At 66.6% G+C, this 103,955-nt stretch carries 76 protein-coding genes (1 of these 76 only partly in view); 41 read left to right on the forward strand and 35 right to left on the reverse strand.

Going from position 1 to position 103,955, the window contains the following annotated elements:
* The 3 genes from AC13GI_RS10600 to cueR form a co-directional block, all read left to right on the forward strand.
* Window positions 1-699, forward strand: the 3' portion of a protein-coding gene (locus AC13GI_RS10600; RefSeq protein WP_482996247.1) for a TonB-dependent receptor plug domain-containing protein. Its footprint begins 2,259 nt before the window's first position; only the last 699 of its 2,958 coding nucleotides appear in the window; its start codon lies off the left edge, out of view; the stop codon is at window positions 697-699.
* Between the two features lie 233 nt (window positions 700-932).
* Window positions 933-3,434: a heavy metal translocating P-type ATPase gene (locus tag AC13GI_RS10605; protein WP_482996248.1), complete on the forward strand. Its 2,502-nt coding sequence runs from the start codon at window positions 933-935 to the stop codon at window positions 3,432-3,434.
* Between the two features lie 12 nt (window positions 3,435-3,446).
* On the forward strand, window positions 3,447-3,899 hold the full coding sequence (gene cueR, locus AC13GI_RS10610) for a Cu(I)-responsive transcriptional regulator (RefSeq protein WP_099818316.1): 453 nt from the start codon (window positions 3,447-3,449) through the stop codon (window positions 3,897-3,899).
* A gap of 77 nt (window positions 3,900-3,976) precedes the next feature.
* On the opposite strand, the gene AC13GI_RS10615 is transcribed toward cueR, so the two are convergent.
* The gene (locus AC13GI_RS10615) at window positions 3,977-4,171 is read right to left on the reverse strand and encodes a heavy-metal-associated domain-containing protein (RefSeq protein ID WP_089240853.1); all 195 of its coding nucleotides are present in this window, start codon (window positions 4,169-4,171) and stop codon (window positions 3,977-3,979) included.
* 151 nt (window positions 4,172-4,322) lie between these two features.
* A complete protein-coding gene (locus tag AC13GI_RS10620) occupies window positions 4,323-7,397 on the reverse strand; it encodes a TonB-dependent receptor (RefSeq protein WP_482996249.1) in 3,075 nt (1,024 codons plus the stop codon).
* A gap of 998 nt (window positions 7,398-8,395) precedes the next feature.
* On the opposite strand from AC13GI_RS10620, the gene AC13GI_RS10625 reads away from it, so the two are divergent.
* The 6 genes from AC13GI_RS10625 (at window position 8,396) to AC13GI_RS10650 (ending at window position 18,306) form a co-directional block, all read left to right on the forward strand.
* Complete coding sequence (locus AC13GI_RS10625) at window positions 8,396-10,870, forward strand: GH92 family glycosyl hydrolase (protein ID WP_482996250.1); 2,475 nt, start codon at window positions 8,396-8,398, stop codon at window positions 10,868-10,870.
* A 96-nt stretch (window positions 10,871-10,966) separates the two neighbouring features.
* Window positions 10,967-12,016 (forward strand): LacI family DNA-binding transcriptional regulator, encoded by a 1,050-nt coding sequence (locus AC13GI_RS10630; protein WP_099818319.1) that lies wholly within the window; start codon window positions 10,967-10,969, stop codon window positions 12,014-12,016.
* 70 nt (window positions 12,017-12,086) lie between these two features.
* Window positions 12,087-13,400: an L-fucose:H+ symporter permease gene (fucP, locus tag AC13GI_RS10635; protein ID WP_099818320.1), complete on the forward strand. Its 1,314-nt coding sequence runs from the start codon at window positions 12,087-12,089 to the stop codon at window positions 13,398-13,400.
* A gap of 7 nt (window positions 13,401-13,407) precedes the next feature.
* Window positions 13,408-14,403, forward strand: coding sequence for a carbohydrate kinase family protein (locus AC13GI_RS10640; protein ID WP_346559590.1), 996 nt, complete (start codon window positions 13,408-13,410; stop codon window positions 14,401-14,403).
* Complete coding sequence (locus AC13GI_RS10645; protein WP_380657338.1) at window positions 14,400-15,626, forward strand: AGE family epimerase/isomerase; 1,227 nt, start codon at window positions 14,400-14,402, stop codon at window positions 15,624-15,626. The genes AC13GI_RS10640 and AC13GI_RS10645 overlap by 4 nt, the downstream gene beginning before the upstream one ends.
* A 58-nt stretch (window positions 15,627-15,684) precedes the next feature.
* The gene (locus AC13GI_RS10650; RefSeq protein ID WP_482996251.1) at window positions 15,685-18,306 is read left to right on the forward strand and encodes a beta-mannosidase; all 2,622 of its coding nucleotides are present in this window, start codon (window positions 15,685-15,687) and stop codon (window positions 18,304-18,306) included.
* An 80-nt stretch (window positions 18,307-18,386) separates the two neighbouring features.
* Here the strand turns inward: AC13GI_RS10650 and mtnC are convergent, their stop codons facing one another.
* From mtnC to AC13GI_RS10675, 5 genes are all read right to left on the reverse strand, one after another.
* A complete protein-coding gene (mtnC, locus tag AC13GI_RS10655; RefSeq protein ID WP_482996252.1) occupies window positions 18,387-19,082 on the reverse strand; it encodes an acireductone synthase in 696 nt (231 codons plus the stop codon).
* Between the two features lie 3 nt (window positions 19,083-19,085).
* The gene (locus AC13GI_RS10660) at window positions 19,086-19,643 is read right to left on the reverse strand and encodes a 1,2-dihydroxy-3-keto-5-methylthiopentene dioxygenase (RefSeq protein WP_049467060.1); all 558 of its coding nucleotides are present in this window, start codon (window positions 19,641-19,643) and stop codon (window positions 19,086-19,088) included.
* Between the two features lie 92 nt (window positions 19,644-19,735).
* On the reverse strand, window positions 19,736-20,377 hold the full coding sequence (locus AC13GI_RS10665) for a methylthioribulose 1-phosphate dehydratase (RefSeq protein WP_482996253.1): 642 nt from the start codon (window positions 20,375-20,377) through the stop codon (window positions 19,736-19,738).
* A gap of 547 nt (window positions 20,378-20,924) precedes the next feature.
* Window positions 20,925-22,352: an amino acid permease gene (locus tag AC13GI_RS10670; protein WP_099818326.1), complete on the reverse strand. Its 1,428-nt coding sequence runs from the start codon at window positions 22,350-22,352 to the stop codon at window positions 20,925-20,927.
* A 97-nt stretch (window positions 22,353-22,449) separates the two neighbouring features.
* Window positions 22,450-23,925, reverse strand: coding sequence for an amino acid permease (locus AC13GI_RS10675; protein WP_180166946.1), 1,476 nt, complete (start codon window positions 23,923-23,925; stop codon window positions 22,450-22,452).
* Between the two features lie 176 nt (window positions 23,926-24,101).
* On the opposite strand from AC13GI_RS10675, the gene AC13GI_RS10680 reads away from it, so the two are divergent.
* Window positions 24,102-24,671 carry an NUDIX hydrolase gene (locus AC13GI_RS10680; protein ID WP_482996254.1) on the forward strand — a complete coding sequence of 190 codons (570 nt, stop codon included), beginning with the start codon at window positions 24,102-24,104 and terminating at the stop codon, window positions 24,669-24,671.
* A 187-nt stretch (window positions 24,672-24,858) separates the two neighbouring features.
* On the opposite strand, the gene serA is transcribed toward AC13GI_RS10680, so the two are convergent.
* Window positions 24,859-26,100 carry a phosphoglycerate dehydrogenase gene (serA, locus tag AC13GI_RS10685; RefSeq protein ID WP_482996255.1) on the reverse strand — a complete coding sequence of 414 codons (1,242 nt, stop codon included), beginning with the start codon at window positions 26,098-26,100 and terminating at the stop codon, window positions 24,859-24,861.
* A gap of 169 nt (window positions 26,101-26,269) precedes the next feature.
* Here serA and AC13GI_RS10690 point away from each other — a divergent pair, with 169 nt between their 5' ends.
* From AC13GI_RS10690 to AC13GI_RS10700, 3 genes are all read left to right on the forward strand, one after another.
* A complete protein-coding gene (locus tag AC13GI_RS10690) occupies window positions 26,270-27,658 on the forward strand; it encodes an FAD-binding oxidoreductase (protein WP_482996256.1) in 1,389 nt (462 codons plus the stop codon).
* A gap of 63 nt (window positions 27,659-27,721) precedes the next feature.
* Window positions 27,722-28,021 (forward strand): DUF2388 domain-containing protein, encoded by a 300-nt coding sequence (locus AC13GI_RS10695; protein ID WP_482996257.1) that lies wholly within the window; start codon window positions 27,722-27,724, stop codon window positions 28,019-28,021.
* Window positions 28,022-28,031: 10 nt separating this feature from the next.
* Window positions 28,032-29,888 (forward strand): DUF7844 domain-containing protein, encoded by a 1,857-nt coding sequence (locus AC13GI_RS10700; RefSeq protein ID WP_482996258.1) that lies wholly within the window; start codon window positions 28,032-28,034, stop codon window positions 29,886-29,888.
* Here the strand turns inward: AC13GI_RS10700 and AC13GI_RS10705 are convergent.
* A complete protein-coding gene (locus tag AC13GI_RS10705) occupies window positions 29,866-30,933 on the reverse strand; it encodes an ATP-binding protein (RefSeq protein WP_100465229.1) in 1,068 nt (355 codons plus the stop codon). The genes AC13GI_RS10700 and AC13GI_RS10705 overlap by 23 nt on opposite strands.
* Window positions 30,933-31,649: a response regulator gene (locus AC13GI_RS10710; protein WP_482996259.1), complete on the reverse strand. Its 717-nt coding sequence runs from the start codon at window positions 31,647-31,649 to the stop codon at window positions 30,933-30,935. Before AC13GI_RS10710 ends, AC13GI_RS10705 begins: the two co-directional genes overlap by 1 nt.
* 130 nt (window positions 31,650-31,779) lie before the next feature.
* Between AC13GI_RS10710 and AC13GI_RS10715 the strand changes: the two genes are divergently transcribed.
* From AC13GI_RS10715 to AC13GI_RS10730, 4 genes are all read left to right on the forward strand, one after another.
* Window positions 31,780-32,928, forward strand: a complete 1,149-nt coding sequence (locus AC13GI_RS10715; protein ID WP_482996260.1) for an efflux RND transporter periplasmic adaptor subunit — start codon at window positions 31,780-31,782, stop codon at window positions 32,926-32,928.
* Between the two features lie 21 nt (window positions 32,929-32,949).
* Complete coding sequence (locus AC13GI_RS10720; protein ID WP_482996261.1) at window positions 32,950-36,114, forward strand: multidrug efflux RND transporter permease subunit; 3,165 nt, start codon at window positions 32,950-32,952, stop codon at window positions 36,112-36,114.
* On the forward strand, window positions 36,095-36,487 hold the full coding sequence (locus tag AC13GI_RS10725; RefSeq protein WP_482996262.1) for a nuclear transport factor 2 family protein: 393 nt from the start codon (window positions 36,095-36,097) through the stop codon (window positions 36,485-36,487). The genes AC13GI_RS10720 and AC13GI_RS10725 overlap by 20 nt, the downstream gene beginning before the upstream one ends.
* An 83-nt stretch (window positions 36,488-36,570) precedes the next feature.
* On the forward strand, window positions 36,571-37,269 hold the full coding sequence (locus AC13GI_RS10730; RefSeq protein ID WP_099818337.1) for a COG3650 family protein: 699 nt from the start codon (window positions 36,571-36,573) through the stop codon (window positions 37,267-37,269).
* Window positions 37,270-37,319: 50 nt separating this feature from the next.
* Here AC13GI_RS10730 and AC13GI_RS10735 read toward each other — a convergent pair whose 3' ends face one another.
* The 7 genes from AC13GI_RS10735 to AC13GI_RS10765 form a co-directional block, all read right to left on the reverse strand.
* On the reverse strand, window positions 37,320-37,868 hold the full coding sequence (locus AC13GI_RS10735) for a hypothetical protein (RefSeq protein WP_380655427.1): 549 nt from the start codon (window positions 37,866-37,868) through the stop codon (window positions 37,320-37,322).
* The gene (gene yeiP / locus AC13GI_RS10740; RefSeq protein WP_099818338.1) at window positions 37,858-38,424 is read right to left on the reverse strand and encodes an elongation factor P-like protein YeiP; all 567 of its coding nucleotides are present in this window, start codon (window positions 38,422-38,424) and stop codon (window positions 37,858-37,860) included. Before yeiP ends, AC13GI_RS10735 begins: the two co-directional genes overlap by 11 nt.
* Window positions 38,425-38,473: 49 nt before the next feature.
* Window positions 38,474-39,244, reverse strand: a complete 771-nt coding sequence (locus AC13GI_RS10745) for an SDR family NAD(P)-dependent oxidoreductase (RefSeq protein WP_100465235.1) — start codon at window positions 39,242-39,244, stop codon at window positions 38,474-38,476.
* 79 nt (window positions 39,245-39,323) lie between these two features.
* Window positions 39,324-41,897 carry a sensor domain-containing protein gene (locus AC13GI_RS10750; RefSeq protein WP_482996263.1) on the reverse strand — a complete coding sequence of 858 codons (2,574 nt, stop codon included), beginning with the start codon at window positions 41,895-41,897 and terminating at the stop codon, window positions 39,324-39,326.
* Window positions 41,894-42,787, reverse strand: coding sequence for a hydroxymethylglutaryl-CoA lyase (locus tag AC13GI_RS10755; protein WP_380655419.1), 894 nt, complete (start codon window positions 42,785-42,787; stop codon window positions 41,894-41,896). The genes AC13GI_RS10750 and AC13GI_RS10755 overlap by 4 nt, the downstream gene beginning before the upstream one ends.
* Window positions 42,788-42,956: 169 nt before the next feature.
* Window positions 42,957-43,343, reverse strand: coding sequence for a VOC family protein (locus AC13GI_RS10760; RefSeq protein ID WP_482996264.1), 387 nt, complete (start codon window positions 43,341-43,343; stop codon window positions 42,957-42,959).
* 1 nt (window position 43,344) lies between these two features.
* Complete coding sequence (locus AC13GI_RS10765) at window positions 43,345-44,133, reverse strand: enoyl-CoA hydratase-related protein (protein ID WP_099818343.1); 789 nt, start codon at window positions 44,131-44,133, stop codon at window positions 43,345-43,347.
* Window positions 44,134-44,252: 119 nt separating this feature from the next.
* On the opposite strand from AC13GI_RS10765, the gene AC13GI_RS10770 reads away from it, so the two are divergent.
* Genes AC13GI_RS10770 through AC13GI_RS10780 form a run of 3 tightly spaced genes read left to right on the forward strand, consistent with a single transcriptional unit; the run spans window position 44,253 to window position 46,620 of the window.
* Window positions 44,253-44,507 carry a FeoA family protein gene (locus AC13GI_RS10770; protein ID WP_089240906.1) on the forward strand — a complete coding sequence of 85 codons (255 nt, stop codon included), beginning with the start codon at window positions 44,253-44,255 and terminating at the stop codon, window positions 44,505-44,507.
* Complete coding sequence (gene feoB / locus AC13GI_RS10775) at window positions 44,504-46,366, forward strand: ferrous iron transport protein B (protein WP_099818345.1); 1,863 nt, start codon at window positions 44,504-44,506, stop codon at window positions 46,364-46,366. The genes AC13GI_RS10770 and feoB overlap by 4 nt, the downstream gene beginning before the upstream one ends.
* Entirely contained in the window at window positions 46,366-46,620 is a 255-nt protein-coding gene (locus AC13GI_RS10780; RefSeq protein ID WP_099818346.1) for a DUF6587 family protein, read from the forward strand. The genes feoB and AC13GI_RS10780 overlap by 1 nt, the downstream gene beginning before the upstream one ends.
* 181 nt (window positions 46,621-46,801) lie before the next feature.
* On the opposite strand, the gene AC13GI_RS10785 is transcribed toward AC13GI_RS10780, so the two are convergent.
* A complete protein-coding gene (locus AC13GI_RS10785; RefSeq protein WP_099818347.1) occupies window positions 46,802-47,383 on the reverse strand; it encodes an NAD(P)H-dependent oxidoreductase in 582 nt (193 codons plus the stop codon).
* 54 nt (window positions 47,384-47,437) lie between these two features.
* Entirely contained in the window at window positions 47,438-47,833 is a 396-nt protein-coding gene (locus tag AC13GI_RS10790) for a MerR family transcriptional regulator (protein ID WP_099818759.1), read from the reverse strand.
* A gap of 159 nt (window positions 47,834-47,992) precedes the next feature.
* Here AC13GI_RS10790 and dapB point away from each other — a divergent pair, with 159 nt between their 5' ends.
* From dapB to AC13GI_RS10815, 5 genes are all read left to right on the forward strand, one after another.
* Complete coding sequence (dapB, locus tag AC13GI_RS10795) at window positions 47,993-48,721, forward strand: 4-hydroxy-tetrahydrodipicolinate reductase (protein ID WP_482996265.1); 729 nt, start codon at window positions 47,993-47,995, stop codon at window positions 48,719-48,721.
* A gap of 334 nt (window positions 48,722-49,055) precedes the next feature.
* Window positions 49,056-50,186: a glutamine-hydrolyzing carbamoyl-phosphate synthase small subunit gene (carA, locus tag AC13GI_RS10800; protein ID WP_482996266.1), complete on the forward strand. Its 1,131-nt coding sequence runs from the start codon at window positions 49,056-49,058 to the stop codon at window positions 50,184-50,186.
* A 149-nt stretch (window positions 50,187-50,335) separates the two neighbouring features.
* On the forward strand, window positions 50,336-53,578 hold the full coding sequence (gene carB, locus AC13GI_RS10805; RefSeq protein WP_482996267.1) for a carbamoyl-phosphate synthase large subunit: 3,243 nt from the start codon (window positions 50,336-50,338) through the stop codon (window positions 53,576-53,578).
* An 8-nt stretch (window positions 53,579-53,586) separates the two neighbouring features.
* A complete protein-coding gene (greA, locus tag AC13GI_RS10810) occupies window positions 53,587-54,051 on the forward strand; it encodes a transcription elongation factor GreA (protein ID WP_176022519.1) in 465 nt (154 codons plus the stop codon).
* 3 nt (window positions 54,052-54,054) lie between these two features.
* Window positions 54,055-54,975 (forward strand): phosphoglycerate mutase, encoded by a 921-nt coding sequence (locus tag AC13GI_RS10815; RefSeq protein ID WP_482996268.1) that lies wholly within the window; start codon window positions 54,055-54,057, stop codon window positions 54,973-54,975.
* Window positions 54,976-55,013: 38 nt separating this feature from the next.
* On the opposite strand, the gene AC13GI_RS10820 is transcribed toward AC13GI_RS10815, so the two are convergent.
* Window positions 55,014-56,072 (reverse strand): DUF1176 domain-containing protein, encoded by a 1,059-nt coding sequence (locus tag AC13GI_RS10820; RefSeq protein WP_482996269.1) that lies wholly within the window; start codon window positions 56,070-56,072, stop codon window positions 55,014-55,016.
* Window positions 56,073-57,116: a DUF1176 domain-containing protein gene (locus AC13GI_RS10825; RefSeq protein ID WP_482996270.1), complete on the reverse strand. Its 1,044-nt coding sequence runs from the start codon at window positions 57,114-57,116 to the stop codon at window positions 56,073-56,075. It lies immediately after the preceding gene.
* A gap of 122 nt (window positions 57,117-57,238) precedes the next feature.
* Here AC13GI_RS10825 and recJ point away from each other — a divergent pair, with 122 nt between their 5' ends.
* On the forward strand, window positions 57,239-58,996 hold the full coding sequence (recJ, locus tag AC13GI_RS10830) for a single-stranded-DNA-specific exonuclease RecJ (protein WP_482996271.1): 1,758 nt from the start codon (window positions 57,239-57,241) through the stop codon (window positions 58,994-58,996).
* Between the two features lie 12 nt (window positions 58,997-59,008).
* Here recJ and AC13GI_RS10835 read toward each other — a convergent pair whose 3' ends face one another.
* Window positions 59,009-60,058, reverse strand: a complete 1,050-nt coding sequence (locus AC13GI_RS10835; protein WP_482996272.1) for a DUF1176 domain-containing protein — start codon at window positions 60,056-60,058, stop codon at window positions 59,009-59,011.
* 133 nt (window positions 60,059-60,191) lie between these two features.
* On the opposite strand from AC13GI_RS10835, the gene AC13GI_RS10840 reads away from it, so the two are divergent.
* Complete coding sequence (locus AC13GI_RS10840; protein WP_482996273.1) at window positions 60,192-63,071, forward strand: VIT domain-containing protein; 2,880 nt, start codon at window positions 60,192-60,194, stop codon at window positions 63,069-63,071.
* A gap of 102 nt (window positions 63,072-63,173) precedes the next feature.
* On the opposite strand, the gene AC13GI_RS10845 is transcribed toward AC13GI_RS10840, so the two are convergent.
* Window positions 63,174-64,385 (reverse strand): acyltransferase family protein, encoded by a 1,212-nt coding sequence (locus AC13GI_RS10845; RefSeq protein WP_482996274.1) that lies wholly within the window; start codon window positions 64,383-64,385, stop codon window positions 63,174-63,176.
* Between the two features lie 197 nt (window positions 64,386-64,582).
* Between AC13GI_RS10845 and AC13GI_RS10850 the strand changes: the two genes are divergently transcribed.
* From AC13GI_RS10850 to AC13GI_RS10885, 8 genes are all read left to right on the forward strand, one after another.
* Window positions 64,583-65,425 carry a LytTR family DNA-binding domain-containing protein gene (locus AC13GI_RS10850; RefSeq protein ID WP_482996284.1) on the forward strand — a complete coding sequence of 281 codons (843 nt, stop codon included), beginning with the start codon at window positions 64,583-64,585 and terminating at the stop codon, window positions 65,423-65,425.
* Window positions 65,426-65,515: 90 nt separating this feature from the next.
* Window positions 65,516-66,641, forward strand: a protein-coding gene (gene prfB, locus AC13GI_RS10855; RefSeq protein WP_099818762.1) for a peptide chain release factor 2 whose coding sequence is annotated in 2 segments (ribosomal slippage) — window positions 65,516-65,590 and window positions 65,592-66,641 — 1,125 coding nt in all. Because the reading frame shifts where the segments join, the coding sequence is not laid out codon by codon here.
* 99 nt (window positions 66,642-66,740) lie between these two features.
* Window positions 66,741-67,523: a helix-turn-helix transcriptional regulator gene (locus AC13GI_RS10860; RefSeq protein WP_099818357.1), complete on the forward strand. Its 783-nt coding sequence runs from the start codon at window positions 66,741-66,743 to the stop codon at window positions 67,521-67,523.
* 488 nt (window positions 67,524-68,011) lie between these two features.
* Complete coding sequence (locus AC13GI_RS10865; RefSeq protein ID WP_482996275.1) at window positions 68,012-69,403, forward strand: NAD-dependent succinate-semialdehyde dehydrogenase; 1,392 nt, start codon at window positions 68,012-68,014, stop codon at window positions 69,401-69,403.
* 75 nt (window positions 69,404-69,478) lie between these two features.
* Window positions 69,479-71,119: an acetolactate synthase large subunit gene (locus AC13GI_RS10870; RefSeq protein ID WP_099818359.1), complete on the forward strand. Its 1,641-nt coding sequence runs from the start codon at window positions 69,479-69,481 to the stop codon at window positions 71,117-71,119.
* A 278-nt stretch (window positions 71,120-71,397) separates the two neighbouring features.
* Window positions 71,398-72,909, forward strand: coding sequence for a lysine--tRNA ligase (gene lysS, locus AC13GI_RS10875; protein ID WP_100465258.1), 1,512 nt, complete (start codon window positions 71,398-71,400; stop codon window positions 72,907-72,909).
* 203 nt (window positions 72,910-73,112) lie between these two features.
* Complete coding sequence (rpfG, locus tag AC13GI_RS10880) at window positions 73,113-74,258, forward strand: cyclic di-GMP phosphodiesterase response regulator RpfG (protein WP_380658112.1); 1,146 nt, start codon at window positions 73,113-73,115, stop codon at window positions 74,256-74,258.
* Window positions 74,255-76,426: a response regulator gene (locus AC13GI_RS10885; protein WP_482996276.1), complete on the forward strand. Its 2,172-nt coding sequence runs from the start codon at window positions 74,255-74,257 to the stop codon at window positions 76,424-76,426. The genes rpfG and AC13GI_RS10885 overlap by 4 nt, the downstream gene beginning before the upstream one ends.
* Window positions 76,427-76,522: 96 nt before the next feature.
* On the opposite strand, the gene AC13GI_RS10890 is transcribed toward AC13GI_RS10885, so the two are convergent.
* From AC13GI_RS10890 to betI, 5 genes are all read right to left on the reverse strand, one after another.
* The gene (locus tag AC13GI_RS10890; protein ID WP_099818362.1) at window positions 76,523-77,395 is read right to left on the reverse strand and encodes a crotonase/enoyl-CoA hydratase family protein; all 873 of its coding nucleotides are present in this window, start codon (window positions 77,393-77,395) and stop codon (window positions 76,523-76,525) included.
* 161 nt (window positions 77,396-77,556) lie between these two features.
* On the reverse strand, window positions 77,557-79,233 hold the full coding sequence (locus AC13GI_RS10895; RefSeq protein ID WP_089240952.1) for a long-chain fatty acid--CoA ligase: 1,677 nt from the start codon (window positions 79,231-79,233) through the stop codon (window positions 77,557-77,559).
* A gap of 201 nt (window positions 79,234-79,434) precedes the next feature.
* Window positions 79,435-81,117 (reverse strand): choline dehydrogenase, encoded by a 1,683-nt coding sequence (gene betA / locus AC13GI_RS10900; RefSeq protein WP_380658117.1) that lies wholly within the window; start codon window positions 81,115-81,117, stop codon window positions 79,435-79,437.
* Between the two features lie 102 nt (window positions 81,118-81,219).
* Window positions 81,220-82,692, reverse strand: coding sequence for a betaine-aldehyde dehydrogenase (gene betB, locus AC13GI_RS10905; RefSeq protein WP_099818364.1), 1,473 nt, complete (start codon window positions 82,690-82,692; stop codon window positions 81,220-81,222).
* 41 nt (window positions 82,693-82,733) lie between these two features.
* Window positions 82,734-83,324 carry a transcriptional regulator BetI gene (betI, locus tag AC13GI_RS10910; protein WP_482996277.1) on the reverse strand — a complete coding sequence of 197 codons (591 nt, stop codon included), beginning with the start codon at window positions 83,322-83,324 and terminating at the stop codon, window positions 82,734-82,736.
* 170 nt (window positions 83,325-83,494) lie between these two features.
* Between betI and AC13GI_RS10915 the strand changes: the two genes are divergently transcribed.
* Window positions 83,495-85,045 carry a BCCT family transporter gene (locus AC13GI_RS10915; RefSeq protein WP_482996278.1) on the forward strand — a complete coding sequence of 517 codons (1,551 nt, stop codon included), beginning with the start codon at window positions 83,495-83,497 and terminating at the stop codon, window positions 85,043-85,045.
* Between the two features lie 195 nt (window positions 85,046-85,240).
* Here the strand turns inward: AC13GI_RS10915 and acnA are convergent, their stop codons facing one another.
* Complete coding sequence (acnA, locus tag AC13GI_RS10920) at window positions 85,241-87,994, reverse strand: aconitate hydratase AcnA (protein WP_482996279.1); 2,754 nt, start codon at window positions 87,992-87,994, stop codon at window positions 85,241-85,243.
* A gap of 272 nt (window positions 87,995-88,266) precedes the next feature.
* On the opposite strand from acnA, the gene AC13GI_RS10925 reads away from it, so the two are divergent.
* From AC13GI_RS10925 to acnB, 5 genes are all read left to right on the forward strand, one after another.
* Window positions 88,267-90,357 (forward strand): DUF4034 domain-containing protein, encoded by a 2,091-nt coding sequence (locus tag AC13GI_RS10925; RefSeq protein WP_482996280.1) that lies wholly within the window; start codon window positions 88,267-88,269, stop codon window positions 90,355-90,357.
* Window positions 90,347-92,272, forward strand: a complete 1,926-nt coding sequence (locus AC13GI_RS10930) for a M48 family metallopeptidase (RefSeq protein ID WP_133119573.1) — start codon at window positions 90,347-90,349, stop codon at window positions 92,270-92,272. Before AC13GI_RS10925 ends, AC13GI_RS10930 begins: the two co-directional genes overlap by 11 nt.
* 391 nt (window positions 92,273-92,663) lie before the next feature.
* Entirely contained in the window at window positions 92,664-92,888 is a 225-nt protein-coding gene (locus AC13GI_RS10935) for an AbrB/MazE/SpoVT family DNA-binding domain-containing protein (protein WP_008268694.1), read from the forward strand.
* A gap of 6 nt (window positions 92,889-92,894) precedes the next feature.
* Window positions 92,895-93,293, forward strand: a complete 399-nt coding sequence (locus AC13GI_RS10940; protein ID WP_008267153.1) for a type II toxin-antitoxin system VapC family toxin — start codon at window positions 92,895-92,897, stop codon at window positions 93,291-93,293.
* 41 nt (window positions 93,294-93,334) lie between these two features.
* Entirely contained in the window at window positions 93,335-95,926 is a 2,592-nt protein-coding gene (acnB, locus tag AC13GI_RS10945) for a bifunctional aconitate hydratase 2/2-methylisocitrate dehydratase (RefSeq protein ID WP_100465271.1), read from the forward strand.
* Window positions 95,927-96,088: 162 nt separating this feature from the next.
* On the opposite strand, the gene AC13GI_RS10950 is transcribed toward acnB, so the two are convergent.
* From AC13GI_RS10950 to AC13GI_RS10975, 6 genes are all read right to left on the reverse strand, one after another.
* Window positions 96,089-97,069 (reverse strand): hypothetical protein, encoded by a 981-nt coding sequence (locus tag AC13GI_RS10950; RefSeq protein WP_482996281.1) that lies wholly within the window; start codon window positions 97,067-97,069, stop codon window positions 96,089-96,091.
* Window positions 97,070-97,113: 44 nt separating this feature from the next.
* A complete protein-coding gene (locus tag AC13GI_RS10955) occupies window positions 97,114-98,697 on the reverse strand; it encodes a hypothetical protein (RefSeq protein WP_482996282.1) in 1,584 nt (527 codons plus the stop codon).
* 92 nt (window positions 98,698-98,789) lie between these two features.
* Window positions 98,790-99,863, reverse strand: a complete 1,074-nt coding sequence (locus tag AC13GI_RS10960; RefSeq protein WP_340569970.1) for a protein-glutamate methylesterase/protein-glutamine glutaminase — start codon at window positions 99,861-99,863, stop codon at window positions 98,790-98,792.
* The gene (gene cheD / locus AC13GI_RS10965; protein WP_025878962.1) at window positions 99,860-100,456 is read right to left on the reverse strand and encodes a chemoreceptor glutamine deamidase CheD; all 597 of its coding nucleotides are present in this window, start codon (window positions 100,454-100,456) and stop codon (window positions 99,860-99,862) included. The genes AC13GI_RS10960 and cheD overlap by 4 nt, the downstream gene beginning before the upstream one ends.
* Window positions 100,453-101,322, reverse strand: coding sequence for a CheR family methyltransferase (locus tag AC13GI_RS10970; RefSeq protein ID WP_099818374.1), 870 nt, complete (start codon window positions 101,320-101,322; stop codon window positions 100,453-100,455). Before AC13GI_RS10970 ends, cheD begins: the two co-directional genes overlap by 4 nt.
* Window positions 101,323-101,354: 32 nt before the next feature.
* Window positions 101,355-103,619, reverse strand: coding sequence for a methyl-accepting chemotaxis protein (locus AC13GI_RS10975; RefSeq protein WP_482996283.1), 2,265 nt, complete (start codon window positions 103,617-103,619; stop codon window positions 101,355-101,357).
* Between the last annotated feature and the right edge of the window lie 336 nt (window positions 103,620-103,955).

Below are 103,955 nucleotides of genomic sequence, written 5' to 3' on the forward strand. Positions count from 1 at the left end.
CTGGCCCGGGTGAATCGTGACAGCAGCGGGCGGTTGGTGTCGATCGAGCGCGGGCCGTTCAACCTGGCCAGCCGCGAAGTGCGTGGTATCGATCTGAGCGCGCGCTATCGGCTGGAGACGGCCGCATGGGGCAGCTTCCAACTGGGGGTGAACTACACCAACCAGATCTCGACGAAGGAGCAGCGCTACGCCAACGACCCGAACCCCGAGCGCCGCGACCGTGACCTGCGCAGCAAGCTGCGCGCGAGCCTGGCCTGGCAGGGAGGAAACTGGAACGCGAACGTGTATGCCGACCGCATCGGCTCGGTGCCGGGTGTGCGCTACCACTGGGGCACCGACCGCCTGGACAACCCCGGCGGCTGCCTGCCGTTCGCCGATGGCTACGTACCCAGCGACAGTCCGTCGCTGAACTGCCTGGAGCCTGCCACGCGTCCGGATGGATCGGCCAATCCGAACCCGAATGCGGGGCAGCAGACGGCGCGCTATTACGGCCGGGTCGGGCCGTTCATTACCTGGAATTTCAACGTCGGCTACCAGGTGACCGAGTTCATGAAGGTCAATCTGTACGTCAACAACGCGTTCAACGCGACCAGCTGGAACCACAAGGACCCGTACAAGGTCGACTACGATTTCGCCCCGACGCGTCTGCTCGGTGCGGTGGGGCGTGAGTTCGCGCTGGAGTATGTGTTCACGTTCTGAGGGATGGCGGCGCCGGGCATGACCCGGTGCCAGCCGCGGGGTGACGGGGCAGCCACGCATGGCGTGGCTCTACTGGGCGCGCGGGACGCCGGGCGGCCACGCTTGGCGTGGCTCTACTGTAGATCCACGCCATGCGTGGATGGGCCGTTGGCCGGGCGGGGTGGATTTGACCTTCCCACGATGGCAAGGTCTAGGCTGGTCATCTCTCCAGATGGAACCAGGGAAACCAGGCCATGAGCACCTCCAGCACTACCGCCGTCCCCGGAACGGCTTCCACCCTCAGCCTGCCGATCGAAGGCATGACCTGCGCCAGCTGTGTTGGCCGGGTCGAAGCGGCCCTGGCCAAGGTCGAGGGAGTCGCCAGCGTGTCGGTCAACCTGGCCACCGAGCGTGCGGACATCCGCTCCTCTGGCCCGGTCGACCGCGACGCCCTGATCCAGGCGGTGGAAAGCGTGGGTTATGAGGTGCCGGCTTCGACCACCGAACTGGCCGTGGAAGGCATGACCTGCGCGTCCTGCGTCGGGCGCGTGGAGCGCGCGCTGTTGGCGGTGCCGGGCGTCAGCCAGGCCAGCGTCAACCTGGCCACCGAACGTGCGACCGTGCGCGGCGTCGCCGGCATCGACGCACTGGTGGCGGCGATCGACAAGGTCGGCTACGCGGCGCACGCACTCGATGGCGGCACCCAGGTCGACGAGGAAGCGGCGGAAAAGAAGGATGCCGAGCGGGTGGCGCTGAAACGCGACCTGATCCTGGCCAGCGTGCTGGCAGCCCCGGTGTTCGTGCTGGAAATGGGCTCGCACCTGATTCCCGGCATGCATCACTGGGTGATGTCCACGATCGGCCTCCAGGCCAGCTGGTACCTGCAGTTCGTGCTGACCACGCTGGTCCTGGCCATTCCCGGCCGGCGCTTCTACCAGAAGGGCTTCCCGGCGCTGCTGCGCCTGGCGCCGGACATGAACTCGCTGGTGGCGGTGGGTACCGCTGCGGCGTTCGGCTATTCGGTCGTGGCCACCTTCATGCCGCGCCTGCTGCCGGCGGGCACGGTGAATGTCTACTACGAAGCGGCGGCAGTGATCGTCGCGCTGATCCTGCTCGGCCGCTTCCTGGAAGTGCGCGCGAAAGGCCGCACTTCAGAGGCGATCAAGCGCCTGGTCAACCTGCAGGCCAAGGTGGCGCATGTCAGCCGTGAGGGTCGCATCGTCGACATCCCGATCAACGAGGTACTGCTGGGCGATCTGCTGGAGGTGCGTCCGGGCGAGCGCGTGCCGGTGGATGGTGAGGTGACTGAAGGTCGCAGTTTCGTCGATGAGTCGATGATCACCGGCGAGCCGATCCCGGTGGAGAAGTCGGCCGGCAGCGGCGTGGTCGGCGGCACCGTCAACCAGAAGGGCGCACTGACCCTGCGTGCGACGGCGGTGGGTGGGCAGACCATGCTGGCGCAGATCATCCGACTGGTTGAGCAGGCACAGGGTTCCAAGCTGCCGATCCAGGCCGTGGTCGACAAGGTGACGCTGTGGTTCGTGCCGGCGGTGATGCTGGCGGCCCTCGCTACGTTCCTCGTGTGGCTGATCTTCGGGCCGTCGCCGGCGCTGACCTTCGCGCTGGTCAACGCCGTGGCCGTGCTGATCATTGCCTGCCCGTGCGCGATGGGGCTGGCGACGCCGACCTCGATCATGGTCGGCACCGGCCGCGGTGCCGAGATGGGCGTGCTGTTCCGCAAGGGCGAGGCGCTGCAGTTGTTGAAGGACGCCAAGGTGGTGGCGGTGGACAAGACCGGCACGCTGACCGAAGGCCGCCCGCTGCTGACCGACCTGGAGATCGCCGACGGCTTCGATCGCGCGCAGGTGCTGGCCCGGGTGGCAGCGGTGGAATCGCGCTCGGAACATCCGATTGCCCGCGCCATTGTCGAGGCGGCGACAGAGCAGGGCATCGCGCTGCCGGAGATGGTTGATTTCGAGTCGGTGACCGGCATGGGCGTGCGTGCCACCGTCGATGGCGCACGCGTGGAAGTGGGCGCCGATCGTTTCATGCGTTCGCTGGGCGTGGACATCGGTGCGTTCGCTGCATTGGCCGAGCGCCTGGGCAACGAAGGAAAGTCGCCGCTGTATGCCGCCCTCGATGGCCGCCTGGCGGCGATCATCGCAGTTTCCGATCCGATCAAGCCGAGTACGCCGGCCGCCATTGCCGCCCTGCATCAGCTTGGCCTGAAGGTGGCCATGATCACCGGTGACAACGCTGCTACCGCGCAGGCCATCGCCCGCCAGCTCGGCATCGATGAAGTGGTGGCCGAAGTGCTGCCGGAAGGCAAGGTGGAGGCTGTACGCCGGCTGAAGGCGGCTTACGGTCAGATCGCGTTCGTCGGTGATGGCATCAACGATGCGCCGGCGCTGGCCGAGGCAGATGTCGGCCTGGCCATCGGCACCGGCACCGATATCGCGGTGGAGTCGGCCGACGTGGTGCTGATGTCCGGCAACCTGCAGGGCGTGCCCAATGCCATCGCGCTGTCGAAGGCGACCATCGGCAACATCCGCCAGAACCTGTTCTGGGCCTTCGCTTACAACACCGCATTGATCCCGGTCGCGGCCGGTGCGCTGTATCCGGTATGGGGCGTGTTGCTGTCGCCGGTGTTCGCCGCCGGTGCCATGGCCCTGTCCAGTGTGTTCGTGCTCGGCAATGCGCTGCGCCTGCGGCGCTTCCAGGCGCCGATGTCGGACGCCTCCCATGCGGCCCACTGAAGGAGCGATTGCATGAACATCGGTGAAGCATCGAAGGCCTCCAGCGTGTCGGCCAAGATGATCCGCTATTACGAACAGATCGGCCTGATTCCGCAGGCTGACCGCACCGGTGCGGGCTATCGTGCCTATTCGCAGGCCGATGTGCATCGGCTGCGTTTCATCCGCCGCGCGCGTGATCTCGGCTTTTCGGTAGCCGAGATCACCGACCTGCTGGGCCTGTGGAACGACACGTCGCGGCATAGCGCGGATGTGAAGCGCCTGGCCGAGCAGCACATCGATGACCTCGAACAGCGCATCGAGAACATGCGGCAGATGGCCGATACATTGAAATCGCTGATCAGCTGCTGCGCTGGTGATGATCGCCCCGAGTGCCCGATCCTGCAGCGGTTGGGTGAAGGCGAGGAGGGCGCTGCGCCGGTTGCAGCGCCCGCAGGGGCAGTACGCAGGCGCGCGCGCAGGACCTGAGGAAGACCCGCGGAAAAGAAAATGCCCGCCCTGGCAGCTGCACAGGGCGGGCATCGTTCATGCAATCGTCAGCGTGATCAGGCCGTACGCGGCGGGAAACCGGCTTCGGTCAGCGCCGCGACGATCTGCGCTTCGCTGGCCGAGGTCTGCACCTGCACGCGACGGCTGGCCGGGTCGGCCGATACGGTCGCTGCCGGGTCGACCAGCTCGATCGCCTTGGTCACGCTGCGTGCGCAGCCACCGCAGGTCATGCCTTCCACATGGAATTCCATCTGTAGCTCCTTTGATGCTCTGGGGGTGGAGCCAGTGTGCACGTTCCAACGATGGCAGGGTCAAGCGATACACTGAACAAAAAACGGCAGCCACCTGTACCAGCGCGGCTGCCGTGGAGGATCGTCCCCGCGCGCAGGCGGGGTTATTGCGTTAGAACTTCCAGTTCACGCCGAAGTACAGCTGGCGGCCGGCGTAGATGTTGGACAGCAGGCGGGCCTGGCTGTCGTTGCCCAGATAGCTGCGCAGCTCGGACTTGGTGGCGTTGAGCACCGAGGCGGTAACGGTCCAGTCCGGAGTCAGGTTGTAGGCCACGTTCAGATCGAGCTGGTCGTAGGGCTTGGTGTAGGTGGTGAGGCCGTTGTTGAGGCCGCCGACCACTTCACCGCGACGGTTGTACGAGGCGCGTGCGAGGAACTTTTCGTTCTCGTAGAACACGGTCACATTGGCCTGGTTCTTGGCGCTGCCCACCAGCGGCGAGGAACCGATCTCTTCGCCATCCAGCACGATCGAAGCCAGGTTGGTGTCGTTGTAGGTGTAGTTGGCCTGCACGCCCAGACCGAAGTCGAAGGTGTACTGACCGTACAGCTCCACGCCCTGCGAGACACCGTCGCGGCCGTTGGCCTGGGTTTCATACTTCTGCACCGTCACCGATTGCCCGCCAACGGTCATCTGCTGGTCGCGCACCACCGGCACGGTGAAGTTGTCCACGTTCTTGCGGAACAGCGCCACGCCGGCCACCGAACCCGGCTTGAAGTACCACTCCAGACCCAGGTCGAACTGCACGGCCTCGAACGGCTCCAGCGCCTTGTTGCTGCCCGAGCCGTACCAGCCGGGGGTGTCGGTGCCGCCGGCGACGCGGCGGTCGTTGCTGTATTCCTCGCTGACGTAGCGCAGGCCGCCCGGGTAGGCGATGGAGGTGTAGCTCGGGCGGGCGATCACCTTCGATGCGGCACCACGCAGCACGAGGTTGTCGGTGATGTCCCAGGCGATGTTGAAGCTGGGCAGGAAGTCGGTGTAGGTCTTGTCCAGCGAGCTGAGCGTGTAGACCTTGTCACGGACCTGGTTGTCCGGCAGGCGCACGAAGCCGCCCTGGCAGCGCAGGTTCGGATCGGCGGCCGGATCATCGCAGCTCATCGGTGCGCCGCTGGCGTTGTCCACGAAGTAGTCGTTGAAGCGCTCGACCGAATCGCTGGACTGGGCGAACTGCTTGGTGCGCACCACGCGCACGCCGACGTTGCCGCGCACGCGGTCGGTACGGAAGTTGGCCTGGAAGTAGCCCGAGTAGATCTTCTCGTTGACGTCGTAGACGAAGTCTTCCTCGGTGCGGTTGTGGGAACCGCCGTAGGTCTTGTTCAGGTAATCGATGTAGGCCGGGTAGTTGATGCCCGGGAACACGTTGGCGTTGAAGCCACCGGTGATGTTGCTGATCGGATTGGACAGGAAGAAGCCCGGCTGGGCATTGCCGGCGGTCGGATCGCAACCGGCCTGGTAGCGGTTGTTGTCATAGTCGGCCGGATCCAGGCCCGGGCACACCCAGTAGGTGTTGCCGGTGTTGCGGTGGACCTGGCCGTCACGGTACTTGGCGCCGAACTGGATCGAGTCCAGCCAGCCGGCTTCGAACAGCTTGGTGACGTCGGCCTGGAAGTAGTTCTGCTTGACCTCGGTCTGCATCCACGACGAATCGGTCGAGCCGGTATCAACTTCGGCGATGCCGGCCATCAACTGCTGCTGCAGGTCCGGCGAGAACTGCACCGACGGCGTGCCGGTCAGGTCCCATGCGGTGTACTGGTTGCCCGACTGCCATTGATTGCCGACCTTGCGGCGCGGCTTGGCCGACATCCGGAAGTTCATCGACGGGCCACCTTCGGACCACGTGCGGCCACCGGTGAACGACGCCTTCCACAGCGGGCTGATGTCCCAGTCGATGGTCAGGTCGGCGGTCTGCGAGAGCGCCTTTTCCTTGCTGTAGCCACCGGTCAGCTGCGGGGTGGGGATCGTGCAGTCATCCGGGCCCCAGCCACCGGGCTTCATGCCGGCGGCTGCGGCTTCATCTTCACTGCAGTAGTAGGTCTTGCCGGCCAGCTTTTCGTACTGCGCACCGGTGACGATGCTGCCGCTGGGGTCGAAGCTGAGCCCGTTGAGCAGGCGGCCGCCATCCCAGTTGCCGTCCTGGTTGTAACGGGCCAGGTTCCACTCCGGCACCTTCAGCATGTTCTGGGTGTAATCACCCTGCAGCTCGAAGCGGAAGTAGTTGGCGGTCAGGGTCAGGTTGTCTATCGGCTTGAACTGGAAGGTCAGCTGGCCGCCCTTGCGCTCGCGCTTCTCTTCCTTCACCGCGAAGTTCACCGAGGTCGGCATGAAGAACTCGCTGTAGTTCTTGCCGGTCTGGTTGTTGAAGCCGGACTGGCCCCACCAGTAGTGGATGCCGTCCTGTTCCAGCAGGTTGCCGTTGGCATCGCGGGCGGTGGTGTTGTTGCCGTACCACTGGTAGTCCTCGGTGCTGGCTTCCATGGTGCGGCTGGTGCGCTTCTGCTGGGTTACGCCGACCAGCACGCCGAAGCGCTCGTCCTTGCTGTGCCAGGAGTACAGCGCCGACACCTGCGGGTCGACGTCGTGGCTGGTATCGGACGAGGTGCCTTCCAGGTTCACGTAGCCGGAATTGGCTTCCATCTCCAGCGGGCGGCGGGTGTGCAGGATGACCGTGCCGCCGATGCCGCCTTCGTCGATGCGCGCTTCCGGCGACTTGAACAGCTCGGCGCTGGACAGCATGTTCGACGGCAGCAGGGTGTAGTTGAACGAGCGGGTGGCTTCGTTGTTGGTTTCCGACGAGGCGACGAAGTTGCCGTTCAACTGGGTCAGGGTCAGGTCGGGCGCGAGGCCGCGCACGCTGACCGACTTGCCTTCGCCACCGCTGCGGGTGATGACCACGCCGGGCACGCGCTGCAGCGCGTCGGCCACGTTCTTGTCGGGGAACTTGCCGACGTCCTCGGCGGTGATCACTTCGACCACGGCGTTGGCGTCGCGCTTCTGCTGCAGGCTCTTTTCGATCGCGTAGCGGTAGCCGGTGACCTGGACGCTGTCCAGGGTGGTGGCGTCCTGCGCGCCGGTCGTTGCCGCCTGCTGCGCGGTAGCGCCAAGCGGAGCGACGGCGGCGGCCAGCGCCAGCGCGATGGCCAGCGACAACGCGTCGTGGCCCTGCGTACGTGTTGATTGCTTCATTGCCATCTCTCCCTCTCTCCTGGATTGATCCGGTGACTGACTGACGCGGAAACTTGAATCGATCTAATTCGTGATGCCGATCTTGCCTTCGCCGTGCAGATGCAACGAGCGCCTGGCGGATGACGCGGCACGTCCTGTCTTGCTCCCCAACTCCGGGCCATCGCGCTGTCGTCTTGGATCGATCTAAGCGATGGGCGGGGCGATTTTTAGCACGGCCGACGTGCCGACGCATGTTGCTGCGCAATATGGCAGCGACGTGTCGTACAAATGACCCTTTGTGGAAAGTTGTTGTAAGCGGTTACATGCGCAGACGGGGTGGGTCGGCCGGGCTACGCCCGGCACCCGCAGAGGCAGAAGCCAGGGCAACAGCAACAGCAAAAGCAACAACAACAGCGGCTTTCCGTGGGGTGGCGAGGTGGGTCCGGTTGCGGGGGATGCTGCAAGTACGTCCCTGTAAGCTCGGTCGCGCCATCCGTGGCGCTCACGCCCCCGCAACCGGACCCACCCCGCCTTCGACAGATTCCCGACGCCTTTGGTGGGTGTGGACCTTGGTCAACACTTGGATCCACGCCATGCGTGGATGAAATCCAATTCCATTCGATGATTTCGAAATCGGTAGGAACCTCCATCCACGCATGGCGTGGATCTACCAGACATCAGGAAACTGTCAGGGGTGGGGCGGTGTGGGTGTGCAGGACCGTTGGCGCCATGGATGGCGCCATCGAGCCCCCATGGATGGGTTTACGGCGTGTCCTGCGTACCCACACCGCCCCGCCCAGCTCGGCAACCTGCTTCTGCCCTTGCTCCGGCCTCTGCGGGTGCCGGGCGCAGCCCGGCCGAAGCCCACCCCTCATGCTGCGCCGCAGAATGCATTGGGCGAAATTCCCATGCTCTACTTGAATCGATCTAAATCCGCCGGGGTGCGGATTTGCACCGATCGAAACGAGGGCTCGGGCTGTGTGGCCGGTCCCTCGCTGCCGCCCTGCCGCCAAGGAGTCCTGCCCGTGACCAGGTTGTCCCGCCGTCGTCCCGCCCGCCGCCTGTCGGCATTGTCCCATCGGCCCTTGGCCCGCATCGCCTGCCTGCTGGCGCTCGCGGTGACGCCCTGGCTGCAGGCCGCACCGGCCGCGCTGGAGCGCGAGGTCAATACCTTCATTGGCAGTAAGGATGACGGCAACACCTTCCCCGGTGCCTCGGCGCCGTTCGGCCTGATCCAGGTCAGCCCGATCGGCAGCCACTATTCGGGCTGGCGCTACGACGACGACAGGATCCGCGGCTTCGGCCACTCGTTCCTCTCCGGCGCCGGTTGCTGGGAGCAGGGCGGGCAGGTCTCGGTGCTGCCGGTGACCGGCAGCATCGGTCCCGGCGGTGATTTCGATACCGCCGATGCCAAGGCGTTCAATCACAAGACCTACGCCTCGGCCTATACCCATGACGGCGAAATCGGCCAGGCCGGCTACTACAAGGTGCGCCTGACCAGCTACGGCGGCATCGATGCCGAAGCCACCGCACGCACCCGCGCAGCTGCCGAGCGCTACACCTTCAGCCAGGGCAAGGGCGATGGCCACGTGCTGGTCAATGTCGGCCAGGCCAACGAGCGCCACTCGGTGATCGGCAGCGTGGTCGATGTGGTCGGCGACCGCGTGGTCGAAGGCAAGCTGGTCACCAAGAGCTTCTGCGGTGGCCATCAGTACACCACCTGGTTCCGTATCGAGTTCGACCGCCCGTTCAAGGCACATGGTACCTGGGGCGAGGGCGGCGGTCTGCCGGGCGCGCGGCACAGCATGGAAGGCGAGCAGAAGCCGAATGGCGCGTGGCTCAGCTTCGACCTGGCCAAGGGCCAGTCGGTCACGGCCGTCAGCGCGATTTCGCATGTGGACGCCGAAGGTGCACGCACCAACCTGCGCGCCGAGGGCATGCAGGGCGGGGCGCTGCTCGGTTTCGACCGCATGCGCGCGCTGTCGCAGCAATCGTGGCGCGAGCAGCTGGCACGCGTCCGCGTGCAAGGGGGCAATGGCGATGACCGCACGGTCTTCTACAGCGCGCTGTACCACGCGCTGCTGCAGCCGATGACCGGCAATGATGCCGACGGCCGCTACCGTGGTTACGACGATGGCATTCATCGCGCCGATGGCTGGACCTACTACGAGTACTTCTCGCTGTGGGATACCTACCGCGCACAGAACCAGTGGCTGGCGCTGACGCGCCCGGACGTGGCGCGCGATATCGGCCGCACCCTGCTGGCGATCGACGAGCAGGGTGGTTGGCTGCCGCGCTGGGGCTATGCCAATTTCGAGACCAACATCATGACCGGCGACCCGGTCACCCCCTTCATGGTCGATCTGTGGCGCTTCGGTGCACTCAAGGGCCGCGAAGGACAGGCATGGGATGCGCTGCGCCGCAACGCGTTCGGCACGCCGCCACTGAACTCGCGGATGGCCGGTCGCTCCGGCAACCCGACCTACCTGGACAAGGGCTACGTGGTTTACGACCGTGCGTTCCCGTCCAAGGGCATGGACGTCGACCCGCACCACGGTGGTTCGGCAACGCTGGAGTACGCACTGGCCGACTGCGCGCTTTCGCAGATGGCCGATGGCCTCGGCCATGTCCAGGATGCGGCGACCCTGCGTGAGCGCGGCCGCAACTGGCGCAAGGTGTGGGACCCGCAGGTGCGCGATGCCGAGACCGGCTTCACCGGTTTCCCGCGTCCGCGTACCGAGGATGGCCAGTGGTACACCCCGGCCGATGGCCATTACAGCCCGCGCTCGCACCATGGTTTCCATGAAGGCACGGCTTGGCAGTACCAGTGGCTGGCGCAGCAGGACGTGCCGGGCCTGGTCGAAGCGATGGACGGTCGCGAGCAGGCGGGCCGCCGCCTGGATGCGTTCTTCGCAATGGATGCGCTGCAGGCCGACCCGCTCAATGCCGCCCGCAAGGAATGGGTGGTCGGGCCGTACAGCTACTACAACCAGTTCCGCTACAACCCCAACAACGAGCCCGACCTGCATTCGCCGTGGCTGTACACGCTGATCGGCCAGCCGTGGAAGACCGCCGCAGTGGTGCGTGCGGCGCAGCAGCTGTTCACCAATGCGCCCAATGGCGTGACCGGCAACGATGACCTCGGCACGATGTCGGCCTGGTACCTGTTCAGTGCGATCGGCGTGTACCCGGCGGTGCCGGGCAGCGGCGAGTTCCTGCTGCATACGCCGCGCTTTGCCAAGGTCGAGGTCGAGCTGGGCAATGGCCGCACCCTGCGCATCGAGGCGCCTGGCGCCGATGGCCGCCGCCTGCAGTACGTGCAGGGCGTGCAGGTCGATGGCCAGGCACATGCCCCGGTGTGGCTGGGCTGGAACCAGCTGCAGCAGGGCCCGAAGCTGCGTTTCGCCCTCGATGGCACGGCGCCGACGCAGGGCTGGGGCACGGCGGTGAAGGATCTGCCGGTGTCCTGGTGTGCGGCCCCGGGCAGCCAGCTGCACTGAGCCGGGGTGTGCCGTTCGAGGCAACCCAGCGAACGGCACGGCACGACAGGGCCGCGATCCATTAGGCTTGAGCATCCATCGGAGTGCGGGAAGACGATGAACGACAACGGCGACAGTTCCAGCAAGCGTTCCGGCAAGGCGGTGACGGTGACCGACATCGCCCGTGCCATCGGCGTTTCGCGCGCGACCGTGTCGCTGGTGCTGCGCGGCAGCCCGCTGGTCAACGTCGATACCCGCGCCCGGGTGGAGGCTGAGCTGCGCCGCCAGCGCTATGTCTACAACCGCGCGGCGGCGAACCTGCGGCGACGCACATCGTCCAGCATCGCGCTGGTCATCAACGATCTGTCCAACCCGTTCTTCGCCGAATTCGCTTCCGGTGTGGACGAAGCACTGGGCGGGCGTGGCTACGTGACCCTGCTCGGCAGTACCGGCGAGTCACCCGAGCGCCAGCAGGCGGTGCTGTCCACGCTGATGGAGCACACGCCTGCAGGCCTGATCCTGTCGCCGGCCGAAGGCAGCGATGCCGCGCTGCTGCGGCAGGCGCTGGGTGCCAATGCCAACGTACTGCTGTTCAACCGCGAGCTGGAAGGCGCCGAGTGGGACTTCCTGACCCTGGACAACCAGCATGGCGCCTACCTGGCTACCCGCCACCTGATCGAGCGCGGTCATCGCCAGATCGCCTTCTTCGGCGGTCATGCGGCATCGAGTTCCTGCCACCAGCGTCGCGCGGGTTTCCAGCAGGCACTGGCCGAAGCCGGGCTGGCGCTACCGCCGGGCTGGATGATCGAATCGGCACCCAACCGGCTGGAAGCGGCCGCGCGCACCGACGAACTGTTCGTCGACGGCCATCGGCCGAGCGCGGCGGTCTGCTACAACGACACCGTCGCGCTGGGCCTGATGCTGGGCCTGAACTCGCGTGGCATCCGTCCCGGCGGTGATTTCGCGGTGACCGGCTTCGATGATATTTCCGAAGCGTCGGTCGCCGTGCCGCCGCTGACCACCTTGACCGCCGATCCGCGCGAGCGCGGCCGGCAGGCGGCGTCCCTGCTGCTGCAACGACTGGAGGAGCCGGATGCGCCCCCACGGCGCACGGTCGCCCCGGTACAGTTGCGCATCCGCGAAAGCAGTGCCGCACGTCCGAACTGATGCTCTGCTGCTGAACTGATTGCACCCTTCCACGCACCAACGACCTTTCGCGCATCGAGGCGCGTACCGCATGCCGATCTCCGCAACGCCCCGCCCATCCGGTTCCCCGGGCAACCAGCCTGCCGTCACCAACGGCAAGGCGCTGGCCGTGGTCACCACCATCTTCTTCATGTGGGGCTTCCTGACCTGCCTCAACGACATCCTGATTCCGCATCTGAAGGCGGTGTTCGAGCTGAACTACGCCAAGGCGATGCTGGTGCAGTTCACCTTCTTCGGCACCTACTTCCTGATGTCGTTGCCGGCCGGGCGGCTGGTGGCGGCGCTGGGCTACAAGAAGGGCATCGTGGCCGGCCTGGTGATCGCCGGCATCGGCGCGCTGGGTTTCTGGCCCGCGGCCGAGCTGCGCGTCTATGGCGCCTTCCTCGGTGCGTTGTTCGTGTTGGCCACCGGCATCACCGTGCTGCAGGTAGCAGCCAACCCGTACGTCGCGCTGCTTGGCCCGGAGCAGACCAGCTCCAGCCGCCTGACCCTGGCACAGGCGTTGAACTCGCTGGGTACGGCCATCGCGCCGATCTTCGGCGGCATGCTGATCCTGTCCAACACGGCCATGAGCGGCGAGCAGATCGCCGCGTTGCCGGCCGCCGAGCAGCTGGCCTACCGTACCGCTGAGGCGCACGCGGTGCAGGGCCCCTACGTGGGCCTGGCCATTGCGCTGGTGCTGCTGGCATTGTTCGTGTTCCTGTTCCGCCTGCCGGCGCTGAACGACACCACCGAGCAGGCTGACGAGGGTCATCAGCACAGCTATCTGGATGCGCTGCGCAAGCGTCACCTTCTGCTGGGCGTGCTCGGCATCTTCTTCTACGTCGGTGCTGAAGTATCGATCGGCAGCTTCCTGGTCAACTACCTGTCGATGCCCACCATCGGCGGCTTCAGCGAGCAGGAAGCCACGCACTATGTGTCGGCCTACTGGACGATGGCGATGATCGGCCGCTTCGCCGGTTCGGCGCTGCTGGCGCGCTTCTCGCCGAGCCGCCTGCTGGCGATCTTCGCGCTGGTCAATGTCGGCCTGCTGACGCTGACCATGATGACCTCCGGCAATGTCGCGCTGTACTCGGTGGTGGCGATCGGCCTGTTCAACTCGATCATGTTCCCGACCATCTTCGCGCTGAGCATCGAGCGTCTGGGCCCGCTGACCAGCAAGGGTTCGAGCCTGCTGATCATGGCCATCGTCGGTGGCGCCGTGGTGCCTTACCTGCAGGGCGTCCTGGCCGACCACGTCGGCGTGCAGGCCAGCTTCATCCTGCCGCTGCTGTGCTACGGCTACATCATTTTCTACGGACTGGTCGGCGCCCGCGCGCCGGCTGCCGGCACGCACGGAGGCTGAGTCGAAAATGGGTTCCATCGTCTGCTTCGGCGAAATTTTGATCGATCTACTAGCGCAGCCGCCGGCCTCGGCCGATACCCCGCGCGCGTTCCTGCAGTACGCCGGTGGTGCGCCGGCCAACGTCGCGGTGGCCGCCGCACGGCTGGGCGCGAAGACCCAGTTCGTCGGCATGCTCGGCCGCGACATGTTCGGCGACTTCCTGGCCGAGAGCCTGAGCGAGCACGGCGTCGGTACCGACTACATCGTGCGCACCGACGCGGCCAAGACCGCGCTGGCCTTCGTGGCGCTGGACGCGGGCGGCGAACGCAGCTTCAGCTTCTACCGCCCGCCGGCGGCCGACCTGCTGTTCCGTGACAGCGACTTCCAGGCAGGCTGCTTCGATGGCGCGCAGTGCTTCCATGTCTGTTCCAACAGCCTGACCGAAGCGGACATCGCCGACGCGACGTTCGCCGGCATGGACCGCGCGCGCACGGCCGGTGCGGTGGTCAGCCTGGATCTCAACCTGCGTCCGGCGCTGTGGCCGGCCGATGTCGACCCGACACCGCGGCTGTGGCAGGCGCTGGAACGCGCCGACCTGGTCAAGCTGTCGCGGGAAGAACTGGAGTACCTGGCAGCGCCGCTTGGCGATGACGGCGAGGCACTGGTGCTGCGGCGCCTGCTGGCCGCGCAGGCACGCTGGGTGATCATCACCGACGGCGCCGCCACGCTGCATTGGTACACCCGCGAAACGCAGGGCAAGGTCACCAGCTTCCGCGTGCCCACCGTGGACACCACCGCCGCCGGTGATGCCTTTGTTGGTGGCGTGCTGGTCGGCCTGCTGGAGCGGGGTGGGGCGGGTGCGGGCTTTGCCGCGTTCTGCCAGGACCCGCAGGCGATCGCCGCCACGCTGCGCTTCGGCGCCGCCGTTGGCGCACTGGCGGTGACCCGCAAGGGCGCGTTCGCTGCGATGCCCTCGTTCGATGAAGTGCAGCAGTTGCTGCAGGCACAGGACCTTCCCGCATGAGCACCTCGCCCGATTTCCGTTCTCCCGCCTTCCTGCGCGCACACATCGCCGACACGATGGCGTTCTACCACCCGCGCTGCATCGATCCGAAGGGCGGTTTCTTCCACTACTTCCGTGACGACGGCAGCATCTACGATGCCAGCCATCGCCACCTGGTGAGCAGCACCCGTTTCGTCTTCAACTACGCCATGGCCTACCGCGAATTCGGCAATGCCGAGTATCGCGATGCAGTCGAGCACGGCGTGCGCTACCTGCGCGAGGTGCATCGCAACCCGGCCACCGGCGGCTACGCCTGGACCCTGCGCGATGGCGTGGTCGAGGACGACATGAACCACTGCTACGGCGTGGCCTTCGTGCTGCTGGCCTACAGCTGTGCATTGAAAGCGGGCATCGATGAAGCCCGCACGTGGATGGATGAGACCTGGCAGCTGTTGGACGCCCGCTTCTGGGAAGCGGAGCACGGCCTGTACCGGGACGAGGCCGACGGCCAGTGGAACTTCACCGGCTACCGTGGCCAGAACGCCAACATGCACATGTGCGAGGCGATGCTGGCTGCGTTCGAGGCCAGTGGCGAGCAGCGCTATGTCGAGCGCGCGCTGCAGCTGGCCGACAACATGACCCGCCGCCAGGCGGCCAAGGCCGGCGGTCTGGTCTGGGAGCACTACGACACCGACTGGAACATCGACTGGGACTACAACCTGGACGATCCCAAGCACTTGTTCCGGCCGTGGGGCTTCCAGCCCGGCCACCAGACCGAGTGGGCCAAGCTGCTGCTGATCCTGGACCGCCACGTGCAGGCCAACTGGCTGCTGCCGACCGCGCAGCATCTGTTCGATGTGGCGGTGGAGCGCAGCTGGGACGAGGCGCGCGGCGGCCTGTACTACGGCTTCGCACCGGAGTCGCGGCGCCAGCCGGGCATGGACGGTGCGCCGATCGGCGGCGACAGCTTCGTCTGCGACGACGACAAGTATTTCTGGGTGCAGGCCGAGACGTTGGCCACCGCCGCACTGATGGCCAAGCGCACCGGCGATGAGCGCTACTGGCAGTGGTACGACCGTCTCTGGGCGTACTCGTGGGAGCACTTCGTCGACCACCGGTACGGCGCGTGGTTCCGCATCCTCGACGCTGACAACCGCAAGTACAGCGACGAGAAGAGCCCGGCTGGCAAGGTCGATTACCACACCATGGGCGCCTGCTACGAAGTGCTGAACGTCGTGCGTTGAACATCGGCCGAATGCAGTAGTGCCAGGCCATGCCTGGCAAAAACAACAGGAGCATCACGTGCATCGCCTTCCCCTCGTTGTCCGTCTGCTCCTGCTGCTGATCGCGGCGACCGCGTTCCCCGCCGCCGCCGACCCGCTGCAGGCGCAATGGGAATTCCGCCTGCTGCCCGGCGACGCGCAGGGCGCGGCGCATCCGGGCCTGCAGCAGTGGCGCGCGGCCACGGTGCCGGGCAGCGTGCATACCGACCTGCTGGCGCACGAGCTGATCCGCGATCCGTACGTCGGCGCGCCCGAAGCCGAGCTGCAGTGGATCGGCCTGGCTGACTGGGAGTACCGCGCCCGTTTCGATGTGGACGCCGTCACCTTGGACAAGCCCAACGCCGAGTTGCGCTTCGATGGCCTCGATACCTATGCCGAGGTAAAGCTCAACGGCAAGCCGCTGCTGCGTGCCGACAATGCCCACCGCACTTGGCGCGCCCGCGTCGAAGGCCGCCTGCGGGCGAAGGGCAACGAGCTGCAGATCGTGTTCCGTTCGCCGATCCGCACGCTGCTGCCGGGCGTGCAGGCGATGCCGCACAAGATCGCCGGCAATTATCCTTCGCCCTACGGCGATGAGCCCAAGGACGCGATGGTCGGCAACTTCGCGCGCAAGCCGGCCTACCACTTCGGCTGGGACTGGGGGCCGCGCTACGTCACTGTCGGCGTCTGGCGCGGCGTTGACCTGCAGGCATGGGGCGCGCATCGGTTGACCGACCTGGCCGTGCGCACTGATGCGCTTGATGCAGAAAAGGCGACGCTGGCCGTAGTGCTGCAGGTGGAGCAGGACGCGGTAGCCGGTCCCGTTGCGGTGGACGTTGAGGTGCGTGATCCCGACGGCCGCAGCGTCGCACGGGTGCAGCGCACGGTCGAGCTGAAGCCCGGCAAGAACAGCGTGGAGGTGCCGGTTGAACTGGCCAAGCCGCGGCGCTGGTGGCCGGTCGGCCATGGTGCGCAGGACCGCTACACCGTAATGGCCTCGCTCGACGGTGGCGCCGATTCCACGTTGAAGCGTGAGCAGCGCATTGGCCTGCGCACGGTCGAGCTGCGCCGCGAGCGGGACGACAAGGGAGGGCAGGGCTTCGCCTTTGTCATCAATGGTGTGCCGATCTTCGCCAAGGGCGCGAACGTGATCCCGTTCGACGCCTTCCCTGCGCGCGTTGATGCCGCGCGCCTGCGCCAGGTGCTGGTCGCCGCGCGCGATGCCAACATGAACATGCTGCGCAACTGGGGTGGCGGTTACTACGAAGACGATGCGTTCTTCGATATCGCCGACGAGCTGGGCCTGCTGGTCTGGCAGGACTTCATGTTCGGTGGCGGCATGCAGCCCGGTTACGACCCGGCATTCCGCGCCAGCGTGGTCGCCGAGGCGCGCGACAACGTACGCCGGCTGCGCCACCATCCCAGCATCGTGTTGTGGTGTGGCAACAACGAAGAAGAAACGGCGTGGAAGGATTGGGGCCATGGCCGCGACCTGAAGGCCGCTGATCCGGCGTTCGCAGCGAAGGTCTGGCAGGGCTACGTCGATCTGTTCGGCAACGACCTGCGCCAGGTGGTGAGCGAAGACGGGCTGGGCGTGCCGTACTGGTCCAGCTCGCCCAGCAATGATCTGGACGAGAAAGCCAACGACTCCGCCCGCGGTGACAAGCACTACTGGCAGGTGTGGGGCAATCCAGCGTTGCCGGTGCAGGCCTATCTGCGCGAGACCCCGCGCTTCATGTCCGAGTACGGCCTGCAGGCCTGGCCTGCGGTGGCAACGGTGGACCAGATCGCTACTCGTGCGGAGCAGCGCATCGACAGTCCGGTGATCCGTGCGCACCAGAAATTCATGGCAGGCGAGGGCAATACGCGCCTGCTGCACTACATCGAACTGGGCTACGGCACGCCGAAGGACTTCGAGGACTTCGTCTATCTGAGCCAGGTGATGCAGGCCGATGGCATCGCCATGGCGGCGCTGCATCATCGCGCTTCGCGGCCGTACACGATGGGCTCGCTTTACTGGCAGCTCAACGACGTCTGGCCGGGTGCCTCGTGGTCGAGCGTTGACTACTTCGGCCGCTGGAAGGCGCTGCACTTTGCCGCGCGCCGCTTCTTCGCGCCGGTCACCGTGGCCGCGCTGCGCGATGAGGGCAGGACGCGCGTGCGCATGATCAACGACCAGGCCGCGCCGTTGGATGCGCGGTGGCGCCTGCGGGTGATGGACGTGGAAGGCAAGGTGCTGAGTCGGCGCGAGCAGGCAGTGACGCTGGTCGCTGCCGGGGTGACCGGTATCGGCAATTACGTGGATGCCGAACTGCTGGCCGGCGCCGATCCGGCGCGGACAGTGGCGGTGTTCGAGCTGCTGCAGGACGGCAGGGTGACGGCGCGGCAGGTCGTCGGATTCGTCGAAGCCAAGGACCAGGTGCTGCCACGGCAGCAGCTGACATCAACGTTGGCGATCGACGGTGACCACTACCGCCTGCGGTTGCAGAGCGCAGCACTGGTGCGCGCGGCCTGGATCGATTTCGGCGCGCTGGACGTGCAGGTGGAAGACAACCTGCTGGACCTGCTGCCGGGCGAAACCCGCGACATCGCCGTGCGTGGCCCGGTAGACCTGGCTGCGCTGCGTGAGGCGTTGAAGGTGCGCACCCTCAACGATCGTTGAGGGACACGCTTTGGTAGGTGCCAACCTTGGTTGGCACACCAGAAGCATGCCAACCAAGGTTGGCATCTACCAGTTTTTGCTTACAGCTGGATCTGCTGGAAGTTCTCGACGCGATCATGGCCGTTGGCGGCTGCGCCGACGCGCGGCATCGGGTAGTCCTCAAGGCGATCGATCAGACGCGTCTGCAGGCCGGCTTCGCGGGCGGCGTCCAGTTCCTCGACCACATCGGACAGGAACAGGATCTCGCCAGCGGGAACGCCGATGGCCTGCGCGATATGGCGATAGCTGTCGGCCTCGCGTTTGCCACCGACTTCGGTATCGAACCAGCCCGACACCAGCGGACTGAGGTCACCGGCATCGCTGAAGCCGAAGAACAGCTTCTGCGCCGGCACCGAGCCGGAGGAGTACACATACAGCGGCAGGCCGGAGGCGTGCCAGCCCTTCAGCACCGGCGCCACTTCCGGGTAGAAGTGTGCGGTGTAGTCGCCACGACGGTAGCCCGCATCCCAGATCAGCCCCTGCAGGGCCTTCAGTGCGGTGTGCTTGCGGTCCTGGTCGATCCAGCCCTGCAGCGTCTCGGCCACCAGGCTGTCCTGGCAGGCGCCGCCGATCTCGCTGGCGACGGCGTCCAGCCAGCGACGCACCTCCGGCTGCTGGCCATGTTCGGCGACGAAGCCGGGTAGCGCCTGGCGTGCGTACGGGAACAGCACGTTCTTGACGAACGAGATGCTGCTGGTGGTGCCTTCGATGTCGGTCAGGATGACGCGGGGCTGCATTGATCAGGACGCCTGGGTCGGAATGTAACGGGGGAATTTCTGCGCGATGTCGGTGCCGGTGAAGTGACCGACCCAGCCATCCGGCTCGGTGAAGAAGCGGATCGCCACGAAGCTGGGCTCATCGCCCATGTCGAACCAGTGGGTGGTGCCGTCGGGCACGGCGATCAGGTCATCCTTCACGCATTCGATCTCATAGACCTTGTCGCCCACGTGCAGGGTGAACAGGCCGGAGCCAGCAACGAAGAAGCGCACTTCGTCTTCCTTGTGGAAGTGTTCGTCGAGGAACTTCTTCCTCAGCTCGGCGCGGTTCGGGTTGTCGGGGGCGATCGAGGCCACGTCCACGCTCTTGAAGCCGCGTTCGGCGACCAGGCGGTCGATGTCGGCGCGGTAGGCAGCAAACACCTCGTCCTGGCTTGCGCCCGGGGCGACCGGCGCGGTGGCCTGCCAGCGTTCAAAGGTGACGCCGATCTTCTGCAGTTCGGCAGCGATGACCGCGCCGTCCTGGGTGTCCAGCAGCGGCGATTCGGGGCGGGTGTCGTCGTAGATGCGCAGTCGGCTCATGGCGGCAGCTTGAACGTCTCGGGGGGATGACAGGGTAGCAGGGTGGCAACGACGGCCAGATTCCAGAATGGCATCTGGCCTTACCGGAAACGTCAGCGGCGCAGCTTGCGCAGCTCCAGTTCGCAATGCAGCAGGAACTCGAACGCTTCCATGTGCCGGCGCGCTTCGGCCATGTCGCGGCCCCACGCATACAGCCCATGGCCGTCGATCAGGTAGCCCCACAGGGTCTGGGTGTCGAGCAGGGCGTCGACCTGGGCCGACAGCACGTCCATGTCCTGGGTGTTGGCGAACACCGGGATGTCGATGGCCATTTCATGGGTGCTGTTGCCGGCGAAGGCCTTCAGCAGTTCGTAGCCTTCCACCCGGATATGGCCCTGCGGCGCATACAGGCGCGAGGCGATGGTCTGCACCGGCGAATGGGTATGCAGGACGCAGCCGATCTCCGGGAAACGGCGATACAGGTGGGTATGCAGCAGGGTTTCGGCGGACGGGCGCAGCGGGCGGCCGACGGCCTTGCCATCGAAGTCCACCACCATGATGTCGTCTTCGATCAGGCGGCCCTTGTCCTTGCCGGACACGGTGATCGCGGCGTGGCGGTCATCCAGGCGGTGGGAGAAGTTGCTGCTGGTGGCCGGGGTCCAGCCGGCCTGGGCCAGTTCGCGGACGTTGTCGATCAGCAGCTGGGCCAGTTCGCTCAGGCGCGCGGTGTCGTAGGGGAAGGTGGGGGCGTTCATGGGGGCGATTTTACTGGATTCGGCCAACGGCTGAGCCCCTCGTGGTTGGTCGAGTGGAGCGGTTCATGGGGTGGGCGGGGCAGGTGGGCCGTGCAGGGGACGCTGCAAGTACGTCCCTGTAAGCTCGATGGCGCCATCCATGGCGCCAACGCCCCTGCTCGGCCCACCCGCCCCGCCCCTGACAGGTTCCTGCGGGCGGCCAGCCCCGGAGTGAAGAAGGAAAAGCGAAAGCGGGTCGCTGCGCTGCGCTTGCTCGGAGCGGAGCATGGCTCCGCTCTACAGCAGATTCGTCCCCGACCATTCATTTCCGGGAACGCTTCATCCACGCATGGCGTGGATCTGCTGACAGCTGCGTGGACCTGTCGAAGGCGGGGAGGGGTGAGATTACGGGGGCGTGAGCCGCATGGATGCGGCGACCGAGCTTACAGGGACGTACTTGCAGCATCCCCCGCAATCTCACCCCTCCCCGCCAAACCCTCAAACCCGCCGGTGCTGTTGCTGTTGCTCCAGCGGGTGCAGGGCCGCAGGCCCTGCAATGCAGAAAACCTTACTTCCCCCGCAGGCGGCTGTGCTTGAAGCCGTAGAAGAAGTAGATCACGAAGCCTACGAACGTCCACACGCCCATCAGCATCCAGTTGTGCAGCGTCATCGCCGACAGCAGCGCCAGGCAGCTCAGCACGCCCAGGCCGCAGATCAACCACGCGCCCCGGATGCGGAACGGACGCGGCAGGTCCGGCTGGGTGCGGCGCAGGATCAGTACACCGGCACAGACCGCGGCGAAGGCGATCAGCGTGCCCATCGAGGTCAGTTCACCAAGAATGTCCAGCGGGAACAGCGCCGCCAGCAGGGCGATGCCGATGCCGGTGATGACCGTATTGATATGCGGCGTGCGGTACTTCGGGTGGATCTTGGTGAACACCGGCGGCAGCAAGCCGTCGCGCCCCATGATCATGAAGATGCGCGGCTGGCCGATGATCATCACCAGCACCACCGACGACAGGCCGATCAGCGCACCGATCTCCACCACCACCCGCAACCAGCCCAGCTGCGGATGCGCGGCCACGGCGGTCACCACTGGCTCATCGGTGCCCAGCAGCTGGTAGGGTACCAGGCCGGTCATGACCGCAGCCATCGCGATGTACAGCACCGTGCAGATCACCAGCGACAGCATCATGCCGATCGGCATGTCGCGCTGCGGTTTGTGTGATTCCTGCGCGGCCACCGATACCGCTTCGAAGCCGATATAGGCGAAGAACACCATCGCCGCGCCGCGCAGCACGCCTTCCATGCCGTACTTGCCGGGCCCTTCGTTGGCCGGGATGAACGGGGTCCAGTTGCTGGTGTCCACGTATTTCCAGCCGACCACGATCACCAGCACGATCAGGCCGGTCTTGAGGATGACCATGGCCATGTTCATCGCCGACGACTTGCTGATGCCGACGTAGCACAGCCAGGTCAGCAGCAGCACCAGGATTGCGGCGGGGATGTTGGCGATGGCGCCGGTGGGGCGCAGCTGCGCGTCCAACGGGGCACTGACCAGCGCAGCCGGTAGATGGATGTCGAAATGGCTGAGCAGGCTGAGGAAATAGCCGGTCCAGCTGACCGCCACGGCCGAGGCGGAGACGCCGTACTCGAGCACCAGCATCCAGCCGATGAACCAGGCCGAGAGCTCGCCGAAGGTGGCGTAGGTATAGGTATAGGCGCTGCCGGAGACCGGCACCATCGCCGCGAACTCGGCATAGGCCAGGGCGCAGAAGGCGCAGCAGATCGCGGCCAGCACGAACGACAGCATGATGGCCGGGCCGGCGTGGTTGGCGGCAGCCTGGCCGGTGATGACGAAGATGCCGCCGCCGATCACCGCACCGATGCCGAGTGCGGTCAGGCCCCAGGGGCCGAGGTGGCGACGCAGGCTCAGGCCATTGGCGTCTTCGTGGGCGGCGTGCGGGTGCTTGGTGGCCCACAGTTGCTTGAACATGTGTGGTGGTCTTGTGCGGTGCGCCCCGTGAACGGGCGCGGGCGGAAATGCTTGCGGATATCGACGGGCCGGCGCAGGAGTCGGCCCGTCGGGAGGATCAGGGCGACTTGGCCAGCTTGCTGTGGCGCATGCCGTAGCCGAAGTAGATCAGCAGGCCCAGCACGGTCCAGCCCACGAACAGGTGCCAGTGCACCACGAAGGCCTGCCAGAACAGGAACAGGCACGACAGCGCGCCCAGCGGGCAGATCACCCACACCAGCGGCACGCGGAACGGGCGGTGCAGCTCCGGGCGGGTGTAGCGCAGGATCAGCACGCCCACGCAGACCGTGGCGAAGGCCAGCAGGGTACCCATCGACACCAGCTCGCCGAGCACGTTCAGCGGCACCAGGCCGGCCAGCGAAGCGGCGATCACGCCGACCACGATCGTGGCCCAGTACGGGGTGCGGAAGCGCTTGTGGACCTTGCCGAACACCTTCGGCAGCAGGCCGTCGCGCGAGATGGTGTAGGCGATGCGGGTCTGGCCCATCATCATCACCAGCACCACCGAGGACAGGCCCGCGATCGCGCCGATTTCCACGGCGGTCTTCAGCCAGGACAGGCTCGGGTAGGCTTCCAGTGCGGTGGCCACCGGCTTGTCGGTGCCCAGCAAGTGGTACGGCAGCATGCCGGTCAGCACCGCGCAGACGATGATGTAGACGATGGTGCAGACCGCCAGCGAGCCGAGCAGGCCGATCGGCATGTTGCGCTGCGGGTCCTTGGTTTCGCCGGCGGCGGTGGAGACCGCATCGAAGCCGATGTAGGCGAAGAACACGATGGTGGCCGCGCGGAACACGCCACTCCAGCCGAACTCGCCGGACACGCCGGTGTTTTCCGGGATGAACGGATGCCAGTTGGCCGGGTCCACGTGGGCCGCGCCGATGCCCACGAACAGGCAGATCACAAACACCTTGATGGCCACAATGATCGCGTTGACGAACGCGGACTGGGTCACGCCCACGTACAGCAGGCCGGTCACCGCCGCCACGATCAGTACCGCCGGCAGATTGAACAGCTTGCCGGAGGCGGCGAACTCGTGCCCGTTCCAGGCGATCGGCGCCGCACTCAGTGCGTCCGGGAACGGCATGTGCAGCGTGGTGGTGATGAAGCTGATCAGGTACGCCGACCAGCCCACCGCGACCGAGGCCGAGGCGAACAGGTACTCCAGCACCAGGCACCAGCCGATGAACCAGGCCATGCCCTCGCCGAGGGTGGCATAGGAGTAGGAGTAGGCGCTGCCGGAGACCGGCATCATCGCGGCGAACTCGGCGTAGCACAGGCCCGCCAGCGCGCAGGCGATCCCGGCGAACACGAACGACAGCATCACCGCCGGACCGGCGTGGTTGGCCGCGGCCTGGCCGGTGAGCACGAAAATACCTGCGCCGATCACCGCACCAATGCCAAGCATGATGAGGTGTTTCGCCGTGAGGGTCCGTTTCAACGTGGCTTCGCCGTCCAGGCTGCCTTCGATGGGTTCGCCGGCATCGACGTGCCCGGCCGGTTCAACCGGCTTGACCCTCAACAGAGCTTTCAGCATGCAGTACTTCCTGATGATCGGATTGGGAGGGCTGCCGGTACATTGCCAGCGGCCCGAATGGTGAAGGCCGCGCAAACGGCCCGCTGTACCTTAGCCAATGCTGAAGGCACCGCACAAGCGCAAACGCAACAATGAACGGCGATAATGGCCGGTATTTTTCCGGGCACCCCGCATTCATGAGCGAAACCACCGAATCCCTTGCCGTGCTTGACGATCGCCTGCGCAGCCTGCTGCATGACTATGCGCGCAAGGAACCCGCCCACGACGCCCTGGCTGCCGAATTCGGCACATTGATCGACGATGTGGAAGATGCGTTCCGCCGCGAGCGGCTGGCAGGCCATTTCACCGCCAGCTGCTGGCTGGTCAGCGCCGATGGCCAGCGCCTGCTGCTGACCCACCATCGCAAGCTGCAGCGCTGGCTGCAGCTGGGCGGCCACGCCGACGGCGACCGCGACCTGGCCCGGGTGGCGCTGAAGGAGGCCGAAGAGGAGTCCGGCCTGGCCGGGCTGGTGCTGGACGATCCGGCGATCTTCGACCTGGACAAGCACTGGATTCCGGAGCGCAAAGACGTGCCGGGGCACTGGCATTACGATGTGCGTTTCGTGATCCGTGCGCTGGGCGGCGAGGATTTCGTGCTCAGCGAAGAGTCGCTGGACCTCGCCTGGCGCCCGGTGGCCGAGGTCGCCGGCGATCCGCAGTCGGACGAATCGATGCAGCGCATGGCGCGCCGGTGGCTGGCACGCTGAAAAAAGCATCCACGCATGGCGTGGATCTACCAGGAGATCGCGCGCCCAGTAGATCCACGCCATGCGTGGATGACGCAATGCCAGTAGAGCCACGCCATGCGTGGATGACGCAATGCCAGTAGAGCCACGCCATGCGTGGATGGCGTGGTACCGGATGCATTCCGCCGGGCATGGCCCGGCGCTACCATCAATACAGAATGCGCGTGCGCAACGTGCCCGGAATCGCCGCCAGCTCGTCACGCACCGCGCTGGCCTGTTCCTCGCTGGCGGTGATGTCGATCACCACGTAACCCACCTTCGGGTCGGTGCGCAGGAACTGGCCGTCGATGTTGACGTTGTGTCGCGAGAAGATCTCGTTGACCTTGGACAGCACGCCCGGCACGTTCTGGTGGATGTGCAGCAGTCGCAGGCTGTCGGCGTGCTCGGGCAGGGTCACTTCCGGGAAGTTGACCGCCGACAGGGTGCTGCCGTTGTCGCTGTAGCGCACCAGCTTGGCGGCTACTTCGATGCCGATGTTGTCCTGCGCTTCCAGCGTGCTGCCGCCCACGTGCGGAGTCAGGATCACGTTGTCGTGGCGGGTCAATGGTGATTCGAAGATATCGCCGTTGCCCTTCGGCTCGACCGGGAACACGTCCAGCGCCGCGCCACCGATGTGGCCGCTGGCAAGCGCAGCATCCAGCGCATCGATGTCGACCACGGTGCCGCGCGCAGCGTTGATCAGGTGCGCGCCACGGCGCATCTTCGCCAGCTCGGCGCTGCCGATCATCCACTGCGTGGACGGTGTCTCCGGCACGTGCAGGGTGACGATGTCCGCACGCGCCAGCAGGTCGTCGAGGCTGACCGCAGCACGGGCATTGCCCAACGACAGCTTGGTTTCCACGTCGTGGAAGATCACCTGCATGCCCAGCGATTCGGCCAGCACGCCCACCTGGGTGCCGATATGCCCGTAGCCGATGATGCCCAGCACCTTGCCGCGCACCTCATGGCTGCCGCTGGCCGACTTCGACCAGCCGCCGCGATGGCATTCGGCGTTCTTCTGCGGGATGCCACGGGTCAACATGATCGCTTCGGCGATCACCAGCTCGGCGACGCTGCGGGTGTTGGAGTAGGGCGCGTTGAATACCGGTATGCCGGCCAGCTCGGCCGCATCCAGGTCGACCTGGTTGGTGCCGATGCAGAAGCAGCCGACCGCAATCAGGCGCTTGGCCTCGGCCAGCACCTCGGCGCTGAGCTGGGTGCGCGAACGGATGCCGACGATGTGCGCCTCGGCGATGCGCGCCTTCAGCTCGTCCTCGGGCAGTGCCTTGGTGTGCGCTTCGATCTGGCTGTAGCCGGCGGCGCTGAACACCTCCACGGCGGTCTGGCTGACCCCCTCCAACAACAGTACGCGGATATCCTGCTTCGGGAACGAGGTCTTCTTCGGCGACATGGGGCGGCACGGCCAGTGGGACAGGGGCTGACCACTATGCCAGATCGCAACGCCCATGTTGCAGTGCGCAATTGGTTGCAACTGCAGCTATTGAAGGCGCTGCGGGGCTGGACGCTGGCCCCCGCCGCTGGCACGCTTGCCCGTTCTTCACGCCCCGCGCTGGACCGTCATGACCGATTCCCGCATCGCCTCGTTGCAGCAGGCCTGTCCCGGCCTGAAGCTGAAGACCGACCCTGCCGACCTGGAGCATTACGGTCGCGACTGGACCCGGCGCTGGACGCCGGCGCCCTTGGTGATCGCGTTGCCGGCCACGGTGGAAGAAGTGCAGGCGGTGATGCGCTGGAGCGCGGCCGAAGGCGTGGCGGTGGTTCCGTCCGGTGGTCGCACCGGCCTGTCCGGTGGCGCGGTAGCGGCCCATAGCGAGCTGGTGCTGAGCCTGGAGCGGATGAACAAGGCGCTGGACTACGACGCCGTCGACCGCACCCTGGTGGTGCAGGCCGGCATGCCGCTGGAGGCGCTGCACAACGCCGCGCTGGAGCACGGCCTGATCTACCCGGTGGATTTCGCCGCGCGCGGTTCCTGTTCGATCGGCGGCAACATCGCCACCAATGCCGGTGGCATCCGGGTGATCCGTTACGGCAATACCCGCGAATGGATCGCCGGACTGAAGGTGGTCACTGCCACGGGCGAGCTGCTCGAGCTCAACAAGGGCCTGATCAAGAACTCGAGCGGCTACGATTTTCGCCAGTTGCTGATCGGCTCGGAGGGCACCCTGGGCGTGATCGTCGAGGCCACGGTGAAACTCACCGACCCGCCGCCGGCCAGCAACGTGATGCTGCTGGCGCTGCCCAGCTTCGACGTGCTGATGCAGGTGTTCGCCGCGTTCCGCGCGCGACTGCAGCTGCAGGCCTTCGAATTCTTCACCGACCGTGCGCTGGAGCATGTGCTGTCACACGGCGCGCAGGCACCGTTCGATGAAGTGCACCCCTATTACGTGGTGACCGAATTCGCTGCGGGCGATGAAGCGCAGGAAGCGGCGGCAATGGCCGCCTTCGAAGACTGCATGGGCAATGGCTGGGTCAGCGACGGGGTGATCAGTGCCAGCGATGCCCAGGCAGCGCAGCTGTGGCGCCTGCGCGAGGGCATCACCGAGGCGCTGGCGCGCTACAAGCCCTACAAGAACGATGTCTCGGTGCGGATCTCGTCGATGCCGGCGTTCCTGGCCGAGACCCAGGCGCTGATCGGCGACGCCTACCCGCATTTCGACGTGGTCTGGTTCGGCCATATCGGTGACGGCAACCTGCACATCAACGTGCTCAAGCCGGATGACACCAGCGATGCCGACTTCGTGACCCAGTGCGAGCACGTGACCAAGCTGCTGGCGCAGGTGCTGGCACGCTTCAATGGCAGCATTTCGGCCGAGCACGGTATCGGCCTGGTCAAGAAGGGCTACCTGGACAGTACCCGTGGCCCGGCCGAGATCGGGCTGATGAAGGCGGTCAAGCGCGCGTTCGATCCCGAAGGGCGGCTGAATCCCGGCAAATTGTTCGACCTTTGACACGGGCAAAGACTTCACCCAGCCGTTACGCTCCACCCACCCAAATCAACGAACTTCCTGACCATGATCCGTCCGTTCCTGCTGATTGCCCTGTTGTCCCTGCCGCTGGCCGGCTTCGCTTCGAGCTTTGCCGGCACCTCGGCCGGGTCGGCGACGGGCGCCTCTTCGGGTTCCTCGGGCAGCAGCTCGGGCGATGACAAGGTGGTGCTGGCCGCACGCGATGATGCGGCGGCCTTTGTCGCCAGCGATGGCCAGATCCGCGGTGCACGCCTGCAGGCGGCGCTGGTGCACCTGCGCGAGCAGGATGCAGGCGCACGGCAGCAGAGCGACCTGCAGCTGGCGCGCGCGCTTCTGGCGCGTTGATCCGGGCGGCATGACCTCCGCGTCATCGCTTTCTGTAGAGCCGAGCCATGCTCGGCTGAATGCCAAGCGCAGACGGGCGATCACAGCAGCCACGCATGGCGTGGCTCTACTGCTGGCCGCTCACGTCGCGCACGCGGCTGATCGCCTGCAGCTCGACCCGGCCGGTCTCGATCCGGCACAGCAGCAGCTCGCCAGCCAGACCCTGGCCGATGTGCAGTCACTGCTGCCGGAAGGCCTCCTGGCTGCATTGCCGGCGCAGGTGCAGGTGCGCTGGAGCGATGACCTGCCGACCGGTGTGCATGGCCGAGCCTTCGCCGGGCGCATTGCGCTGCGTCGCGACCTGTTGGATGAAGACATGCCCGGTGCCCGCCGCGCGCGGCGCAGCGCACTGGTGCATGAACTGGCCCACGTTGCCGACCGTGGCGGCGCGAACTGGTCGCGCAGCGCCCGCTGGCGTGATCTGGCGGGATGGCAGCGCAAGCCATGGCACCTTGGCCGCGGCGACAATGCCTTCCGCGACCGCAGCCCCGATGCCTACGAGCTGACCGACCCGGCCGAGTACCTGGCGGTGAACGCCGAACACTTCGTGCTGGATGCAGAGTTCGCGTGCCGCCGCCCGGCACTGGCGCAGTGGTATCAGGCGCACTTCGGTACGCCGCCATCGTTGCCTGCGCCGCACTGCGCTGGCACCGTTCCACTGCTGCAGGCCGATGCGGAAGAGGGCGCGGCGTCGCTGCTGCAGCTTGACCCGTCGCGTGTGTACGCCGTGGACTATCTGTTCGCCGAAGGCAGTGCGCAGCCGATGAGCCGTTGGGGCCACAGCATGCTGCGGCTGGTGATCTGCCGTCCCGGCCGCGCACCGGGGCCGGACTGCAGGCTGGACCTGGAGCATCACCGGGTGCTGTCCTTCCGCGCCTTCGTCGGCGATGTGCAGATTTCCAACTGGCGCGGCCTGACCGGTGGTTATCCTTCGCGCCTGTTCGTGCTGCCGCTGCAGCAGGTGGTGGACGAGTACACCAAGGTCGAACTGCGCGGACTGGCCTCGCTGCCGCTGCAGCTGGACCGCAGCGAGATCGCCAGCCTGCTCGAGCGTACTGCACAGGTGCACTGGAGCTATGACGGCCGCTATTACTTCGTCAGCAACAACTGCGCGGTGGAGACGGCAAAGCTGCTGCAGGCAGGTGTTCCGCGTCTGGGCGAAGCCGGCCTGGCGCAGCTGAGCCCGCGCGGGTTGCGGCGGCGGTTGGCGCGGCTGCATGCCCTGGACGAGCAGGTGCTGGCCGATTCCGCGCAGGCCCAGGCGCAGGGCTACTACTTTGCGTCTGCGCGCGACCACTACCAGCAGTTGTTTTCGGTTGCCGCCGCGCAGATGGCATTGCCGGCGCGCGATGTGCGCGCATGGCTGGCGCTGCCGGCGCAACAGCGGGCGCCGTGGTCGCTGCGCGGTGATGTGCGCGCCAGTGCCGGCCTGCTGCTGTTGGAACAGGCGGCGCAGCGGCGCGCGGAACTGCGCGCACGCGACGCATTGAAGCGGCGGTTGCTGGCTGACCCGGACAGCAGCGCCACCCGTTCACTGCGCGCGTTGCTGGAACAGAGCGGGCAGTGGTTGCGGCCCGGCCAATTGCTGGCCGACGCCGGCTACGGCCTGCCGCAGGCGGAAGAACAGGCAGAGGTGGCACGCGCAGTGGCCATCGCCAGCGCACAGGCCATACCCGCCTGGCAGGCACTGCGCGTGCAGCTGCGCGCGCAGTTGCCGCCACCGCAGCGACGTGAGCTGGATGACATCGACAACAATCTGGCAACGTTGGGCGCGCGCGTGCGTGAGCAGGCCGCCGAAGTGCCGCCTACTGGCGCGGCAGCTCGATGACGAAACGACTGCCGCCGGCCGTGCCCGGGGTGCAGTAGACCTGGCCGCCGTGTGCATCGGCGATGGCCTTGACCACCGCAAGGCCGAGACCACTGCCACCGCCCAGGCGCGATCGTGAACCGTCGCCGCGCATGAACGGATTGAAGATGTCCGCATGCAGGGCCGGATCGATACCCGGGCCTTCGTCCTCGATCGCCACCTGCACATGGGCCACGGTGTCATGCACGGCGATGCGTACCTTGCCCGGGTTGGCATAGCGGCGCGCGTTCTCCAGCAAGGCCAGCAACGCCTGCCGCAACCGCGTCGGATCGCAATGGGCGGGGTGCTCCTCGCGGCTGGTCTCCAGCTCCAGCACGAAGCCGGCACTGCGGAAAGCGGGATCGACCAGGGTCATCACCGAATGCACTTCGGCCACCACATCGGTGCGGGCGCGGCGCACATCAAGGCGAGCATTGTCGGCCAGGCTCAGCACCCGCAGGTCCTCGATCAGCCGTGACAGGCCCTCGACCTGCGCCAGCAGACTGCGGAATTGCGACTCATCGGGCTGGAACACGCCTTCGGCCAGGCCCTGCAGGCGCCCGCGCAGGATCGTCACCGGCGTGCGCAGTTCGTGGGCGATGGCCGCGTGCCACATCACCCGTTCGCTTTCCATGTGCTGCAGGCGGCGCGCCATCGCGTTGAAGTCGTCGACCAGCGCTGCGACCTCACCGGGGGAGTTGGCCTCGGCCGTGGCGCGCGCGCCGAGATCGCCGCCAGCCAGCGCACGCACGCTGTCCACCAGTGAGTTGAGCGGCGACAGGATGCGGTGCGCCAGGCGGAACGAGGCGGCGATCGCCAGCGCCAGGCCGGTCAGGATCACCCCGACCATCCACGCCAGCTCCGGTCCCGTCGGCAGCCAGCCTTCCGGCTCTTCGGCGCTGGCCGGGAAGAATTCGATCAGCACGGCATACAGCAGCCACGAAGAGAGGATCACCATCACGATGACGCCGACGACCATCAGCGACATCGAGACGATGATGTGCCGGCTGAGCCCGGAGCGCCGCATCAGCGGTCGGCCATCAGTCGGTAGCCGACACCGCGCACGCTGGCCGGAATCTGGGTGAGGCCCACTTCGTCCAGTTTGCGCCGCAGCTTGCTGACATGGCTGTCCACGGTGCGTTCCAGTGCTTCGCTTTCCGGCAGGCATTCGTGCATCAGCTCGCTGCGGCTGAAGATCCGTGACGGCGCCAAAGCCATGCAATGCAGCAGCTTGAACTCGGTCAGGGTCAGCAGCAGCTCGTGGCTGTAGCCGTCGCCTTCCACATGCACCGCGTGGGTGGCGGTGTCGATCAGCAACGGGCCCACGCGCAGGGCAGTGGGCGCATCCGCCCGCGGACTGCGCAGCGTACGCCGCAGTACTGCACGCACGCGTGCTGCCACCTCTGCCGGGTTGAACGGCTTGACCACATAGTCATCGGCACCCATCCGCAGCGCGGTCAGCTTGTCCAGATCCTGGTCCAGCGCGGTCAGCATGATGACCGGCGTTTCGCCGCGCTGGCGCAGCTGGCTCAGCACGCTCCAGCCATCCAGCCGCGGCAGCTGCACGTCCAGCAGTACAAGGTCCGGGCGCATGCTGCGATGCAGGTCCAGGGCAATCTGGCCATCGGCCGCACGCAGGGTGCGCAGGCCCTCGCGTTCAAGGTAGGCGGCAAGGATGTCGGCGATCTCGGCTTCGTCCTCGACGATCAGGACCAGCGCCGCGAGGGCAGGGGAGGCATGCATGGCAAGGCGAGGCCGGAAGGTGCTTGCCCTCCATCGTATCTCCACAGTTCCTCCATCGAAACCCCATCATCGCCACGCACACTGCGCGCTTCATGATTCGTCAGCCGCGCCTGCGGCACTGTGCACAGCAATGAGAACCTTCAGGACTCCGGTCGCGCTGGTCGCGACCTTCGCCTTGGCCATGACGGCCTGCTCCCGCCCCGAACCCAGCGTCGAAGCGGTGCCGCGTGTCAGCGTGGTCACTGTCGGCCCGCAGGTGGTGCAGCGCGATGATGAACTGCCCGGTCGGGTGGCGGCGGTGCGCACCGCGCAGATCCGTGCGCAGGTCGGCGGCATCGTGCAGCGCCGGATGTTCGAGCAGGGTGCGGAGGTGCAGGCCGGGCAGCCGCTGTTCCAGATCCACCCGGCGGCATTCCGCGCCGACGTCGATTCGGCGCTGGCGGCCCTGCAGCGCAGCGAAGCCGCCCTCGGGCGCAGCCGTGTGCAGTCACAGCGGCTGCAGGCACTGGCCGCCGCGCAGGCGGTCAGCCAGCAGCATCGCGATGATGCCAGCGCCGAGCACGAGCAGGCCCGCGCAGCGGTCAACGAGGCACGCGCGATCCTGGCGCGACGCCAGCTCGACCTGCGCTACGCGACGGTCAGTGCACCGATCGATGGCCGCATCGACCAGGCATTGGTGACCGAAGGCGCGCTGGTTGGCGTCGCCGATGCCGAGCCGATGGCCGTGGTACAGCAGATCGATCAGGTCTACGTGGACGTGCGCCAGCCGGCATCGCAGCTGCAGTCCCTGCGGCGTGGTGCGGTGGACGGCGAGCTGCCGGTGACGATCATCGGCGCGGCGGGTTCGCCGCTGCCCGAGCGCGGCCGGCTGTTGTTCTCCGGTGTCAATGTCGATGCGCGCACCGGCGATGTGATCCTGCGCATCCTGGTCGACAACCCTGAGCGGCAGCTGTTGCCGGGCATGTATGTGCGTGCCCGGGTGCCACGCGGTGCGCCGGCCAGCGCGCTGCTGCTGCCGCAGCAGGCGGTGCTGCGCAGCGCCGGTGGCCAGGCCTATGCCTGGGTCATCACCGCCGATGGCAAAGCAGTGATCCGCACACTGGAAGTGGACGGCAGCGTCAACCGGCAATGGCTGGTGCGGCATGGCCTGAAGGCGGGCGAGAAGGTCGTGGTGGAAGGCCAGGAGCGCCTGCAGGAAGGCGTGCTGGTCGACCCGCGCGACTGGCAGGTGCCGGTCGCCAGCGCCAGTGCACCGCCGACATCCGCAAGCCAGGGCTGAGCCCTTCCAGGAACCTACGACATGGCTCGTTTCTTCATCGATCGCCCGGTGTTTGCCTGGGTGCTGGCGATCTTCGTCATCCTGGCCGGCGTGCTGGCCATTCCGCGGCTGGCGGTCGAGCGCTATCCGACGGTCGCGCCGCCCAGCGTCAGCATCTATGCCAGCTATCCCGGCGCCAGCCCGCAGACGTTGAATGACGCGGTGGTCGGCCTGATCGAGCGCGAGCTGTCCAGCGTCAAGCATCTGCTGTACTTCGAATCGTCGGTGGACACCTCCGGCGAAGCGTCGATCACCGCCACCTTCAAGCCCGGCACCGATCCCGAGCTGGCACAGGTGGACGTGCAGAACCGGATCAAGGCGATCGAGCCGCGCCTGCCACGCAGCGTGCGCCAGAACGGCCTGTTCGTGGAGGCTGCCGACTCGGGGTTCCTGATGCTGGTGGGCCTGCGCTCACCCGATGGCAGTGTCAGTGAAGCGGCGCTGGGCGATTTCATGGCGCGCAACATCATCGAAGAGCTGCGGCGCATCGACGGCGTCGGCCGCGTGCAGTTGTTCGGTGCCGAACAGGCGATGCGGATCTGGCTGGACCCGACCCGCCTGACCGGCTACGGCCTGACCATGGGCGATGTGGCCAGCGCGATCGAGCAGCAGAACCTGGAGATCTCGCCGGGTCGCATCGGCGATTCGCCCGGCGTTCCCGGCCAGCGCATCACCGTGCCCTTGAGTGCCGAAGGCCAGCTGTCAACGCCCGAGCAGTTTGCAGCGATCGTGCTGCGCGCCGGTGCCGATGGTTCGCGGGTGCTGCTGGGTGACGTCGCCCGGGTCGAACTGGGTGCGCAGAGCTATGCCTGGGGCACGCGCGAAGATGGCTACCCGGCCACGGCGGCCGGTGTGCAGCTGCGCCCCGGTGCGAATGCGGTGCGTACCGCCACGGCTGTGCGCGAGCGCATGGCCGACCTGCAGCCGCTGCTGCCGCAGGGCGTTGAATCCAGCATTCCGTTCGATACCGCGCCCTTCGTCAAAGTCTCGATCCAGAAGGTGCTGCAGACCCTGGTCGAGGCGATGCTGCTGGTCTTCGCAGTGATGTACCTGTTCCTGCAGAACTGGCGCTACACGCTGATCCCCGCCCTGGTCGCGCCGATCGCGCTGCTGGGCACCTTCGCGGTGATGCTGGCGCTGGGCTTCTCGATCAACGTATTGACCATGTTCGGCATGGTGCTGGCGATCGGCATCATCGTTGACGATGCGATCGTGGTGGTCGAAGGCGTGGAGCGGATCATGGCCGAAGAAGGCCTGCCGCCGCGCGAGGCCACGATCAAGGCGATGCGTGAGCTGACCGGTGCGGTGATCGGCATCACCCTGGTGCTGACGGCGGTGTTCATCCCGATGGCGTTGGCCAGTGGCTCGGTCGGTGCGATCTACCGCCAGTTCAGTGTGGCGATGTCGGTGTCGATCCTGTTCTCGGCACTGCTGGCGCTGAGCCTGACCCCGGCGCTCTGCGCGACGCTGCTGCGCCAGGGCACACGTGGCCACCATGGCCGCGGCGGTGTATTCGGTGCGTTCAACCGTGGCTTCGAGCGGATGACCGGGCGTTACCAGCAGGGCGTGGCGGCGGTCCTTCGGCGCAGTGGCCGGGTGATGGGCCTGTTCGCTGCCTTGCTGGTGGCACTGCTGATCGGCCTGCATTGGTTGCCGGGCGCGTTCCTGCCGGAAGAAGACCAAGGCTATTTCATGACCTCCATCCAGCTGCCGGCCGAAGCAACCGCCGAACGCACGCTGGCGGTGGTCGAGGCCTACGAACAGCATGTCGCCTCGCGGCCGGCGATCGCGTCCAACCAGGCCATCCTCGGCTACAGTTTCTCCGGCTCGGGCCCGAGCGCGGCGCTGACCTACACCATGTTGAAGGACTGGGGTGAGCGCGGCGGCAGCACCGCAGCGGATGAGGTGAAGGCTGCGCAGCAGGCCATGGCGACGGTGCCGGAAGGCGAGGTGATGAGCGTGATGCCGCCGGCCATCGACAGCCTTGGTCGTTCCTCCGGCTTCTCGTTGGCACTGCAGGCGCGTACCGGCCAGTGCCAGGCCGAGCTGCGCGCCGCCCTGCAGCAGCTGCTGAAACTGGCGGAAGCCAGTCCGTTGCTGGCGGAGGTGCATGCCGATGGGCTGCCTGCGGGCAGCAACGTGCGGCTGGACATCGATCGCGCCAAGGCCGAAGCGATGGGCGTTGCATTCACCGACATCAGTGCAACGCTGTCGGCGGCGATGGGCTCGCAGTACGTCAACGATTTTCCGAATCGCGGGCGCATGCAGCAGGTCATCGTGCAGGCCGATGCCCCACACCGGATGGAGCTGGAGGACGTGCTGAAGCTGTATGTCCGCAACAGCGAAGGCGGCATGGTGGCGCTGTCCGAGCTGGTCAGCCCGCAGTGGACCGAGGCGCCGCTGCAGCTGCAGCGTTACCTGGGGTTCCCGGCGTTGAACCTGTCCGGCGCACCCGCCAGCGGCGTGTCCACCGGCCAGGCGATGATCGAGATGGAGCGCCTTGCACAGCAGCTGCCCGCGGGCTTCGCCCTGCAGTGGACCAGCCAGTCGCTGCAGGAGCGTGAGTCCGGTGCACAGGCGCCGTGGTTGCTGCTGCTGTCGATGCTGGTGGTGTTCCTGGTGCTGGCGGCGCTGTACGAGAGCTGGTCGATTCCACTGGCGGTGATGCTGGTGGTGCCGTTGGGCCTGCTCGGCGCCGTTGCCGCGGTGCTGTTGCGCGGGATGCCCAATGATGTGTTCTTCAAGGTCGGCATGATCACGGTGATCGGGCTTTCGGCGAAGAACGCGATCCTGATCGTCGAGTTCGCCCGCCAGCTGCAACAGCAGGGACGCGGCCTGGTCGAGGCGACCATCGAAGCGGCACGCCTGCGGCTGCGGCCGATCGTCATGACCTCGCTGGCGTTCGCGCTGGGCGTGGTGCCGCTGATGCTGGCACAAGGTGCTTCAAAGGAAACGCAACAGGCCATCGGTACCGGCGTGTTCGGCGGCATGGTCAGTGCGACCGTGTTGGCCGTGTTCTTCGTGCCGGTGTTCTATGTGGTGGTGCAGGGTGCGCAGCAGTGGCTTGCGCAGCGCCTGCGTCGACGCCGGCCGACGCCGGGAGGACGCGTGGATGGAAAGCAGGTGGATGGAAAACAGGAACCGTGAGGGCCTGTACGACGCGCAGCTGCGCGTGCTGGAGCAGCAGCTGCGCGATGCGTTGCTGGACGGTGACCATGGCGCGGTAGCTGCCCTGCTGTCGCCGGTGTTGTTCATGATGGACGGGCAGGGCGGTCGGATGCTCGACCTGCCCTGGCTGCGGGACTGGCGGCAAGGACGCCTGCAGATTCTTGCGCTGCAGGTGCATGCAATTGAAACGTTGCTGTGTGGACGCCTGGCGTTGTTGTCCGGCGATGTTCAGCTGCATGTGCACTGGCTGGGACGCGAACACGTGCAGCACTTTCGCCTGTTGCGCGTCTGGACAAGCGCTTCCAGTGCCAGCGGCGCGCAGCTGCTGTCGATGGCGGTGCTGACAGGCTGAACACGGTCATGCAGCTTTCAGGCCCCGTTTGCGCGCAGATGGTAGGGTCCAAGGTCTCTGTAGTTTCGACAAGGAGTCGAGCCATGCGTGTAATTCCCAGTCTGTTGGCGGCTTCCCTCGGCCTTGCGCTGAGCGCCTGCCAGCCGGCGCAGACGCCGGCATCCAGTGGCGCAGCCGATGCGGCCGCAACGCCGGCACCGGCACCTGTGGCTGCCGCTGTTGATGGCGGCGGCAACGAAACTCTCTACCGCTGCGGCGACCTCGACGTGCGCGCGACCTTCAACGGCGAAGACGCAGCGACGGTTGTGATCGGCGAGCGCAGTTTCGCGATGTCCTCCGAACGCGCGGCCTCCGGAGCGAAATATGCCGATGGCAAGGGCAACAGCTTCTGGACCCGCGGCAGCGACGAAGCGCTGCTCAGCCTGAAGGGCGAGGCGGACCGTGAGTGTGGTGCGGTGGAAGCGACCGAGGGCGATGGCAGTGCCGGCAACGCCGCGTTCCGTGCCACCGGCAACGAGCCCGGCTGGCTGGCCGTCGTCGACGGTGATGCGCCGGGCCTGCAGGTGGAGGTCGACTACGGCGAGCGCCGCTTCGCGGTCGCCAAGCCGACCGAGGGCGCAGACGGCTGGGTTGGCAAGGCGGCCGATGGCACCGACATCAAGCTGAGCTTCCAGCGCACCACCTGTCAGGACGACATGAGCGGTGAGGCGTTCGAGGCCAAGGCGATGTTGACTGTGGGCACGCGCCAGTACCACGGCTGCGGCAACTTCGGCGCGAAGTAACGCGTGGTTACGCGGATCGGTAGCGCCGGGCCATGCCCGGCGTTGATCGGTCAGTCCTCACAGGGCTTCAAGTCCAGCTCGAACACCAGGTCGTAGCGGCTGTTGATCCCGACCAGCGCCTTGCGGATCGCACAGTCTCCGCGATGGCGCGCGACCAGATCGGTGAAGATCTTCTCGCGACCCTCGCAGTACGTCGCGCTGGCCTCTTCGAGTTCCCGACGGCGCTCGTCGTCGTAGGGCTCTTCGCCGGCGAAATGCTGGCAGGTGTTTTCGCGCGCGAGAAACGCCTGCACGTCGCCGGGCATCTGACAGTAGATGCGTATGTCTTCGATGTCGTACACGTCGTTGGAGACCGCACAGCCAGCGGCGGCACGGACCTGTTCCAGTTCCTCGTAACTCGAGGGCAGGCTGGCAGCGGAGGGCTCCTCGGCGGGTTCCTGCAGGGCCGCGGGCGACGTCGCTGGCGGTGCGATGGGAGCCACCGGATCGACCGCTACGCCCTCTGGCGTGGCACCACCTGCACCGTTGTCCGCTGCCTGCGGCGAGCACGCCGCAAGCAGGGACAGGCAGGCGATCAGTGCCGCGCGGTTAATCGGCACGGCCGGCAAATTCGCCGGTGGCGGTGCTCACCAGCACACGCTCGCCGTTGACGATGTACTCCGGCACCATGATCTCGATGCCGGTGTTGAGCTTGGCCGGCTTCGGACGCTTGGTGGCGGTACCGCCCTTCAGTTCCGGCGGCGTCTCGATCACTTCCAGCACCACCGAGGCCGGCAGCTGGATGGCCACCGGCTGCTCGTCGATCACCTGCACGTAGATGCCGGTCAGGCCGTCGGTGATGTAGCCGGCGTCATCGCCGATCACGTCCGCGTCCAGGGTGTAGGGGGTGTAGTCCTCGTCATCCAGGAAGACGAACGCATCGCCGTCCTTGTACGAATAGGTGGACTGGCGGCGCAGCAGTTCGACTTCGACCAGGTTGTCGTCGGCATCGAAGCTGGCATCGAGCTTGTTGCCGCCCGGCACGCTGTACATGATGAAGCGGAAGCGGACGTTGCCGCCGCGACCCTGCGGCGAGCTGCGCTCGATGTCGCGGATCTGGTAGACGCCGTTGTTGAACTCGACGACGTTGCCCTTCTTGATGTCGTTGGCTTTCATGATGATGTTGGTCGTTGGGGGAGGGCGCCGTCCCGGCGCCCGGGGGGAATCACTTCGGAGCGAGCCGGGTGGCGCCGTCCAGGCGGATGGTCTCGCCGTTGATATAGGTGTTGCCGAGGATGTGGCCGACCAAGCTGGCGAAGTCTTCCGGCTTGCCCAGGCGCGACGGGAATGGGATCGATGCGGCCAGCGATTCCTGCACGGCCTCGGGCATGCCATCGACCATCGGCGTCCAGAACACGCCCGGCGCGATGGTGTTGACGCGGATGCCGAAGCGCGACAGCTCGCGGGCCATCGGCAGGGTCATTGCCACCACGCCACCCTTGGAGGCGGAGTAGGCGGCCTGGCCGATCTGTCCTTCGTAGGCGGCAACGCTGGCGGTGTTGATGATGACGCCGCGCTCGCCGTCCACCCCGGCCTCGTTGTGCTGCATGCGATTGGCCGCGGCCTTGGCGACGTTGAAGCTGCCGACCAGGTTGACCATCACCGTGCCCTGGAACCCGGCCAGCGGCATCGGGCCTTCCTTGCCCAGCACGCGGCCAGCGCCGAGGATGCCGGCGCAGTTCATGGCGACATTCAGGCCGCCGAGGAAATCGAAGGCCTGGTCGATGGCCGCCGACACGGACGCTTCATCACTGACGTTGACATTGAAATAGCGGGCGTTGTCCTGCCCCAGCCCGGCAACAGCGGCCGCGCCCTTGGCGTCGTTGAGGTCGAACAGGGCGACCTTGCCGCCCTGGGCAACCAGGTGCTGGGCCACGGCCAGGCCGAGGCCGGAGACGCCGCCAGTGATCACGGCACGTACGGAAGACAGCTGCATTGCACGGTCCTGCAGGTTCAAGAACCGCCGATTCTAACGGAAGCGACGGCAGCCGCCGTTGTGCACTGCGCCGCGGGCCTCAGCCCAGTTCGCGGGCGCGCCGCAGGCGACGCTCGAAGTCGGCGGCGGGCAGTCCGTGGGCGAACAGGAAGCCCTGGCCGACGGTCACCCCCAGGTCGAGCAGGCATTGCCGTTGTGGTTCGGTTTCCACACCTTCGGCGACCACGCCCAGGCCGAGGCTGCGGGCAATCGCGCAGACCGCCTCGCAGACCGCCACATCCGAGCGGTTGCGGGGGATGCCCTCGACGAACAGCTGGCTCAGTTTCAGCCCATGGATGGGCAGCCGGCGCAGGTAGTTCAGCGCGCTGTAGCCTTCGCCGAAGTCATCGATGGTCAGCATCACCCCCATCTCGCGCAGGCGGGCGAAAGTTCGTAGGGTGTCCGGCGCATCTTCGATCAGCACCCGCTCGGTGAACTCCAGCTCCAGCACGCTGCCGGGCAGGCCGAACTCGTCCAGCACCTGCCGCACCCAGCGCGCGAGATCCTCGCCGACGAACTGCCGCCAGGACACGTTGACGGCCACCCGTACCAGGCCGAGCCCATCGTCCTGCCATTGCCGTACCTGCCGGCAGGCTTCGCGCAGCGCCCATTGGCCGATGCGCACGATGTCGCCGGTGTGCTCGGCGTGGCGGATGAACAGGTCCGGGCGCATCGGCCCCAGCTGGATGTTGTGCCAGCGCATCAACGCCTCGCAGGCAATGGTGGCGCCGCTGCGCAGGTTGACCTGTGGCTGGTAGACCAGGTGGAACTCGTCGCCATCGAGGGCCTTGTGCAGCCGACTTTCGATCTGCAGGCGGTCATGCTGGCGCTGTGCGAGTTCCGGGGAAAACACCTGCCAGCCGTTGCGGGTGCGCCGCTTGCACTCGTACATCGCGGTGTCGGCATTCTGGATCAGCTGCTGCGGCCGGTCGCCATCACGCGGTGCACGGGCGATGCCGATGCTGGCGGTGACCGGGAACTCGTCGCTGCCCAGCTGGAACGGCGCAGAGAAGGCCGCAGTGATGCGCTCGGCCAGCTGTTCGGCCTGGTCCGGCTGGTCGCGCAGGTCGCAGATCACCAGGAACTCGTCGCCACCGAAACGGGCGAGCAGGCCTTCGGTGCCGATCGCGGTGGCGATGCGCCGGGTCGCTTCGATCAGCAGTTCATCACCGGCGTTGTGGCCGAGCAGATCGTTGACCACCTTGAAGCGGTCCAGGTCGATGTACAGCACCGCCACGCGGTCGTGGCTGGGGCTGTCCATGCGCACGCCGAGGTCGCTCAGCACCGCATCGCGGTTCATGATCCCGGTCAGCGGGTCGGTGCGGGCCTGCACGCGCAGGGTTTCCTCGGCCTGCTTGCGCTCGGTGATGTCCTGCACGGTGCCGGTGATGCGCGCGGCATCGACATCGCCGGCCGAGACCTCGCCGATCATCCGTATCCAGAACGAGTGGCCATCGCGGCGCTGGCCCTGCAGCTCCAGGCCGAAGCTGCTGCGGTGTTCGATGGTGTCGGCCAGCGCCTGCTGCAGGGCGGCGCGGTCGTCGCTGCGCAGGCAGTCCAGCAGGTCCGGCATGTCTTCCATATCTGCCGGCTGGCCGACGATGCGCCGCGCCTCATCGGTGAGGTACAGGCGCTGCAGGCCGCGATCCCACTCCCAGCCGCCGATGTGGGCCAGTGACTGCGCGCGCGCGAACAGGGTGTTGTTGCGCTTCAGTTCGGTGATGTCACTGAACATCGCATAGACATGGTTGGCCTGGTCGCAGCCGTTGCCGAACACCGGTACGTTGGTGGTGGACAGCCACAGCATGCGTCCGCGCGGGCGGTGGTAGAGGCCGATGATGGTGCTGCGGATCATCCGCCCGGCCTGGAAGCAGCGGCTGGTCGGCCACTGTGCCTGGGTCAGCGGATGGCCATGTTCGTCGACGATGATCCACGCCTCGGGATCGAGCATCGAATTCAGGCCCACGCCACCACCGGTGAGGCCGAGGATGCGGTGCGCGGCCGGGTTGGCCGACAGCACGCGCAGATTACGGTCGAACAGGATCACGCCCTTGTCGATCGACTCCATCAACAGGCGATAGCGCGACTCGGCGCGCCAGCGCCCGCTCAGGTCGCGGGCGACGGCGACGATGCAGGGCTGGCCACGGTCCTGGAAGCCGGCCGAATGCACCTCGACCGGAAAGCGACTGCCGTCGCCGCGCATGTTGGTCACTTCGATGACGTAGGTGTCGCCGCGGTTCAACGCCTCCCACACCGGTTGCAGATGGTCGCTGGGCAGGTCCGGGTTGAGCAGTTCGATGGGCTGGCCGACGATGTCTTCGCGCCGCCGATCGTAGGCGATGATGCCGGCACGGTTGACGTCCAGCACCACGCCTTCGGCGCTGAGGATGCTGACCGGGTCGGGCACCGCATCGAACAACGCGGCATAGCGGGCCTGGGTATCCAGTTCGCGCTGCTGTGCATCGGCCAAGGCCTGCCGCGCCTGGCGCAGCAGCCTGGCCTGGGCAGGCGGTGGCGATGCGGCCAGCGCCGCGTCCAGAGCGGCCAGCGCGTCGTCGGTTGCGGCGAGAGCATCGCCGATGGCCGGACGGTCGCGCGGGCCGCTGTCGTTCATGTCGCCGCCAGCGCCTGCCCGACGCGGCTGGCGGTGGCGCGGCCGAGCAGCCCCGCCAGCCAACGCCCGGTCTCTGCCAGCGATGGCAGGTCCACGCCGCACTCCAGGCCCAGGCCCTGCAGCAGGTACACCACGTCCTCGCTGGCCACGTTGCCGCTGGCGCCCTTTGCGTACGGGCAGCCGCCGGCACCGGACACGGCGCTGTCGACCACGCGCACGCCTTCTTCCAGGCAGGCGGCGATGTTGGCGATGGCCTGGCCATAGGTATCGTGGAAGTGCACGGCCAATGTGCTCATCGGGATCTCGGCAGCCACCGCCTGCAGCATCGCGCGGGCCTTGCGCGGCGTGCCCACGCCGATGGTGTCGCCCAGCGAGATTTCGTAACACCCCATCTGCTGCAGGGCACGGGCGACGCGCACGACGTCGGCCAGCGGCACCTCGCCCTGGTAGGGGCAGCCGAGCACGGTGGAGACGTAGCCACGCACGCGCACGCCGTCGGCGGCTGCACGGCGCAGGATCGGCTCGAAGCGGGCCAGCGATTCATCGATACCGGCGTTGGTATTGGTGCGGTTGAAGGCTTCCGATGCAGCGGTGAACACCGCGACTTCCTGCACGCCGACGGCGCGTGCGCGGTCGTAGCCCTGTTCGTTGGGCACCAGCACCGGATAGTCGATGCCCGGGTGGCGCTGGATGCCGGCATAGACTTCGGCAGCGTCGGCCAGCTGCGGCACCCAGCGCGGGCTGACGAAGCTGGTCGCCTCGATGGTGCGCAGGCCGGTGGCCGACAGGCGATCGATCAGGGCGATCTTGTCGGCGGTGGCCACGGCCTGCTTTTCGTTCTGCAGCCCATCGCGCGGGCCGACCTCGACGATGCGGACGAAATCGCTCATCGCGGCACCCCCGCGGCAGGCGGGACGGGACGGGCAGGGCGGATGGGATCGACTGGGGTCACGGCGGTTCCTGGGAAACGGAGGCGGCCCGGTCTTCGCCAGGCTGCCAGATGAGATACGCAGGCGGGTCGCACGAGCGGCCACGCCTGCGCCTGTTTTGACGGAGGGCCTACCCGGGCAGGTGGCAGACCACCTCGATGTTGTTGCCGTCCGGATCGATCACGAAGGCGGCGTAATAGTCCGGGTGGTACCACGGGCGCAGGCCGGGGGCGCCGTTGTCGCGGCCCCCTGCAGCCAGGGCGGCGGCGTGGAATGCATCAACCTGGGCCCGTTCGCCGCAGACGAAGGCCACGTGCACCCCCTGGCTGAGGGGCGCCGCATTGCCCAGCCAGAAGAACGGTTTGCCGTGTTTGCCGAAACCCACGTGGTCGTGGGCGCCGGTCTGTTCGGCACTGACCTCCATCACCAGGCCGATCTGCAGCGGCGCCAGCGCCTGCAGGAAGAAGACCTTGCTGCGCGGCAGATCGCCGGTGTTCACACCAATATGGTCCAACATGTCAGGCCTCCGTGACCCAGTGCGGTGCGCGCTTGTCGAGGAAGGCGCCCAGGCCTTCCTGGCCCTCGGCAGACACCCGCAGGCGGGCGATCAGGGCGGCATTGTCACGGTCCAGGCTGTCGCGATCATCGGCGTCGCGCACCTGCCGGACCAGCAGTTTGGCCGAGGCCGAGGCGATCGGCCCGGCCTTGTCGAGCAGGGCCAGCTGCCGCTGCACCGCTTCGTCCAGGCGCTCGGGCTCCACCAGGTGGTGGATCAGGCCGATACGCAGGGCGGTGTCGGCGTCGAAGTGCTCGCCGGTCGCGAACCAGCGGCGGGCCTGGCGGCTGCCGATGGCCTCGATCACATAGGGCGAGATCACTGCCGGCAACAGGCCCAGACGGCTTTCGGTCAGGCCGAAGCGGGCAGCGCTGGTGGCAATGGCGATATCGCAGCAGGCCACCAGGCCGACACCCCCACCGAAGGCGGCGCCGTGGACACGGGCCAGGGTCGGCTTGGGCAGCTCGTCCAGGGTGCGCATCAGCCGCGCCAACGCCAGGGCGTCCTCGCGGTTGTCCGCCTCGCTGGCCGTGGCCATGCCGCGCATCCACTGCATGTCGGCACCGGCGGAGAAGGAGGCGCCGTGGCCTGCCACCACCACCGTGCGCACCGTGTCATCGCGGCCGGCTGCTTCCAGGGCGGCGGTCAGCCGGGCGATCAGGCCGGCATCGAAGGCGTTGTGCAGCTCCGGCCGGTTCAGCCAGAGGGTCAGGACAGCGCCATTGCGCTCGATCTGCAAAGCATCGTTCATGGGATTCCGGGGTTGCTCCATACCTGTATGGATCATAGCGGGCCATTGGTCATGGGCCATGACGCGACGCGGGAATGTTAGAATCGAGAACCATTTACATCCAGCAGAGAACACGCTAGATGACGCTGTCCGAACTGCCCCTGCACACCTCGGCCGTGGTCGATTCCGTGCAGGACCTGCATGCCAACGATGCCATCGCCCGGCGCCTGCGCGAGCTGGGCTTCGTCAAGGGTGAGGAAGTGCGCCTGGTGGCGCGGGGTCCGGTCGGCGGCGAGCCGCTGCTGGTGCAGGTCGGGTTCACCCGTTTCGCGCTGCGTATCAGTGAGGCCCGGCGCGTGGTCATCGACCCGGCCAGCCAGGAGCGACGCGCATGAGTGCCACCGCAACCGCCGCACCGCTGCGCATCGCGCTGGTCGGCAACCCCAACAGCGGCAAGACCGCTCTGTTCAACCAGCTGACCGGCAGCCGGCAGAAGGTCGCCAACTACACCGGCGTCACCGTCGAGCGCAAGGAGGGCCGCCTGCGTGCGCCGTCCGGCCGCGAATTCGCCGTGCTCGACCTGCCGGGCGCCTACAGCCTGCATCCGGCCAGCCTGGACGAGGCGATCACCCGCGACCTGTGCCGGGGCTTCTACCCGGGTGAGGCCGCGCCGGACGTCCTGTTGTGCGTGATCGACGCCACCAACCTGCGCCTGCACCTGCGTTTCGCGCTGGAACTGCGCGAGCTGGGCCGGCCGATGATCATCGCGCTGAACATGGTTGATGCCGCGCAGCGTCGCGGTATCCAGATCGACGTTGCCGCGCTGGAGCGCGAGATCGGTGTGCCGGTGGTGGAAACCGTGGCGGTGCGCAAGCAGGGCGCGCGTGCGCTGGTGGAACGCCTGGACACGATGGTGCCGCACCTGGATGCGCCGCTGGCCGGTGTTGAAAAGGACGTGGATTACCACGCGCAGGTACGCGCGATCCTGGCCGCCGCCGTGCGCATGCCGGCGCGGACCGCGAAGATCGACGACACGCTGGACCGCTGGCTGCTGCATCCGGTGTTCGGTTTGATCACCCTGGTCGTGGTGATGTTCCTGATCTTCCAGGCGGTGTTCGCCTGGGCGACGCCGCTGATGGATGGCATCGAAGCCGGCTTTGCCTGGCTGGGTGAGCTGGCCGCCAGCGTGCTGCCGGCTGGGCCGCTGACCAGTCTGCTGACCGACGGCATCATCGCCGGCCTGGGGGGCGTGGTGGTGTTCCTGCCGCAGATCCTGATCCTGTTTGCCTTCATCCTGGCACTGGAGGAGTCCGGTTACCTGCCGCGCGCTGCGTTCCTGCTGGACCGCATGATGGCGGCGGCGGGTTTGTCGGGGCGCTCGTTCATTCCTTTGCTGTCCAGCTTCGCCTGTGCGGTGCCGGGCATCATGGCCACCCGCAGCATCCAGGACCCGCGTGACCGCCTGGCCACGATCCTGGTGGCACCGCTGATGACCTGCTCGGCGCGCCTGCCGGTGTATGCGCTGTTGATCGGCGCGTTCATTCCGGCCGGCAGGATCGGCATTTTCAACCAGCAGGGCCTGGTGCTGTTCGGCCTGTACGTGGCCGGCATCCTCAGCGCGCTGGTGATGTCATGGGTGATGAAGAAGTGGCGCCGCGACAAGAGCGAGCACCCGCTGATGCTGGAGCTGCCGTCGTACCGCATTCCGCATCCGCGCGACCTCGCCGTCGGCCTGTACGAGCGCGGCATGATCTTCCTCAAGCGCGTCGGCGGCATCATCCTGGCGCTGACCATCCTGTTGTGGTTCCTGCTGTCGTTCCCGGGCGCGCCCGCCGACGCGACGATGCCGGCCATCGACTACAGCTATGCCGGCCAGATCGGCCACGCGATGACCGCGATCTTCGCGCCGCTGGGCTTCAACTGGCAGATCTGCATCGCGCTGATTCCGGGCCTCGCCGCGCGCGAAGTAGCGGTGTCCTCGCTGGCGACGGTGTACGCGCTGTCGGCTGCCGATGACGATGCGGCGATCTCCGCGCTGTCGCCGGTGGTGGCTGATGGCTGGTCGCTGGCCACCGGTCTGGCCCTGCTGGTGTGGTTCATCTACGCGCCGATGTGCATCTCGACGCTGGCCACCATCAAGCGCGAGACCAACTCGTGGAAGCAGATGGGCTTTGCGGCGTTCTACCTGTTCGCCGCGGCGTACGTGGCTGCCCTGATCACCTACCAGGTGACCGTGGCGCTGGGGGGCGGCTGATGGACGCCGGCCTGCTGATCCAGTACCTGATCATCGCGGTGGCCGTGCTGGTCAGCGCCTGGGTGGTGCTGAAGAAGCAGGCGCCCGGTACCGTGCGCAAACTGCGTGGCGCGCTGGCACTGGCGCTGCTGAAGCCGGGCCGTGCGGTTTGGCTGCAGGCGTTGGGCCGGAAGATCGCGCCGCCGGCCACTGGCGGTGGCGGCGCATGCGGCGGCTGTGACAGTTGCGGGCCGACGCCGCCGAAGCAGCACTGAGGCTGCCTTTCCTGCTTTGGCGGGTGCGAAGCTTGGTTCGCACGCCCTTGATCCTCATCCACGCATGGCGTGGATCTACTCATCTCCTGCGCCGCCCTCCAGCGGCGTCGGAATTGATCATCCACGCATGGCGTGGATCTACGTTGCGGGCCGGGCGAGGCGGGCCGTTCGCCGCGACGCGTCAACGCGCCTGCGCACCCAGCTCGGCCGCTTGAGCCAGCCAGCGTTCGCGCTGTTGCGGCGTGCTGCTGCGCACGGCGCCCAGGCGGCTGACCCGCACCGGGCGGATGCCGCAGAATTCCAGGATGGTGCTGCGGATCTGGGTAATGCCCGGGTCGCGGTAGATCCACCGGTAGTACCAGGGCGGCGTGTCCAGGGTAGTGATGACCCGCGCGCTGCGTCCAGCCAGCAGCCGGTCCCACCACACCGAATCGCGCCGGTAGCGGAAGGCGAAGCCTGGCAGCAGCACGCGGTCGAAGAAGCCTTTCAGCAGCGCAGGCATCGCGCCCCACCAGGTCGGGTAGACCAGCACAAGATGATCGCAGGCCTGGATCGCGTCGGCGGCATCCTGCAGGTCGGCTTCCAACGGCTGGATCTGGCGATAGCCGTGGCGAAGTGCCGGGTCGAACTGAAGGTCGCCCAGGGCGATCAAGCGCACGCGGTGGCCGGCGTTGCTGGCGGCGGTTGCGTATCGCTGGGCGAGGGCGCCGCACAGGCTGTCGCGGTCGGGATGGCCAAGCAGGATCAGGATGGAGCGGGGCACGGCAGTCTCGGAAGCTGGAAAACCGCGACCGTGCGCTATGCCCCAGGGGCAGAGTCAACCACCGGCGGGGCAGCCAGCGGCAGCCAGAACGCAAAGACCATCGCCCTGCTGCAGCCATTGCCGCAGCTCGTCCGCCACCTGCTGCAGTTCGACCTCGATGCGGGCAAGCCGCTCGCGCTCGGAAGCAATCGCAGCGCGCTGGCGCTCCAGCAGGACCAGCACTGCCGGCCAGTCGAGCTGGCCGTCGCTGCGCTGCAGGCGGGTGATGGCGGCCAGTCCGATGCCCAGCCCCAGCGCCTGCCGGATCAGCTGCACCCACGCCACATCCTGTTCGCTGTAATCGCGATAGCGGTTCAGGCGCGGCACTGGCGGCAGCAGTCCGCGTGCCTCGTACAGGCGGATCGCCTTGGCGCTGGCGCCGGTGCGGCGCGCGACCTCGGAAATGCGCACCGTTTCAGCCCTGCATTCGCGCAGGCGGCATGATGGCGTCAGCGCGAATGCAGGGCGGTTCGCAAAGGTGCATGAGGTGCGGGCCAGCGCTTGTAGGGGCACGCAGCGTAGCAGCGACAGCGCTTGCCGGACCATGCGTGCTGCCGCTAGCCTGCGTGCATGAACCAGACTCCCCTGCGATTGCTTATTCACGGCGCCTCCGGGCGCATGGGCCAGGCCCTGTTGCGGCTGGCCGCCGAACACCCTGATTCCCTGCAGATCGTCGCTGCGGTGACCGGCCGCGCGCCGGCCCAGCGGGTGATCGATGGTGTGCCGTTCTTTGCTGCGAGCGAGGTGCCGGGGGCGCCGGTGTTCGACGTGGCGATCGATTTCAGCCTGCCGGAGGGCTTCGATGCACTGCTGGCACTGTGCGTGGAGCGCGGCGCAGGCCTGGTGTCGGGCACCACCGGCATTTCCACTGCGCAGCGCCAGGCGCTGGAGGCGGCGGCGGTGAAGATCCCGCTGGTGTGGGCGTCGAACTTCAGCCTGGGCGTGGCGGTACTGGACGAGCTGGTGGAGCGTGCGGCGCAGGCGCTGGCCGGCTGGAACTGCGACATCGTTGAATCGCACCATACGCAGAAGAAGGACGCTCCCTCGGGCACGGCGCTGACCCTGGGCGCTGCGGCGCAGCGCGGCGGGGCTGAGCCGCAGTACGCCAGCCTGCGCGCCGGTGACATCGTCGGTGAGCACCTGGTGCAGTTCACCGGCCTGGGCGAGCGCATCGAGCTGGTGCACCGGGCCACCAACCGCGACATCTTCGCCCGCGGGGCGCTGTTTGCCGCGCGCCAGCTGCAGGGCCGGGCGGCGGGCAGCTACCGGGTGCGGGACCTGCTGGACGGACCCGGGTAACGGACCCGGGTCGATGGTAGATGCCAACCTTGGTTGGCAGCCGTTGCTGAACGCGCCAACCAAGGTTGGCGCCTACCGGAGCCGGGCAGGTGGGATGGCAGCGGCCCGCCCTGCGGCCTGCATACGCCCCCGGATTGAAATGAATGCGCAATCGCCTGTTCATGAATGGCGATAACCGCTGGCGCGCGCGCCCCGGCACCGCTACAATTCGCACTCGCCGAATCACGAAAGCCGGACCGGTCCCAGACCGTACGTCCGCGCTTTTTTGCAACCGGATTTCCGTGAAGCGCAGGCGTGACTTCGGCACCCCCTCGGTAGCCAAAGTGAGAATTCCGTGACCCAAGCCGCAATCCTCGTCCTCGAAGACGGCACCGTATTCGAGGGCGAATCCGTAGGCGCGCCCGGCCTGTCCGTCGGTGAGGTGGTGTTCAACACCGCCATGACCGGCTACCAGGAAGTGTTGACCGATCCGTCCTACGCCCGGCAGATGGTCACGCTGACCTATCCGCACATTGGCAACACCGGCATGACCGACCAGGACAATGAAGCGTCCAAGGTGTGGTCGGCCGGCCTGATCGTGCGCGATGTGCCGCGCCGCCCGAGCAGCTGGCGCAGCCAGGTGTCGCTGCAGGACTGGCTGATCCAGCGTGGCGTGGTCGCCATCGCCGGTATCGACACCCGCAAGCTGACCCGCATCCTGCGCGAGAAGGGCGCCCAGAACGGCGCGCTGATGGCCGGCGACGGCATCGATGTGGAAAAGGCACTGGAAGCGGCCCGCAAGTTCCCCGGCCTGAAGGGCATGGATCTGGCCAAGGTCGTCACCACCGACAAGTCCTACGTCTGGACCGAGGGCCAGCTGGACCTGGACGCCAATGCCTTCGTCAGCGTGCCGGCCAAGTACAAGGTCGTGGCCTACGACTTCGGCGTGAAGACCAACATCCTGCGCATGCTGGCCGAGCGCGGCTGCGAGGTCACCGTGGTGCCGGCGCAGACCCCGGCCGCGGAAGTGCTGGCGCTGAAGCCGGACGGCGTGTTCCTGTCCAACGGCCCGGGTGACCCGGAGCCGTGCGATTACGCGATCGCCGCGATCAAGACCTTCATCGACGTGAAGATCCCGACCTTCGGCATCTGCCTGGGCCATCAGCTGCTGGGCCTGGCTTCGGGCGCGAAGACGATCAAGATGGGCCATGGCCACCATGGTGCGAACCATCCGGTGCAGGACCTGGACAGCGGCCGGGTGATGATCACTTCGCAGAACCACGGTTTCGCAGTGGATGAAGCGACCCTGCCGGCCACCCTGCGGGTGACCCACCGTTCGCTGTTCGACGGCACCAACCAGGGCATCGCCCGCACCGACGTGCCGGCCTTCTCGTTCCAGGGCCACCCGGAAGCGTCGCCGGGCCCGACCGACGTCGGTCCGTTGTTCGACCGTTTCGTGGCGCTGATGGACCAGGCCAAGGCTTGATCAGTACGCCGCCGGTTCGCCGGTGGCGTCGCGATGGACCGTAAGCCTCCGCATCGCGGCTGCCCCTGGCGCGGCGCTGCGGATCAAGATTCCTGATCGACAGCGTGCGATCACCCCCCTTGTCACGCTGTACTGACTTAGAGAAGAAAATGCCCAAGCGCACTGACCTCAAGACCATCCTCATCATCGGTGCCGGCCCGATCGTCATCGGCCAGGCCTGCGAGTTCGATTACTCCGGCGCCCAGGCCTGCAAGGCCCTGCGTGACGAGGGCTACCGCGTGGTGCTGGTCAACAGCAACCCGGCCACGATCATGACCGACCCGGAGATGGCCGACGCCGTCTACATCGAGCCGATCAACTGGCAGACGGTCGAGAAGATCATCGCCAAGGAAAAGCCCGACGCGTTGCTGCCGACCATGGGTGGCCAGACCGCGCTGAACTGCGCGCTGGACCTGGCCGACAACGGCGTGCTGGAGAAGTACAACGTCGAGCTGATCGGCGCCAAGCGCGAAGCCATCATGATGGCCGAGGACCGCGAGCTGTTCCGCGTGGCGATGAGCGAGATCGGCCTGGAGTGCCCGACCGCTGCCGTTGCGCACACCCTGGACGAAGCGCTGGAGATCCAGACCCGCGTCGGCTATCCGACCATCATCCGCCCCAGCTTCACCCTCGGCGGCAGTGGCGGCGGCATCGCCTACAACCGCGAAGAGCTGATCGAAATCGTCAACCGCGGCCTGGAACTGTCGCCGACCACCGAAGTGCTGGTCGAAGAGTCGGTGCTGGGCTGGAAGGAATTCGAGATGGAAGTGGTCCGCGATACCGCGGACAACTGCATCATCGTCTGCTCGATCGAGAACCTGGACCCGATGGGCGTGCACACCGGTGACTCGATCACCGTGGCCCCGGCGCAGACCCTGACCGACAAGGAATACCAGCGCCTGCGCGATGCCTCCATCGCCGTGCTGCGCAAGATCGGCGTGGATACCGGTGGTTCGAACGTGCAGTTCGGCATCAACCCGGACACTGGCCGCGTGGTGGTGATCGAGATGAACCCGCGCGTGTCGCGGTCCTCGGCGCTGGCCTCCAAGGCCACCGGCTTCCCGATCGCCAAGGTCGCCGCCAAGCTGGCCGTGGGCTACACCCTGGACGAACTGAAGAACGAGATCACCGGCGGCCTGACCCCGGCCTCGTTCGAGCCGTCCATCGACTACGTCGTCACCAAGATTCCGCGCTTCGCGTTCGAGAAGTTCCCGGCTGCCGATGCGCGCCTGACCACCCAGATGAAGTCGGTGGGCGAGGTGATGGCAATGGGCCGCACCTTCCAGGAATCGATGCAGAAAGCCCTGCGTGGCCTGGAGACCGGCAAGGTCGGCTTCGACCCGACCGGCCTGGACCTGAGCAACGAAGACGATCTGCAGACCCTGCGCCGCGAGCTGAAGGCACCGGGTCCGGAGCGCCTGTTCTTCGTCGCCGATGCGTTCCGCGCCGGCATGAGCGTGGAGGACATCTTCAAGCTTTCCTACATCGATCCGTGGTTCCTGGACCAGATCGAAGAAATCATCGCTGCCGAGGCCCAGGTCGCGGCCGATGGCATCGACGCACTGGATGCGACGCGCCTGCGCAAGCTCAAGCGCGCCGGCTTCTCCGACGCCCGCCTGGCCCAGCTGACCGGCACCAACGAAGCGGCCGTGCGTGCGCTGCGTCGCGCGCACAAGGTGCGCCCGGTGTACAAGCGCGTGGACTCCTGCGCCGCCGAGTTCTCCACCGGCACCGCCTACCTGTACTCGACCTATGAGGAAGAGTGCGAAGCCGCGCCGAGCAACCGCGACAAGATCATGATCCTCGGCGGTGGCCCGAACCGCATCGGCCAGGGCATCGAGTTCGACTACTGCTGCGTGCACGCGGCACTGGCGCTGCGCGAAGATGGCTATGAAACCATCATGGTCAACTGCAACCCGGAAACCGTGTCGACCGACTACGACACCTCCGACCGCCTGTACTTCGAACCGCTGACCCTGGAAGACGTGCTGGAAATCGTCGAGCTGGAGCAGCCTAAGGGCGTGATTGTGCAGTACGGCGGCCAGACCCCGCTGAAGCTGGCACGCGCGCTGGAAGCCAACGGCGTGCCGGTGATCGGCACCAGCCCGGACTCGATCGATCTGGCCGAAGACCGCGAGCGCTTCCAGCAGCTGGTGGAGAAGCTGGGCCTGAAGCAGCCGCCGAACCGCATCGCCCGCAACGACCAGGAAGCCCTGCTGCTGGCGCGCGAGATCGGCTACCCGCTGGTGGTGCGCCCGAGCTACGTGCTGGGTGGCCGCGCGATGGAAATCGTCTACGGCGAATCCGACCTGGCCCGCTACGTGCGTGACGCGGTGAAGGTGTCCAACGATTCGCCGGTGCTGCTGGACCGCTTCCTCGACAACGCCGTCGAGTGCGACGTCGACATCATCGCCGACGCCCAGGGCAACGTCCTGATCGGTGGCGTGATGGAGCACATCGAAGAGGCCGGCGTGCACTCGGGCGATTCGTCCTGCTCGCTGCCGCCTTACTCGCTGTCGGCTGAAACCCAGGCCGAGCTGCGTCGCCAGGTGATCGAGCTGGCCAAGGCCCTGAACGTGGTGGGGCTGATGAACACCCAGTTCGCGATCCAGACTGACGAGGAAGGCAACGACACCATCTTCCTGCTGGAAGTGAACCCGCGTGCCTCGCGCACCGTGCCGTTCGTGTCCAAGGCCACCGGCATGCCGCTGGCCAAGATCGCGGCCCGCTGCATGGCCGGCAAGACCCTGGAAGAGCAGGGCGCCACCAAGGAAATCGTGCCGGACTACTACTCGGTGAAGGAAGCGATCTTCCCGTTCGCCAAGTTCCAGGGCGTCGACCCGATCCTTGGGCCGGAGATGCGCTCCACCGGTGAGGTGATGGGCGTGGGTCGCAGCTTCAACGCCGCCTTCGCGCGCGCGCAGGAAGCCGGCGGCATCAAGGCACCGCCGGTCGGCAAGGCCTTCGTGTCGGTGCGCGACCCGGACAAGAAGCGCGTGCTGCCGGTGGCCAAGGCCCTGCTGGCACGTGGCTACAGCCTGGTCGCCACCCGTGGCACCGCAGCGTGGCTGCAGCAGCACGGCATGGACTGCGAGATCATCAACAAGGTGGTCGAGGGTCGCCCGCACATCGTCGATTCGATCAAGAACGGCGAGATCGTCTATATCGTCAACACGACCGAAGGCCGTGCCGCGATCAACGACTCGTTCTCGATCCGTCGCGAGGCGCTGCAGCACCGCGTCACCTATTCGACCACCATTGCCGGTGCCAAGGCGCTGGTGGATTCACTGGAATTCCGCGGTACCGGCCCGGTCTGGTCGCTGCAGGAACTGCACAAGGAGTTGAACGCATGAGAGCACCCATCACGATGAAGGGCGCGCAGCGACTGCGCGATGAACTGGATCACCTGAAGTCGGTCAAGCGCCCGAAGGTGATCGCCGCGATCGCCGAAGCGCGCGAGCATGGCGACCTGAAGGAGAATGCCGAGTACCACGCCGCGCGCGAGGAACAGGGCTTCATCGAAGGCCGCATCAAGCAGCTGGAAGGCGAGCTGTCGCACGCCGAGATCATCGACGTGAGCAAGCTCAATGCAGGCTCCAAGGTGGTGTTCGGCGCCAGCGTGACCCTGGCCGACGTGGAATCGGACGAAGAGAAGAAGTACCAGATCGTTGGCGATCTGGAGGCGGACATCAAACTGGGCCTGATCGCCATTTCCTCGCCGGTTGCCCGCGCGATGATCGGCAAGCTGGAAGGTGACTCGATCGTGATCGATGCGCCGGCTGGCCAGCGCGAGTACGAGATCGTCAGCGTCAGCTACCAGGACTGATCCGTGGCGACGGCGACCCTGCTGTTGCCGGCACGCAGCCGCTTTGCGGTGGCTGCATTGCCGGATGATGTGGCGCGTGCCCTGGGCCGCGCCACCACCTCGCAGGGCGACGCCGGTGAACGGGCGCAGCTGCTGCGTCACTTCATGGTCGCCGCGCCGCACTGGCCGGTGGCCGCGTTGACCCGCCAGCGTGACGTCGGCGATGCTGCCGGCGCCTGCTGGCTGCGTGCCGATCCGGCCTGCATGGTGCCGGACATGCATGGCGCGCGCATGATGGGCCACGGCGAAACGCTGCGGCCCAGCCTGGCCGATACGTTGGCCCTGCTACCCGTGTTGCAGCCGCTGTTTGCGGATGCAGGCTTCGTGCTGGATGCCCCCGATCCTTCGCGCTGGTACCTGCGGCTGCCCATCGGTACCGAACTGCCAGAGTTCGACAGTCCCGACGAGGTGCTGGGCGATGACCTGTTCTCGCACCTGCCACCGGGCGAGGCGGGCCGCCGCTGGCGCGCATTGATGACGGAAGCGCAGGTACTGCTGCATACCCATTCGTGGAACCAGCAGCGCGCCGCGCAGGGGCAGCAGCCGATCAATTCGCTGTGGTTCTGGGGCGGTGGCGTGATGCCGGTATCGGTGGCCACGCCACATGCGCAGGTGCGCAGCCGCGATGCGCTGCTGCAGGGTCTGGCCCAGGCCGCAGGCGTAGCGGTGGATGGCGAACAGTCGGTCGATGCACTGGTCGACCTGCGCCAGCTGCGCTCGTTGCAGCAGCTGGGCAACGATGCGATCCGGCCGCTGTTGGCCGCGCTCAAGCGTGGTGAACTGCAGCGTTTGGTACTGGATTTCGAGGACGGCCTGCAGTTCCAGCTGGACAAGGGCCAGCGCTGGCAGTTCTGGAAGAAGCCCCGCCAGCTGCACGACGGTTGAAAGAATGCGGTAGCGCCGGGCCATGCCCGGCGGATGCGCTATCGAACATCGGTGACGTAGGTCGGCAACTGCCAGTGCCTGCGACTCGGGCCGGTGCAGTAGTGACCGACGTACTCCGCACTGAGGATCAGTCGACTTCCGTCCCACGCCCAGTGCCGGTTCGTCCCGCACGCATCCTGGTCTGTCGCAAGGCCTTCTTCAAGGAACACGGCGTGCGGGTAGAGCGGAAACAGCGGGGTCGACGAGAGCAGCTTGGGTGCGAATGGTGCACGGTCGCGGATCAGCCAGGTACCCGCTGGCACGATGTGGCGGTCGGCCGCACAGCTCAACATGGCAAGGACATGGGTGGCATCCACCCGTTCGATGCGTAGCTGGCGCGACGACATCCGTTCGCAGGCGTTCCGCGCGACGGCCACCGGCTGCAGTTGCTGCAGCAGATCTGTCCGCTCAGCCATCTGACCATCGTCGTCATGTGCTTCGACCAGCAGGGGCGGTGCCTTCAGGGGAGGCGCGGCTACTGCAGCCGGCACCTTCGATTCCGGCTGTGCGCCCTTGCGCACCAGCGCGCCCGGGGTATCCAGCCGACCCTGTACCTCGTCCATCTTCAGCAGCAGCGTGCGGATGCCGCGATCCGACAGTGGCCACGCATGGCCGGAGGCGTCGCTCATCTCGATGCGCCTGTCCTCCAGCAGTGCATCGATCACTGCTGTCACATAGTGCGCGGGCAGCTGCAGGCCAATATCGAGCGCTTCGCTGTGGCCGATGGTACCGAGGTCCCTTCCGTCCACGCGCAGTCGCAACGTCCCTTCGGGCGCCACCGCGGCAGGGGTACGAGGCGCGTCCTCGGCGCCTTCGGCCATTGACAGCCGTGCGGTGACCGCGGTCTGTGGCCCGCCAGCGCGTTCGAGCAGCACGCTCAGCATCAGCGGTGCCAGCGGGCCGTAGACTGCCAGCCGGCAGGTGCGGGTGTTGTCGCAGGCCAGCACCCCGTTACCCTCGACGAACGATGTGCCATGCGGTTCAGCGGCCGAGGCAATCGAGGCCAGAGTGAGGGAGGCCAGCAGCAGCGGTGTGCGCAACAGTGAGGATGCACGCACTCAACGAACCTCGCTGACCAGCGTCGGCAGCGTCCAGTGCCCGCCCGGCATGCCACGGCACAAGCCGGTACTGAACGCACTGCTGGGCTGGAATCTGCGGCCATCCCAGGTCCAGTCCGAGCCGGAAACGCAGTCGCCGATGCCTCGGCCCTTGTAGCGTGCGTACAGCGTGCGCTCGCCGCGCGAGAAGCCCTCTGCTTCCAGCGTGACCGTCTGCGGGGCGAACGGTGGATGATCGCGCGCGATCCAGAAACCATTGCTGTAGTTGTACGCACCCATCTGGCACAGCGCCTGCACCAGCACATGGCTGTCGTCCAGCCGCTCGATCACCATTTCCGGGGTTCCCTTGTACTCGATCAGGCGCGGGCAGTCGTCGCTGTCGCCGAGCGTGGCAATCAACGCGTCGCGCAGCGCTTCGCTGCTGCCCAATGCGCTGTCGCCGGGGCGAGCGGCTGCCAGCACGCCGCGCACGATCATCGGTCTGGCTTGCGCAGCCGGCACGCTCGCTTCGGCACGCGTGCCACGCCGTACCAGCGCGCCGGGCGTGCCCACGCGCCCTTGTGCCTCGTCCATTTTCAACAGCACTGCAGCGGCACCACGATCGGAAATCGGCCAGCGCGTGCCCCTGCTGTCGATCACCTCGATGCGGGCCTGGCCGGGCAGGGCGGCGAGCAGGGCTGCAACCTGCGTCGGTCGCAGCGTCACCTTTTCGCCGGCCCCGGTATCCTGCACGGGACCCAGATCACGTCCATTCACCTGCAGGTGCATCGCACCTTCAGGCATCGCACTTTCGCCATCTTCCCCGACCCGCAGCCGCGCCTTCACTGCTGTGCCGGGACCACCGGCGCGTTCCAGCATCAGGCCCATCAGGCTGTCTGCGTTCTCCGGGCCATAGCCTGCAGCGCGGCAGGTGCCGGTGTTGTCGCAGGCCAGGAACCAGTCGTGGCGCACGAAATCGATACCGGGTTCCAACGGCGTGTTTCCGGCGTGGCTGGCCAGCGGCAGCAAAAGGCTGGCAATCAGTGCGGACAGCGTGCGATGCATGGCAAATTCCGTTTCAGAAGCGAACAAGCATGGGCGATCACCCCGCCTGCGCCAAGCCCGCGCAGAGCCAGACGCGCCGAGCGGGGTATCATGCGCGGGTCTTCCGTAACCCGGCGATGCCGATGTCCCTTGCCGCCGATGCTGCGCCGCTGTCCTCTGATTCGCCGATGATCCGCCGCCGCGATGCGGTTGCGCCCGGTAGCTGGCCGGATGGCACGCTGCCACTGTTGGCGCGCCTGTACGCCGCACGTGGTGCGCACACCCCGGAACTGGCGCTGCCCAAGCTGGGCAACCTGCATGCGCCGGAGCTGCTGACCGGCATCGATGCGGCCGTGGACCTGTTGGTCCAGGCCATTGCAGCGGACAAGCGGATCCTGGTGGTCGGCGATTTCGACTGCGACGGCGCAACCGCCTGCGCGGTCGGTGTACGTGGCCTGCGCATGCTCGGCGCGCAGCATGTCTTCCACGCGGTGCCCAACCGCATGGTGCACGGCTACGGCCTGTCACCGTCGCTGGTGGACGAGCTGGCTGCGCTGCAGCCGGATCTGCTGGTCACCGTCGATCACGGCATCGCCTGCCATGCCGGCGTGACTGCGGCCAAGGCGCGTGGCTGGCAGGTGCTGGTGACCGATCACCATCTGCCCGGTCCGCAGCTGCCACCGGCCGATGTCATCGTCGATCCGAATCTGGACGGTGACGCCTTCCCCAGCAAGTCGCTGGCCGGCGTCGGCGTCATCTTCTACGTGCTGATGGCGCTGCGCCGCCGGATGCGCGAAGCGGGTGTGTTTGCCGATGGCAAGGGGCCGGACCTGACCACCCTGCTGGACCTGGTGGCGGTGGGCACCGTGGCCGACCTGGTGGTGCTGGATGCCAACAACCGCGCCCTGGTCAGTGCGGGTCTGCGTCGGCTGCGCAACGGCCAGGGCTGCGTCGGCCTGAAGGCATTGATCGAGGCCAGTGGCCGCGACGCCGCGCGACTGACCGCCACCGACATCGGCTTCGGCCTTGGCCCGCGCTTGAACGCGGCCGGCCGGCTGGAAGACATGGCGCTGGGTATCGCGCTGCTGCTCACCGAAGATCCGCGGCAGGCCCGCGACATCGCGCAGACGCTGGAGCAGATCAACGCCGAGCGGCGTGCGGTGCAGCAGTCGATGACCGATGACGCCGAACAGGCGCTGTCACGGGTGGTGCTCGATACCGCAGGGCAGCGTCCGGTGGCGGCCTGCCTGTTCGATGCCGATTGGCACCCCGGTGTGGTGGGCCTGGTCGCGTCGAAGATGAAGGATCGCCTGCATCGTCCGGTGATCGCGTTCGCCCCAGCCGAGCCGGGCGCCGATACCCTGCGCGGTTCGGCGCGCTCGATCGCCGGCCTGCATATCCGTGATGCGCTCGCGCTGGTCGATGCACGCCATCCCGGCTTGATCGAGCGCTTCGGCGGTCACGCGATGGCTGCCGGCTTGAGCATGCGTCTGGATCATCTGGCCGACTTCGAAGCCGCCTTCGTCGCCACCGTGCTGGAAATGCTCGACCCGGCAGCACTGCAGCAGCAGGTGCTCAGTGATGGCGAACTGGCAGCGGACGAACTCGATCATCGCCACGCTGATGCGCTGCGCCTGGCCGGACCGTGGGGACAAGGCTTCCCCGAGCCGCTGTTCGATGGCCACTTCGAAGTGGCCAACTGGCGCGTATTGAAGGAACGGCATCTGAAGCTGGAGCTGCGCCTGCCCGGCGTACCGGGCACGATCAACGCGATCCATTTCGGTGGCTGGCACGGCAATGCGCCCGGCAAGCATGTCCACCTGGCCTACCGCCTGGCCTGCGATGACTATCGCGGTGGCGCCGCGATCCAGCTGATCGTCGAGCACTGCCTGCCCGCATGAAGAAGGGGGGCGTCAGCGGACCTCGCTTACCCGCGTCGGCAGTTCCCAGGTTCCGCCGGGAACGCCACGGCACAGACCGCCACTGATCGCCGAGGTCGCGATGAAGCGCGTGCCATCCCAGGTCCACGTTTCATCCGACACGCAGTCGGCCAGACCACGGCCCTTGTGCGAGGCGACAATCTGCCCGTCACCGTAGTCGATCGCATCGCTGGTCACCCACTGCGGCTGGTAGGGCGCTTTCTCACCGATGACCCAGTAACCATCGCCGGTGTTGTAGGCGGCGCGCCAGCAGGGAACGTTGACCAGCAGGTGCTTGGCATCCAGGCGCTGGATCTGCAGTGGTGAGTTGCTGATCGGAAGATCCGGGTCGGCGTCGAGCAGGCCTTCGCAGCTGGGCTCTTTCAGGGTGGCACGCAGCGCTGCACGCAGCGCCGGTGAAGCGGCCAGCTTGGCAAACGCCGGGTCGTCCGGCGGCGTCGACAAGGTCGCTGCCTTGCGCACCAGGGGTTTGGCAACGGCGGCCGGCACGCTGCTTTCGGCGGCAGTGCCCTTGCGCATCACCGCTCCCGGTGTCCCCACGCGGCCCTGGAACTCGTCGGCCTTCAGCAATACAGCCGCTGCACCCTTGTCCGACAGCGGCCACGCATGGCCGGCGGCATCGACAATTGTGATGCCGCCATCGCGCACCAGTGCCGACAGCACTGCGGTGGTCTGCGCCGGGCTCAGCGCATAGGTGCCTGTGTCCTTGGCCGGCGCCAGCACGCCGAGATCACGCTGCTGGATGCGCAGGTGCAGCGCGCCCTTGGGCTGCGGCTGGTCATCGATCGGCTGCAACGACACGCGGCCGTTGATGGCCTGATCAGGGCCACCCTTCCGCGTCAGCAGCACGCTCAGGGTGCTGTCATCGCCACTGGCATAGCCGGCCGCGCGGCAGGTGCGGGTGTTGTCGCAGGCCAGGACCCAGTCGTGATGCTGGAAATACAGCCCGGCAGGCGCGTCGACGGCGCCGGCGGCCAGTGGCCAGCACAGGGCCAGCAGGGTGGGAAGCAGGGGAGAACGCATGGGCATCCTTGCGCGGGATCGGGAAGTCGCACATGGTGCGCCCAGGGGCGGCGAAGAGCCAGCATCGAATCGCGTTAACCCCATCCCTCCGTCTGGTGCGTTCAAGCAATCACGATCCCATTGGAGTCCTGTCATGGTCTTCGCCCGATGCTGCACCGTACTGCTGTTGGCCTTGGCAACCTGGCCGGCTTCGCCCCAGGCGTCGCGTCGTGCGGCACCGCCGATGACGTCTACGCCGCTGCTGATCGCACCCGCGGCGGAACAGCCCGTGCAGCTGCGACAGGCGCGCATCGAGGGCGAGGTGCAGGCCGGCATCGCCCAGACCCGGATCACCCTGGAGTTCCACAATCCCAATCAGCGCGTGCTGGAGGGTGAGCTGCAGTTCCCGCTGGGCGAGGGCCAGCAGATCACCGGCTTCGCCCTGGACATCAATGGCGAACTGCGCGAGGCGGTGCCGGTGCCCAAGGACCGCGGTCGCCAGGTGTTCGAGGAAATCGCCCGTCGTGGCGTCGATCCGGGCCTGCTGGAGCAGACCGCTGGCAACCAGTTCCGGCTGCGCGTGTATCCGCTGCCCGCCGGCGGCAGCCGCCGCGTGCAGCTGGTCGTGCGCGAGCCGCTGGCATACGCCGGGCAGGGTTGGCGTTGGACGCTGCCGCTGCAGTTCGTCGCCGGCGCCGCTGCCGTTGAACTGGACGTGCAGGCATTGAAGGGTGCTGACACGGGCGATGCGCCGTTCCGCATCGCCGATGGTCGCCTGCACTGGCAAGGTCGCGGCGCGCAGTTGCCGACCCAGCTGCAATGGACGCTGCCGGCCGAGCGCAAGGCACAGGTGCAGGTTGCAGGGTGGCAGGACGGTCACTACCTGTTGGCACAGCTGCCGGTGCCGACGTCGGCCGCGCCACGCCGTGTGCCGTCGGAAGTGGGGCTGCTGTGGGATGGTTCCGGCTCCGCTGGCCGGCGTGATCGCACCCGCGAGTTCGCGCTGCTTGATCGCTACTTCGCTGCGATGGGCGAAGGCAACGTCGCGCTGACGGTGCTGCGTGATCGTGCCGAGCAGGTGCGTCGTTTCCGTATCCGCGGCGGCGACTGGAGTGAACTGCGCCGGGCGTTGATGGCGGTGCAGCCCGATGGTGCCAGTGCGCTGGCGCAGTGGCAGCCGCAGCCGGAGGTGAAGGAATACCTGATGGTGAGCGATGGCCTGCTGACCTACGGGCCGGAAGCATTGCCGGCGCTGGCCGCCGACCAGCGCCTGTTCGCGATCAGCAGTGCTGGTGCACGCACCGATGCCATCCGCCTGCGCGGTTGGAGCGAGGCGCATGCAGGTGCTTTCGTGGCGCTCGGCAGCGATATCGATGCCGCCGCGCGGGAGCTGCTGTCGGTACCTCTGGATGTCCAGATCGACGCCGGACGTGGCGTGCAGGATGTGGTGATCGATCGCCGCAGCCAGGCTCAGGGCTGGCTGTGGTTGCATGCGCGGTTGGCGGCCGAAGGTGTGCCGATGCGGGTACGCGTGGCTGGCGGCGAGTGGCAGGCACTGCCCGCGACGCAGAAGAACGAAGACGGTGATCTGCTGGCCGGCTTGTGGGCACAGGCACGTCTGCAGCAGCTGTCGGCCGATCGACGCGGCAACCGTGAGGCGATGCAGCGCCTGTCGCAGCAGTTCAGCCTGGTGGGCCCGGATACCTCGCTGATCGTGCTGGAGACCCTGGACGACTACCTGCGCTATGCGATCCGTCCGTCGGGCAAGCTGCGCGCCGAGTATGACCAGCGCTTCGCACGCCAGGTTGCAGACCGCGATGCGGCCGACCGTCAGCGCCTGGACAACGTGGTGACGCAGTGGCAGCAGCGCCAGCAGTGGTGGAATCGCAGCTGGCCGAAGGGGGCGCCGCCGCAGGTGGATTCGAAGGCGCTGGAGGTGGCGGCCGGCGCCCCGCCGGCACCGGTAGCGATGCTGGTTGCTCCGGCACCGGCCGCAGCGGAGATGCAGTTGAATGCAGCCACTGCGCGCCAGCGTTCGGTTCCACGCCCGGCACCAGCGCCCGCGCCGATGATGGAAGCAGCCGCCGATGCGATGGCGGCCGAGCCTGCCGCTGCCAATGACGGCCAGCTGGGAATCAAGCTGGCTGCGTGGCAGCCGGATTCGCCGGTTGCCCGCCGCCTGCGCCAGGGGCCGTCGTCGCAACTGTACGACCGCTATCTCGCCGAGCGCGCGGCGAACGCCGACAGCAGCGCATTCTTCCTCGACGTGGCCGATCTGCTGATCGAACAGGGGCAGCGCGATCTTGCCCTGCGCGTGCTCTCCAACCTGGCCGAGATGGAGCTGGACAACCGCCATCTGCTGCGCGTTCTCGGTTATCGGCTGATGCAGGCCGACGCTCCGGCGCTGGCGGTGCCGGTGTTCGAGCAGGTGCTGGCGATGGGCCAGGAAGAACCGCAGAGCTTCCGCGACCTGGGTCTGGCGCTGGCCGCAGCGGGCAAGCCGCAGCAGGCGCTGGCGCCGCTGTACCAGGTGGTCGTGCGCCCTTGGGATTCCCGTTTCGACGGCATCGCGCTGATCGCCCTGGACGAGTTGACCAACCTGGTGGCCGGCAGCAAGCCGCGGCTGGACACCAAGAGCATCGACCCGCGTCTGCTGCAGGCGATGCCGCTGGACCTGCGCGTGGTACTGGCCTGGGATGCCGACAACAGCGACATGGACCTGTGGGTGACCGACCCGAACGGTGAGCGCGCGTACTACGGCAACCGCCTGACCTATCAAGGCGGGCAGATGTCGCAGGACTTCACCGGTGGCTATGGCCCGGAACAGTTCTCGCTGCGCAACGCCAAGCCCGGCAAGTACAAGGTGGAGGCGAACTACTTCGGCAGCCGCCAGCAGCTGGTGACCGGCGCGACGACGCTGATGCTGCGCCTGACCACCCACTGGGGTACGCCGAAGCAGAACGACCAGCTGGTGACGATGCGACTGAAGGACCGTGCCGAGACCGTGCTGGTGGGCGAATTCGAGGTGCGTTGACCACTTCGACGCCCGTGTAGGGTCGAGCTTGCTCGACTGCTTCGCTGTAGAGCCGAGCCTGTGCTCGGCTCATGGCACAAGCAGCCGAGCGTGGGCTCGGCTCTACAACCGTGCCGTTGCGGCGCGTGCGATCGGTGACTCTGGTGGATTGGCACGCAACCCGAACAGCGGCCGCAGCCAGCGCACGCGCCGCACCAGCAGTTCGTGGATCAGCAGGCAGCCGCCGACCGTGCCGACAATCACCAGCAGCGGCTCCAGCCAAGCGCCCAGCTGCAGCGGCCGCAGCCAGTACAGCAGTACGATCAGCACGGTCTGGTGCAGGATGTACCAGCTGAAGACCGCCTCGCGGCAGTAGCCCAGGCCACGCCATGGACGCGCAAGCAGGACCTGCGCCCAGCCGAAGATGGCCAGCAGGGCGCACCAGGTGTACATCGCGCGGCCGACGCGCTCGGTCTGCGCCCATGGCAGCGACAGTACCCATTCCGGCAGATCGCCAACATCGGGCATCCGGGCAAGTGCGCGGATGCCCAGTTCGACAGTCAGCCCGATCACGGCCAATACCAGGGTCAACCGCCGGCCACGCACCAGCAGATCCCATCCACGCTGCCAGCGCGCCGCAAGGAAGCCGCCGAGGAACAGGGGCAGCGATTCGGCGTGGACATACAGGTCATCGACCAGTGCATGGGTTGGCGGGTGCGCGGGCAGGATCACCAGCAGTGCCCACGCCAGCCACAGCACCGGCAGCAGCAGGCCCAGCGTGGCGATCCAGCGGTCGCCCAGAGGCAGATCCGGCAGACGGTGGCGTAGCGGCCGCACTACGCTGGCCAGCAGGATCGTCAGCAGCGTGTAGGGGATCAGGTATGCCAGGTACCACAGGTGGTTCCAGGTGAAGCCATAGGCGGCACCGCTGAAGCTGGCGCCCGGCCAGGGCCGGAATTGCCAGTAGCGCCACAGGAAGGCGCCGAGCCCCGGCGTTACGTCGCCCTTGTCCACCGCCTCACAGTAGGCCTGTAGGGAAACGACCGCGACGATGCCGAACAGCAGCGGCAGCAACAGGCGCCAGCCGCGCCGCAACGCGAACCGCCACCGGCCGTGCCCGGGTAGGCACAGGCCCAGTGCAATGCCGGAGATGGCGAACAGCAGCGGCATGCGCCAACGATTGAGCGCGATCATCGGCCACTGCAGCCACCCGGCCGTGTGGCTGCTCTTGAGGTGGAAGTCCCATCCGGCCACGTACGCCATGGCCACGTGGTAGAGGATCAGCAGCCCGAAGGCGCCGATGCGCAGGGTGTCGAGGTCGTGGCGGCGGGTCATCGCGCTATCCGTGTTGGTGTCGTTGCAGGGTGGAAGACCTTCCGGGGTGTCGCCAGCAGGAGGGGGTGGCTGGATGCCCCGCAGGGCCCAATGGCGGGGCTGGGGGACGAATGGCGTACGTCACCGGGGCTGTGGTTGGCGATAATCCAGTGATGGACGAGCACAACCAGCAGGACCCGCAAGTGCGTGGCGAACCAATGGGCAGCAGCAGGCAAGGACGGCAGGTAGCCGTGTTCTGGGTCGTACTGTTCCTGGGGACGGCGGTGGCCAACGTGCTGGCCAAGGTGATGATGGCGGCGCGCGATGGACTGCCCTCGCAATGGAGGGCGACGACGATCGACGAGTTCAGCAGCGCGCTGGTGTCGCTGCTGCTGCTGGCGTTGTTGATCCGCGCCGCCTCGCGTTGGCCGCTGCACGCCGACACCTGGCGGCAACGACTGATGCCGTACCTGCTGGGTGCGGTCGCGTGGTGGCTGCTGCACGTGAGTGGGATGGTCCTGCTGCGCAAGGCCGCGCACGCCTTGCTTGGCAGCCACTACACCTTCGGTGACTGGCCGGCGCAATGGTTCTATGAGTTCTTCAAGGACATCCAGACCTACGCGCTGCTGGTCTCGGCGGTACATGCCGTGGCCTGGTTCGGTCGTCGCCGGCAGGGTGAAGCGACCCTGCTGGCCGCCCCCGATGAGGGCCCGCCGGTCGAGCCGGTCGATCGTCCCGACCATTTCCTGGTGCGCAAGCTGGGCAAGGAGTTCCTGGTGGCCACGGCCGACGTCGAATACGCCCAGGCCGCCGGCAACTACGTGAATCTGCGGGTGCGCGGCCATGACTATCCTCTGCGGATCACCATGGCGGTGCTGGAAGCGCGGCTGGACCCGGTCCTGTTCCTGCGCAGCCACCGCAGCTGGCTGGTCAATCGTGACCAACTGCGCTCGATCGAGCCGCTGGATGGCGGCGAGGCCTTGCTGCACATGGCTGACGGGGCCCGGGTGCCGTGCAGCCGACGCCAGCTGCCGCTACTGCGCCAGGCCTTGGGCGGGTAGGGGCGTGGCAGGGCGGGACCGGCTTCTGCGCCGGTTCACCCCGGCCTGCGGTATCATTTGCAGTCATCTTTTGAATGTATGACCGCCGACATGATCGAACTGAATCCTGTCCGCCAGCGCATCGCCGATCTGACCGATCGCGTGTTGTCGCTCCGGGGGTATCTTTGACTACGACGCCAAGAAAGAGCGTCTTGAAGAAGTAACGCGGGAGCTGGAAAGCCCCGACGTCTGGAACAACGCGGAGTACGCCCAGAACCTGGGGCGCGAGCGCTCGACCCTGGAAAAGACCGTGGGCGGCATCGCCGCGGTGCTGGAAGGCCTGAGCGACGCCACCGAACTGCTGGAGCTGGCCGAGTCCGAACAGGACGAGGACACGGCGCTGGCCGTGGTGGCCGACCTGGACAAGCACCAGGCGCACGTGGAGAAGCTGGAGTTCCAGCGCATGTTCTCCGGCCAGATGGACACCGCCCCTGCGTTCGTCGACATCCAGGCCGGCGCCGGTGGTACCGAAGCCCAGGACTGGGCCGAGATCCTGCTGCGCATGTACCTGCGCTGGTGTGAATCGCGTGGCTGGAAGACCGAACTGATGGAAGTCTCCGGTGGCGACGTCGCGGGCATCAAGTCGGCCACGCTGCGCGTGGAAGGCGACTACGCCTATGGCTGGCTGAAGACCGAGACCGGCGTGCACCGCCTGGTGCGCAAGTCGCCGTTCGACTCGGACAACCGCCGCCATACCAGCTTCACCTCGGTGTTCGTGTCGCCGGAAGTGGACAACAACATCGAAATCGACATCAACCCGGCCGATCTGCGTACCGACGTGTACCGCTCCTCCGGTGCCGGTGGTCAGCACGTCAACAAGACCGAGTCGGCGGTGCGTATCACCCACATTCCGACCAACACGGTCGTGGCCTGCCAGACCGGCCGCAGCCAGCACCAGAACCGCGACAACGCGATGAAGATGCTGGCCGCCAAGCTGTACGAGCTGGAAATCCAGAAGCGCAATGCCGAGCGTGATGCGGTGGAAGCCACCAAGTCCGACATCGGCTGGGGCAGCCAGATCCGCAACTACGTGCTCGACCAGAGCCGTATCAAGGACCTGCGCACCGGCATCGAGCGTTCGGATACGCAGAAGGTGCTCGACGGCGATCTGGACGAATTCGTCGAGGCCAGCCTGAAGGCCGGCCTGGCGGTCGGTTCCAAGCGCATCGATGCCTGATGCGTGCCCGGCGACAGCGGTACCGTCCGCTGCCCGGGCCCTGTATTGCGGGACGTCATCGGCGTCCCGCAATGCCGTTGAAACCTGCAGGGCAGGGTGATGATGCGCAGTGAAGCCGAACGCAAGGAACTGGGTGGCTTTCTCAAGGCCTGCCGCGCGCGGGTCGAGCCAGCAACACTGGGCCTGCCAGCGGGGCGCAGGCGCACGCCGGGCCTGAAGCGCGAGGAAGTCGCGCTGGCGATCGGGGTCAGCGTCAGCTGGTACACCTGGATCGAGCAGGGCCGCGAAGTGCGCGCCTCGCCCGAGGTGCTGGAGCGCCTGGCGCAGGTGCTGCGGATGAGCGACGACGAGCGCGCCTACGCGTTCGCGCTGTCCGGCTACGGGGTGCCGCTGGAGTTCCCCGACGAAACGGTGACCGACGGCCTGCGCCAGCTGGTGGAGGCAATGCAGCCGATCCCGGCATACGTGCGCAATACCCGCTTCGACATCCTGGCCTGGAACCCGGCCATCGCCGATCTGTTTGTCGACTACGGTCAGTTGGCGCCGCATGAGCGCAATACGCTGCGGCTGATGTTCCTGTATCCGCCGTACCGCACGCTGATCCTCAACTGGGAAGAAATGACCCGCGGCCTGCTGGCCAGCTTCCGCGCGGCGATGGCGCAGGCGCCGGACAAGGCGCCGTTCCTGGCGTTGGCCGAGGATATCGGCACGCACAGCGAGCAGTTCCGCCAATGGTGGCCAGAGCACGATGTCCGTCGTTTCGACGAAGGTGCCAAGAAGCTGAACCATCCCACGCGTGGACTGCTGGACCTGCAGTACGTGGCGTTGGTACCGGAGAGCCGGCACGACCTGTCCCTGGTGACCTACCTGCCGCGCAGGTAAGGGGTTTGGCGGGGCGGTGTCGGAGTGCCGCGATCAGGTAGATCCACGCCATGCGTGGATGCTTTTCGATTTCAATTCGAGATATTCGATCTCGATGGAAATTCATCCACGCATGGCGTGGATCTACTGTGTCGACCAAGGTCGACACCTACCAACAGCCGCGGGAATCTGTCGAAGGCGGGGTGGGTCCGGTTGCGGGGGCGTGAGCGCCATGGATGGCGCGACCGAGCTTACATGGACGTACTTGCAGCGTCCCCTGCAGCCGGACCCGCCCCGCCATCCCACGGAATGCCGCTGTTGCTGTTGCTTCCGTTGTTGCTGTTGCCTCTGCGGGTGCAGGGCGCAGCCCTGCCGGGAGCCCCACCCCATTCAGGCAGGTAAGTGCAGGTCACAGGATAAACAGACGCCTTGTTGCCTTTACCGATCGGGTCCACATTCCTTGTCAGGAAACGGGCAGCCGCCCGTTGTCGAGACAACAGGAGACCTGCATGTCCGCTTCCCCCGCAGCCCCCGCTGCCATTTCCCGCGATCCGGCCACCGGCCAGCAGATCGCCAGCCACCCCTTCGCCACTGCCGCCGAACTGGAAGCGATCCTTGATCGCGGCCAGGCGGGCTTTGCTGCCTGGAGTGCGCAGTCACTCGAACAGCGCGCGGGCGTGCTGCGTGCGATGGCAGCCGTGCTGCGCCGCGACCGTGAACCCCTGGCCGCGCTGGCCACCGCCGAGATGGGCAAGGTCCACGCCGAGTCGTTGGCCGAGATCGAGAAGTGCGCGGTGCTGTGTGACTGGTACGCCGACAACGGCGCGGCGTTCCTGCGCGACGAGCCGACCGCGGTGGCCGACAACAAGGCCTATGTCTCCTACCTGCCGCTGGGCGTGGTGCTGGGCATCATGCCGTGGAACTTCCCGTACTGGCAGGTGATGCGCGCGGCCGTGCCGATCCTGATGGGCGGCAATGGCTTCCTGCTGAAGCCGGCCGAGAACATCGTCGGTACCGCGCAGCTGCTTGATGCGGCCTGGCGTGATGCCGGGCTGCCTGAGGGGGCCTTCATCGCTGCCAACATCAGCCGCGAAGGCACCAGCCGCGCGATCGCCGATGACCGCATCGCGGCGGTGACCCTGACCGGCAGCGTGGCCGCGGGCCGCAGCATTGCCGCCCAGGCGGGGCAGGCGCTGAAGAAGGTGGTGCTGGAACTGGGCGGTTCCGATCCGTTCATCGTGCTGGCCGACGCCGACCTGGACGCCGCAGTCGATGCCGCCGTCGCCTCGCGCTTCCAGAACACCGGGCAGGTGTGCATTGCCGGCAAGCGCATCATCGTCGAAGAGCCGGTGTACGAGCGCTTCGTGGCGTTGTTCTGCGAGCGGGTGCAGGCGCTGACCGTCGGCGATGGCCGCGAAGCCGGCAACCGGATCGGCCCGATGGCCCGCCAGGACCTGCTTGAACAGCTTGATGCGCAGGTGCGCGCCTCGGTCGAGGCCGGTGCGCAGCTGCTGGTGGGCGGCAAGCAGCTTGATCGCCCGGGCAGCTTCTACGCCCCCACCGTGCTGGCCGGCGTCGAGCCCGGAATGCAGGCGTTCGATACCGAGACCTTCGGGCCGGTGGCGTCGATCAGCCGTGCGCGCGATGCCGACCATGCGGTGGAGCTGGCCAACCAGAGCGAGTTCGGGCTCAGCGGCAATCTGTGGACGGGCGACCACGCCCGTGCGATGCAACTGGCGCGCCGGCTGCAGACCGGCGGCGTGTTCGTCAACGGCTTCTCGGCCTCCGATCCGCGCGTGCCGATCGGCGGCGTGAAGAAGAGTGGTTTCGGCCGCGAGCTGTCGCACTTCGGTATCCGTGAATTCGTCAACGCGCAGACGGTGTGGTTCGACCGCCGTTGACGCGGGCCATCCACGCTTGCTGTCAGCATCCCTGCAACGTTCCATCATCACGCACTGCGAGAAGGACGTCATTCCATGTCCAAGGGTTCCGATCTGCTCGTCGCCGCACTCGAAAACGAGGGCGTCGAGCGCATTTTTGGCATTCCCGGTGAAGAGAACCTCGATGTCGTCGAGTCGCTTCGCCACTCCAGCATCGAGCTGGTCATCACCCGCCACGAACAGGCTGCCGTGTTCATGGCCGCCACCTACGGCCGCCTGACCGGCAAGCCGGGCGTCTGCCTGGCCACGCTCGGCCCGGGCGCACTGAACTTCACCACCGGTGCCGCCTATGCGCTGCTCGGTGCGTGGCCGGTGATCATGATCACCGGGCAGAAGGGCATCGTCGCCAGCAAGCAGGCGCGCTTCCAGATCGTCGACATCGTCAGCACGATGAAGCCGCTGACCAAGTCGGCACGGCAGATCGTCTCGGCACGCACCATCCCGACCATCGTCCGCGAGGCGTTCCGCACCGCCCTGGAAGAGCGTCCCGGCCCGGTGCTGCTGGAACTGCCCGAGGACATCGCGGCGATGGAGGTCGAGGACGTCGCACTGATCCCGCCACACCCGGTGGATCGGCCGATTGCCAGCCCCGAGGCGCTGGACCGCGCGGCGCAGATCATCCGCGACGCCAAGCGGCCGCTGCTGGTGATCGCGTCGGCCGCCTCGCGGCCGCAGTCCAGCGAGGCGCTGTCGGCCTTCGTGCTGCGCGCCGGCATTCCATTCGTCACCACGCAGATGGGCAAGGGCGCGGTGGCCGGTGGCTCGGGCCTGTACATGGGCACGGCGGCGCTGAGCGAGCGCGACTACGTGCACATGGCCATCGACCAGGCCGACGTGATCGTGACCATCGGCCACGAGGTGACGGAGAAGCCGCCCTTCGTGATGCGCCCGGGTGGCCGCACGGTCATCCACATCGGCTATTCGCAGGCCGCGGTGGAGCAGGTGTACTTCCCGCAGGTGGAGGTGATCGGCGATATCGGCCGCTCGCTGACCCTGCTGGCCGACCGTATCGAAGGCAAGGTGGACAACGCCGCTGCACTGCTGCCGCTGCGCGCGACGATCCTGGAGCACATCGCCGATCGTGCCGAAGAGGCCGGCTTCACGCCGCAGCGGCTGGTGCATGACGTGCGCCAGGTGATGCCGCCGGACGGCATCGTGGCGCTGGACAACGGCATGTACAAGATCTGGTTCGCGCGCAACTACCGCACCCAGGTGGCGAACACGCTGCTGCTGGACAACGCATTGGCAACGATGGGCGCGGGCCTGCCGTCGGCGATCATGGCCTCGATCCTGTACCCGCAACGCCGCGTGCTGGCGGTGTGTGGCGATGGCGGTTTCATGATGAACAGCCAGGAGCTGGAGACCGCGCGTCGGCTGGGCCTGAACCTGGTGGTGCTGATCCTCAACGACGGTGCCTACGGGATGATCCGCTGGAAGCAGGCGGTGGACGGCTTCGCCGATTACGGCATGACCTTCGGCAATCCGGACTTCGTCAAATACGCTGAAGCCTATGGCTGCCAGGGACACGAGGTGACCGCGATCGAGCAGTTCATTCCGACGCTGGAAGCGGCGTTCACGGCGGGCGGCGTGCATCTGGTGTCGGTGCCGATTGATTATTCGGAGAACCAGCGGGTGCTGGTGGACGAGCTGCGGCAGGCGTTCCCCGGGAACGGGTGAATCCGGGGCATGGCCCGTTAGGTGTCGACCTTGGTCGACACGGGGGCGCCAACCAAGGTTGGCGGCTACCAAGGCGTCGGTGCCGCGATATCCGGTAGGTGTCGACCTTGGTCGACACACGATGAATCGCCAACCCAAGGTTGGCGGCTGTCGGAACAGGGGCGGCCCACGGCCGGGGAGGGGCCATCCGGAGGCCGGGGCAGGGCGCTTTTGGTATGCTGGGCAACCGGCTGTGCCGGGCGCAAGACTCCCCCTCACTACACGATTCCCGCAGATCCATGAGCGAAGCTACCGATACCCCCCCCGTCGACGAAAACAAGTTGATCGCCGAGCGCCGTGAGAAACTCAAAGCGCTGCGTGGGCAGGGCATCGCGTACCCGAACGACTTCCGTCGCGAGGACTTCGCCGGCAGCCTGCAGGAAGAATTCGCCGATGCGGAACAGTGGACCGCCGAAACCCTGGAAGGCAACGGCCGCCAGGTGAAGATGGCCGGTCGCCTGATGGCCAAGCGGGTCATGGGCAAGGCCAGCTTCGCCCAGATCCAGGACGAGTCCGGCCGCATCCAGCTGTTCCTGCAGGGCAGCGTGCTGGGCGATGCCTATACCGCCTTCAAGGGCTGGGACGTGGGCGACATCATCGCCGTCGAAGGCGGCCTGACCCGTACCAAGACCGGCGAGCTGTCGGTCAAGGCCGAATCGATCCGCCTGCTGACCAAGTCGCTGCGCCCGCTGCCGGACAAGTGGCACGGCCTGGCCGACGTCGAGCAGCGCTACCGCCAGCGCTATGTCGACCTGATCGTGACCCCGGAGTCGCGCGCGGTCTTCATCAAGCGCTCGAAGATCATCCGTGCGATGCGTGCGTGGCTGGACAACCGCGACTTCCTCGAAGTCGAGACGCCGATGATGCATTACATCCCCGGCGGCGCGGCGGCCAAGCCGTTCACCACCCACCACAACGCGCTGGACCTGGACCTGTACCTGCGCGTGGCGCCGGAGCTGTACCTCAAGCGCCTGACCGTCGGTGGCCTGGAGCGCGTCTACGAGATCAACCGCAACTTCCGCAACGAAGGCGTCAGCACCCGCCACAACCCGGAATTCACCATGATGGAACTGTACGAGGCGTATGCCACGTACAACGAGATCATGGACCTGACCGAAGGCGTGATCCGTGACGTGGCGCAGTCGGTGAACGGCTCCACCACGGTGGAGTGGGACGGCGCCAACATCGACCTGGGCCCGGCGTTCCGCCGCTGGCGCATGGACGAGGCGGTGCGCCACCACAACCCGGAAATCTCGGCGGCCGACTGCACCGACCGTGACGCGCTGCTGCGCCATTGCGAGCGCTTGAAGATCCGCGTCAAGCCGTCCTACGGCTGGGGCAAGCTGCTGCTGGAGATCTTCGAAGCCACCGTCGAGCACACCCTGATCCAGCCGACCTTCATCACCGACCACCCGGTGGAGGTCTCGCCGCTGGCCCGTGCCAACGACAATGATCCGGGCTACACCGACCGCTTCGAACTGTTCGTCAACGGCAAGGAACTGGCCAACGGCTTCTCAGAGCTGAACGACCCGGAAGACCAGGCCCAGCGCTTCCAGGCGCAGGTGGCGGCGAAGGAAGGCGGCGACGACGAGGCCATGCACTACGACGCCGACTACATCCGTGCGCTGGAGTACGGCATGGCGCCGACCGGCGGCCTCGGCATCGGCGTCGATCGCCTGGTGATGCTGCTGACCGGCAGCAGCTCGATCCGCGACGTGCTGCTGTTCCCGTACATGCGTCCGGAGCAGTAACCGGCTTTTTCGGCGTCCGTTTGTGCGCGCCGTCGCGGTTTGAGACGGCGCCATTGACGCGTCCCGCACTCGGCGTATCGTTATTGCACAACCTTGACACCGGCTATGGCTTGATGGCGTCAGGGGAGGCCGCAATGTGGAGAATTCGCTTCACATTGTGACGACGATCATGAATCGGGGAGCTTGTGACGGGAGTCGAGCCGATGCAGGGTGCCAGCGTGCGCAGCGGCGGGGTATCCTCGCCCGCTGACCTTTCAGCATGGTCGAGAAAGCAGGCAGAGAACGCCTTGAACATCGTCATCGTCGACGACCAGACTTCCGCACGGACGATGCTTCGTCACGTCATCGAGGACATCGCGCCGGAACTGAGCGTGCATGACTTCGGCGATCCGTTGACCGCGCTGGCGTGGTGCGAATCGTATCCGGTCGACCTGCTGCTTCTCGATTACCGCATGCCGGAGATGGACGGGCTGGAATTCGCCCGCCGCTTCCGCCGGCTGCCCAAACACCGCGATATTCCGGTGATCCTGATCACCGTGGTCGGCGACGAGCCGATCCGCCAGGCGGCACTCGAAGCCGGCGTGATCGATTTCCTGGTCAAGCCGATCCGTCCGCGTGAGCTGCGCGCACGCTGCTACAACCTGTTGCAGCTGCGCCAGCAGACCGAGAACGTGAAGCAGCGCGCCCTGTCACTGGAGCAGCGGCTGCTGGCCAGCATGCATGAGGTGGAGGAGCGCGAGCGCGAAACGCTTTCACGGCTGGCACGTGCGATCGAGTTCCGTGATGCCGGCACCAGTGCCTACCTTGAACGGATGGCGCGCGTGGCTGGCCTGATCGCCGAGCAGCTGGGCCTGCCGGAAGACGACGTCAAGTTGATCGAAATGGCTGCGCCGCTGCATGACATGGGCAAAATCGCCATTCCCGATGCGGTGCTGCTCAAGCAGGGCAAGCTCAATGATGAGGAGCTGGCGATCATGCGCCGGCATCCGCGCATTGGCCACGAACTGCTCAGTGGCAGCCAGAACCGCTTCATCCAGGTCGGTGCATTGATCGCGCTGCGCCACCATGAGCGTTACGACGGCAGTGGTTATCCCGATGGCCTGGTCGGCGACGCGATTCCGCTGGAGGCACGCATCGTTGCCGTGGCCGACGTGTTCGATGCGCTGATCTCGCCGCGCCCCTACAAGGAAGCGTGGACGATGGAAGCCACCATGGCCTACCTGTATGCCCAGCGTGGGCGCCTGTTCGACCCGCGTTGCGTGGATGCATTGCTGCGTGGCCGCGAACAGCTGGAGCAGATCTGCGCCGAGCATTCCACAGCTTCGGCACGGCCGGGACTGGGCGAGTGAAACGCCTGCTGTCGAGATTGCGTCTTCGCCTGTCCCAGCGCCAGGACAGCGAGCATGGCCAACAGATCGTCCGCATCATCCTGATCAGTCTGATCCTGGCGTACGTACTGTTGCCTTCGGCGCGGCATGAGCTGCCGCACAGCCAGTATGTCGGTGTGCTGGCGATCGTGTTGACCGGCCTGAGCCTGTCGCTGCTGTTGTTCGGCTGGCTGTTGTGGCGACCGCAGCGCTCCGATCCCCGGCGCGTACTGGGCATGCTGGCCGATTACGGCCTGATCGCCGCCGGCATGATCCAGATGGGTGAGCCGCTGTCGTGGGTCTACATCGTGGTGATGTGGGTGACGGTGGGCAACGGCATGCGCTTCGGCAACCACTACCTGTATGTGGCCGTGGCGATGGCGATGGTCAGCTTCGGCAGCACCGCACTGTCCACGCCGTATTGGCAGCAGAATGCACGCCTGGCCATCGGCCTGTGGCTTGGCCTGGCGGCGGTTCCGCTGTATTTTTCCACGCTGCTGCGGCAGTTGACCGAAGCGATGGCCGAGGCGCGGCGCGCCAGCGAAGCCAAGAGTCGATTCCTGGCCAACATGAGCCACGAGTTTCGCACCCCACTCAATGGATTGAATGGCATGACAGAAGTGTTGGCGACCACGCGCCTGGATGACGAGCAGCGTGAGTGCGTGAGTACCATCCAGGCGTCATCGCGCAGCCTGCTGGCGCTGGTCGAGGAAGTGCTGGACATCTCGGCGATCGAGGCCGGCAAGCTGCGCGTCGTTGCCGAGGATTTCGTTCTTTCCGAAGTGATCCAGGCCATCGGCCTGATCCTGTTGCCGCAGGCCAAGGCCAAGCGCCTGGACTATCGGGTGAAGGTGGCCGAGACCGTGCCGCCGACGCTGCGCGGCGATGTCGGGCATCTGCGGCAGATCCTGCTCAACCTGGCCGGCAATGCGGTCAAGTTCACCGACCACGGCCGGGTCGAGATCCGCGTCAGCGTTGTCCACGCAGACACCCAGGGCGGGGTGCGGCTGCGCTTCGACATTCTCGACACCGGCATTGGCGTCGCACCGGCGATGCGCCCGCGCTTGTTCGAGGCCTTCGAGCAGGCCGACGTCAGCATGGCCCGTCGCCATGAAGGTACAGGCTTGGGCACGACCATCGCCAAGGGGCTGGTCGAAGCGATGGACGGCGAGATCGGTTACCTGGACAACCCGCCGCAGGGCAGCCACTTCTGGGTGGAACTGCCGTTCGCGCCACCGCAGCCGGTGGTGCCGGGTGCGGTGCCGACCCTCGCTGCGGGCGGCGAAGCCGGTGCCGGCGGCAATGTCATCGCCTTTGCCGATCCGTTCCTGCGCCATCGCGCGCGCGTGCGCAGCATGCAGATCCTGGTCGCCGACGACCATGAGGCCAACCGCATGGTGCTGCAGCGGCTGCTGCAGAAGGCCGGGCACAAGGTGCTGTGCGTCGATGGTGGCGAGGCGGTGCTCGACGCACTGGCTGAAAGCGAGTTCGATGCGGCCATCGTCGATCTGCACATGCCGGGCATGAGTGGCCTGGACATGCTGAAGGAACTGCGGGTGATGCAGGCCGGTGGCGGCCCGCGCACGCCGGTGCTGGTGCTCAGCGCCGACGTTACTCCCGAAGCGATCCAGCGCTGTACCCAGGCCGGTGCACACGCGTTCCTGGCCAAGCCTGTAGTGGCCGTGCGCCTGCTGGATACCCTGGCCGAGATCGCCAACAACGCCCAGCTCAAGGCCAGTGCGCCGCCGATCGTGCGCACCGTCACCAACCTCGATGGCGTGCTTGATACCGGCGTGCTGGATGAACTGGCGTCGCTGGGAATGGGCGAGGGTTTCGAGCGTGAATTCATCCGCCAGTGCCTGGACGATGCCGAATCGTGCCTGCGCAAGGCCGAAGGCGACGGCGAAGCGGCCCGTTGGGGCGCTTTCCGCGAGCAGTCCCATGCGATCAAGGGCGTCGCCAGCAACCTGGGCCTGGTGCGCGCGTCCAACCGTGCCGGTGAGTTGATGCGGATGGCCGACTGGCAGCTCAAGGCCGAATGGCGGCAGCGTCTTGCGGTGCTGCAGGGGGCGATCAAGGAAGGCCGGCAGGCGCTCGATGCGCGCGCAGAGCGCAAGGCACGCGGCGTGGCCGACGACGGCGAGCGCTAGCGCTGGGTCCGTGCGGCAGGCTGCCGGGCGCTGCACGCCCCATAAAAAAAGCCCGGTGGCCAGCCGGGCTTGAACCCTGCGGGGGAGGGGAACGTATCAGGCCACATCCAGATTGGCGCGTCGGGTCTGCGCCTTGATCAAACGGTCCATGGTCCGCAGCGAACGGTCGCCCAGGGCCAGCGCCGAATCGACCCAGACCTTGGTGATTTCCAGCAGTTCGTCATAACTGACCGCCTGCGCCAGGTTGCGCGCGGCATTCATCGCCAGGTACGACTGTGGCAGGCGCTGCTGCTGGCGGATCATCTCTTCGACTGCACTGCGACCTTCACCTTTCCTGACCAGCACGTCGACCACGCCCATCGCGTGCATCTCCTCGGCGCTGTAGACACGGCCGTCGAGGATGATCTTCTCGGCCAGCTGCGGCGCCACCCGGCGGCACAGGAACGAGTAGGCGCCCATGCCCGGGAACAGGCCGAACAGCACTTCGGGCAGGCCCATGCCGCAGCCTTCTTCGGCCACGATGGTGTGGCAGGCCAGGGCCATTTCCAGGCCGCCACCCAGTGCATCGCCCTGGATCAGGGCGATCGAACGGACATCGCCGCCGAAGCCGGTGTGCAGATGGTGCACGCCCTCCACGCAGCGTTGCGCGTAGGTCAGCAGCAGGTCGCGGTTGCCTTCGCGGATCAGGCGGGTGAACAGGTCCAGGTCGCCGCCCAGGTTGTAGGCGGCGGCGTCGGAGGCCAGCACGAAATGGCGCAGCTGGCCGCTGTGGCGCTGCGCCGGGCCGCGGGTGATGGCGCTCATGTAGCTCCACATCTCGTCCAGCATGTCCTTGCGGCAGCAGGGACGCACGCCGGTGGAGGCGTCGGCGTGCATGAACAGCCAGTGGGCGGCGCCGTCGGCGCTGTCCTGGGTGCGGATGGTGGCATAGGGCGAGCCGCTGCTGGGCAGCTTTTCGATGGTACTCATGGAAGGGTCCTCGGCGGTGCGGCCCGCAGATCAAGGTGGTGGCCGGCGGGCCGAACGGTCCACTCACGCGGCGATGCTACACCGGCCCCGGGCCCGCGCACGCGAAAAGGCCCGGGTCGTTGCCGACCCGGGCCTGAGTGCGTTCAACTTTCCGCAAACCCTTACGGGGCGGGCGTATCGCGGAGTTCGCGACGCAGGATCTTGCCGACGTTGGTCTTCGGCAGCTCTTTTCGGAATTCAACGATTCTGGGGTGCTTGTAGCCGGTCAGGTTGGCCCGGGCGTGTTCCTTGACCATCTCGGCGGTCAGGTTCGGGTCCTTCTTGACGATGACCACCTTGACCACCTCGCCGGACTTCTCGTCCGGTACGCCCACTGCGGCCACTTCCAGCACGCCCGGCATCATCGCGATCACGTCTTCGACTTCATTCGGGTACACGTTGAAGCCGGACACCAGGATCATGTCCTTCTTGCGGTCGACGATGTAGAAGAAGCCGTGCTCGTCCATCTTCGCCATGTCGCCGGTGTGCAGCCAGTCGTCGGCGTCGATGGCCTTGGCGGTTTCCTCGGGGCGCTGCCAGTAGCCCTTCATCACCTGCGGGCCGCGGATGCACAGTTCGCCCACTTCACCCAGCGCCAGGATGTTGCCGTTGTCGTCCTTGATGCAGGCATCGGTGGACGGAATCGGCAGGCCGATCGAGCCGTTGTACTCGGCAAGGGTAAGCGGGTTGATGCAGGCCGCCGGCGAGGTCTCGGTCAGGCCGTAGGCCTCGACCAGGGTGACGCCGGTGGTCTTCTTCCAGCGCTCGGCGACCGCACGCTGCACGGCCATGCCGCCGCCCAGGGTCACCTTCAGCGAGGAGAAGTCGACGGTGTCGAAGCCGGGGGTGTTGAGCAGGCCGTTGAACAGCGTGTTGACGCCGGTGATCGCGGTGAAGCGCACCGACTTGAGCTCCTTGACGAAGCCCTTCATGTCACGCGGGTTGGTGATGAGGTGGTTGCAGCCACCGAACTTCATGAAGACCAGGCCGTTCGCCGTCAACGCGAAGATGTGGTACAGCGGCAGGGCGGTGATGATCCATTCCTTGCCCATCTCGATGCCCGATGCGCTGATCCAGGCCGAGGCCTGCTGCATGTTGGCGATCAGGTTGCGGTTGGTCAGCATCGCGCCCTTGGCCACACCGGTGGTGCCGCCGGTGTACTGCAGGAACGCCACGTCGTCGTGGTCGATCTCGACCTTCGGCAGCGTGTGGCGGCTGCCCAGCTTGAGCGCCTGTTTGAAGCGCACCGCGCCCTTCAGATGGTAGTTGGGCACCATCTTCTTGATGTACTTGAGCACGAAGTTGACGATCACGCCCTTGGTGCCGAGCAGGTCGCCCAGGCCGGTGGTGACCACATGCTTGACCGGCGTATCGGCGATGACCTGTTCGACGGTGTCGCCGAAGTTGTCCACCACCACGATCGCGGCAACCCCGGCGTCGACCAGCTGATGCTTCAGCTCGCGCGCGGTGTACAGCGGGTTGACGTTGACCACGGTCAGGCCGGCACGCAGCACGCCGAAGGTGGCCACCGGGTACTGCAGGCAGTTGGGCATCATCAGGGCGACGCGGTCGCCCTTCTTGAGCTTCAGCTCGCCCAGCAGGTAAGCGGCGAACTGCTCGACCAGGGCATCGGTCTCACCGTAGGTGAGGGTCTTGCCGAAACTGGAGTAGGCCGGTCGGTCGCGGTACTTCGCGACGGACGCGTCGAAGACCGAAACTACCGAATGGAACTCGTTGACGTCGATTTCGGCGGGAACGCCTTTCGGATAGCTCTGCAGCCAGGGACGATCCAGACTCATATTCCCCCTCCAGGAATCGTAATGATGGGTGCGGCGCGGACAGTATCCGCCAGAACCGCTCTCCGCAGCATACCGTCCCGTAGGGAAAACGCGAAGAGGCGTGCCGCGTAGTGGCTGGATGCGTCAGAAGACGCCGGGCATGGCCCGGCGCTACCGAAGGGGCAGAGGCAGCGCCGGGCCATGCCCGGCGGAGCAGCCGTGTCAGCCGCGGCTGCGCACCGGAGCGCCGTTGGCCTTGTAGTACGGCGCAGTGCTGCGCGGCAGCGGGGTGCGGCCACGGATCACATCGGCCAGCTTCTCGGCGATCATGATGGTCGGCGCGTTGAGGTTGCCGGTGACCACCTGCGGCATGATCGAGGCATCGACGATGCGCAGGGCTTCCAGGCCGTGCACGCGACCCTGGCCGTCGACCACCGCCATGGGATCATCGGCGTGACCCATCTTGTTCGAGCACGACGGGTGGTAGGCGGTCTCGGCATGCTCGCGCACGAACGCATCGATCTGCGCGTCGGTCTGCAGCGCGCTGCCCGGCGAGATCTCGCGGCCACTGTACGGTGCCAGCGCCGGCTGCGCGAAGATCTCGCGGGTGATCCGGATCGCCGAACGGAACTCGCGCCAGTCCTGGTCGTGCGACATGTAGTTGAACAGGATGCTGGGATCTTCGCGCGGGTCCTTCGAGCGCACGTGGATGCGGCCACGGCTCGGCGAGCGCATCGAACCGACATGCATCTGGAAGCTGTGCGCCTTGATCGGGTTGGAGCCGTTGTAATTGATCGCCACCGGCAGGAAGTGATACTGCAGGTTGGGCCAGTCGAATTCGGCATCGCTGCGGATGAAACCGCCAGCTTCGAACTGGTTGCTGGCGCCGATGCCGGTGCCCAGGAACAGCCATTCGGCGCCGATCGCCGGCTGGTTGTACAGCTTCAGTGCCGGGGCCAGCGAGACCGGCTTCTTGCACTCGTACTGCAGGTACATTTCCAGATGATCCTGCAGGTTGGCGCCGACGCCGGGCAGGTGGTGCACCAGGTCGATGTCGAGGCTGCGCAGCAGGTCGGCCGGGCCGACGCCGGAGCGCTGCAGGATCTGCGGCGAGGCGATGGCGCCGCCGCACAGCAGCACTTCGCGGCGGGCGGTGGCGCGCTGCGGCTGGTCGTTGTGCAGCCACTGCACGCCCACGGCGCGCTTGCCCGAGAACAGGATGCGGTCGGTCAGCGCGTGGGTGACGATGGTCAGGTTCGGGCGCGGCTTGGCCAGGTCCAGGTAGCCACGGGCGGTGCTGGAGCGACGGCCCTTCGGGGTGACCGTGCGGTCCATCGGACCGAAGCCTTCCTGCTGGTAGCCGTTGAGATCGTCGGTGCGCGGGTACCCGGCCTGCACGCCGGCCTCGACCATCGCTGCGAACAGCTCGTTGTTGCCGGCCTTGGGCGTGGTGACGCGCAGCGGGCCGTCACCGCCGTGGTAGTCATTGGCGCCGATGTCGCGGGTTTCGGCCTTGCGGAAATACGGCAGGCAGTCTAGGTAGGTCCAGTCTTCCAGGCCCGGCATGCCGGCCCAGTTGTCGTAGTCCATCGCGTTGCCGCGGATGTAGCACATGCCGTTGATCAGCGACGAACCGCCCAGGCCCTTGCCACGACCGCAATCCATCCGGCGGTTGTTCATGAAGGGCTCGGGATCGGTCTTGTACGCCCAGTTGTAGCGCTTGCCCTGCAGCGGGAAGGCCAGTGCGGCGGGCATCTGGGTACGGAAGTCGAGCCGGTAGTCCGGGCCACCGGCTTCCAGCAGCAGCACGCTGACATCGGCATCTTCGGTGAGGCGGGTGGCCAGCACGTTGCCGGCCGAACCGGCGCCGATGATGATGTAGTCGTACTCGTTATGGGTGCTCATGGTTGCTCTCCTGCAGGCCGGGCGCACTGCGTGCAGGCGTCCCGGCGGAATGTCGGATCGGCGCGGTGGCCGGACGATGGGCGGTGCTCGGGGGCGCGCCGGTCAGAACACGCTGGCGTAGTCGCCCAGTTCGACCTGCACCGACTTGATGCGGGTGTAGTGGCCGAGGGTGGAGATGCCGTTCTCGCGGCCGACACCGGACTGCTTGTAGCCACCGACCGGCATTTCCGCCGGCGACTCGCCCCAGGTGTTGATCCAGCAGATGCCGGCTTCCAGGCGATGGATGATGCGATGTGCGCGGCTGATGTCCTTGCTGACCACGCCTGCGGCCAGGCCGAAGGTGGTGTCGTTGGCACGACGCACCACTTCGTCCTCGTCGTCGTAGGCGAGGATGCTCATCACCGGCCCGAAGATTTCTTCCCGGACAATGGTCATGTCATCGCGGCAGTCGGAGAACACCGTCGGCAGCACATAGGCGCCCTCGGCCAGGGCGCCGTCGGTGGCGCGACCGCCGCCGGTCAGCAGGCGCGCGCCTTCGCTCTTGCCGCTTTCGATGAAGCGCAGCACGTTGTCCATGTGCGGGAAGCTGGTCAGCGGGCCGAAGTTGGTCTCGGCGGCCATCGGGTCGCCGATGCGGATGCGCTTGACGCGCTCGACCACGGCGGCTTCGAACGCGGCCAGCATGCTGCGCGGCACGAACACGCGGGTGCCGTTGGTGCAGACCTGGCCGGAGCTGAAGAAGTTGGCCATCACCGCGATGTCGGCGGCACGGTCCAGATCGGCGTCGTCACAGATCACCAGCGGCGACTTGCCGCCCAGTTCCATGGTCACTTCCTTCAGCGACGACGAGGCGGCGCTGGCCATCACCTTCTTGCCGGTGGCGACGCCGCCGGTGAAGGAGATCTTCTCGATCACCGGGTGCTCGGTCAGCCAGTTACCGATCTCGCGGCCGGGGCCCTGCACGACGTTGAACACGCCGTCCGGCACGCCGGCTTCGGTGTAGATCTCGGCCAGCTTGATCGCGGTCAGCGGGGTTACTTCGGACGGCTTGAACACCATCGCATTGCCGGCGGCCAGGGCCGGGGCCGACTTCCACATGGCGATCTGGATCGGGTAGTTCCAGGCGCCGATGCCGGCGACCACGCCCAGCGGCTCGCGCCGGGTATAGAAGAAGCTCGATTCGCGCAGCGGCAGCTGGATGCCTTCGATGGCCGTGGCCAGGCCGGCGTAGTACTCCAGCACGTCGGCACCGGTGACGATGTCCACCGTGGTGGTTTCGGCCAGCGCCTTGCCGGTATCCAGGGTTTCCAGATGGGCCAGCTCGTCATTGCGCTCGCGCAGGATCTCGACGGCGCGGCGCAGGATGCGCGAGCGCTCCATCGCGGTCATCGCTGCCCACACCTTCTGGCCTTCGCTCGCGCTTTCAACCGCGCGCTCGACATCGGCCTGGCTGGCGATCTGCACGTCGGCCAGCACCTGGCCAGTGGCCGGGTTGATGGTCTGGAAGGTCTTGCCACTGGTGGCATCGATGCGGCGGCCGTGGATGTAGAGCTGTTGCACGGGCAGGGTGGTCATCGGCTTGCTCCTGGAAGGGGTGGGGCGGGTTGCTGGCGCGCTCAGGGCGCGTTGGCCTGCAATTGGAAATCGATGTAGCCGTAGGCGATGCGGCGTGCCTTGTCGGCGTTGAAGTCACCGCCGACCAGGCTGCCGCGCAGCCACAGGCCGTCGATCATCGCGGCCAGTCCGCGTGCGGACAGGCGTGCCTGTGCATGCGGCAACTGGCGGTTGAACTGGTGGCAGAGGTTGGAGAACAGTCGCTGGTCGTTGGCACGCTGCAGCCGGGTCAGTTCCGGCTGGTGCATGCTCGCGGCCCAGAACGTCAGCCATACACGCATGGCGGTCCCGTTGGTCTGGCTGTCGTCGAAGTTGCCATCGACGATGGCGCGAAGCTGTGAACGTGCGTCGCCGGCGGCAGCGTCGCGATAGCGGGCGACGGCGGCCTTCAGCTCGCGCAGGATCTGCCGCATCGCGGCATTGAGCAGGCCGTCCTTGTCGCCGAAGTAGTGGGCGACGATGCCGCTGGACAGGCCGGCCTTCTTTGCGATGGTGGCGACGGTGGCATCGGCCATGCCGATCTCGTCGATGGTCTGGAAAGTGGCCCGGATCAGCTGCTCGCGGCGGACCGGTTCCACGCCTTTCTTCGGCATTGTCTCTCCACGGATTGCGACCCGGGATGCCGGGCTGGTGAAGATCATACTTTTTATTGATTGAACGTTCAATCAATAAACCCTACGATGCCGGTCGCGCCCCCACGCCATGGGCCCGGTTTCCGGTCCGGCCCCGCCCATGTGCCCCCCTGGACTGATGAGACGACCCCATGTCTTCCCTGGCTCATCCCAAGCGCTCGCCCCTGCGCTTGAACCGTTGCGTGTTCTTCAGTTCGTCGGTCTCCATCGGCATCCTCGGTGCGTTGACCGTGTTCTTCCCGCAGGCCAGCGAGCACTGGCTGCAATGGGCACAGGCCGAGGTCTCGGCGGCGTTCGGCTGGTGGTACATGCTGCTGATCGTGGCCTGCCTGGGCTTCGTGCTGTGGCTGGCGTTCTCGCCGTATGGGCGCATCCGCCTGGGCCATAACGAGGAATCGCCCGCCTTCGGCTACGTGGCCTGGGTGTCGATGCTGTTCTCGGCCGGCATCGGCATCGCGCTGCTGTACTACGGCGCCTACGAGCCGCTGGACCATTTCCTCAACCCGCCCGGGCAGCCCGGCGGCACCGTCGCGGCCGGACGCGAAGCAATGGTGCTGACCTTCCTGCACTGGGGGCTGCACGGCTGGGCGTTGTACGCCCTGGTCGGCGTGGCGCTGGGCTACTTCGCCTACCGCCGCAACCTGCCGCTGGCGCTGCGTTCGGCGCTGTACCCGATCTTCGGCGAGCGCATCCATGGCCGCATCGGTGACATGGTCGATGGCTTCGGCATCCTGGCGACGCTGATCTCGATGGTCACCAACCTCGGCATCGGTGCGCTGGTGGTGCAGTCCGGCCTGGTCTACCTGTTCCACATCCCGGATACGCCGCAGGTGCTGGTGGCGATCGTGCTGGTGATGATGGTCGTGGCCACCATCGGCGTCGTTGCCGGTGTGGAGAAGGGCATCGCCTGGCTGTCCAACCTCAACGTGCGGCTGCTGTGCCTGCTGCTGCTGTTCGTGCTGGTGACCGGTCCGACCCTGCACCTGTTCGATGGCCTGGTGCAGAACACCGGCGACTATCTGGGCGCGTTCGTGCGCAAGAGCTTCGACATGTACCTCAATGACCCGAAGGGGCGTGAGTGGATGGGCTCGTGGACGCTGTTCTACTGGGCCTGGTGGATTGCCTGGGCACCGTTCGTGGGCCTGTTCGTGGCGCGCATCTCGCGCGGCCGCACCATCCGCGAAGTGATCATGGGCGTGCTGCTGATCCCGCTGGGTTTCACCCTGGCGTGGCTGTCGATCTTCGGCAACACCGCCATCGACCTGGTGTTGAACCACGGCCAGGCGGTGCTGGGCGAAGTGGCCCAGCATGATGCGGCGATGACCCTGTTCAAGCTGCTGGAGTACCTGCCTGCAGCGCCGTACATCGCCGGTGCGGCGGTGGTGATCGGTTTCGTGTTGTTCCTGACCCCGGTTGATTCGGGCACGCTGATGATCGCCAACCTGTGCACCCGTCGTGTCGATGATGGCGTGGAGGACGGGCATGACGCGCCGATCTGGCTGCGCGTGTTCTGGGCGGCGGGCATCACCGTGGCCAGCGTCGGCCTGCTGCTGGCCGGCAACTTCAGCGCGATGCAGACGGCGGTGGTGCTGTGCGGCCTGCCGTTCTCGTTCATCCTGGCGTTCTACATGTGGGGCCTGTTGAAGGCGCTGCGTACCGACCCGGATGCGCCGCGCCGGTGATGTTGTGTAGAGCCGAGCCGATGCTCGGCTGCTGCTCGCGGAAATGCAGCCGAGGGCAGCCTCGGCTCTACACGGAAGCAAAAGGAAGGGCCGGATCTGTGAGGATCCGGCCCTTTTTCTTGTAGAGCCGAGCCCATGCTCGGCTGATGCTGTGGTGATGCAGCCGAGCGCGGGCTCGGCTCTACAGGTCAGGCGTTACTTGCTGGCGAGCTGTCGCAGCACATACTGCAGCAGGCCACCATGACGGAAGTACTCCACTTCCTTCGGGGTCAGCAGCATCACCGACACTTCGAAGGTCTTCTTCGTGCCATCGGCCTTGGTCGCGGTGACCGTGGCGCGCTTGCTGGCACCATCCTCCAAGCCGGTGACATCGATCACTTCCGAACCGTCCAGGCCCAGCGACTGTGCGTTTTCACCGTTGCGGAACTGCAGCGGCAGCACGCCCATGCCGACCAGGTTGGAGCGGTGGATGCGCTCGAAGCTCTCGGCGATGACCGCCTTCACGCCCAGCAGCAGGGTGCCCTTGGCGGCCCAGTCACGCGACGAACCGGTGCCGTACTCCTTGCCGGCCAGCACCACCAGCGGCACCTTGTCGGCCTTGTACTTCATCGCCGCGTCGTAGATCGCCAGCTTTTCCGGCTGGCCACCGTTGGCCGGGTAGTACAGGGTGTTGCCGCCTTCTTCGCCACCGAACATCAGGTTCTTGATGCGGATGTTGGCGAAGGTGCCGCGGACCATCACGTCATCGTTGCCGCGGCGGCTGCCGTAGCTGTTGAAGTCGGCCGGCTGCACGCCGCGCTCCTGCAGGAAGCGGCCTGCCGGCGAATCCTTCTTGATGTTGCCGGCCGGGGAGATGTGGTCGGTGGTGATCGAATCGCCGAACAGGCCCATCACGCGCGCGCCGTGCACGTCGTCGATGGTGCCGACCTGCATGGTCATGCCATCGAAGTACGGCGGGTTCTTGATGTAGGTGGACGCATCGCTCCACGCGTACAGATCACCGTCCGGCGAGGCGATGGTGTTCCAGCGGGTATCGCCCTTGAACACGTCGGCGTAGTTCTGCTTGAACATCTCCGGGCCGACGGTAGCGGCGATGACGTCGCCGATTTCCTTGTTGCTCGGCCAGATGTCGCGCAGGTACACCGGCTGGCCATCGCTGCCGGTGCCCAGCGGTTCGCTGGTCAGGTCGATGTCGGTGGTACCGGCGATGGCGTAGGCCACCACCAGCGGCGGGCTGGCCAGGTAGTTCATCTTTACTTCGGGGTGCACGCGGCCCTCGAAGTTGCGGTTGCCCGACAGCACCGAGGTCACCACCAGGTCGCCACTGGCGATGCCGGCGCTGACTTCGGTCGGCAGCGGGCCGGAATTGCCGATGCAGGTGGTGCAGCCATAGCCGACCACATAGAAGCCGATCTTCTCCAGCTCGGTGAGTACACCGGCCTTTTCCAGATAGTCGGTGACCACGCGCGAGCCTGGGCCGAGCGAGGTCTTGACCCACGGCTTGCGGTCCAGGCCCCTGGCGGCCGCGTTGCGGGCCAGCAGGCCGGCGCCGATCATCACCGCCGGGTTGGAGGTGTTGGTACACGAGGTGATGGCGGCGATGACCACTGCGCCATCCTTCAGCCGCACTTTCCTGCCGTCCATCTCGATGTCGGCGTAGCCCTTGGCCAACTGCTCGTTGCCCACTGCGGCGCCGCCACCTTCGTTGACGAAGGTGGACACATCCTCGCTGCGCTTGTCACGGTTGGCGGTCATGCCGACCAGGGCGTCGCGGTAGTTCTTCTGCACGTCTTCCAGCAGCACGCGGTCCTGCGGGCGCTTGGGGCCGGCCAGCGAGGGCTTGACCGTGCCCATGTCCAGTTCCAGCGTGGTGCTGTACTGCGCATGCGGGCTGTTGGCGTCGTGCCACAGGCCCTGCGCCTTGGCATAGGCTTCGACCAGGGCGATCTGCTCTTCGCTGCGGCCGGACAGGCGCAGGTAGGTCAGCGATTCGTTGTCGATCGGGAAGATGCCGCAGGTGGCGCCGTATTCCGGGGCCATGTTGCCGATGGTCGCGCGGTCGGCCAGCGGCAGGTGCTGCAGGCCGTCGCCGTAGAACTCGACAAACTTGCCGACCACGCCGAGCTTGCGCAGCATCTGGGTGACGGTCAGCACCAGGTCGGTGGCGGTGGCGCCTTCGGGCAGCTTGCCGGTCAGCTTGAAGCCGACCACCTGCGGAATCAGCATCGACGAAGGCTGGCCGAGCATGGCCGCCTCGGCTTCGATGCCGCCCACGCCCCAGCCGAGCACGCCGATGCCGTTGATCATCGTGGTGTGGCTGTCGGTGCCGAACACCGTGTCCGGATAGGCGATGGCCTTGCCATCCTTGTCCGCGGTCATCACCACGCGAGCCAGGTTTTCCAGGTTGACCTGGTGGACGATGCCGGTGTTGGGCGGCACCACCTTGAAGTTGTCGAAGGCCTTCTGGCCCCAGCGAAGGAAGCCGTAGCGTTCCTGGTTGCGCTGGAATTCGATCTTGCCGTTGAGGTCCAGTGCGTCGGGCTTGCCGAACACGTCCACCTGCACCGAGTGGTCGATGACCAGTTCGGAGGGGATCAGCGGGTTGATCTGTTCCGGGCGACCGCCCAGCTTGACCACCGCATCGCGCATTGCGGCCAGGTCGACCACGCAGGGCACGCCGGTGAAGTCCTGCAGGACCACGCGCGCCGGCATGAAGGCGATCTCGGTGTCCGGCTCGGCCGCCGGGTTCCAGCGGGCCACGGCCTCGATGTGATCCTTGCCGACGGTGACGCCGCCATCCTCGTGCCGGAGCAGATTCTCCAGCAGGATCTTCATCGAGTAGGGCAGGTGGGAGATGTCGAAGCGCTGGCCCAGCGTGGGCAGGCTGAAGTAGTCGTAGGTCTTGCCGCCGACGTCCAGCTGGCTGCGGGTGGAGAACGAATCGCTCATGCGGGGAAACTCCTTCTTGCGGATGGCTTGCACTGGCCCACCGCGGCGGGCCTGCTTGCGTGTGACGGTGGCGTTGCGGCCGCCCGATCCCCGCCAGTATGGCCGAGCGGAGAGGGGCCGGAACGCCCTTGGCGCAGGACGCAAGGTTACAGGGCTGTATGTAGTGCCGATGTCACGGTTCTTCGTGCCCCTGCCGATTTTGCAACTTTCTTCATGGCGGCTGCTGGCGAGGCCAACCAGAGTGAACGGTTGATCCCAGCAAGTTCCAGCCAATGACCCATGAACGCCTGACCGCCCCCCACGAACGCCCGGAGGTCGCTGATGCCGTCAGCGCCCGTAACACTGCCCGGGAGCTGCTTCTGGCCGGTCAGGGGCAGGCCCTGGACGCCCTGTTTGCCAGTCGTGACGACCTGGAGGAGCCGCGGACCGGGCTGGGCTCAGCGCAATGGCTGATGCAGCAGCTGATCGCGCCGTGGGTTGAACAGATCCGGTTGATGGAGCTGTTGCGGGAGTGGGTTGCACGGTGCCCGCAGAGCTACCATGCCTGGCTGGTGCTGGGTGCTGCCTGGGCGCAGGCCGCCGCACGCATCCGTTCAGCACGGTGCGCGAACCAGGTGGGCCGCAGTCAGTGGATCGGCGCCGGCCTGGCCAGAGACCACGCAGTAGCCTGCTTCCTGCAGGCGCTGAGCTGTGACCCGCGCGGGCGACAGGCATGGCATCGACTGTTGAGGGTCACGTGCTATCTCGGTGAGCCGCAATGGCTGCTGGATCAGCAGGTTGGCAAAGTGCCGGATGCGTACCCGGACACTGATGGCCATGATGAGCTGACCTGGCAGGCAGGATTGGCGCATGTGGCGTCCCTCGGCGGGGCTCTGCAGCAGATGCCCTGCCTGCCGGAGTGCCTTGCACCACGGCTGCCGCACGAGTTCGAGGACGGCAAGATCTACTGGCTGCGGCAGGCATTGGCAGTCAGCCCCAACGACCTGGACCTGCTGGGTGACTATCTGTATTTCCTCTATCCACGCTGGGGAGGAAGCCACGAGCAGATGCAGGGTTTCATCGACGGTCCGATCTGCAAGGGGCTGACCGAGGCGCAGCGCAATGATCTGCGCGAGCTGAAGGAGAATGACTGGATCGGGATGATCGATGACAGTGAAGACCCGGAGGACATCGCGCAGGTAAGGGAAAGCCTTGATGCCCTGCTGGCTGCAGACTTGCTGCCGGATACCCGTGCACGTGCGTTGAGGGCCTATACCCGGCACCTTGCCTATCAGGCACGGACGGAGGTGGGCGGCGAAGTTTGCTGGAACAAGGCTGAAATGCAGCGCGTGTACGCGATGTTGGTGGAGATGTTCGAGCTGATGCCTTACGCATTCGCCGAGCGGAGTCTGTATACGCTGGAGCAGTGCGTCGCCCATGTTGGAATTGATGACAGCGCTGGTCTGATGCGCCGTTGCCTGGAGCTTGAAGAGCTTCTGCATAACGATGCGTGTGCGCTGTTGTGGCTGGACGTCGCCCGCCAGTGCGATGCCTTTGGTCTTGCTGGCGATGCGCCCTTGGCGGCTGGCTGCAGGGAAGCCCGCTTCGACCTGGCGCTGCGTATGGCCGAGGCTCAAGGCACGGATGTGGGCCAGCACGCATTCAATCTGTATGACGGCATCGATTCGGATGCCGGGATCGCATTGTTCGAGCGACTTGTCGCACGTGGTCACGCGGGCGCCATGCTGGTGTACTCCGGCGAGCTATCGCCAGATGCACCGCCCGCCAAGCGCGGTCGTGCGGTCCCGGACGCGGCCCGGAGCGCGGCGCTGCTCGAAACCGCCGCGGCCGCCGATCACCCGGTTGCCCTGTGCAACTGGGGGCTCAGGCGTGCAAAAGCCTTCTATAGCGATGGTTGTCCCCAAGCGCGCGCCGACGCGCTGCGTTGCTATCGGCGTGTCAACGAGGTCACGCTGCCGCACGATCGGGCTTGGCCGTACGCAATGCAGACCCTGGTGCGGATGCTTTGGGAAGGAACCACGGATGAGCAGCATGAGGCAGTCCATACCGTCCTGGTTCGTATCTGGCTTCAGGATGACACTGAGCTGGAGGCATGGGCGTCCAGATTCTTCGCCGACGCATTCCTTGCGGGCATCGGTGTCGTCACCAACCGCTGGCTGGCAAGCGTCTGGCTGGAGCGCGCCAGCGAGCGTGAGCCGGACGATCCGGACCTTGCAGGCCTGCAGGATCGCCTGCAGATGAAGGGCCACTGGCTGGGCGGCCTTCGTTGGCGCCGCGCCATCGAACGTGATCGGAAGCAGGCTGACCCCGTGGCCTACGCGCTGACGTTCGGTGAGGCGCCACCCGACTCAGATGCAGGCTGACGCGACATCGGCCGCGTGGTCGGCCCGCCGGGTTCGTGAGGCTGCGGGCGGGGTGCTGGCGGGCATTGGAGGCGTGGTTCTGTTGGCCCTGCCGCTGGCAGTGATCGCGACAGCTCCGCTGATCGCCGTACTGACACTAGCCTGGGCCGGGCATGCCAGCCTGCCGTGGTTGCACGTCCTGCTGGTTCCCATGCCGGTGCTTGCGCTGCTTCATCTGTGCGCCGTCACTCGTATGCTGGCCGGGTATCGGGCGACACCTGCCGATGTGGCACCGTGGCCGGCCGTGCGAAGGAACGAGGCCCCTGCGTTGTTCGCGGTGTTGGATGCCGTAGCAGCAGCGAGGAGGCTGGCGCCCATCGATCAGATCTGGATCCACGATGAGTGCAATGCCTCGATAACGATCGAGCGTCGCTGGCGTCCGGGGACCACGCCGGTGCTGCGGGTGACACTGGGCTTTCCATTGATGGCGATGCTCTCACCCGAGCAGCTGCGGGCGGTCATCGCACACGAGCTGGGGCACGTCGAGGGAGCGCGTGCTGTATTGCACACGCTGCTGGTCAGATTGCTGGCACTGACATCGCGTAGGGCGCCGGACGGTGCAGGTACGCGGTACGCAAGATCAATGTGGAGTCTGGTGGCGTGGGTCGGCCGACTGTGCGGTCCACTGGCCGAGCGCCGATGGCGTCGCCTCTCGTACAGCTGTGAGTACCGCGCCGACCTTGCGGCGGCGCAGTGCTGCGGAAGCGCGCAGGTTGCGCAGACGCTCGCGATGATCGGATTGGCAAGGCATACGCTGTCAACGCACTGGTGGCCTTTGTTCTTCCCCGTGGACACGCTGCCTGACGCGCCGGAAGGAAAACCCTTTGCAGGGTTGCTGGATGGGGCGCTGCACTGGCCCGGCCCGAGTGAACAGCGCTACTGGCTCGACGAAGCCGTGCTGTGCGGTGTTGCACCTTTGGAGGCGCATCCACGGTTGAGTGACCGGATTCGCATGTTGCTGGGCAATGGCACACCGGTGCTGGATCCGGTGGGTGAGGGGCGATCGGCGCTCTCGGTGCTGGTGCCGATGCTGACGTCCACGTTGCTGGCGGATGCGCTGGATCGCCGGTGGCCTGCCGATGCTGCTGACGCGTGGCGGCGGCATGTGCAGCGGTGCGAGTGCCTACGCCGGGATCGTGACCAGCTGCTCTGTCGCCGGAGTACCCAGGCACTGCCTGCACGCGCGCTGGAACGGCTGGGCTGGCTGCAGCGGGAGCTGGCGGAGGCGGATTGGCAGCAGATCCTGAACGATGCGGTGGTCTCCGGCGAACAGGATCTCACGCTTGCGCATTCAATGCTGATCGGCGACGCCATTGACAGCGGAGATGGTGCAAAGGCGTTGGAGATGCTTGACCGCTGTGCGGGCCAGTCGATCGACATGGATCGACATTGCCGCCGGTTGCGATTGCGACTTCTGCACCGGGCAGGGACAGACGCCTCCACCCTGGCGGCTCTGCGGCGTGACGTGGCTGCCGACGCACTCGCGGCGCATGTCGAGGCCGAGGAATGGGACTGGCTGGATCCGCTCAGTGTCTTTGAACCATTTGAGATGCCTGATTACGTACGCGAAGACATGGGGCGCGCATTGCGGCGCGTACGGGCGATCGCGAGATCGGTAAGCCTGTTGCAGCAACGATCGCGGTGGCGGAGCGATCGCCACAGGCTGGTGGTCGTGGTGGTGCCTGACGCAGGGCCGAAGGAAACCATTCTTGATCGGCTGCGCGTCAGTGACAGCCACCAGCGGCTGCGTTGCATTCAACTGCTTGACGCTGTGCAGCTTCCTGAAGGGCTGGCATGGATGGGCACGGTAGAAATGCCAGATAGCGGGCTCGCGGCGCGAATAGTGCGCGGCAAGGCATTTGCCCAGCGGATCTGATGCTGGCAGGGCAGGCGGGCTTTGCCAGTGCGCTTCGGTTTGCGGGCGGTCCCGGCCACGGCTTGCCGCGCGTTTGACTACCGGCTGGCGGGTTCCTGGCGGACCAGATATTTTCCCGTTCAGGAAAGATGGGCTCACGTAGCACGACGAAAACAGCGCCATGGGTGGCCGTTGGCGGCGGCTACCCGTGGGCGCTAGCAAACTGATACCTGAACGACTACCGCCGGGTGACATTCGCGGAAATCTGTCGGCGGACCTGCAGCCGCAGCGGGCAGGGAAGGGGCGAGCGTATCAGGTTCACTGCCTGCCTGCGGTCGGTGTTGCAGGGACGCAGCTGGCGGTATGGCCCTTTCGGTATGTATAATTCATGCATACCGAAGAGGGCGTACCGATGGAAGCCACTGTTGCAGAACGCGGACAGATCACCCTGCCCAAGGCGGTGCGTGATGCCCTCGGCCTGACCAAGGGCACGCTGCTGAAGGTCGAGCTGGACGGCAGCCGCATCATCCTGCGCAAGAGTGTTGACGATGCCATTTCACGGGCACGCGGCAAGTTCGCGCTGGACGGCTTCGAATCGTCCGACGCAGCCGTGCGTTCGGTGCGCGACGAGGACTGATCGGTGATGATCGCCGTCGATTCGCCGGTACTGGTCGAGCTGCTCAGCAATGGTCCGCAGGCCGATGCCGTGGAGGCCATCCTCCGGCAGAGCCTGGTCGGTGGCCGCGTGGTGGTCTGCGGCGCGACCCTGGCCGAAGTCTGCGCATCACTGCGCGGCGGCGCCGAGGTGCTCGAAGCGCTGGAAGAAATGGGCGTGCACTTCAACCCGATGGAAGCCAAGTCGGCGTTGCGCGCCGGCGAGATGCACCGCCGTCACCGCCAGCGCAGCGGCAGCCGCCGCAGCCTGGACGAATTCATGGTCGGCGCCCACGCACTGCTGCAGTGCGACGGCCTGATCACCTGGAACGACACGTTTTATCGCGACTACTTCAAGGGCCTGAAGCTGATCGTGCCGCAAGCCTGAGCCCACTTTTTATTCACCTCACGCATTACCCGGGAGTTGTCATGTTGGAAGCCTACCGCCACCACGTCGCCGAGCGCGCTGCGCTTGGCATCCCGCCCCTGCCGCTGACCGCGCAGCAGACGGCCGATGTCATCGAACTGCTGAAGAACCCGCCGCAGGGCGAGGCCGAGTTCCTGCTCGACCTGCTGACCCACCGCGTGCCGGCCGGCGTCGATGACGCTGCCAAGGTCAAGGCCTCGTACCTGGCCGCGATCGCACTGGGCAGCGAGCAGAACCCGCTGATCAGCCGCGAGCGCGCCACCGAACTGCTGGGCACCATGCTGGGCGGTTACAACGTCGCGCCGCTGGTGCAGCTGCTGGACGATGCCAGCGTCGGCGCCATCGCTGCCGATGCTCTGAAGAAGACCCTGCTGGTGTTCGACGCCTTCCACGACGTGCAGGAAAAGGCCAAGGCCGGCAACGCCAACGCCCAGTCCGTGCTGCAGAGCTGGGCCGATGCCGAGTGGTTCACCAGCAACCCGGAAGTGCCGCAGAGCCTGACCGTCACCGTGTTCAAGGTGCCGGGTGAGACCAACACCGACGACCTGTCGCCGGCACCGGACGCGACCACCCGCCCTGACATTCCGATGCACGCCCTGGCGATGCTGAAGAACAAGCGCGACGATGCGCCGTTCACCCCGGAAGAAGACGGCAAGCGCGGCCCGATCCAGCAGATCCTCGACCTGAAGGACAAGGGTCACCTGGTCGCCTATGTGGGCGACGTGGTCGGTACCGGTTCCTCGCGCAAGTCGGCCACCAACAGTGTGCTGTGGTGGACGGGCGATGACATTCCGTACATCCCGAACAAGCGCGCCGGTGGCGTCTGCCTGGGTTCGAAGATCGCCCCGATCTTCTACAACACCATGGAAGATGCCGGCGCGCTGCCGATCGAGCTGGACGTGTCGAAGATGGAGCACGGCGATGTGGTCGAGCTGCGTCCGTACGAAGGCAAGGCGCTGAAGAACGGCGAAGTGATCGCCGAGTTCCAGGTCAAGTCCGACGTGCTGTTCGACGAAGTGCGGGCCGGTGGCCGCATTCCGCTGATCATCGGCCGTGGCCTGACCGGCAAGGCGCGCGAAGCGCTGGGCCTGGCCCCGACCGACCTGTTCCGCCTGCCGGTGCAGCCGGCCGACACCGGCAAGGGCTTCTCGCTGGCACAGAAGATGGTCGGCCGCGCCTGTGGCCTGGCTGAAGGGCAGGGCATGCGCCCGGGCACCTACTGCGAACCGAAGATGACCTCGGTGGGCTCGCAGGACACCACCGGCCCGATGACCCGTGACGAGCTGAAGGACCTGGCCTGCCTGGGCTTCTCGGCCGACCTGGTGATGCAGTCGTTCTGCCACACCGCGGCCTACCCGAAGCCGGTGGACGTCAAGACCCACCACACCCTGCCGGAATTCATCTCCACCCGTGGCGGCATCTCGCTGCGTCCGGGCGACGGCGTGATCCACAGCTGGCTCAACCGCATGCTGCTGCCGGATACCGTCGGCACCGGCGGCGACTCGCACACCCGTTTCCCGGTGGGCATTTCGTTCCCGGCCGGTTCGGGCCTGGTCGCCTTCGCCGCTGCCACCGGCGTCATGCCGCTGGACATGCCGGAGTCGGTGCTGGTGCGCTTCAAGGGCAAGATGCAGCCGGGCGTGACCCTGCGTGACCTGGTCAACGCGATCCCGCTGTACGCGATCAAGTCGGGCCTGCTGACCGTGGCCAAGGCTGGCAAGAAGAACATCTTCTCCGGCCGCATCCTGGAAATCGAAGGCCTGCCGGAGCTGAAGGTCGAACAGGCGTTCGAACTGTCCGATGCCTCGGCCGAACGTTCGGCGGCCGGCTGCTCGGTGCGCCTGAACAAGGAACCGATCATCGAGTACCTGACCAGCAACATCACCCTGCTGAAGTGGATGATTGCCGAGGGTTACCAGGATCCGCGTTCGCTGCAGCGTCGTATCGAGAAGATGGAAGCGTGGCTGGCCAACCCGGAGCTGCTGGAGCCGGATGCCGACGCCGAGTACGCCGCCGTCATCGAGATCGACCTGGCCGACATCCACGAGCCGATCGTGGCCTGCCCGAACGACCCGGACGACGTGAAGACCCTGTCCGAAGTCGCGGGTGCGAAGATCGACGAAGTGTTCATCGGTTCGTGCATGACCAACATCGGTCACTTCCGTGCGGCTGCGAAGCTGCTGGAAGGCAAGCGCGACCTGCCGACCCGCCTGTGGGTGGCCCCGCCGACCAAGATGGATGCGTCCGAGCTGACCAAGGAAGGCGTGTACGGCACCTTCGGCGCCACCGGCGCACGCATGGAAATGCCGGGTTGCTCGCTGTGCATGGGCAACCAGGCGCAGATCCGCGAAGGCTCCACCGCGATGTCGACCTCGACCCGCAACTTCCCGAACCGCCTGGGCCGCAACACCAACGTGTACCTGGGTTCGGCGGAACTGGCCGCGATCTGCTCGCGTCTGGGCCGCATCCCGACCAAGGAAGAGTACATGGCCGATGTGGGCGTGATCGCCGCCAGCGGCGCGGAGATCTACCGCTACATGAACTTCGACCAGATCGAGGAATACCAGGACGTGGCCAACACGGTCGCTGCCTGAGGGTAGTGCCGGCCGCTGGCCGGCATCCAGCTGAAACGAAGAGCCCCCGGTGAACGCCGGGGGTTTTTTGTTGTGCGGATGATGCCTGGTAGTGCCGGCCGCTTGCCGGCACACGCGCGAGGTCAAGAGCGTTGCCGGCCAGCGGGCGGCACTACCGGGGCGTCAAGCCTGGGTGACGGCGGCCGCTTCCTCGGTCACGGCTGGCGCGTCCGTAGGCAGCTCCGGTTCCGCGGCCGTTTCCGGCAACACGCCGTGGTCGGGGAACAGGCGCGGCAGTTCGGCGACGAAGCGGACCATGCAGGCTTCGGCGAATTCACGCGATGCGGCTTTCGCCTTGGCGTAGTTGTCGGCCTGCCATTCCTGCAGCGGGGCAACCCGCGCTTCGTCCTGGCAGTGCACGCCCTGGCCGCCACTGGCGCTGCGGAACAGCTTGCGCACCAGCGGGAAGCCGATGGTTACATCGTGGCGCAGCTCGTAGGGTGTCTCTGCGTCGCTGAGCTTCTGGTACACCAGCGACCACTGACCGGCGCTGGCCTCCACGGTACGCTCGTCGCTGGGAATGGCGCCGGGATGCGCTGCGAAATAGAGCGCCAGCTGCTCACGGATCATGCCCGGCAACGCGCCGTAGGCCGGGCTGGGCACGGATTGAATGTCGTCGCCACGCACGTTGTTCTTGCTGAAGCTGTTGCTGGTGCCGATGTCACCCACGCCAGTGACGAACGCCAGAGCGGACAGCCCGACCTTGGCCGCGGTGACGGCAGCAGTGTCGGCGCGCATTACCAGGCGCAGGACAGGGTCGCCCACGCGATTGCCGTTGGGCCCAAGCCCCAGGCCGGAGGTGACCTTCACCCGTTGCAGGCTGCTGAGATCGGTGGCGGGCGCCGGAGCCGCTGCAACATTCCCGGCGGCGGGGGCGGCCACGGTTGCCGCTGCTTCATCAACGGATACAGCAGCCGTGGACGCAGCGTCCGATGCCTCTGGCGCCGGTGCGGCATTCGCCGCCGGATCGGGCGTTGCCTCGGTCGCGGCTACGGCGGCGGCGACAGGTGTGGGTGCGGGCGCTTCGTCGATGGCGTGGGCCGACGGAGCCAGCAGCAGGCAGGCCGCGATCGCGGCGGTGAGGCAGGTTGGGCGTAATGCCACGGTGGCACTCCTTGGGGAAAAATGATGGAGGCGCGCGCTGCGACTCACTGCGCCACGAATTCCTTGATCGGGAACGCCTTGCAGTGGCTCACCGCAGTGGCGATGTCGAGCGGAGCATCGGCGGCGGCATTGCGGCGCTGGTTCACTGACGCCGCTTCCTCCCACAGGCTGGGCAACACCTGCGGTGCATCCAGCACGCGTTGGCGAACGGCATCGTGCAGGACGCTGCTGTAGTCCGTGGCCGGTACCACCACGCACAGGCGCGTGCCGGGATTCCCGCTGGCCTGCTGCAGCATCTGCTGCAGTGCCTCGCTGCTGCCCGCATCGTCGCTCAGCTGCCGCGGTGCGCTGCCTTGGTTGGCATCCTGGATCTGCAGCTGGCCGGGGTTGAACAGCAGCACCTGCATGTCCTGGCGCGGCTCGATGCGGACCGGCGCGCGGGTGCCCTCACAGATGGTCGGGGTCGCCCGTGCCTGCTGCGGGGTCATGCTGCCGTCGGCATGCACCTGGCGGATATGCAGCCGACAGATCTTGTCGGCCACTTCAAATTCCACCTCGTAATCCTGGCCGGGTCTGGCCACGAACTGGCCCGACAGCTTGCCGTCGCAGTACAGGCGACTGCTTGCGTCGAAGCGTGCCTCGAAGATCAGCGGCTTGCCACCGGGTACTTCGTATTCCTGGTAGCTGAGCATGGAGAACCGCTCGTTCTCCTTGCTGCGCAGGGTTTCCGTGACGGGGATGCCGAGCACGCCCTTGTCGCCGGCGTTGTTGTACTTGACGTCGATCCTGTCGCGGTAGTCTTCGCGGCAGGCGGCATCGGTGTACAGGGTGGTGGTCCGCCCCAGGGCGGCGTAGACGCGCACGCGTGCCGGTGGCACGACGCCGTCAGCGAAGGCGCTGACATCTTCAGCGGCCAACGGGCGCGGGTACATCGCGGGGATTCTCTTGACCAGCTTCTCGATGCATTTCATCGTGATCATCTGCGCGGCCGCCTTGAGCCGCGCGTAATCATTGGCTTGCCATGCGTCCAGAGTCGCCCGGTTGTCGCTGTCATTGCAGCTGATGATTTCCGCCAGCGTGCCATCGGCACGGCGCTGCTGGATGGTGCTGGAGTGATTGAGGCGGTAGAGGGGATCCTTCCGCGTATTGCCCTGGTGCACCAGGGCCCATCTGTCCGCACTGAAGCGCAGGGTGCTGGCTTGGTTGGGCACAGCATCGGGGACGTGCCTGAAGTAGCCGCCCACCAGTGCCTTGGCCACCGACGGCATGAGGGTGATGGCAGGGCTGGCCTTGCTCTCGACGATGCTGCCGGGCAGGGTGTTGCGCCGGAAGTAGTCCGGCTCATTGCCGCTGAAGAGCAGTGCCAGTCCCTTCGGGGTGAGCGCCTCGCTGTCATCGGGGGTAACGATGCGCAGTGCTACATCCGGTGCGTGGACACGCTGCGATCCGGTATCCGGACCGCTCTGGATCTGGACCCGCTCGGTCCACGGTGCAACACCGTCCGTGACGGCGGCAGCGGCAGGGGTGGCCTGCGGCGATGGCGGCAGCCCGTCAGCGGCAGCCGTCAGTGGGACCAGCAGGGCGGTCGCCAGCAGGGATGATTGAATGCGGAAGGTACGCTGGGCCATCGTCAAGCTCCTTGAAAAGCAAAACAGCCACGCCGACCCTTCCGGGGCCGGCGTCTGGAAGACAGGGTGAGGCGGTGCAATGCGGTGGACGGTCAGCCGCGGGCCAGCGCCAGCAATCGTTCCGTAATGCGCTCCAACGGCACCTGTTCCTCGGCCGCGCCGAGCTTGAACGCGGCACCGGGCATGCCCCAGACCACGCTGGTGGCCTCGTCCTGCACCAGCGTCGGCGCACCGGCCTGGCGCATTTCCAGCAGGCCGCGTGCGCCGTCATCGCCCATGCCGGTGAGGATGGCGCCGATGGCATTGCCGCCGGCGGCCTGCGCCACCGAGCGGAACAGCACGTCGACGGCCGGCTTGTGCCGGTTCACCGCCGGGCCGTCGTCGACCCGGCAGCGCCAGCGCGCACCGTCGCGGATGATCCGCAGGTGCTTGCCGCCGGGTGGCAGGTACGCGTGGCCGGGCAGCACCGCTTCACCATCGCTGGCTTCGCGTACCGCCATCGCCGAATGGCGGTCCAGGCGCTCGGCGAAGGCGGTGCTGAAACTGGCGGGCAGGTGCTGGGTCATCACCACTGCGGGACCGTCGGCGGGCATGCCTTCCAGCACCACGCGTAGTGCTTCGGTGCCGCCGGCCGAGGAGCCGATGGCGATCAGGCGGTCAGTGGTACGGAACTGCGTTGCTGCCGGACGCACGGCAGGGGCGGCGTCCAACGTGAGTTTCGGTGTGGCCACGCGCACCAGCGGGCGCACCCGTGAGCGCGCAGCCATCTTCACCTTGGCGATGATTTCATCGGCATAGGCCTGCAGGCCACGGGCTACATCAAGCTTGGGCTTGGAAACGAAGTCCACCGCGCCCAGACCCAGCGCCTGCAGGGTGGTATCGGCACCGCGCTCGGTCAGCGACGAGATCATCACCACCGGCAACGGGTGCAGGCGCATCAGGTTTTCCAGGAACGCCAGGCCATCCATGCGTGGCATTTCCACGTCCAGGGTGATCACGTCCGGGGCCAGGCGCTTGATCTTCTCGCGGGCCAGCAGCGGGTCGGCAGCGGTGCCGACCACGTCGATGGCCGGATCGCTGGACAGGATTTCGGTGAGCATCTGCCGCACGACGGCGGAATCGTCGACGATCAGGACCCGGCAGGGGGCGTTGCCGGTCAGGGTCATTCGAACAGCTCCACGCCACCGGTGACCGGGGCCTTCGACAGGCGTGCGCGCACGGCCGATTCGGTCGCGGCCACTTCGGCTTCGTGGGCGTGCGGCAGGCGCTGCACGACGACGCGGCCGGTATCGGCGAAGAACCAGATCTTGCGCGGGTGGATGCCGCACAGGTCCTCGGCGAGGATCGGGATATGCTCGGCCTGCAGGTACTGGCGCACGAATTCGGCGTTGCGCGTGCCTACCGGATTGCTGGTGAAGCCCTTCAGCACGTTGGCACCACCGAATACCTTCGCCTCGATGCGCTTGCGATGTGCGCCACGCTTGAGCATGTCGTTGATCAGCAGTTCCATCGCGTAGCTGCCATAGCGTGCGGGCGCGCCGTCGCCGGCGTTGCCCTCGGGCAGCAGGAAGTGGTTCATGCCGCCGATCTTCAGTACCGGGTCGCGCAGGCACGCCGCCACGCATGAACCCAGCGTCGTGGTCAGCGCGGTGGTGTCATCCACCACCAGGTACTGGGTCGGCAGCAGCTTGGCGGCGATGGTCTTGAAGCGTGCGTCCTGGTAGCGCATCACATCGTCGGTGCGCAGCGATGCATTCATGCGCTGGCTCCCTGCGCGCGCCGGTACAGGGTACGGCCGCAGGGCTGGATCAGATCGGCGGCGTGCAGGTAGTTCTCCGAGTGGCCGGTGTAGAGCAGGCCGTCGTCGGCCAGGTGATTGACCAGGCGGCCAAGAATCGCGCGCTGGGTCGGCTTGTCGAAGTAGATCATCACGTTGCGGCAGAACAGCGCATCGAACGGGCCGCCGACGTCGTAGCGCGGCGCCAGCAGGTTCAACGGGCGGAACTCGATCAGCTCGCGCAGCGCCGGCAGTACGCGGCACTGGCCTTCGTTGGGGCCGCTGCCGCGCTGGAAGTAGCGGCGACGCAGGTCCGGATCGAGGCCGGCGACACGGTCGATGTTGTAGACACCGCGCCCGGCGGTGGCCAGCACCTGGGTATCGACGTCGGTGGCGACAATGCGCACCGGCGGCTTCAGGGTGCCGAACGCTTCGCAGGCGGTGATCGCCATCGAGTAGGGCTCTTCACCGGTGGAGGCGGCGCACGACCACAGCAGCAGCGGGCCGCGCCCGTTGCGCTGCTGTAGTTCCTCGCGCAGCTTGTCGAAATGGTGCGGCTCGCGGAAGAACGCGGTGAGATTGGTGGTCAGCGCATTGGTAAATGCCTGCCACTCGTCACCATCACCCTGTTCCAGGTGATCCAGGTACTGCTGGAAGCTGCGCATGCCCAGCGTCCGCAGGCGGCGCGACAGGCGTCCGTACACCATGTCGCGCTTGGCCGGCGCGAGGGCGATGCCCACGCGCTGGTAGATCAGGTCGCAGACGCGGCGGAAATCACGGTCGGCGAACTCGAATTCGCGCGTACCGCTGACGATGGGGGTAGGGCTCTGCACGGGTGACGTGTCCATCGGCGGGGCGGCGGCCGCAGCCGCCGCGAGGATCAGAATTCCTGCCAGTCGCCGTCGTTGGAAACGACGGTGCTGGAGTGGGTACGGCGGATCGGTGCGGGCGTCGACGGCGGCCGCGACGGTGCAGCACTGGCGGCCTTCGGTGCGACCTTCGCGGTCACCGCCTTCACTGCGACGGCGACCTGGTTGTCGAGGCGGAAGATCGCGACGGCGTCGGCCAGCTGCGCGGCCTGCTCTTCCATCGCACGTGCGGCGGCGGTGGCTTCTTCCACCAGCGCGGCGTTCTGCTGGGTGGTTTCATCCATCTGCACCACGGTCTGGTTGACCTGTTCGATGCCGGCCGACTGTTCCTGCGAGGCGGCGGAGATCTCGGCCATGATGTCGGTCACGCGCTGCACCGAGGCGACGATCTCGCCCATGGTGCTGCCGGCCTGGTGGACCAGGCTGGAGCCTTCGGCGACCTTGCCGACCGAATCATCGATCAGGCCCTTGATCTCCTTGGCAGCGGCGGCCGAGCGCTGGGCGAGGGTACGCACCTCGCTGGCGACCACGGCGAAGCCACGGCCCTGTTCGCCGGCACGGGCGGCTTCGACTGCGGCATTCAGCGCCAGGATATTGGTCTGGAAGGCGATGCCATCGATGACCGAGATGATCTCGGCGATCTTCTTCGAGGACGCTTCGATGGCCGACATGGTGGTGACCACCTGACCCACCACGCTGCCGCCCTGCGAGGCCACGCCATGCGCACCGATGGCGAGCTGGTTGGCCTGGCGTGCGTGTTCGGCGTTCTGGCGCACGGTGGAGGTCAGTTCCTCCATCGAAGCGGCGGTTTCTTCCAGGTTGGCCGCCTGCTGTTCGGTGCGGCGCGACAGGTCGCTGTTGCCCGAGGCGATCTCGCCGGCCGACAGGGTGATGCTGGAGGCGCTGAGCTGGATCTGGCCAACGATCTGGGTCAGCTGACTGACCGTGGCGTTTGCATCGTCACGCATGCGCGCGAACACGCCCTGGTAGTCACCATGCATGCGTGCGGTCAGGTCGCCGTCGGCGATGGACGACAGCAGCTGTGAGAGCTTGCCGAGGTTGTCATCACTGACCGCCATCATGGCGTTGAGGTTTTCCAGCATGGTGCGGAAATCGTGATCGAAGCGCTGTGCGTCGCCGCGCTGGCTGAAGTCGCCGGCGGCTGCGGCACTGGCCAGCTGCTTGATCTCGGCATTGATGCGGCCGAGGTTGGCCTTGACCGTGTCGACGGTGGTGGTCATCGCCGCCTTTTCGCCCGGGTAGCGGGCGATGTCGCCGCTGAGGTCGCCGACGGCGTACTGCTGCACGACGTTCAGTACATCGTGCAGGGTCTGCACGTGGCTGCCGACCAGGACGTTGGTTTCCTGCACCATCAGCCCGTATTCGCCGGGGAAGGCGCTGGCGTCGATACGGTAGCTGAGCTCACCTTCATCGTGACGGCGCGCCATCTCGCGCTGGCCACTGATGACTGCGTGCAGCTGCTGCTGCATGCGTGACATTGCTTCGAGCAGGCGACCGGGTTCGTCATGCGGCTGCGGGCCGATGTGGCTGTCCAGCTTGCCGCCAGCGATGCCCTCTGCGACGGCGGTAGCCTGCTTCAACGGGCGCGCGATGCGGTTGCCGATGACCCAGCTCAGGGCCAGCACGATCAGCACCAGTACGCCGCCGGCCAGGGTCATGATGGCGGTGAAGACCAGTGCCTGCTGCTGCACGTCATCCATGTAGACGCCGCTGCTGACCACCCAGTTCCAGGGCTTGAACAGGCCGGCATAGGCGACCTTTTCGACCTCGCCCTTCTCGCCGGGCTTGGCCCAGCGATAGGCGACGAAGCCGCCGCCGGCCTTGGCCGCTTCGATCTGGTCGTAGTAGATGCGGATGCCATCGCCGGTACGGAAATCCTTCATGTCCTTGCCCACCAGATCCTTGCGGAACGGGTGCATGAGCACGTGATAGCCGGTGTCGTAGATGTTGTAGTAATAGGTATCGTTGTGCGCGCGCATGACTTCCAGCGCCTGCAGCGCGGCGGCCTTGGCGGCTTCTTCGCTGAGTTCACCGGTTCCGGCCAGGCGGTGGTAGTGGTCGAGGATGCCGTAGCTCAGTTCGACCTGGGTCTTCAGCGAAGACTTGCGGGTATCGGTGAGGTCCAGGTACTGCATGCGGGCAGCGATCACCGACAGCGCGATCACGCCCAGCGCGATCAGCAGCGTGAGCAGGTTGAGCTTGCGCCGGACGGAGAGATTGCTGAAGTAGTGTTGCCAGCGATGCAGGAGATTCATCGAGCAGTACCCGGGTCGTGGTGGGTGGAGGCGCCGGTGCTGGTCGGGAGCAGCGGTGACATGACCGTTATCGGCCGCGGGGGCGGGGGATTGAGGCGGGCTGTTCGAACGTATTCAGGTTTCCTTGCAGCGGCGGCTGCGGCGCTGCCTGCGGCAGGCTTTTGAGGCAACAGCAACAGCAACAGCAACAGCAACAGCAACAGCAACGGCAACGGCAACGGCGGGTCATGGCGATGGGTTGCTATGGGTTAGCCGGGTCGGGGTGGGCAGGCAGGACACGCCGTGAACCCATCCATGGGGGCTCGTTGGCGCCATCCATGGCGCCAACGGTCCTGC

The organism is Stenotrophomonas sp. 82F1, from assembly GCF_056861525.1.

Bases quoted from the DNA above. Each gene is read 5' to 3' on its own strand.
- AC13GI_RS10605 (WP_482996248.1), top strand. From the start codon at position 933: ATGAGCACCTCCAGCACTACCGCCGTCCCCGGAACGGCTTCCACCCTC.
- cueR (WP_099818316.1), top strand. From the start codon at position 3,447: ATGAACATCGGTGAAGCATCGAAGGCCTCCAGCGTGTCGGCCAAGATG.
- AC13GI_RS10615 (WP_089240853.1), bottom strand. From the start codon at position 4,171: ATGGAATTCCATGTGGAAGGCATGACCTGCGGTGGCTGCGCACGCAGC.
- AC13GI_RS10620 (WP_482996249.1), bottom strand. From the start codon at position 7,397: ATGGCAATGAAGCAATCAACACGTACGCAGGGCCACGACGCGTTGTCG.
- AC13GI_RS10630 (WP_099818319.1), top strand. From the start codon at position 10,967: ATGAACGACAACGGCGACAGTTCCAGCAAGCGTTCCGGCAAGGCGGTG.
- fucP (WP_099818320.1), top strand. From the start codon at position 12,087: ATGCCGATCTCCGCAACGCCCCGCCCATCCGGTTCCCCGGGCAACCAG.
- AC13GI_RS10640 (WP_346559590.1), top strand. From the start codon at position 13,408: ATGGGTTCCATCGTCTGCTTCGGCGAAATTTTGATCGATCTACTAGCG.
- AC13GI_RS10645 (WP_380657338.1), top strand. From the start codon at position 14,400: ATGAGCACCTCGCCCGATTTCCGTTCTCCCGCCTTCCTGCGCGCACAC.
- mtnC (WP_482996252.1), bottom strand. From the start codon at position 19,082: ATGCAGCCCCGCGTCATCCTGACCGACATCGAAGGCACCACCAGCAGC.
- AC13GI_RS10660 (WP_049467060.1), bottom strand. From the start codon at position 19,643: ATGAGCCGACTGCGCATCTACGACGACACCCGCCCCGAATCGCCGCTG.
- AC13GI_RS10665 (WP_482996253.1), bottom strand. From the start codon at position 20,377: ATGAACGCCCCCACCTTCCCCTACGACACCGCGCGCCTGAGCGAACTG.
- AC13GI_RS10670 (WP_099818326.1), bottom strand. From the start codon at position 22,352: ATGTTCAAGCAACTGTGGGCCACCAAGCACCCGCACGCCGCCCACGAA.
- AC13GI_RS10675 (WP_180166946.1), bottom strand. From the start codon at position 23,925: ATGCTGAAAGCTCTGTTGAGGGTCAAGCCGGTTGAACCGGCCGGGCAC.
- AC13GI_RS10680 (WP_482996254.1), top strand. From the start codon at position 24,102: ATGAGCGAAACCACCGAATCCCTTGCCGTGCTTGACGATCGCCTGCGC.
- serA (WP_482996255.1), bottom strand. From the start codon at position 26,100: ATGTCGCCGAAGAAGACCTCGTTCCCGAAGCAGGATATCCGCGTACTG.
- AC13GI_RS10690 (WP_482996256.1), top strand. From the start codon at position 26,270: ATGACCGATTCCCGCATCGCCTCGTTGCAGCAGGCCTGTCCCGGCCTG.
- AC13GI_RS10695 (WP_482996257.1), top strand. From the start codon at position 27,722: ATGATCCGTCCGTTCCTGCTGATTGCCCTGTTGTCCCTGCCGCTGGCC.
- AC13GI_RS10700 (WP_482996258.1), top strand. From the start codon at position 28,032: ATGACCTCCGCGTCATCGCTTTCTGTAGAGCCGAGCCATGCTCGGCTG.
- AC13GI_RS10705 (WP_100465229.1), bottom strand. From the start codon at position 30,933: ATGCGGCGCTCCGGGCTCAGCCGGCACATCATCGTCTCGATGTCGCTG.
- AC13GI_RS10710 (WP_482996259.1), bottom strand. From the start codon at position 31,649: ATGCATGCCTCCCCTGCCCTCGCGGCGCTGGTCCTGATCGTCGAGGAC.
- AC13GI_RS10715 (WP_482996260.1), top strand. From the start codon at position 31,780: ATGAGAACCTTCAGGACTCCGGTCGCGCTGGTCGCGACCTTCGCCTTG.
- AC13GI_RS10720 (WP_482996261.1), top strand. From the start codon at position 32,950: ATGGCTCGTTTCTTCATCGATCGCCCGGTGTTTGCCTGGGTGCTGGCG.
- AC13GI_RS10725 (WP_482996262.1), top strand. From the start codon at position 36,095: ATGGAAAACAGGAACCGTGAGGGCCTGTACGACGCGCAGCTGCGCGTG.
- AC13GI_RS10730 (WP_099818337.1), top strand. From the start codon at position 36,571: ATGCGTGTAATTCCCAGTCTGTTGGCGGCTTCCCTCGGCCTTGCGCTG.
- yeiP (WP_099818338.1), bottom strand. From the start codon at position 38,424: ATGAAAGCCAACGACATCAAGAAGGGCAACGTCGTCGAGTTCAACAAC.
- AC13GI_RS10745 (WP_100465235.1), bottom strand. From the start codon at position 39,244: ATGCAGCTGTCTTCCGTACGTGCCGTGATCACTGGCGGCGTCTCCGGC.
- AC13GI_RS10750 (WP_482996263.1), bottom strand. From the start codon at position 41,897: ATGAACGACAGCGGCCCGCGCGACCGTCCGGCCATCGGCGATGCTCTC.
- AC13GI_RS10755 (WP_380655419.1), bottom strand. From the start codon at position 42,787: ATGAGCGATTTCGTCCGCATCGTCGAGGTCGGCCCGCGCGATGGGCTG.
- AC13GI_RS10760 (WP_482996264.1), bottom strand. From the start codon at position 43,343: ATGTTGGACCATATTGGTGTGAACACCGGCGATCTGCCGCGCAGCAAG.
- AC13GI_RS10765 (WP_099818343.1), bottom strand. From the start codon at position 44,133: ATGAACGATGCTTTGCAGATCGAGCGCAATGGCGCTGTCCTGACCCTC.
- AC13GI_RS10770 (WP_089240906.1), top strand. From the start codon at position 44,253: ATGACGCTGTCCGAACTGCCCCTGCACACCTCGGCCGTGGTCGATTCC.
- feoB (WP_099818345.1), top strand. From the start codon at position 44,504: ATGAGTGCCACCGCAACCGCCGCACCGCTGCGCATCGCGCTGGTCGGC.
- AC13GI_RS10780 (WP_099818346.1), top strand. From the start codon at position 46,366: ATGGACGCCGGCCTGCTGATCCAGTACCTGATCATCGCGGTGGCCGTG.
- dapB (WP_482996265.1), top strand. From the start codon at position 47,993: ATGAACCAGACTCCCCTGCGATTGCTTATTCACGGCGCCTCCGGGCGC.
- carB (WP_482996267.1), top strand. From the start codon at position 50,336: ATGCCCAAGCGCACTGACCTCAAGACCATCCTCATCATCGGTGCCGGC.
- AC13GI_RS10825 (WP_482996270.1), bottom strand. From the start codon at position 57,116: ATGCATCGCACGCTGTCCGCACTGATTGCCAGCCTTTTGCTGCCGCTG.
- recJ (WP_482996271.1), top strand. From the start codon at position 57,239: ATGTCCCTTGCCGCCGATGCTGCGCCGCTGTCCTCTGATTCGCCGATG.
- AC13GI_RS10835 (WP_482996272.1), bottom strand. From the start codon at position 60,058: ATGCGTTCTCCCCTGCTTCCCACCCTGCTGGCCCTGTGCTGGCCACTG.
- AC13GI_RS10840 (WP_482996273.1), top strand. From the start codon at position 60,192: ATGGTCTTCGCCCGATGCTGCACCGTACTGCTGTTGGCCTTGGCAACC.
- AC13GI_RS10845 (WP_482996274.1), bottom strand. From the start codon at position 64,385: ATGACCCGCCGCCACGACCTCGACACCCTGCGCATCGGCGCCTTCGGG.
- AC13GI_RS10850 (WP_482996284.1), top strand. From the start codon at position 64,583: ATGGGCAGCAGCAGGCAAGGACGGCAGGTAGCCGTGTTCTGGGTCGTA.
- AC13GI_RS10860 (WP_099818357.1), top strand. From the start codon at position 66,741: ATGATGCGCAGTGAAGCCGAACGCAAGGAACTGGGTGGCTTTCTCAAG.
- AC13GI_RS10865 (WP_482996275.1), top strand. From the start codon at position 68,012: ATGTCCGCTTCCCCCGCAGCCCCCGCTGCCATTTCCCGCGATCCGGCC.
- AC13GI_RS10870 (WP_099818359.1), top strand. From the start codon at position 69,479: ATGTCCAAGGGTTCCGATCTGCTCGTCGCCGCACTCGAAAACGAGGGC.
- lysS (WP_100465258.1), top strand. From the start codon at position 71,398: ATGAGCGAAGCTACCGATACCCCCCCCGTCGACGAAAACAAGTTGATC.
- rpfG (WP_380658112.1), top strand. From the start codon at position 73,113: ATGCAGGGTGCCAGCGTGCGCAGCGGCGGGGTATCCTCGCCCGCTGAC.
- AC13GI_RS10890 (WP_099818362.1), bottom strand. From the start codon at position 77,395: ATGAGTACCATCGAAAAGCTGCCCAGCAGCGGCTCGCCCTATGCCACC.
- AC13GI_RS10895 (WP_089240952.1), bottom strand. From the start codon at position 79,233: ATGAGTCTGGATCGTCCCTGGCTGCAGAGCTATCCGAAAGGCGTTCCC.
- betA (WP_380658117.1), bottom strand. From the start codon at position 81,117: ATGAGCACCCATAACGAGTACGACTACATCATCATCGGCGCCGGTTCG.
- betB (WP_099818364.1), bottom strand. From the start codon at position 82,692: ATGACCACCCTGCCCGTGCAACAGCTCTACATCCACGGCCGCCGCATC.
- betI (WP_482996277.1), bottom strand. From the start codon at position 83,324: ATGCCGAAGAAAGGCGTGGAACCGGTCCGCCGCGAGCAGCTGATCCGG.
- AC13GI_RS10915 (WP_482996278.1), top strand. From the start codon at position 83,495: ATGTCTTCCCTGGCTCATCCCAAGCGCTCGCCCCTGCGCTTGAACCGT.
- acnA (WP_482996279.1), bottom strand. From the start codon at position 87,994: ATGAGCGATTCGTTCTCCACCCGCAGCCAGCTGGACGTCGGCGGCAAG.
- AC13GI_RS10925 (WP_482996280.1), top strand. From the start codon at position 88,267: ATGACCCATGAACGCCTGACCGCCCCCCACGAACGCCCGGAGGTCGCT.
- AC13GI_RS10930 (WP_133119573.1), top strand. From the start codon at position 90,347: ATGCAGGCTGACGCGACATCGGCCGCGTGGTCGGCCCGCCGGGTTCGT.
- AC13GI_RS10935 (WP_008268694.1), top strand. From the start codon at position 92,664: ATGGAAGCCACTGTTGCAGAACGCGGACAGATCACCCTGCCCAAGGCG.
- AC13GI_RS10940 (WP_008267153.1), top strand. From the start codon at position 92,895: ATGATCGCCGTCGATTCGCCGGTACTGGTCGAGCTGCTCAGCAATGGT.
- acnB (WP_100465271.1), top strand. From the start codon at position 93,335: ATGTTGGAAGCCTACCGCCACCACGTCGCCGAGCGCGCTGCGCTTGGC.
- AC13GI_RS10955 (WP_482996282.1), bottom strand. From the start codon at position 98,697: ATGGCCCAGCGTACCTTCCGCATTCAATCATCCCTGCTGGCGACCGCC.
- AC13GI_RS10960 (WP_340569970.1), bottom strand. From the start codon at position 99,863: ATGACCCTGACCGGCAACGCCCCCTGCCGGGTCCTGATCGTCGACGAT.
- cheD (WP_025878962.1), bottom strand. From the start codon at position 100,456: ATGAATGCATCGCTGCGCACCGACGATGTGATGCGCTACCAGGACGCA.
- AC13GI_RS10970 (WP_099818374.1), bottom strand. From the start codon at position 101,322: ATGGACACGTCACCCGTGCAGAGCCCTACCCCCATCGTCAGCGGTACG.
- AC13GI_RS10975 (WP_482996283.1), bottom strand. From the start codon at position 103,619: ATGAATCTCCTGCATCGCTGGCAACACTACTTCAGCAATCTCTCCGTC.